Below are 115343 nucleotides of genomic sequence, written 5' to 3'. Positions count from 1 at the left end.
ATGGTATCTTTAACACGGAAACAAAGGAAATAAAATTAACTAATACCCCATTTCAATCGGAATAGAACGTAGCCCTTCAAAACCTCTTATAAAAACCTTAGTCCAGTTCATTATGGTAAATCCATATTTTTTTGTTTACTTGAATCATTTTTTAGGTTAATCGGAATCAAAATCAATCCTCATGAAAAGAAGACCCTTTATCAAAACCATGGCAATGGGAACTACGGCCATTTTTACCACTTCCAATCTGAATGCCAATGCAACAAGTACAGGTAAAAAAGAGAAAACGATCAAACCTAAAGGACTTACTAAAGGTGATACCGTAACCTTAATTGCCCCAGGAGGTCCGGTGAATGATCAGAAAATAGAATTGTCAGTAAAGAATCTTGAGGACTTAGGGCTTAAAGTCAAGCTGTCCAAAAACGTAAGGGCCAAAAGAGGCTATATGGCCGGGACCGATAAACAAAGATTGGAAGATTTACATGCGGCCTTTGCCGATACAACGACAAAGGCCATTTGGTGTGTTCGGGGAGGTGATGGTTGCAATAGATTGTTACCCCTTATCGATTATGATTTGGTTAAGGAAAACCCGAAAATATTGATCGGTTTCAGCGATATTACCGCCCTGATAAACGCCATATACCGTAAAACCGGATTGGTTGGTCTTCATGGTCCTATCGGTGCCTGGGATTTTACCGACTTCAATAAAGAACATGTCAATGCGATTGTATTCGATGGAGGAGCGGGCCATAGCATTGATGGTACCGATAAAACGATAACCCTTGCCGAAGGGAAAGCAACCGGAAAATTAATCGGCGGTAACCTTAGTTTGTTGGCTGCCTTAGCCGGAACAGGGTACGATAACGACTTTAAGGACAAATTGGTTTTTATAGAGGATGTTGGCGAAAAACCGAGGAAGGTCGATAGAATGCTGACCCAACTTCGGCAAGCAAATAACCTTAAAAAGGCGAGTGGGATCATTTTGGGTGAATTTGCCGATTGTAATCCAGGGGAAGGCGATGTTTCACTGAGTTTGATAGAGACCTTAAAAGATCGGTTGTTAGACTTGAACATTCCTATTTTATATGATTTTCCATTTGGGCATGACAAGAATTTATGCACATTTCCTATGGGTGTCGAAGTAGAACTCGATGCCTCCAAGAAACGGGTGACGTTGAAAGAAAACGCTACCCTGTAATACTTCCCATACGATTTCGGGCGTAGTTCCCCAACCTTTGATAACCTTTCGCTGTTTTGTTAAACTCCATCGATTGTAAAGGTGTAAAGGGAATAAATGGTTATATTTAAGTACTTGAGCTTTTTTGCGGCATGCAAAATAAAGTGCATTCTTCCCCCATATGGTTGATAGGTTAGCATTGTCCATAATACACCATACCTTAAATTTAAATAACACATTATGAAAAATTTGATTTTTGTGATTACGTTGGTTTTAATCAGTAATGCGTATGCCCAGAATGGATTGGAAAACACAAATGTCTTTCTACGGGTATATGATTTGGAAGGTAAAAAGATAAGTAAGGGGAAAGTACTTTCGATTTTGGATACCTCACTCCAATTGGTTAGGAATGGGCAACCCATGGAAATTCCGGTTCGTAGTATCGGCTCCGTTAAAACGAAACATTCAGGTGGGAACAATGTGCTTATAGGCGCAGTAGTCGGTGCTGGGACAATGGCGGTTGTCGGCGTGGCCACTGCCGATCCAGATGCTTGGATATTGGCATATAATGCGGGTGAGGGTGCTGCGGCAGGAGCTCTTTTAGGAGGAACGTTAGGGGCGATGGTTGGCGGAATTACTATCCTTTTTAAAAATACCAATTCTTATGAAATAAACGGTGATACCGCAAAATGGAAAGCCTTTACGGAAATGATAGTCAATAATTGATTTTTGAATTACCCGTTGTACAGCACTTCGTATGACATTCTTTACTTCTGATTTTCCTTAGGAAAAACCCTTGTTCCGGAACACTATTTTCAACTTTATGTGTTAACTTGGTCTTTGCGTAAAAACCAACCACGAATACGTTCGGATTCCTATTGAACCTAAGATCATTAGGAAAATTGAACGCAAACAAAAATCGATAAATTGAAAATTCCTTTATTAATTCTTAGTGTGATTCTTGTGTTGTTTTCCTGCAAGGAGCAAAACGGCACAAAACAGGAGAGCGGGTTGGCAAGTAATAAGGATAAGTCCTTAATGGTTATATTCGCCCATTCGGATGACGAGATCGTTATTTCCCCCATTCTTTCAAAATATGCCAACGAAGGTGTAGATATCCACTCGGTTATTGTAACTGACGGTTCTAAGGGAGTAACCCCACATGCCAATATCCCTGCCGGGGATGCATTGGCTAAAGTACGATCGGAAGAGGCATTGTGCGTAACAAAAACCTTGGGCATTGCTCCCCCGATTTTTTTGGATTATATCGATGGGGATTTAGCCTTAAAGGAAAACATCTACACGTTGGATGACAAAATCGATAGCTTGTTTGCAAAATACCAGCCCGATGTTGTAATTACCTTTGGACCCGGAGGGCAATATGGACATCCGGACCATCGTATTGTCAGTAATATCGTTACCGAAGTTTTTCAGCGGGAAGCATCCGAGTCCTTGCAACAACTCCTTTATTATGGCTTTCCCAATGAGGCTGTGGACAAGGGGCTACATTTGAAAAAGGATTTGGTTAAGTGGATGAATGATAATCTGAAAACTACCCAAAAGGGATTTCTTACCTATAGAATTCCTTTTGATGCGCAAAATTTGAAATTGGGAAAGGAAGCATCAAGTTGTCATGAATCCCAATACACCCCAGAAGACATCGATGATTTATTCGCTATCATGGGGCAAACAGACGGATTGATCTATTTTAGGCCTTGGAATGGGTCCAGTGCCATCAAAGACAATATTTTTGATTGATAAAAAGGGGGCATTTGGCGAATCGTTCTAAATTAGGGATTGGTTGGTTAAGTGGTAGCTGTCCCATAGTTCAGGATATTGATTTTTCTGATGATGGAAAATAGATGGTATGTCCAAGTCCCATGTCCTTAAATTTCAGGAATTTGTTAATTTTAATACCGAAAGGGGAGTTGTAACCTTATACCTTTGTGGGCTTTAATCGGACAACAATGAGAACCAACCCAATAAAAAATAGTTTTGGCCTTTTCGTAATGGCCTTTTCTTTGATGGCTTGTAATTCCCCGTCGGATATATCTGGGAAATTGGAGGGCGTGGCAAAAGGGGGTACAAAGCTTTACCTTATTCAACCCAATAACCTGCGGGAGGTCGCTGCTTCCTATTTTGGAAAAGTCATAGATTCCGCTGTGGTAAGTCCAGATGGTGGTTTTGGGTTTGTCAACATACCGAAATTTGAAGAGCCCGTGTTGTTGGAAATAGCAGTGCATCAACCCGGGAAGTTTCCAAATTATTTAAATACCGATGATCCAATCAGGTCAAACTATATGCCTATACTATGGCAATCGGGAGAACCTCTTAAAGTCACGGCCAACATAGATGCATTCCAAAAAAGTTTTACAATCGAAAATCCTTCAGAAATCAATAGGGCTTTGTTAGAGCTAAGGGATGTAAACCTGAAGGCTTATCAAACTTATCTGGAAGGAAAGCAATGGCATGTGGAAGATGGCAAGCAATTGATGGATAAGGAACATGCGGTCTTACAATACCAGACCGAGTTGATAAAGTTTGCGGATAGTATGCGGCATCTTGTTCCTGCTCTCGTGGCGTTACGATGGGTAAGTCCACAGGATGATTATGAACGGGTACCGGAATTTTTGGTTGGCCAATGTGAAAAATGGAAAAAAGAACAACCCGAACACCCATGGGTAGAACAGCTTTGTAAACAGAGTGAACCCTCTAATTTACCGGTTTTGGTAGGGGATGTATTTCCAGATCTACAGTTGCCCATGATCACCAAGGATACTCTTTCGCTTAAAGACCAATTGGGACATAAACTTACGATTATTGACTTGTGGGCATCCTGGTGTGCCCCTTGCCGATTGGAAAACCGGGAGGTTTTAGTCCCTATTTGGGATGAATACCATGACCAAGGGTTGCAGATTGTTGCATACGGATTGGAAAGCAACGAATCCGGATGGAAACTTGCTGTAGCGCGTGATGGGGCAGACCGATGGTTGCAGGCATCCGATTTACAAGGGGATGATACCCCAATCCTAAAAAAAATACGCGTACATACCATTCCCGCGAATTTTATTCTTGATGGCAAGGGAGTGGTTATCGCTAAAAATGTTCATGGGGAAGCTTTACAGGATTGGGTGAAGCATTATATGGATAAGTTTTAGTCCGGTTGTTCAATAGGGTCCGGAATTTTAACATAGGGGTTTGATGGCGATAGCCTTGAAAATGTTTTGGATGATTCTTGCCATATTTCAATGGTATTGCCGCTAAAATGGGAATTTTACGTTTAATTGGTGTAAATGCACCCACGATACGATTTTTCTTGATTACTTTACACAATGGACAATTTCGAAGATTATAAAATCAAAAAGCAATTAAAAAAGGCCTTGGCCGATTTAGGGTTTGAGGTGCCAACTCCCATTCAGGAGGCGTCTTATAGCACTATTTTGGGTGGCTCCGATTTTGTGGGAATCGCACAAACCGGAACCGGGAAAACAATTGCTTACCTACTGCCGATCTTACAGGATTTGAAGTTTTCAGACCAACCACACCCAAGGGTGTTGATTTTGGCACCTACCAGGGAGCTGGTGATTCAAATAGTGGAAGAAATAGAGAAATTATCGACCTATCTGAGTATTCGGGTAGTGGGGGTTTATGGTGGTAGCAATAACATAAACCGTCAAAAAAGGGCTATTGCCGAAGGACAGGATATCGTTGTCGGTACTCCCAGAAGATTGTATGACCTTGCCCTTTCCAATGTCTTGCGACTAAAATCAATTAAAAAACTTGTGATTGATGAAGTTGATATTATGTTGGATTTTGGCTATAAAACACAGTTAAAGAACATCTTTGAATACCTGCCAACAAAACGTCAGAACATCCTTTTCTCCGCTACGATGACGACCTATGTTGATGAATTGATGAATGACTTTCTGGTTAACCCTGTCAAGAAAACCCTCGCTGTCAGTGGTACGCCCTTGGAGACTATTAGTCAGGAAGCCTATGCTGTCCCTAATTTTTATACCAAGGCGAACTTGCTAAACCATTTATTGGAAGATAAGGAGGAATACAGTAAAGTACTGATTTTCGTAGCGAGTAAAGTAACTGCCGACAGGCTATTTGATGTATTGGATTTTGAATCGGAAGTTTCTGTGATCCATGCAAGCAAGGAACAAAACCACCGTACCAAATCCATAGGGAAATTCGAAAACGGAACGAGTAGGATTCTAATTGCGACCGATGTAATTGCCCGTGGGATCGATATAGAAAAAATCAGTACCGTAATCAGTTTTGATACGCCATTTTATCCTGAAAATTATATCCACAGAATTGGAAGGACCGGAAGGGCAGGGGAACAAGGGAGGTCTATCCTCTTTTATAGTGAAAAGGAGGAAGTTTTAAAGGATGCGATTGAAAGTTTGATGAATTATAAAATACCATTCCTTGAATTGCCTAAGGAAGTGGAGGTAAGTACCCGGCTCACTCCTGAGGAAGAAATAAAACCAATAGACCCACAAGAAGAGACCGATACGGATTCCGGTATAAAAAGAGGGGCTTCCTTCCATGCGAAATCGGCCAAGAACAGTAAAGAAAAAGGGGGGGTAAAAAGCTATGAGAGAAAATTAAAAAGGAAGTACAAAAAACCACAGAAACGCGGGGACAAGATCCAAAATAAAAAAAGAAAGAATAAGCGGTAAGGTTTTAAGTAGGAAATCCATTCCGGTAAGGGAAGCATTCTTAAACCTCTTTACGTACCTATGGTGTAAATTGATGGGGTAATTTCAAAAAGGGCAAGTATTTTCTTGAATACGACATTTGATTTGAACCCCTATATATCAAACCTATGGGTACCGTAACTTTTTAGATACCCAAACTAGAAAAGAACTGCACCTTATGGCTATCGCCAATAGGTATGCGGATATCGTCGATTACGATACGGTTCCGCTGTACGGTGCGGATAAAATTCACGTTGACCACAAAACTTTTATGCACGCGTAAGAACTGGTTTGGGGGGAGTTTGTCCAACAACTCCTTAAAACTCAAAAGTGTCAAAATGGTCTTGTTGGAGTCCACAATATGTATTTTCAGATAATCCTTAAGGCCTTGAATGTATTGAATGTCATCTAGGTTGATTTTTACACTCTCGTGTTCTGATTTTACGAAAATGAATTTTTGGTTCTCATTCGTTTCACCATTAGAGGGGAAAACATTGGCCGAGATAGGTTGTTCCTTAAGGGCCATTAGTTCTTTCACCCTGGATATGGCCTTTATAAAACGATGGTACGGAATAGGTTTGACAAGATAGTCGACAGCGTTCAACTCAAACCCTTCAACAGCATACTGGGAATACGCCGTGGTAAAAATGAACAGGGGGCGGTTTTCCAAAGCGCTAATAAATTCCAATCCGCTTATTTGGGGCATTTCAATATCGCAGAAAATCAGATCTACTTTTTTCTCTTTGATCACCGTAATGGCATCCAAGGGATTGGTATAACTGCCTACTTCCTCTATAAAACCTAATTTTTTACAATAGCCCGACAATACTTCTATGGCCAAGGGTTCGTCATCAATGATTATACAGTTCATGGTTTAAAGGTTTATTGTTAGATCGACTTCGTAGGTTTTCCCATCGTCATTTATTCGTAATTCATGTGAATTCGGGTAGAGGTACTTAAGTCTGTTCTTTACATTCTCTAGACCCAGGCCACTGCTTTTCGCTTTGGCCTTAAGGTTACCGATACTGTTCACCACATTAAAATGTATAGACGATTCCTGGATCAAAAAGTTTATTTTCACCATGGTTTTTCCATTGTAATCGGTACCGTATTTAAAGGCATTTTCGATAAAGGAGATAAAGAGGAGCGGCGGTATGTTCTTATTGTTGTCGTCTCCAGAAATTTTTAAGTGCACATTTTCACTATTCGCCAGTCGCAACCGTTGTAGGGCCACATAACTTTTAATGTACTCGATTTCCTTGCAAAGCGGGACATGGTTCTTATCGGCCTCGTAGAGCATATACCGCATCAATTCCGATAGGTTTATGATGGCTTCCGAGGTATCGTTGGATTTTTTTACGGATAAGGAGTATATGGTGTTCAGGCTATTGAAAAGAAAATGGGGGTTTAATTGGGCCTTTAAAAACTGAAGCTCCGATTGTACCTTTTCCTTCTCAATGGATTTTCGAAGATTTTCGTTTTTTTGCCATCCCATATAGACCCGAAGCATGGTCGAGAATAAAAAGGGAACACCAAAACTAATGAGGGGCATCATCGGAAACCGAAAGGCAAGCAAGTCTTTCCGAGGGGGGGTCATATGGCGCATTGGGTTCGTAAAATCCTTTGGTTCAAATGGAGGGAATAAGGCGTGCATGACATAAGTGATAAGTCCCAAGAGTAGTATTGAAACTGCGATATAGAGCATTTTTCTGCTGTTGAGCAAAAGTCGGGGTACCAGCAAAAAGTAATTGAAATAGAACAGCAGTATTGCCGTTGGTATTTTTATTAATGTGGAATTGGGGATGGTGCGCGATAGTGCAAGATAGGGGTATAGAATGAGAGCGAAAAGCGCACACCATATAAAGACATGCACCAATACCTGTGGTATGTTTTTCTTTTGAAGAATCATTCAATATCTTGTTTTGCTTCGGGAATATGAACCTTTAATCGTTCAAGATCCGCGATAGATAACCTAGGGTCTTCACCTTTCAATAATTTATCAATGACCAGGTCTGCTGTTTTTTCCGCATCCTCGGGGGAGGTAAAGGGGTGGCTCCCTTGAATTGCCGGAACACTTCCCTGCTGGATCAACAACTTTTTTTGATGTAAGATACGATATCCAAATCCTTTGCCCACAACAAAAATCTCTGAATGTATAGGCAGTTTTGGTTCTGATTGGTTTCCAAAGTAAAGGGTACCCCCCAGTAGTAACACGCCAAGCCCTACAAAAATCAATATGTTTTTTAATGTGGATTTCATCTTTTCTATATTTAGGAAATGGGGCGGTACTTACTCAAAATACCGCCCCATTACTCAACTAACTCAAACAATCACTCAATCAACTAAATATTTTTATACTAGTCTTCATCGTCGTATTCATCAAAGGGGAAAAACTCATAGAGGTCATCCAAATACAGGCTACTGGTTCGACCAAGGCCAACAACAGCGCGGGAGCCGTTAGAGAAGGCAATGGGGTCTTGTCGTGACGTACCCTCGAAACTGGTCCTATCGTCCCAAGTGTCATCAGTTGGGTCGTATTGCCAAACGGAGGTCAAGGTGCCACCTGAGGTGCCGCATGCAATATAGCCGTAACCGTTCATTGTGAATCCGACAGCATTACTTCGTGCAATACTATAATCATCCTCTTCGTCTAGGTCCAATTTGGCAGACCATGTTTCAGTAGTGGAATCAAAGACCCAAAAATCATCAACATAAATTCCGTTCGATACCCCTGTACCGAGATAAACATCACTGCCTATGGTGAACGTGGTGGCAGACCTTCTCTTGTCCCCTCCAAAACCGACCATTTCCGACCATGTATCGGTACTGGGGTCGTACTTCCAAAAATCCTTACGGTCATTGTCACCATCATAACCAGTACCGAAATAACCATACCCATTAATACCGAAGGCTACAGCACTTCGTCTCGGGGTTGAAGGGAACGTTGCGATTTCCGTCCATGTATTGGAACTTGGGTTATAGGCATAAAAATCGGCAAGTTCGTCAAGTCCGTCATATCCCGAACCAATATATCCCGTTCCATCGATTTGGAACCCTACGGCCGCATTTCTGGCACTACCTGGGAAATCGGCTTTTTGGGACCAATAGTCCCCCTCGATATCATAGGACCAAAAAGAGCTTAGATAATCATCGCCATCATAACCGGTACCCATATAACCGATGTTGCCAATGGTAAATCCGGAAATTCCACTTCGGGCGCTGCCGTCAAATACAGATCTGTCAATCCAGTTGCCCTCGTAATCATCGTCATCGTCATTGGAACAACTGGATAGCGTACAGATCATAACAACCATGAAGGCTATTTGTTTAAAATCGTAATGTAGTTCTTTCATCATTTCTTTTTATTTTGACTTTAGCTTCGGTTAAAATTTTATTCAAAACTAAAGCACGACTCCAAGCCTTGAAACTGAAATAGATGAAGTTGCCTATTTAACATATGAAACCTGCAATTTCATCTACCAACTTAATCTTGTTTTTAATAGTCAAAATACAGGGTTTGGTCTTCTAACTATGGCGGTTTGTCTATTGTGGTTTTTGCCTAGGGGCATAGCTTTTACATTTACGGTCAAATCAAATTTTTATGAAGAGCGTCCTAGGTTTATTATGTTGTCTTGTGCTGTGTGTATCCTGCAGTACCGATAATTTGAACGATTCCGATTTTGAGGCAGGTGTGACATTTACCGATAGTAATATCCGTGTGCTACAATTAGACACCCTGACCATCAAGTTGTCAACCATGAAGTTCGACAGCATTGTTACCTCCCAAGGGTCGCGAATGTTGATCGGGGAATACAGTGATCCCATCTTTGGGCATGTGAAAAGTTCAAGTTTTGTGGAAATGCTCCCATCGAGCTATACGATAGATACCGATGCGGAATACGATAGTATCGTCTTTATTCTTAGATATGATAATTACTACTACAACGATACCCTGGCGCAGAACACCATCCATATAAAGGAATTGAATGAAAAATTAAGTCCCGAGGATGACTCCGATTTTTATAATTCGAGTAGCATAGGTTTCGATGAAGAGGATTTAGGGACCTTAACCTATACGCCAAGACCCTTGGGAACCGATTCCCTCCAAGTAAGGTTAAGTGATGCTTTCGGTTTGGACCTGTTCGAGAACCTTCAGGATAAAAAACTAACCAATTATGATGAGTTTGTCAATCGCTTTAATGGACTAACCTTAAGGCCCGATGAGCATGATAATGGTACGGTACTCGGATTTTCGTTGGCGTCGGATATGCGTCTTTATTACAGTATAGATGGGGAAACCGAATCCGTGCAATATTATACCGATTTCACGATTAACACCAGTACTTCCCCCATCCCTTTTTTCAATCAAATAGCTGCTGATGGGGGAAGTGCTTACCTGCAAGGATTCACGGATAATGAGGTGATCCTTGAAAGTGGGGATGCCGATAACCAAAGTTTTATCCAATCGGGAATAGGAATTACGACTAGGATTGAATTTCCCTATTTAAAATCAGTGAAGGATATACAGGGAGAGGGTACGTTGCTCGATGCGACCCTGCGAATAAGACCCAAAGAAGCTTCATATAACGATAATTTGATCCTGAAGGATACCCTTGCGGTCTATTTGGTGGACCAAAATAATGATCTATCGGAACAGACCTCCATGCAGGCCATCTTAAATAGGGACAATCAGGAATTCAATGACATCTATTATGAGATACCCATAAGTAGTTATTTGGAAGGGCTATTGGAAACGGATATGGATAATACCGATGCCTTGATCTTGCTTCCCTACAACTACAATTCAACGGTTGACCGCTTTGTCCTGGATGTGGATTCTGACAACGAAGGCACCCAATTAGAACTAATATATGCCATTTATGATGAAAATGAATAAAGCCCTTTTTTTTACGATTGTTGTCACGTTTTTGGCATTGGATTCCATTACCGCCCAATCGGAAGGGTTAACGAGCTCTCCGTATTCCATGTATGGTTTGGGTGTTATCAACCAAACCAGTTTGGGCTTTACCAATGGCCTGGGCTATTCGGGGATAGGGATTAAGACCGATACCGAAATCAATAATTTGAACGCTGCAAATTTTGCGTTGATACCCCAGAATTCGTTTTTTTATGATATCGGTTTAAAGGGGGAGTTCAATCAATACAGCAACCAATCCGATAATGAGTCGAAAAGTACCTTGAACTTTTCAAATTTAGCCGTAGCATTCCGTATTACGGAAGGATTGGGAGCTGGCATTACCATGGTGCCATACAGTGATGTGGGCTATACCTTGGTAGGAATAAAAACCAACATCGAAGGTTCAACGGAAACCTTTGAAAGTAATGTCTCTGGGGTAGGTGGTCTAAGCGACCTTAAATTTAACCTGGGCTATGCCGTTACCGATAAGTTGCGCTTTGGGGCCAATGCCTCCTTCTTGTTCGGTAGTATAGAGGAGGAAGAGACCTTTCAGATAAGTACGAGTGCATTGAGTTCCACCGAAAAAACAAATTACTCCGGGCTTCGCTTGGGGCTTGGGATGCAATTCGATGTATCGGACAAAATCACATTGGGTAGTACGGTTCAGTTCCCAACAAGCCTGGAAGGTAACCTAAAGCGTTCGGTAACCAAGTATTTGAATGGTTCCGAGATAACCGTTGAGGATGATGCGAGTGATCCTGTAGACGATTTTGATATGCCGCTGGAACTGGGGATCGGGTTTAGTGCCAAATTTTTGGAATCCCTGACCTTAAGTGGTGATTATAAAAAGAATTATTGGAGTGAAACCGGACAGACCGAAAATCTGGGGTCCTATGTAGATCAGGATATTTATGCCATGGGTTTGGAATACGTAAAGAATCCCACGAGCTATAAATACGGTCAGCGCATACATTACCGTGCAGGGTATAATTACGACAATGGCTACCTCTCCATAAACGGTATGAAAGTAGACGGTTACAATATTACGGCCGGTATAGGTTTGCCTATCGGTCAGGGTCTTAGGTCCATGTTGAACATTTCGTACAGTTATGGCTCCAAAGGACAGATCCAAAATATATTGGTTAAGGAAAACTATCATTTGCTCACCCTTAATTTGAGTCTGGAAGATCTATGGTTCCAAAAACGAAAAATCAATTGATGGTTTCTTTCAAAGGGAATCCATAGCATTAAAAAACTGTTAAAAACCGGAATCTATTTAAACCAATTTCGAAAAGAGGGGTCAAAAAAACAAAACATTGAAATCATTTTAAAATCCATTAGTATGAGAAAAGTAATTATAATGATGTTTGGATTTTTGCTGACAACGGCTTTTGTAAACGAGGTAAATGCCCAGAAAAGAAGCAAAAGGGTGGTGACTACTGTAACCACCAAAAAAATCGTAAGGGTGCCAAAGACGAAAGTGGTCTATAAAAGGCCCAAGACCAAAGTGGTTGCGGTTCGGACAATACCGAATAAAAGGACGATCGTTTCGACAAGGGGGGATAAGTACTATTTTTCCAACAATAGGTATTATAGGGATTACAATGGTAGATATATACCCGTTGCCCCAAGGGTTGGCTTGCGAATAGGAACCCTTCCCCGAGGTTTTAGAACCGTGGTTTTTGCAGGGAGGAGCTATTTTTATTTCGATGGAATCTTTTATTCCCCGGTTAAGAATGAATATGAAGTGGTGTATCCCGAGGTGGGAACCATAATCTATGAACTGCCCGAAAACTATGAAAAGGTAGAGTATGATGGGGATTTACTTTATGAAGCCAATGGTGTATTGTATGAAAAAGTACAAGTAGATGGTACCCGGGCTTATGAAGTTGTAGGAATCGTGGAGGAATAGAAGTACCGAAAGTATTTGGCAAAAAATGAATGGCAGGGCAGGGGTAAGGATGGTCAATTCCTTATGGCTGCCCTGTTTTTTTATGGTTGGGTGTTGAATTGTATATGTTGGTTCATTACTATTTCATTAGCATTGTCATTGTTTATCTTTGACACGGTATAAGCCAAGATTAAAAAAATAAGGAATGTATAAAAGGTGGTTGGTCTTTGTATTCTTGTGTGTCGGTATGGCATCTTCTGCGCAGCAGAATGATGTCCAAAAGATTGATTCCAGGAATTTTAAAAATCTTTATCGTTTAAACGATTCTTTGTACAGGTCGGAACAGCCAAGTAAAAAGGGGTTTGAATATCTTGAATCCTTGGATGTTAAAACCGTACTTAATCTTAGAAGGTCTGATAAAAACGGTAGAAAGGCCGGTGGTACCTCCCTACACCTGGTGAATTTGCCTTTGAAAGCGGGTAAACTTACCGAGGATCAAATTGTTTTGGCTTTAAAGGCCATTCAGGTCGCCGAAAGCCCCGTTTTGGTCCATTGCTGGCATGGTTCGGATAGAACGGGTGCCATAATTGCCGCCTATAGGATAGTATTTGAAAATTGGACAAAGGAAAAGGCCATTGCAGAACTTAGAAATAAGTTTTTTGGGTATCACGAAAAAATGTACCCCAATGTCGTGACATTGTTGCAAAACCTCAATATAGGGCGTATCAAGAAAGATTTAGGGATGTAGTTTGTTCCCTTTTTAGATTTAAGGGCAAAAACAAATTCAATCCAGACTGTTTTTGGCAATGTAGGCCAGAAAATCCGGTTTATAATTCTCAGAGACGGTTATTCGTTGTTCCCCGATAATGATTTGACTGCGTTCAATAACATCAATCGCCTTAAGCGCTACGATAAAGGATCGGTGTATGCGCATGAATTTATCGGAGGGCAGTTCATCTTGTAGGCTTTTAAGGCTCATTAAGGTTAATATAGGCCTTGGTCGGTCCTTAAGCCAAATTTTGATGTAGTCTTTGAGTCCTTCAAAATAAAGAACATCATCCAAGTGTATCTTTAATTGTTTGTAATCGGACTTAACGAATAAAAACTTTTTTTCGCCGATAGTGGGTGTTTGCACTTTGGCCTTGAACAAGGAAAACCATTCTTTGGCTTTGGTGGCTGCCGTTAAAAATTCGGCATAATCAAAAGGTTTCAATAAATAATCCATTGCTTCAACCTTATAACCTTCCAGGGCATATTCTGAAAAGGCGGTGGTAAAGATCACACGTGTGCTTTTCGGAATCATTTTGGAAAGTCCTATTCCTGTGAGGTCCGGCATCTGTATATCAAGGAAAATCAAATCGACAGGTTCATTTTCCATAAAGGTCAAGGCCTCTATGGCACTATCGCATTTTTTCTTAAGATCCAGAAAAGGTGTCTTCAGCACATACCCTTCAATTAGTTGCAATGCCAAGGGTTCATCATCTACAACAATACAGCTAATTTGGATAGGCTTCATTTACATCAGATTTCTAAGGTTAGGATGGCCGTAAAGATACCATCTTCAACCTTATAATCGAAATGATGTTGATTGGGATATAATAGTTGTAAACGTTTTTTCAAATTTTCCAATCCAATTCCCGAACCACTCTTGTCACTATTGTTTTTTGGGGTATTGGGGTTGGTTGCCGTAAAGGTCAAATGGGTTTCCTTGAGTTCCAAATTGAAGGATAAATCTGAGGATGTACTCGCTGTAACCCCATGTTTAAAGGTGTTTTCTATTAAGGTGATAAAAAGTAGCGGCACTATTTTTATGTTGGGTACCACTTCCGGAAAGGAATAGGTAATTTTGATTTTGTCCGAAAACCGGAGTTTCATGAGTTCAATATATTGGGTCATGAAATCTATTTCTTTCTGCAAGGGTACTTTTTCGGTTTCCGTGTCATAGAGTAGGTAGCGCATCAATTTACCCAAGCTATGAATGGTTTTTTTGGCACTTTCAGGATGGTGGTCCACCATCGAGTATATGGTATTCAGGGCATTGAAAAAGAAATGGGGCTGTAATTGATATTTTAAATGTTGGATCTCGGATTGCAGCCTTACGTTCATGGTCTCTTTTTGCATAGCTTCCGTCTTCATCCACTTTTCCGTTGTCTTTAGGGCAATCGAAAATGCCAAGGGTACTATGGATCCTAAAAAATCGAGGTACCAGAAAATTGTTCTCGGTGGTCTCCTTGGAGGATTATCGCCAGGGATGATCAATTGGATAAGATAATCTTTCAGTTCGTGATTGCTCCATACTAAAACGGTGATCAATACGATATTGATAACAAAAAACAGTAGGGTTTTTTTGTTGAAAAAGAACCTATCGATGAAAATGAGGTAGTTGGAATAAAAAATGATGGCATAGGAAAAAAGAGGAACCCAAGTACTGATGAGCACTTTGGGAACCACCGGGGAATCCACGTTTTGACCTTGGGACAATAAATACGGCATACTGATCAGAATCAGCCACACCAGAACATGTAACAAGGGGAATATGATTTTTTTTCTGTTCAATACCATTTACTTATAATTTACTCATATCGCAAGGCTGTAATTGGATCCAATGCTGCTGCCTTTCTTGCAGGGTACCACCCAAAGAATATTCCTGTAATGGCACAAACGGCAAACGATATTATGATTGAATACAAGGCCACACTTGTAGGCCAATGTAAGAATTTCTCAATAAAAATTGTAGATCCAAGTCCTAAGATCACACCGAGTAGTCCACCGGTGATACTAATTAAAATGGCTTCAATTAAAAATTGCATCAATATATCGGAACCTTTTCCGCCGACGGCCATTCGCAGACCGATCTCCTTGGTACGTTCCTTTACTGACACATACATGATATTCATGATGCCAATACCCCCAATTAACAAAGATATTCCAGCTACGGCCACCAAAAGTATGGTTAACATTTCACTGGTGGAACTAAAGGTGGAAATTAATTCCTCCATGGAGCGCACATGAAAATCATCATCTTCGCCATCGGCCAGCTTATGTTGTGCACGTAAAATTTCGGTAACTTCGGTAACCGCATCCGGGGCATCTTCCTCGCTAATTGCCGATGCCAAGATTTGGTTTAAATAGTCTATGGCCAAAATACGTTTTTGAACGGTAGTAAAAGGTGCTATGACCACATCATCCTGGTCTTGGCCAAAGGTGTTTTCCCCTTTTTCTTCCAACACCCCGATAACTTTAAACGGAATACTGTTAAAACGGATCAGTTTACCAATAGGGTCTTCCCCATCCGGGAATATATTGTCAACAACCGTCTGACCTAACAGAACAACCTTTGAGGCTGACTGTACTTCGGCATCGGTAAACATACTTCCACTTTGAAGTCCGACCACTTTAATGTTCAGATATTCGGGGTTTACACCAAAAATGGTAGATGGCCAGTTATTGGAGCCGTTTATGACTTGGCCGCCCCCATTGACCAATGGCGTGCTATAACTCAATAATGTCGATTTGTTTTTTACGGCATTATAATCTTTTAGGGTAAGTGACTGCATTGCACTGGCTTCTTGTCTAACCCCCCCATGGGTGTCTTCCCCGGGCCTAACGGTGATCATGTTCGATCCCATGCTCGAAATAGTACTTCGAATACTTTCCTTGGAGCCTTCGCCAATGGCCAACATGGCAATTACGGCAGCCACACCGATAATGATGCCTAACATGGTCAATAGGGTTCTGACCTTGTTGAGAACAATGGCCTTAAAGGCGATTTTGAATAAGTTTAATAGTCTCATAATTAATGGTCTTCTACGGGTAATAGTGCTAATTCAGTAGCCGCTGATTGAATATCGCTATTCATATAGTCTTTAATGATGTTGCCATCTTTCAATACAACTGTTCTACTGCTGAATGTGGCAATGTCCGGTTCATGGGTCACAAAGGTGATGGTAATGCCTTTTTCATTCAATTCTTGGAATAAGGACATGATTTCGTAAGAGGTACGAGTGTCCAGGTTTCCTGTAGCTTCATCGGCCAGGATCATGACAGGGTTGTTCACCAAAGACCGTGCAATGGCCACCCTTTGTTGTTGGCCACCGGAAAGCTGTGAGGGTGTATGGTCCATACGATCAGCCAAACCAACCATCTCCAAGGCCTTAATAGCACGTTGCTTGCGTTCGTCGGTAGATACCTTACTGTTGTATAAAAGTGGTAATTCGACGTTTTCCAAGGCCGATGTCCGTGCCAGAAGGTTGTAGGATTGAAATATAAATCCGATTTTTTCATTGCGAATCGTTGCCAACTCATTCCTGCTTAGGTCTTTTACTTTGACACTATCGATTTCATAGGTTCCTGAAGTAGGTTGGTCCAAGCATCCCAAAATATTCAGCAAGGTACTTTTGCCTGAACCACTCGAACCCATAATGGTTACGAATTCGCCTTCGTTTATGGTAAACGAAATGCCTCTTAAGGCATGTACGATTTCGTTGCCCATCGTAAACTCGCGCTTTAAATCCTTTATTTTAATGATTTCCTTGTTCATGGCTGTTTATTTCTTTTTGTTGCCTCCTGGTCGTTGTGGCATAAACGGACTCTCTTCCGATCCTTCATTGGATTGCATCGCTATCGGACTTTCTGATTTTAAACTATATACCAGTTTGTCTCCTTCCTCAACACCACTTAAAATCTGTACATTGACACCATCACTGGCACCTAAGGTTACTTTTTTGGGTGATATCGCTCCATTGGATTCAAGGACCCAAACTTTCGTTGTACTTTCTTCATTGGGCTTTGGTCCACCTTTTCGGGGTTCGGTTGACAAATTATGTTGCTCGTTGTAGGCCATTAATACTGGGAGCGTAGGTTTAAAATTGATGGCCTTGGCCTCCGTACTCAATACATCCTTTAACTCTAAAGTATATATGGATATGGTTGCCGTAAGACCGGGTTTAAGTTTAAGGTCGGGATTGTCAGCCTTGATTACGACCGTGTAGGTGATTACATTGGATGTTTCCGTATAATCCAAACGTACTTGTGTAACCGTACCCTCAAAGGTTTCCCCCAAATAGGCATCAACGGTGAAGGTTACTCTTTGACCTTCTTTTACACCTCCTATATCGGCTTCATCAACATCGGCTTCTACCTGCATTTCCTTGAGATCTTGCGCAATAGTAAAAAGGGTGGGGGTACTATAACTTGCGGCCACGGTTTGCCCTTCGTCTATGTCCCTGGATAATACAACACCATCTATTGGGGAGTAAATATTGGCATATCCCAAATTGGTCCGCGCTTGTTGTAGATCGGATAACCGTTGGGTTACCGTGCCTTTTGCCGTTTCAAAATTATATTGGGAGTCGTCAAAATCCGACTTACTGATCACCTGATTGTCATAAAGTGTTTTTTGTCGATCATAGATGGTCTGCATATAATTCCTTTGGCTTACGGCGTTATCATAAGCTGCCTGTGCCTGGGTAAGGGCGGCCCTTAGATTGGTTTTGTCCAATTCCGCGATCAATTGACCTTCCTTGACGATACTGTTGTAATCAACATATATTTTTTCGACCACCCCTGAAACCTGGGTACCTACTTCCACTTGGGTAATGGGCTCTATGGTACCCGTAGCCGTAACCATTGTGGTTACATCCCCTTTTTTGGCGGTTACGGTTTGCGCCTCGATGACAACATTGTCATTGCCCTTTAAAAAGCTGTATGCCGCAAAGGCAAGGATAAGGATAACAATACCGCCTATTATTATGTTTCTTTTATTTTTCATTTGATTAAAGTTTAATGTCGTTTCCTTGATAAAATTGAAGTAGTTGGGTATATAAAAGGCTTAAATATTTTGCCTGATTGTAATTTTGTTCTGCATTGGTGTACGTATTTTGGCTTACCACAAGATCGGTGGTACTCAAAGCTCCCAGTTCATATTGTTTTTGTGCCAATCGATACGATTCCTGTGCTGCTTTTCTGGCAGTATCGGCAGCCAGCATTTGCGCCTGGGCAGCTGAGGCATTTAGCCAAGCCGTCTCTATTTTCCTGTAGAGGTCCTTTTCCTGTTGTACAAGTTCCAATTCAGCGATGTCAATGTTTATTTTGGCTTTTTCAACTTCTGTTTTTGTTTGGTTTCTATTGAAAATGGGCACGTTTAAAGAGAGGCCCACCCTTTGGTTGAAATTGAGGTCGAGCTGATCTGCAAAAACGAAATCCTGTGTTGAGGTATATCCAGAACCAATACTACCCAATAAGGAAAGGGTGGGTAGGTATCCGCCTTTGGCAATATCCAGTTCCTTTTCTGAAACGGATACATTGATCTTACTGGCATTGATTTCAGGAAGCTTCTCCAAGGCCTGTGCGTAGACATCATCTATATTGGGTATAAAACCCAGGTCCGATGCATTTGTATCGGCGATTTGAAACGATTCACCATTTGGCAACTCCAAAAGTTGTTTTAGGGTCAAAAGCTGTTGGGCGTAATCATTTTTTGCGGTAATCAGGTTATAGGCATTGGTAGCTGTTTGTGATTGGGCATCGGTATAATCCTTCAGGGCTATTGATCCGGCATCCAATCTTGCCTTGGCGCGTTCTTCCTCTTTTTGTGATGCCTCTAGATTATTTTCGGAAATGATGATATTCTCTTTACTATAAAGGAGTTGGATATAACTTTCGGTAAGGCTTAGGATGATATTGTTCTGGGCTTCTTCCTCATAAAAGGAATATTGATCGACCAGAAGTTTATTCTGCTTTATTTGATTGTTGATCTGGTTACCTTGAAAAAGGGTGACCTGCGTAGTAAGTCCCAAACTTGTCGAATTGATTTGTTGTGAAACAAAATCGCTGGTGATTGGGTCTATGGAATTCCCGTTGGTAAAGTTCTGGGAAGCCGTACCGGTTAAATTCGGTAACCTCGATGATTTTGCGGCCATATAGCTTTGTACGCTACTGTTTTTTTGCAGCTCGGCCTGTTTAACGGTAATGTTGTTTTCCAGGGCATAGGAAATGCAATCGTCTAGGGTCCAGATTTTAGGCGTTAACTCCGGGGTAACCTGTCCTTGTGCAAATTGCACCAGAAACGTCAAGTATACTATGATATATTTTCTCATGGTTTTGTATCCTATTGGTTGAAATACGATTCAAATATCGTTGTGAACCCTTACCCTACATATTGAAATAGATGAATAAGGGGATTGACTAGACCAATACGCCAATTGTATCGACCGGATTTTTTAGAAAATTGGAGATTGTCGCTTTAGGATAGGTTTGGAATGTCTATGGAAATGCTTGTTGGGAGTATGGACTGATGTCAAAAAAATCCAGTGTAGGAAAAATCGGTACAGCCAATTTGTTGAATATGTAGAATTGGTCGCCAGAAATTGATCAATAGCTAAAAAAATCTTAAAAAAATATTAAATTATATGATTTTTGTCATCTTTCTTACGTATTGGGAAATGTATTTTTGAAGCTGTAACATGAGAGGACCGATTTATAGGTAAAATCAAGTAGTACAGTTCAAAAATCTGGTTATCATGTCATTACATTTTCGGTATTAAGGTAATTTGAATGCTTTTAATGAGAGGGGCTTTCGTTTTTTCCCAACCTTTTAAAAGTAGTTTTCAAAATCAATCTTATAGTAAAAAATAGTATGATTGACAATCAAAAACAATTTCCCCATCGCTTAAATAGTTCGATAGTATTAATTGCACGGTTTTTCTTTAAGGCATTTGCGTTCAAGAGTTTCTTTTATATGCTATTCTTGGTCGGTGCTTTTACGGCTTGTAATACAGAAACCAAGCCTTCGAATCCAAACCAAAAACCTTCCGCTTTAAAACCACCCGCCGTTAATGATGATTTTTTTCAATCGATAGGGCAAGGGATAGGTTTGGATTTCATGCATTCCATTGGTGCTGACCACATGGAGAATATTATTGAATCCGTTGGTGGAGGGGCGGCTTTCCTGGATTATGACCAAGATGGGTTTATGGATATTTATGTCTGTAGCGGGACGTGGGTCGAAGGTTTTAGTAAAAGCGATAAACCCGAGGTTATGCCCACCAACCACCTTTACCACAATAAACAGGACGGTACTTTTGAGGATGTAACCAAGAAAGCGAACGTTGGCGGACCATGGTACAGTATGGGGGTTACCGTGGGGGATTATAATAATGATGGTTTCCCCGATATTTATGTAAGTAACAATGGCCCAAATACATTGTATAAGAACAATGGCAATGGCACTTTTTCAAATGAGACGGAAAAAGCGGCAGTAGGTGGGGGTAAAAATTGTAGCGTTGGAGCGGTTTGGTTCGATTATGACAATGACAGCTTCTTGGATCTTTATGTAGGCAACTATCTGAATTTCAATCCGGATTATAAATATTATTATGCTCCTGACGGATTTCCCGGTCCGTTGGCGTATGACAGTCAACCCGATGTACTATATCATAATAATGGGGATGGAACCTTTAGTGATGTGACCCAAGCCATGGGAATTGTGGATATTGATGGTAGGGCCATGGGTGTTGGGGCTGCGGATTATGATGATGATGGCTTTGTCGATGTTTATGTGGCAAACGACCATACCGTTAATTATCTATGGCATAACGAAGGGGGTAAGGGCTTTGTGGATAAGGGCACCATGTCTGGTACCGGTTTTAGCCAATCGGGGGAAGCCACCGTAAGCATGTCCGTGGATTTTGCCGATTTTAATGGGGATGGACTATTGGATCTTTTTGTTTCGGATGATAATTACTGTTCCCTTTATGAAAATTTGGGTAACGGCGTCTTTGGTGATCAGTCCTATCCCGCGGGCATCTCCGTGGCATCGGGACAGTTTGTGGGTTGGTCATCCTCTTTTTTTGATTATGATAATGATGGGGATGTTGATATTTTTAAATCCAACGGTGAATTAAAACATCTATATGGACAAGAGGACCAACTGTTCGAGAACATCCAAGAGGGTAAATTCAAGGATGTTTCCGTAGAACTGAGCTCATATTTTAAGGAAGAACATGTGGGTAGGGGTGCCTGCTTGGGAGATTATGATAATGATGGGGATATCGATATCTATATCGTTAACCTGGATAGTATTGGGGTATTTCTTAGAAATAATAAAGGGAATACCAATAACTGGCTTTCTTTGAATTTGGTGGGCAAGCAAAGCAATCGTGATGGTGTTGGCTCACGTATTCGATTGGTAGCGGATGGCAAGGTGCAGACCGCACAGAAAAAAAGTACTACGGGCTATCTGTCACAAAATGACCCAAGGGTTCACTTCGGACTTTCCAACGCCGACCTTGTTGATAGTCTTGAAATCAGATGGCCTTCGGGGAAACATCAGGTTTTGGAAAAAATAAAGGCCAACCAAATACTTACGATACACGAACCTCAATAAGTGGATAATGTTCAAAAAAAGCATTTATACCTCCTTTATAGTATTGATGACCATTTTCGTTTTGGTTGTCGCTGTCCAGTCTTGCAAAAAGAAGTCTTTGGAAGGCATGATTGTCATGTCCCAATGTAAGGGGGATATTGAAAATCCCGATTATTTGTCTGGCAGTAGGTGGCGCAATATACCTGAATCAAGAATCGTTGCATTGCATACCGACGCACCGGATCAACCCTTGTATAAATTGACCGAGGGTTTCTATTCTGCCTGTGCGCCTAAGATATCCTATGATGGAAACTCCATGCTTTTTGTCGCACAGCAAAGTGAAAATGATATTTGGCAGATATGGGAGATGGATTTGACCAATCGCAAAACCAGACAGATAACTTCTTCGGAAGGGAATTGTATCGATCCCGATTATTTGCCTGGGGATCGAATGGTGTTCAGTAAGCAGGAGATCATAAATGTAGCCACAAAAGAAAAAGGGTACACCCTTTATACCTGCAACTTGGATGGTTCTAATTTAGCCCGCATCACCTATGACCCCAGCACCTATTTTGCATCAACCGTATTGAATGATGGTCGCGTGGTTGCTATAGGAAGGACCCTTATACCCGAAGTTAAGGATGCCATGCTCATGATAATGAGACCCGATGGAACCAAGCAACAATTGTTCTATCAAAGTGAGGCCAACCATCATTTACAGGGTCGTGTTTGGGAAATGGATGAAAGTAGCATTGTTTTCGTCGAGGGGGATGCTGATAATGAAAAGGATATCACCTCCATATCGTATAATCGCCCGTTGCATTCCAAGGTAAACCTGACGTCACAAATTAAGGGTGATTTTTATGCTATTAGTCCCTATCAGGAAAACATGGTGTTGGCAAGTTATCGTTCCGATAAGGAAGGGCACTTTGCGCTCTATGGGTTCAATACCCAAAGTCATGAATTGGGTACGCCCATTTATAAGGATGGTGAGTATCACGTTTTGGAAGCCGTGCCCGTAGTGAAGCGAGATCGACCTAAGAAATTACCGAGTGAAGTTGATTTAAATGTAAAGACAGCCTTACTCGTCTGTCAGGATATCAATTATTCGTATATGCAAACCAATGATTCCACTACCGCGGTTAATAAGGCAAGTAGGTTGGAGATATTGGGAATGGATGAAACCATGGCCACTTTCAAAACAGAGGAAGATGGTTCCTTCTATATTAAGGTCCAAGCCGATACCCCGTTTAGGATGCAGACCCTTGATGGGAATGATAATGTCGTCAAAGGGCCGAGTAGTTGGTTGTATCTACGCCCCAATGAACGTCGTGGCTGTATCGGATGTCATGAAAACCGGGAATTGGTGCCCCAAAACGCCCAACCATTGGCCGTTAGGAAGGATCCCATTCCGGTGCCATCGCCAAAAGAAATAGATTCCCTAAAAAGAGATTTAAAGATGTAGGCCATGAAGAACGCAAAACGGAAGACACTTTTATGGATGCTAATATTATTTGGGTTCATCATATACTTTCCGGGGCGTATGTTGGCCAGACATCATGTGAACTATAAAACAGCGGTGACCGATCACCCTCTAAAATGTACGTCGTGCCACGTATATACGTCCAAAAACAAGTTCGTCACAAGTTTGATCAATGAGGACTATTATTCCCCCTTCAATATAGCGGTTTCCCACGATGGAAGTCGCTTGTATGTTGTGGCCCAAGACACCGATGAACTTCTTATTGTTGACACTGAAAGCAATTCGGTATTGCATCAAATAAAAGTGGGGGTCCATCCCCATAGTGTAATCTTGAATAAGGCAAATACGCTGGCCTATGTCAGCAATCAGTGGTCCGATAACATTTCGGTCATAGACCTTGCGGTATCCAAGGTAACGGATACCATAAAAACGGGAAATGGACCCTCCGGTCTTACGATAAGCGCCGATGGATCGTATTTACAAGTGGTCAATACCTATGGCTCGGACTTGTCCGTCATCGACCTTTCCACAAAAGAGGAACTGAAAAGACTAAGAACGGGAAGTGATCCTACAGGAACCGCTTTGTCTCCCGATGGGGAAAGGCTATATGTGACCAGCAGACGTTCTAAGATCGTTCCCTACGGGGAACCTTTGGTGAGTGATCTTACCGAGATCAATGGTACTACCTTAAGGGTTAGTGAACATCATAATATTGAAGAGGCCTATATGATGGAGAATATTGCGTTCACGCCTTCTGGAGACCTTGCCATGATGACCTTGATAAGGCCTAAGAACCTCATACCTTCAGTACAGGTGGAAGGAGGTTGGATGATGACCCATGGTATAGGGGTTATAGAACAGGGGGCAAATGGAAGAATCATCCAATTGTTGACGGATGAACCCAATTCCTATTATTCCGATCCATTTGATATTGTGGTTTCCCCCGATGGTAAAAGAGCCTATGTCTCCAATTCAGGGGCCGATCGCGTTACGGTGATCTCGGTTGATTCCATTCGGGCCATTTTAAAGGAAACCCCCAAAGAAAAACTCAAGAACATTGCGAATAATTTAGGGGTAAGCAGTCGGTTTGTGATAAAACGAGTACCTACGGGGGCCAATCCCAAGGGGCTGGCGCTTTCCGAGGATGGTAAAAAACTCTATATCGCCGAACAATTGGAAGATAAAATAGGGGTATTGGATACAGAGAGCCTTCAAATGGAAGCCCCCATCGATCTTGGTGGCCCCAGCAGAATTACGGTTGCAAGACAAGGAAGAAGATTATTCAATAATGCGGGACATACATTTCAAAAACAATATGCCTGCTATACGTGTCATCCGGATCATCATGAAGATGGCCTGGTCTATAACATGGCAGGCAAGGACATGGGACGCAATGTAACCAATACGCAATCCTTAAGGGAAATCGGGGATACCCCCCCATTTAAATGGAACGGTAAGAACCAAACCATATACAAGCAGGATGGTATGCGGTTTTCAACGGTCTTAACGAGAACGGAACAATTCAGTTATGATGATCTGGACGCCATAACGGCCTATATAAAAAGAGGGATAAAGTACCCACCCAACCTTATGTATAATCCCCATGGTAAATTAACCGAGTCCCAACTCCGGGGAAAGGAAATATACAACAGGACCAAAGATAATTTCGGGAATGTCATACCGGAGAACAATCGATGCTATACGTGTCATCCAGCCCCGCTTTATAGCAATTTAAAGGCAGCGGATGTAAGTACGTTGGCGGTCACAGATGATTCCATTTTGTTCGATACACCGCACCTTGGGAATATTTATGCCTCCCCCCCTTATTTACATGATGGGCGAGCGGCGACCCTGGAAGAAATATGGACAGTCTATGGCGAGGATAACAAACATGGATTTGTAAATGACTTGACCAAAATGCAATTGAATGATCTGATCGATTATCTGAAATCCCTTGGAGGCCCGGAGCAGGAGGAAAATAGTACCCAAATACAAGAAACCGCAAGTTTTTAAGAAGAAATAACTGATAAAATGAAAATACATCTCAAATATCCAACCCTACTTGTCCTCTTTGTGATGCTTGTCATAAGTTCATGGGGGTTTGTACAACCTAAAGAGCGAACAGAATCCATAAAGGACACATCCAAGACGTATGGGGATAAGAACCGGACAGCATCGGAAAAACCAATGCCTATTTACGGTAATTGGATAAGTTATGACTCCAAGAACGGGTTACCCGGTGATAAGGCGTATTGTGTGAAGATTGATGGGGACCGCGTTTTGGTAGGCACCCATGAAGGACTTGCCGTATTGGAAAATGGGAATTGGAAAACCTATACTACAGAAGACGGACTTGCCCATAATGGAATTTTGGCGATAGACGTTGATCCGTTAACCGGGGATGTCTGGTTAGGTACCATGGGTGGATTATCACGTTGGTCAACCGGTAAATTCGAGAACTACACCCAAATGAACAGTGGTATGCCCAATGATTTGATCTATGCGGTTACCTGCGATGGCAAGGATGTTTGGGTCGCCACCGGGGGCGGGGCAGGATGTTATAATACCTATACCAGAAAATGGGAAATATTCACGGAGGAAAACGCACCGATGCATGAGCCATGGACGTATGGTGTTTGTGCCAGTAACGATAAAATTTATATCGCTGCCTGGGGTGGTGGCATCATAGAATACACAAAAAAGACAAAAAAATTCAGGGATTATGTCGATCCCGATGGCAATATGGAAATTGACCTCTTTCCCGATGATGGGGTTGTCCATGATATCACAACAGGGGCTTCATGGTCTAACGGAATTCTTTGGGTGGCCACCTATTTTGGTTTAAGTCGCTATGACGGCGTGCATTGGAAAGGGTATTTTGATCACGATAGTGGTTTGGCGAGCAACTTCATTAATTATATAAAAGCCAAGGATGATATTGCCTTTATATGTACCGATCAGGGATTGAGTACTACGGATGGTGAAAATTGGATTACCTATACCACAAATGAAAACTCAAAAAATGGCAAGACCATCCTTTTAAATGGAGCCGATAAAAAAGAATTGGCCACATCACCATCGTTGGCCCATAATTTCACCATAGGGGTGGATGTGGAAGGTGATCGAATCTGGGTGGCGACATCCAAAGGGGTGAGCCGCGGTCAACTGATGAAATAAGGAATTTGAATGAAAACTAGTATAACTAACAACTAATATTTTACAATTATCATGGAGATAAAAGAAAAGGAAAAGATTTTGATAGACTTGTCAAAACTTACAGAAGGAGAGATTTTGGAAATGAAAAAATTGGGAATCTTGACAGATGACCATAAAATCAGTAATACGGAATATCCACCAATACATTTGGAGAGACCCCCTATTGAAAAACATGTTGTGCATGCCCCCCATACCATCAATGAGGCTTATGATTACCAAAAACCATCCTCTTTTTCACGGGCTTTAAGACTCGATTTGGGCGATTATAAAGTATTGGTGATTTCGGGTACCGCAAGTGTAAACGAAGAAGGTCTGCCCGAGCATATTGGGGATTTTAAGGCCCAGTTATGGCGAACCTATGTGAATATCACCAACCTGTTGGAAGCTGAGGATATGTCTTGGCACGATGTGGTACGTACAACCAATTACCTCAGGGATATTGAACGTGATTACGGGGAATTCAATAAAATTAGGACTTCCTTTTACAACTGGTTGGGGTTAGATCCATTACCAGCAGCTACGGGAATCCAGGCCAGATTGTGCTGGGAGACCCTACTTGTTGAGATAGAGGCATATGCCGTATGTAAAGTTCGTTAAATGAATGTGTTATGATAAGAAGAAACGACTGTGTCATCGAAACTATTTTTCTTCTCCTCGTCCTTTTTTGCACTACTTTAAATGGACAGGAAAAGAAGACCATGTATGGTAACACATCTGAAGAGATGTTCCCTTATCATAAATTTCAAAAGGCGTATAAATATCATTTTATAGAACCTGTCCAGTTTTATGGTGCAGGTCGGGAAAAGCAACCTCCCAAAGACCTGACTGAAGTCCGGATAGGATTTCTAGGTCCTTTGGAAGGTTCACCAATTGTTTCCCTGGGACAACAAATGTTGAATGGTTCCAAGTTGGCCATAGAGCAAGCCAATGATCAAGGGGGGTATAACAACCTCCCTTTTAAACTCATGGTACATAATGACGTCGGACTCTGGGGAGCGGCAGCCAACGAAGTTGTTCGTATGGATGAGGAGAAGGTATGGGCCTGGTTGGGTTCCATCGATGATATTGTTTCCCATGTCGCTTTACGGGCAACGTTGAAAATGGAGATTATGATGGTCAATACCGGTGATCCCGATCCTACATTTACAGAGACCAATATACCTTGGGTAATACGGGTTATCGGTGATGACAGACAAAGTGGTTATGCCTTGGCATCGTATATCTTTGATACCATGAAACATGACCGAGTGGCCGTTATCCGGTCGAATGAACGGTACGGCCGGGTGGGTATCATGGAGTATTCGGGTGTGGCAGTTCGTAAAGGACACCCTATGAGGATCGAGGAACGGTTTAACATGGGGGAAACGGATTTTACCATGCAGTTGGAAAATATCAAAAAAATAAACCCTGATGCCATTCTTATTTGGGGAAACGCAAAGGAATCCGCATTGATTTTAAAGCAAATACGGTCTATGGGCATGAAACAGCCCGTCTATGCTTCCGATAGGACCGTGTCCCAGGAATTTCTGGAGATTGCAGGGGATGCCGCTGAAGGTTTAGTAAGTACCTGTCCCTATAACCCGGAAGCGGACAATCCCAAATTAAAAGGGTTTCAGAAAGCGTATACCCAACGGTTCGGTATGCAACCCGATGTATTTGCGGCCCATGCGTTTGATGGGATGAACTTGATTATCAAGGCCATAAAAAAAGAAGGGTTGAACCGGGTACTGATTCGGGATGTACTGACCGATTTAAAAACCTTTCAAGGATATGAAGGGGTTACCGGAAAGATTATCCTCGATGGAAGCTGGAATGATATCGGAAAGATCTTTATGGCCAAAGTGAAAAATGGAAAGTTCGAGTACTCCCCAGTACCCAATCAAGTACCGGAAGGCCAAGGTAACAAAGGACAACACGGAGGGCAATAATATTATGGGGATCAACAAAACCATTTTAAATACCATTCTATTTTATATTTTTTTTGCCCAAATGGTATGCGCACAGCATACTGCGGCAGAAGATGTGGTGACCATAGGTTTGTTGGTGAACGACGATACCTCACAGGCCGCAAGGAATGCGGCTGAACTGGCAATACACATAGCGAACAAGGATCAAGGTTTGAACGGCAAGCAATTCAAGGTGGTCACCCGTTCTATGGAAGGGCCATGGGGTACGGGGTCCAAAGAGGCTGTAAACTTGGTCTTTAAGGAAAAGGTATGGGCACTCTTAGGGTCGCATGATGGTAGAAATGCCCATTTGGCCGAACAGGTCATCGCCAAGACCAGGGTGGTTTTCTTATCTGCCTGGGCAAGTGATCCAACCCTTTCACAAGCATACATCCCATGGTTCTATAATTGTGTTCCGAACGATATCCAACAAGCGGAAGCCATGGTCAACGAAATAGTCCATGTTCAAAAAGCAAATACAATTGCGATAGTCGTACAGGAAGATTATGATGCCAAAACGGCCTTGAAGTACTTGGAAAAGCAGCTCATGGATAAAGGAGGGCCAAAACCTTTGATCCAATCCTTCACTCAGTGTTTAGACCATACTGGAGAATTTATTGGGGTATTACGGAATAAAGCGGTGGAAGCCCTAATAATCTTAGGTGATGGGGAAGAATCTTGGGAGCTAATGGGGGTCTTGCGCAAGAATGGGGTAAAACTTCCCTTTTATGGAACCATTCCCCTGTTGGGGGTACGGGGCCTAAGTCGTCCAGAACGTGGGGGTCCATCAGATTTAACAGTCTTGTATTCAGGAAATTGGTTAAAAACGAATACCTTACAATCACAGCATGGGGCTGTAGGGCGTGACGCTATTTCCAATGCAGTGGCGGCTTATACATTTGATGCCATGAATGTGCTGATAAACGCGATCAAAGCTTCCGGGTTTGATCGGGATAAAATCTATGGAACCATGTCCAAGACAGATTTTGAAGGTGTAACAGGGAATGTCCAATTCGATAAAAACGGCAATCGCCGTAGTGATTTGAAATTGGTGAAAATCGCTAAAGAAGATACTACTTCCCAAAAACAATAAATCCCCGTATATTTACTTTTTATAAAATTATAGTTCGATGAAAAGCTCCTATTTTTTCCTCTTTCTTTCCCTTCTATCAATGACAACGTTTGTGGGTTGTAAGGAGAGTGCCGAAGAAAAAAAACAAAAAGCGATAGAGTTGATATCCACCCAAACCATGGGGCTTGCTTTTTTGGAGGCGTTTAAGTTGGAAGAGGCGGAAACGACCTTTCTAAAATACATTGAACTTGCCCCGGACAAGAAAATGGGGTATGCCAATTTAGGATTGGTGTATTTACGAATGGGTAAATACGATGAAGCCAAAGAACAACTTGCCAAGGCTATTGATATTGATGGGGAGGATGCCGACATTAATTTGATCTTGGCAACGGTGTACCAAATGAATGACGAGAAGGATAAGGCCATAGCCGTGTTGACGAACTCACTTGGGTTTGCCCCAGATCATGCAAAGACCTTGTATATGCTTTCAGAGTTATACGCCACATCACCCGATACGGAAACCCGAAAGACACGTGAGAAATATGTCCTTCAATTGGCAGGGAAAGTACCTGATAACATTGTGCCTGCCTTGGAACTTACGGAATTGTTCATACGGGGGGGCGAAAGCGATAAGGCTATTGCCCAATTAGAGAATATACAAAAGCAATTTCCAGAATTCCCAAAGGAAGCGGTCGATTATTTTAGCGATACTATAGACCTTCTTCGGGTTTCGGATACTGAGAAAGCATTAACATCATTTACGATTTTCCATAACTATCTTAAGGTAACATTTCCTTACCAATCCGGTATCAAGGACTTAAAGGGAACCCGAGGTTCGGTTATTGGTTTTCCCTTGGTCACCTATGACCTTAAGCACTCCCCGTTGTCAGAGGATACGGCATCTACATTGGACTTGATCAAATTTACCGATGTCACAGGTGATGTAGGTTTGGATGCCGTACCGATTTACGATGCCGATGGGAGTATTGAATCAAAGAACCCAACGCATGTTTCCATAGCGGATTATGATTCAGATGGGGATATTGACATGTATGTGGGGAGTTATGACCCTACCGATTCCAGTTATAAACACTTCCTTTTCAATAATGATTTAAATTGGTTTTGGGATCTCTCCAAGGATATTGGAATCAATCATTCGGGTATAGAATCATCCGCTGCATTTGCCGACTATGATAATGATGGTTTCCTGGATCTTTATGTCGTGAGACCGGAAGGTGATAAACTATATCGCAATGCGGGTAATGGAAAATATGAGGATGTTACCGCAGAGGCTGGCGTAGGGGAGCGAACAGGTGGCACCAAGGTTTTGTTTTTCGATATGGACCATGATGGGGATTTGGATTTTTTCGAATTGAGCGGCAGTGCCAATCTGGTATATAGAAACAATGGGGATAGGACCTTTAAGGAACAGGCTGGGCCTATGGGGCTTGCCGGGGCCAATATACAAAGTAATGATGCGGCCTTTGGTGATTTTGACGATGATGGGGATTTAGACCTTTTCGTTGCCAACGAAAAGGCGAATAATAACCTGTACAGTAACCAAAGACAAGGGGTGTTTAAGGATGTTTTGGAAAACAGTGCATTTAAAAACCAAAAGGGAAGTACTTCTGTAGCGGTTGGGGATTGGAATAATGATGGTTTTTTGGACTTGTTCACAGCCGGTGACCATGAAGAAAGCAATGGGTTGTACAAGAATCAACGGGATGCTGTCTTTGAACCGGTGCATGACGCTGAAAAAATGTTCAAAGCACTGAAAGGCATAGCTGTTTTAGACTCCCAGTTCTTCGATTTTGATAATGATGGGTTTTTAGACCTTGTGGTCGCTGGGAAACCCAATCAAAAGAATAATCAAGGCCTTTTCCTATATCATAATGAGGGTGATGGTAAATTTACCGATGTCACCCATCTACTGCCGGAAAGACCAAAATCGGCCAGACAAATATCACTTTTCGATTTTGAGGGTGATGGTGATCTCGATTTGGTCCTTGCGGGTTTACATGGTGGTGTCTTTCTTTTACGAAACGATGGTGGTAACCTGAACCATTACGTTAATGTGAAATTAGTGGGATTAAGGACAGGAAGTGCAAAAAACAATTATTTTGGAATAGGGGCGAAAGTCGAAATGCGTGCCGGTACGCTGTACCAAACCAAGGTGGTCAATGATCCCAATATATACTTTGGGCTCGGTAATAGGACCAAAGCCGATATTATCAGGATTACATGGACCAATGGCGTGCCCCAGAACATACTACTGCCAGAAAGTGATCAGTCCCTTATCGAGACACAAACCTTGAAAGGTTCCTGCCCCTTCCTGTATACATGGAATGGGGATGAATTTGTCTTTGTCAAGGATATTACTTGGCGAAGTGCCTTGGGTATGCCGTTGGGTATTATGGGAGGTACGGCAAGATATTCCTTTGCGGACGCTTCGGATGATTACATTAAGATTCCTGGTGATATGTTACAGGAAAAAGACGGGGCTTATATCGTACAAATGACCTCGGAATTATGGGAGACCATCTACATGGATAAAATGCAATTGGTGGCTATAGACCATCCGGCTTCAGTCGATGTTTATGTCCCAGAGCAGTTTTCACCACCTCCTTTTCCTGGGCTCGATATGATCAAGGTAGTTGAAAAATATTTCCCGATTTCGGCAAAAGATGGTGACGGCAATGACCTTTTGTCTTTGATAAAAGAGAAGGATGATAAGTATATCGCCAATTTTATGCCCGACAAATACCAAGGGGTGACAGCCATGCATGATCTGATTCTTGATCCAGGGGGCAACATCCCTACAGATAACCTATGGGTGGTACTTAATGGTTGGATCTTTCCAACGGACGCCAGTATAAATGTTGCCTTATCGCAATCCGATGAATTGGTCGTAAAATCACCGAGCATTCAGGTAATCAATCAGAAAGGGGAATGGGAGACCGTTATTCCGAATCTTGGTTTTCCAATGGGAAAAGATAAAAATGTAATCGCCGATCTTTCAGGAAAATTCTTGAGCAAGGACCGTAGGATCAGGATCCAAACAAATATGGAGATCTATTGGGACCAAATATTCTTTGCCCAGAATAACCCTCTGTCAGAATCAAATACAACGATCTTGAATCCGACCGAGGCCGATTTACACTATCGGGGTTTTTCCAAAAGTTATAGAAAAGGGGGACGGTATGGACCGCATTGGTTCGACTATGGATCCGTGGACACATCTACAAAATGGCGGGACCTAATTGGTAATTATACCCGGTATGGCGATGTGTTGCCATTGCTGACAGCATCGGACAATGCCTATATAATTTCAAATGCGGGAGATGAAACGACCATAAAATTCAATGCCAATGAACTGCCCAAATTGAAGGACGGATGGACAAGGGATTTCTTTATACACAGTGTCGGTTGGGTGAAAGATGGGGATTTGAATACTGCCCATGGCAATACAGTTCTTCCATTGCCTTATCATGGTATGGGTAGTTATCCGCCTTCAGAAAAGGATACTTACCCCAATACACCCGAATTACAAAAGTACCATGAAACCTATAATACGAGAACGGTAACCAATGAAGGCTATCGAAATAGTTTAAAAACAGATAAGTAAATAATGGGTCATATTTTTAGAACGGTAATTTATTCCATTTTAGTAGGATGTCTTCCTGTAATGCTTTGCGCGCAAGGGAACGATATGAGATTCAAGGAGGTAACGAAAAAGGCTGGCATCGACTTTAAATATACCTTTGGGGACCGACATTATGAGAATATTTTGGAAAGTAGTGGATCTGGAATCACCGTTTTCGATTATAACAATGACGGGTTTATGGATCTTTATATGATGAACGGGACCTATTTGGAGGGGATATCACAAAAAGAGGGTTCGGTTTATAAAAACACGGCCAACAAACTTTATAAGAACAACGGTGACGGTACATTCACAGAGGTAGCAAAAAGCGCTGGGGTCGACGATAGGCATTGGAGTATGGCGGCCGGGGCAATCGATATGGATAATGATGGGTATCAGGATCTCTATTTGTTGAATTACGGTCCAAATGTATTCTATCACAATAATGGGGACGGTACCTTTAGTGAACAGACCAAAAAATTGGGACTAACCGGTCCAGAAAAATTGAATGGCTTTGTAAAATGGAGTATCGGGGTTTCATTTTGGGATTATAACAATGATGGAAGGTTGGATGCCATGGTAGGTAATTTTTTGGCCTTTGATCCCAAATACATTTCAACCCAAACCCCGGGAATGATGCCCCATCCATCAGAGTATAAGGGCCAGGCATCAATGTTGTACCAACAGATGGCCGATGGCACTTTTAAGGATGTGACCGAAAAGGAAAACCTCTACTATCCTGATTCAAAATGTATGGGATTAACGGTTTATGATTATGATGATGACGGTGATCTCGATATTGTTCAGGCCAATGACCATCACGAGAATTTTTTGTTCAAGAATGAGAATGGTACCTTTAAGGAGGTTGGTATCGCCAGTGGTATCGCGGTAAACAGTCAAGCGCAGGTAACGGGTTCAATGCATGCGACCATTGGGGATGTCGATGGTGACGGATTGGTGGATATGCTTGTTGCCGATTTAAAATATGGGGCCCTTTACAGGAATATGGGCAATGGGCTATATCAGGATATCACAGAGTCCAGCGGAGTAGCTAGGTCCTTGGCGGGAAAAGGAAGCTGGGGTACGGCATTGTTTGATTATGATAATGATGGTGATCTCGATATTATTTCGGCAAACGGAACTGCGGAAGAACTGATCTTGCAATATCCCTTGTTGTTGGAAAATGATGGAAAAGGAAATTTTAAGGATGTGGGTAAAAAAGTCAGTCCGTATTTCTCAACGAAACGTTCCGGAAGGGGATTGGCCGTTTGGGATTATGACAATGACGGAAAATTGGATGTGATGATTTCCCATGTCGACTTAATGGCAACACCAACCTTGCTTCATAATGAAGCGGGCAATAATAATAATTGGTTAGGGGTCAAACTCACCGGTAAAAATGGCTTGGCTTCTGGTATCGGTGCTAAATTGACCCTAAAAACAGGGGATAGGAAATTGGTTCGCATCAATCAATGGACTACCGGGTATTTATCCAATAATGAACCCAGGACCCATTTTGGACTTGGTAAATCAAGTTCAATCAAGGAATTGGAAATAAAATGGCCTGATGGTAAAATAGAAATCATTAAGAATATAGTGCCAAACCAATACCTGACCATAGCACAGGGAAAAGGAATATTAAACTAATAAAGGTAATTTCATAAAACTCAAGAAAATGAACAGTATGTACGTTAGTAAGGTGGTTGATTTGACCAATCATGAAAAAAATATAATTTATAACATGTCCCATGAAGAAGCCGTAGAGGTTGTCAAATCCGGGGACGTAGAGGCTGTACGTAAGATTGACGGACAGTTTTCCTTAATTTCCGTAGAGGATAAGACCATAAGAATGGCACGGTCGATCGGCCGCCCCCTACGTTATTTTATTGCAAAAAAGGCAGTAGGCCCCCAATTGGTCATTGCCGAACGAATAGATACTATCTATGACTATCTTAAAAAAGAAGGAATGGATGATCAATTCCATCCGTCCTACACGCGAATGGTACCAGCCCATTACATTACTAAAATCGAGCTTTTGGGATGTCCGGATCCCAACCCTGTTTATACAAGATTCTTTACCCCCGAACGCAACAAGTATGAAGCGGGTAGTCTCGAGCAAATTGGTAAGGAATATATCACGGCCGTATACAATGAGATCAAGAAATGGCTTCAATACAGGGCGAAAACGGGTCCAATAGGGGTCACTTTCTCTGCAGGTATCGATAGTGGGTCGATATTCGTGCTAACCTATCATGCGTTAAAGGAACTTGGGGAGAGCCCTTCAAGATTAAAGGCCTTTACCTTGTCTGTTGATGGTGATGGGGCGGATTTGATGCAAGCCCGTAAATTTTTGAAAACCTTGGATCTTGAACTTTTCTTGGAACCCATAGAGTTGGATTACAATGCGCTGGATTGGAAAGAGGCCATTCGGGTTGTAGAGGACTATAAACCCTTGGACATTCAATCGGCAACAATGAGCTTGGCCTTGTTAAAAGGGATTAGGGAGCGATATCCCGATTGGAAATACATTATTGATGGGGAAGGAGGGGATGAGAACCTGAAGGATTACCCTATTGAGGAGAATCCAGAATTGACCATTCGTAGTGTATTGAATAATTTAATGTTGTATCATGAAGGTTGGGGAGTGGATTCCATAAAACACTCCTTAACGTATTCTGGTGGACTAAGTAGGGGGTATATGAGGACTTTCTCCCCTGCTGATTTACATGATTTTGAAGGTTTTAGTCCGTACACGTTACCCAATGTAATTGAAATATCAGAAGGCATACCCTATATCGATATGACCGATTGGGATCATAAAAAATTATATGATCTAAAAGGACAGATAGTTTTTGAGGGGGTTAAGGCTGTTACAGGTATGGAAATGCCCATTTTCGAAAAAAGAAGGTTCCAACATGGTGTTGTATCAAAGAATGATTTTGAAAAGCATTTCCCGGAAAAGGAAATAGCCTATAGAAAGCAGTTTTTGTCAAAATATGAATAAGGATTTCGAGGCTGTTTCATCGAATAAATGGATAGCTTCCGAAAGGGGAAACAAAAATACGGTCGATCATAATCGACCGTATGCTTGGTTGGTGGAGAAAGAGCGCAGTATTGATGGTAAAATTGAGGATACCGCCATTATATTCCTGACCAATAAGGAGTGCCCTTTCAAATGTCTTATGTGCGATCTGTGGAAAAATACCACCGACCGAACCGTACCTGTAGGGGCCATACCGGAACAAATTGAATGGGCATTGTCGCAAATGCCATCCGCAAAGCATATTAAGTTATATAATAGCGGGAGTTTTTTTGATGAAAAGGCGATACCGGTAGCCGATTATGGCACGATTGCCACTTTGTTGGAGGATTTTGAAACCGTCATCGTGGAATCCCACCCCAAATTCATTACTGAAAAATGTTTGGGTTTCAGGGATATGCTTAAGCCTCGGCTTGAGGTAGCCATAGGATTGGAGACGGTGCACCCAGAGGTCCTTTTAAAGTTGAACAAAAGTATGACCCTTGGGGATTTTTCCAAATCGGTCGATTTTTTATCGCAAAACAAAATTTCCTCCAGGGCGTTCATACTTTTAAAACCACCCTTCCTATCGGAGGAGGAAGGTATCCATTGGGCCAAAAGATCCATTGATTATGCCTTTGGTCGTGGAGTGGAATGCTGTACGGTCATACCCGTTAGGGGCGGTAATGGGGCCATGGAACATTTGCATAAAATGGGTCATTTTGAAGTTCCTGAGATTCAATCCCTCGAAACGGTTTTGGAATACGGTATTCAACTTCGATTAGGACGGGTATTTGCCGATGTGTGGGATCTGTCCCTTTTTTCAAAATGTGATAATTGTTTGGAGGCCCGAACCAAAAGATTGGCAGCGATGAACCTGACACAGTCCATAGGTAAAGAGGTTGCTTGCGAATGCAGTCCCACGGTTTAGTCCAAAGGGACATGAAATCCATTTTCCCTTAATTTTTAATTTGTTGCTTAAGTGGTCCTTAGCATTGTAAACTACCCTAAAAACCAAGTATAATATGCCATTTAATTGTATATTTAAAAGCAAAAATGACACTATTGCCATGAAGGGAAACCGTGTACTCCAATTTATAATCTGCCTGTTTTTTCTTAACTATTCCTGTACAAAGGAAAACGATGAAAATAAGATTTTCGAAAGTTTGGATGCTTCAAAAACAGGTGTCGCATTTAAAAATACCCTTACAGAAACCGATTCACTCAACTATTTTACCTTTCCCTATATGTATGAGGGTGGTGGTGTGGCAGCCGGTGATATTAATAATGATGGACTGATAGATCTTTATTTTACGGGCAATCAAGTATCGAATAAGCTATACCTAAATAAAGGGAACCTGGAATTTGAGGATATTACCGAGAAAGCGGGTGTCTCTGGAGATAATCGATGGTATACGGGGGTCACCATGGCCGATGTGAATAGCGATGGTTTCTTGGACATCTATTGTTCGGTGGGGGGTAAGTACGAGCCAAGGATAAACCAACTGTTTTTGAACAAAGGGGACGGAACGTTTATTGAAAATGGGGCTGAATTGGGAATAGACGATGGAGGGGATACCGTTCAGGTAACCTTTTTTGATTATGATAAGGATGGGGATTTGGATTTGTATGTGGCCAATTACCCTCCCACGTCCTTTACAACCCCAACCTATATTTATCTTCATTTAATGAAGAATTTCAAAAAACACCAAAGTGACCACCTTTATCGTAATGATGGGGATACCTTCACGGATGTGACCAAAGAGGCCAACCTAGGTAGTTATGGATTGTCCCTCAGTGCGACGGTAGGGGATCTGAACAATGATTCATGGCCCGACTTATATGTGTCCAATGATTTTAATTCGCCGGACTTTATGTACATCAATAATCAAGATGGTACATTTCGGGAAGTTGTAAAAGATGCAATGGGCCAAACGGCATACTATGGTATGGGTGCCGATATAGCCGATATCAATAATGATGGTTATTTGGATATTAGTCAAGCGGACATGGATGGTGAATCCGACCAACGAAGAAAGGCCAATATGGGTAATACCATGCGAAAGCTTTTCCAAGAACTCGTTGATGCCGGTTTCCACCATCAATACGTACAAAACAACCTACAATTGAATTCAGGGGCTATCAATGACGGCATTCCATATTTCTCCAATGTTTCAAGATTTACGGGTACGTCATCGACGGATTGGAGTTGGGGACCCTTGATTGCGGATTTTGATAATGATGGTAAAAAGGATTTATTCATCGCCAATGGTACGCGTAGGGAAGTGAACAATAACGATTACTTTGATAACCTTCGGACAGCAAAAGTGACACAGGGTGATTTGTTGGAAGGAAGTTTGGCCATCCCATCGGTACGATTGGATAATTATATGTTCAAGAATAATGGGGACCTCAATTTTGAACATGTCACTAAGGAATGGGGGGTAAGTTTCGCGGGATTTACCAATGGGGCTACTTATGCCGACTTGGATAACGATGGGGATTTGGAGATCATCACCAATAATATAGATGATCCGGCTTCCATTTTCGAGAATAAAAGTGCCGGCAAGAAAAACTTTATCAAAATCAAGTTTGAGGGAACCCCGAACAATTTGTTTGGATTGGGAAACCGGGTGTATGTAAAAACAGGGGAGCAGACCCAAATGCATGAATTGACATTGACCCGTGGTTTTCAATCCTCCGTGGCCCCGGAGATTATTTTCGGGCTGGATCAAACACAAAAAATAGATGAATTAAAAGTCGTCTGGACCAACGGTACTTCCGAGGTCCTAAAGGATATTGCCGTAAATCAGACCTTGGTTTTGAATTATAGTAACGCATCCCCAATAGCGGAAGTACCTGCACCCGCTGCACCTTTATTTACGGATGTTACCAAGGATTTTCCGGAATTCAGGCATCAAGAAAATTATTTCGATGATTATTCAAGACAAGTATTGCTTCCCCATAAAATGTCTGCTTACGGACCAGCCTTGGCGGTTGGCGATTTGAATAATGATGGGTTGGATGATTACTATATGGGCGGGGCTAGGGATGTACCCGGAACGGTCTTTTTTCAAACTACGGAAGGTTTTACAAAGCAAGATGTGGAGGCGTTTGAGGAAGATAAACCAAGAGAGGATCTAGGGGCTGTTATTTTTGATGCCGACCAGGACGGTGATAATGACCTGTACATTGTTAGTGGAGGGTATGAATTTGAATTCAAACCCGAATTGCTTCAAGACAGATTGTATGTGAATGATGGTAAGGGGCATTTTTCGAAAGCACCGGAATCGGCCCTTCCTAAAATGCTTATCAGTGGTTCTAGGGCCTACCATGCCGATTTTGATAAGGATGGTAAAGAAGACCTTCTGGTTTTGGGCAGACAAGTTCCAGGGAAATACCCTTTCCCGACCAAAAGTTTTCTCTTAAAAAATACCAGTACCCAAGGTACGGTCAAATTTGAGGAGTATTCAACCTTTGTCGGTGATCAGTTCGATACCCTTGGTATGGCCACCAGTGCTGTTATTACCGATTTCAACAATGACGATTGGTTGGATGTCATGATCGTTGGGGAGTGGATGCCGATCAAGGTATATGAAAACACCAAAACCGGCTTTAAGGATGTTTCCGGGGATATGGGACTAACCGATACCACCGGGTGGTGGTGGAGCATAAATGAAGGGGATTTTGACGGGGATGGTGATATGGATTATTTGGTTGGGAATAATGGGTTGAATTATGAATACAAGGCAACGAAAAATGAAACCTTCGATATTTACGCCCATGATTTTGACAATAATGACAAGATGGATATTGTTCTGGGGTATTATGAAAATGGCGTGCAATATCCGCTTCGTGGTAGATTGCCTTCGTCACAGCAAATACCGGCCATTAAATACAAATACAAAACCTCAGAGGAATTTTCCCATGCCACATTGGAGGATGTGTATACCAAAAAAAGTCTGGATGAGGCCTTGCATTATCAGGTCAAGTCTTTTGCCAGCGTTTATTTGGAAAATAAGGGAGGTACTTTTGAAATCCATGAATTACCATATCAAGCCCAACTTTCGAACATCAATCAAATTTTGATCGATGACTACGACCAAGACGGACATTTGGATGCATTGATTGCAGGAAACCTCTACGGCTCGGAGATTGAAACGGCGAGGATTGATGCTGGTTACGGCCTCTTTTTAAAGGGTAATGGCAAAGGTGGTTTTGAGCCGGTTCCGGTCTATGAAAGTGGCTTCTTTACCCCAGGCGATGTTAAGGATATGGGAACCATTGAAGTAAAGGGGGACACCTATATCATTTTGGCCAAGAATGATGATTTCTTACAATTTGTAAAACTTAACAAGAATTTGAAGACTGAATAGATAACGCTTGTACATTGTACTAAATCAGCAGTATAACTTTCTTTCAATGTTTTGTAGGCCTATCCCTTAGGCCTTGTTTTCAGCCATATTCCGTATGGTGTTATTTCAATATAAACGCTCCATGGGGTAAACCTCCTTATTCGTAGATAAGAACTTTCTCTATTTAGGTCCTTGGACCTAGTTTTATAAAAATATATATCCAATGCCAATGGTTTAATAATTATTGTTCGGTTGGGTTACAAGGACGCTGGTTTAATTATAACTAACGTCTTTTTTTATTCCATATACCGAATCAGGTCAATCGCTATTATCCCAAATTGGTAGAGGAAATACCCCTGTTCGTTGATTTTGGTTTTAAAGGAAGGCATACTTCTGTTTCTTTGAACCATAAATAAAACAGGACTTATGAAGTCAATGATGAAAATAGTGTGGAAAGGGGCAGTTATCGTATTGGTGATAACGACTTCGGCTTGTGGACAAGAAGATGGGCCATCCATTACATCAGCAAAGCAGGAAAGGCTAAAAGATTTACCTATGGAAACCGCATTACATCAAGAACAGGAAGGAGAGCTTTTAGGATTGTATGCAACACATTTTGTTGAGGAGGGGAATAAAAGCATATCGCGAAAGCCGGAAAGAAGAAGACGGAATCATTAAGGACTTGTGTAAAGAGACCCAATACGAACAAGTGTTAAGAGGTAATATAAAAAAGGAAGTATAAAATAATAAATATAAAAATTATGAAGACAATGAAGAAAATCACAAACATCACATTGGTATTGTGTGCAATGCTGATATCAGGAACAACCTTTGCCCAAAGAGGAGGACAAGGTGGAGGCCAACAAGGACCACCACCTATACCCTCCTCAAAAGAAATCAAGGCAATGGTCAGTGATCTTGCTGAAGAGATATCTCTGAACGAAGATCAGGAAACGGAAATATTAGCCCTGTATACAGCACATTTTAAGGAGGTCAAGAAAAAAACGTCATCAGGAAGGCCGGATAGGGATGAAATGGAGGCTTTAAAAAATGATTTTGAAGAAGAAGTGAATGCCGTATTGACCGATGAGCAACAGAAATTGTTCAAGGCTTATCAAAAGAAAAATAGCCAAAAAAAAGGTAAAAGGTAACACACGGGTAATACTAAAAAACGATACCTAAAAAAAATGATCATGAACCATAGCGCATTTTACAAACGAATTAGACTTTCAGGGGTTTATGTAATACTCCTGGCTTTTTTATCTGTTCCGATAGGTTGCAGTAGCGATGACGGGGATGAAGTTGTCATTGATGATGACTCATCCGTAGTCGATGATGATACCACATCATCAGGGGATATTGTAATAACGGATACAAACACATCAGGAACGGCTGAAGGGGATACCGATAACACAGGAGCCGATGAAGATGATTTAGTGGAAAACGCAACTTTTGAAAATACGGTGCAAATTGTATTTTCCGATACCTCGGCTACCATTACCAACCCTGTTCCTGATGATGTGGTTATTACACAAGACGGGGCCGATGTCACCATTTATTCGGCTATTTCTAAAGTGGCCTACGAAGTATCGGGCACAACGACAGACGGGATGTTGAAGATTTATAGTGATAAAAAATTCAAATTATCGTTAAATGATTTAAGCATTGTGAATACCGATGGACCTGCGATAAATGTCCAATCTTCGAAAACCATTTTTGTGATATTGGAAGGTACGAACAGCTTGACCGATGCATCGAGTTATAGCGATATCCCTGACGAAGAAGATGCGAAAGCTGCATTTTTTAGCGAAGGGCAATTGGTTTTTAGCGGTTCAGGAGCTCTTAATGTTGCAGGAAACTATAAGCACGGTATCGCAAGTGATGATTATGTTAGGGTAATTAGTGGTACGATCACAGTTACCGAAGCGGCATCTGATGCCATACACACCAACGATTATATCATTGTGGATGGAGGTACGCTTAATTTAACGGCAGATAGCGACGGAATGGATTGCGAAGAAGGCTATATAATTATCAACGACGGAACCTTTAACATAAATGCTGTTGATGATGGCATTGTAGCTTCGTATGACATTGATGACGAGGAAGAACCGGATGATTCCATTACGCCCAATGTAACTATAAATGGTGGCGATTTTGTGATAAACACTTCCGAAGGCGAAGGAATTGAGTCCAAAGGCATAATGACCATTAATGATGGTACCATAATCATTAATGCCTATGATGACGGTCTTAATGCCGGTGGAATTTTATACATCAACGGAGGAAACAATTATGTGTATAGTACGCTCAACGATGCCATTGACAGTAATGCAGGCATTACCGTTACCGGTGGTACGACCATTGCCATATCCGTTAGAACCGATGAGCCGGACGGTAGCTTTGACTGCGATGACGATTCATTCAAAATAACTGGAGGAACAATTTTAGGATTGGGATTGAATACCTCATTTCCGACAGAAACCGAAAGCACGCAAAACTCAGTGATTTTTGATGGGATTAGCGCAAACCAACTATTGAATATTCAATCAGAGGATGGCACGGAAGCCCTTACTTATGAAGTGCCGAATAGCGTAATCACGATTATTTATTCCAATGCAAAATTGGAAACAGGTGAAACGTATAACATCTATACAGGAGGAAGCGTGAGCAATGGTACTGAGGTTAACGGATTATACACCTCTGGAACATATAGCGGTGGAACGGATTCAGGTGATTCGTTTACTATCAACAGTACAGTTACACAAATTGGAGGGGAAATGGGTCCTACAGGTGAGGGTGGTACTGGTGGTGTCCGACCTGGAGGTTTCTAATAATTAAAAAACAAAAACATGGAATATACCGTATTTAACAAAACAGTCAGACTTTTAGGGATTTATGTAATGCTCCTGGCTTTTCTATCGGTTCCGATAGGTTGTAGTGACGATGCTGATGATGTTGTGGTTGAAGATACCGATGAGGTATTGGATGATGATAGCACTACCAATGACAATGAATTGGAAATCAATGATTTTCTACAAATAGCAACTGGGCAGATCACGTTGTATGATAATGATGGTGCGGTTGTAAGCAGTATTGGTGAGGGAGAGGATTTCTATGGTCAGGATGCAACCTATTTAAAAGGGGAAGCCATGTCCTATACAGATAATGGGGATGGCACGGTTACGGATACCAATACCGGTTTAATGTGGCAGCAGGTACCTTCTTCAGAGGACTATTCCTGGGCCGATGCCGTAACCTATTGTGATAATTTGGAGCTTTCCGGTTATGATGACTGGCGGATGCCCACTTTAAAAGAGCTTTTTTCAATCAGTGATTTTAGTTCGGGATGGCCCTATTTGGATACGGGGTATTTTAACCTGGCAAGTGGGGAGGTAACCAAGGATGAGCAATTTTGGGCCAACAACTATTACGTGGGTACAACGGTTGAAGGCGGTAATAATGCGGCCTTTGGTGTAAACCATGTTACCGGTCACATTAAGGCATATGCTGCAGCAGCGGGTGGTCCCGTGGGTGGTAAGTATGTAAGGGCCGTTCGTGGTGGGGATTATGGTACGAATGATTTTGTTGATAATGGAGACGGTACCATTTCGGATAATAATACCGGTCTAATGTGGGCACAGGATGATGACGGGGTTACCTTGGACTGGGAAGATGCTTTGGAATATGCCGAAAACTCTGAATTGGCCGGTTATACCGATTGGCGCCTTCCCAATGTAAAGGAACTCCAAGGTATCGTGGATTATTCCTATTCACCAACGGCGACCGATAGTGATAATGTTGGTCCGGCCATTGACCCCTTATTTTCATGTACACAATTGCCAAGTGATGTTCAAGAAGCAGGTTATGCAGATGATTACGGGTATTACTGGACAGGTACATCGGCTCCGTTTACAAGTGGGGAACCTTATTACTATGCCTGGTATGTTGCCTTTGGTAGGGCGGTAAATGGCGAAGGGGAGGATTTCCATGGTGCAGGTGCCGTACGTTTCGATACAAAGGATGAGGATGGGCCAGCAGGTGAGGATGCCGAGCGCTATTATAATTATGTGAGATTGGTAAGAAATATAAATTGAGTGCCTATGGATGATTAATTGTTTGGTTGAGTTAGTTTAGTAAAGGGCACGCTGGTTTGGTTAGAACTAGCGTGCCTTTTTCAGTTGATTGAAAAAGTTTGAACGACTTTATTATTGAGAATAATTTAAATACAACGAAAAGGAGCAATGTTGAAATTTTTTAGAAAGCAGTTCAGGATAAAATTTTTGGAAGAGGGGAATATAAAAAAGTATTTTCTATATGCCTTTGGGGAAATAGTGCTTATAGTGATCAGTATTTTATTGGCGTGGAAAATCAATGACCTCAATGAGATTCGAAAAAATAAGATCATTGAGCTAAAGATTTATGATAGCCTTTACGAAGAGCTAGACCTAAATATGAAATCCCTCAATAGTGCCATCGATCAATATGGTGATGATATCGTTAAATTGGAGGCTATCGTTAATTATGTGGGGCTGCCCCCAGAACAAATTACACAAGGGGCCAAGGATACGATCGTTCATAGTACGTATAGCGAATTGAATCTACTGGATGGGGCCCTGAATTCCGTAATTAATACTACAAAATTTGAAATGATAGAAAGCAATTCATTAAAAAGGCTAATTACGAACTATCCAACTGAAATAGGGGTTTTGGCCATAGAGGATGAAAAAGTAAAAAAGATTGTCATCGATGATATCCAACCGGTTTTGGAAAAACACCTGTCCCTGGCCGATATGCTTCCTGCGGAAGACACCAAATACAATGCCATTAAAAGCTTTGGGGCAAAGTCTCAATATCATCTATTGCTGCAAGATAAAAAATATCAAAATAGCATTGTTGCCAGGTTGTTGCATACGGAGAATCTTCTGGCATTGGCAAAAAAATTAAGGAGTAGAACCCAAAATATTGCGATAAAACTTAATCGCGAATTGGGGTATGATGGGGATAGTTGACAAAAACCCGGAATGATGTGTTTTTCTTGAATGTCTCTTATTGACCTTTACCGTTTCTTTCATTGATGAAATCAAGTCTTTGGTTGATATGCGGGTTTGGTTTGTCGATTCCTTTTCTGGGTTCATGGGGGCATCCTTAAATTTGTTTCGAATTAGTTTAGGAATCCAGGAAGTTGGATAATCGATATCACAAGCTTCCTAGAGTAGACTATAAATTGAGTGCCTATGATGGAATAATTGTTTGGTTGAGTTAGTTTAGTTAAGGGCACGCTGGTTTGGTTAGAACTAGCGTGCCTTTTTTATATTCTTTTATAACGTCAGTTAGATGTGATTCAATTTCGTTGATAAAATCTTCCAGTTCGTTGATTTTGATTTAACCTTGGCTTAACCTTCACTTAATTTGGTTTATAATAAATCTGCTGATGAGACATATTATAGAAGGTTTTGAGAGTATTACCCTAGAAGGGATGAATAACGTTTCCTTAATGAAAAGGACCGATACGAAATTCATCATCCATGAAAAAGATCTTATTGAGGTTTTAAAGAACATAAGGGAGGATTATAGGGTCCTTGAGATAGATGGTCATAGAATCATGACCTACTCTTCACTTTATTTTGATACCCCTACCAAGAAGTTCTATTATGACCATCATAATGGCAAGATAAATAGGACCAAGGTCAGGATGCGGAAATATGTTGAATCCGATATCTGTTTTCTCGAGGTAAAACAGAAGGATGGTAAGGGAAAGACCAATAAGACCAGGACATCGATAAACGATTTTGAAACGGAATTGTCCGACGAATCTGTTGATTTTATCCAAAACGTAACCAGTAAATCCTATGATTTGGAACCCATTATCTGGAATAAATTCAACCGTATTACACTGGTGAACAAAACCGCTATGGAGCGTTTGACCATAGACCTGAACCTTTCCTTTAAAATAAACAACTCCTTCAAGACCTATAATAATCTTGTGATTATCGAGGTGAAACAAGAACGTTTCAATAGAACATCACCCGTTGTACGGCAGTTGAAAGAGAAACAGATAAATCCGTACGGACTCAGTAAATATTGTATCGGAATGATCAGTGTTTACGATGATATAAAGTACAATCGCTTTAAAGAGAAACTATTAAAAATCAATAAAATAACAGCCTAATTGCTTATGGAATTTCTAGACATCCCCCTTTTCGACGACGATTTTTTTAAAATGATGTTCAGGTTCATCCTAAACTTCACATTCTTGACCATAATCATACGTTTTGTTTATTACCCCTCTTCAAAGCGTAAAGATTATGTCTTTACCTATTATCTCATTAGTCTTATTGTCTTTTTACTCTGCTTCACATTAAAGAAATACAATCTGGATATAGGAATGGCCCTTGGATTGTTCGCGATTTTTGGAATAATACGTTATAGGACCGATCCCATCGATATCAAGGAAATGACCTATTTGTTCGTGGTCATCGGTGTTTCGGTCATCAATTCATTGGCTAACAAGAAAATGAGCTATGCCGAGATTTTGGGTGCAAACGTACTGATCATTTTCATTTTGATCCTTATCGAGAGGTATTGGGCCTTGAAACAGGAAGAATCAAAATTCATTGTTTACGAAAATATCGAGAACATAAAACCTGAAAACCATGAAATACTTAAGAGTGATCTTGAGCATAGGACAGGTTTGACCATTAACAAGGTCAATATCGGGAAAGTGGATTTTTTAAAGGATACCGCTGAAGTGACCATATTCTATTTCAAAAACAACTAATAACCGCTTTATAGAAAAATATGAAATCAATCAACAGGTTGCGATCGGGCTATATGGTATGGATGGCCGCTTTAATGATAGGAACTTCATGTTTCGCCCAAAGCGGGGATACCGATGATCTTGAAAGTTGGACATCCATTGGCCTCAAATACAAATTGAACAAAAAATGGTCGTTTGGGTTGGAGGAACAATTGCGATTGGATGAAAATATTTCGGAAATAAGCGAGTATTTCACAGAACTTGATGCCGAATATTCCATTTCAAAAAGTTTCGATATCGGTGGTGGTCTCCGATATATCAGGGATAATGATAATAAAGGTAACATACAAGGATATGAAAATCACTTCCGATTTCATGTCGATGCAACATACAAGCATAAAATAAATGCCCTTTCACTGAAATATCGGTTACGTTATCAAAATAAGAATGAATTGGGTGTGGACAATTCCGAAGGTGATTATGCGAATCAGAATATTCGTTTTAAAACTTCGGTGGAATATGATTTTAAGAATTGGAAGTTAGATCCGGAGTTTTCCGCGGAAATATTCAACCACTTTGAGGAAGGTGACGACAATGGTTTCAGTAAATATAGACTCACCTTAGGAACCGACTATAAAATAAGGAAGTATGGGAAAATCGGTTTGTTCTATCGAATGGAAAAAGAATTGAATGTCGATTTGCCTGAAACAACACATATAATCGGATTAAAATACACATATACCATAAAAAACAAGTAAAATAAAAACAAGAAACCTATCAACCCAATCTGCAGGAAGCCTATTCCATATTGAAAACAGTTCTGGGGAAACTAATTAGACCTTCGCACCGGAAAAAAATTACAAATCGATCGTATTCTCTTCATCGGATCTTAAAACAGGAACTTGCAATATTTATTTGGGAGGCAGTTCAACCGGTACCGAATCAAACGGAGTATATGAAAATGGCACCTATTCATCAGGAACCCTATATAAAAGCTTTACGGTTGTGGGTAAATCAACAACGGTAGAATGACAGTTATTTTGTAGAAGCAGTTTTATTATTGGTAGATGAAATCCCCTGATTCGTTGAATCTTTTTCCTTCTGTAACAAAGAATGGGTTGATTTGCCGGTACAAAAAAAGTATAAATAAAAAACCATGAAAAAATTTATCTTGAAAAAATCAATATTTACAAGTCTGGCGGTATTGGTATCCTTTTTATTTATTAATTGTTCGGATGATACCGATACCATTGATGATTCTGAAGATACGACAACATCCGGGACAGATGCTACGGTGACTTTGGATGACGCCGATTTTGAACCGGTGGATTGGACCACCGAGACACATAGCAAGGATGCCGATCCTGATTTTGATGAGGTCTTTGATGATTCAGAGGTTAAGCGGCTCGATTTTGTTATTTCAGAAGGGAATTGGGAAGCTATGATGGCCGATATGACGAATCTGTATGGAACCTTTGGAGGTACCAATAGTGGTCCTGGGGGAGGTATGGCCGGTGGCGGAACTAGTTTTTCTGATGAAGACCCTGTCTTTGTACCTGGATCAGTGTTCTACAACGGTAAGGAATGGTATAAGGTAGGATTGCGGTTTAAAGGAAATTCGAGTTTGCAGAGTGCTTGGCAAGCCGGTATCTTGAAACTGGCATTCAAAATGGATTTTGATGAGTTCGAGGACGATTATCCGCAAATAAAGAACCAACGTTTTTATGGTTTTAAAAAGTTGAGCTTAAAGAACAATTATGATGACAGCTCTTTTTTAAGGGAAAAAGTCGCCGCCGAAGTATTTAAGAATTCCGGTTTGGCGGTTTCTAACACCGGTTTTTACACCCTATATGTGGATCACGGTGATGGTCCTGAGTATTTTGGATTGTACACCTTGGTAGAGGAAGTTGACGATACGTTGATCGATACCCTATTCTCCAGTGATGATGGCAATCTTTATAAGCCTGAGGATTACGGCGCTAGTTTTGCCGAAGGAACTTTCAATGAGGAAGGTTTCGAGAAAAAGACCAATGAGGATGAGGCGGATTGGAGTGATATTGAAAGCCTGTTTTCCGCACTGCATTCGGATACTAGGACTACCGAGCCAGAAACGTGGAGAACCAATCTGGAAGCTGTATTCGATGTGGACACGTTCTTGAATTACTTGGCCGTAAATACGGTTATCCAAAATTGGGATACCTACGGAAGAATGGAACATAATTATTATTTGTACAATAACCCGGACAATAATTTGCTCACTTGGATTCCATGGGATAATAATGAGGCCTTACAAGATGGGAAACAAGGAGGTTCCTTAAACCTTGATTTCTCCGATCTGTCCAGTGCTACCTGGCCATTGATCGGTTACTTATATCAAGATGAGGTTTATAAGGCCAAATACGACGCCTATGTACAGGCGGTTATAGACGGCCCTTTTGAGACAAGCTATATACAGGGGGTTTATGATACGTACGCAAGTTTAGTGGAACCCTATGCGACCTCTGAGGTGAGCGGATACTCATTTTTATATAATAGTAGTTCTTTTTATTCGGCCATTTCAACACTTAAATCACATGCTTCAAGTCGGGCATCCGCAGCAAATGGCTATTTGTCCAATTAAAGGTTCCATTACAATATAATATCAGGAAAAAAAAGTATAAAATTCCAACAGACTGCTTTAAACCATTAGGGATTAAGGCAGTCTAAAGAGGGAGTTTTAAACGAAAAATGATGAAGGGTAAAAAATCAATGAACTTTTATATGCGTATTGTCCATCGCTATTTAGGTTTTTTCTTGGCAGGTATTATGGCAGTGTATGCCTTTAGTGGAATTATTCTCATATTCCGGGAGACCAATTTTTTGAAAAGTGAACAAACGATCGAGAAAAAAGTGGGGACCGCAATGTCTTCCGAACAATTGGGGAGAGCGTTGCATTTGAAAAATTTGAGAATTTCCAAAGTAGAAGGGGATATGCAGTATTTTGATCATGGCACCTACAATAGTGCGACGGGTGATGTAAAATACACAGCAAAGGAATTACCTGCGGTATTGCGGAAACTGAATCAATTGCACAAGGCAAGTACGAATCAACCCTTGTTTTGGTTGAACATATTTTTCGGGGTGTCATTGTTCTTCTTTGTCGTGTCTTCGTTTTTTATGTTCAAACCGAAAACCAAGACCTTGAAAGAAGGGGTTTATGTTTCCATTGTAGGTGTCGTACTAACGGTTTTATTGGTGTTTATGTCTTAAATGGAACCTAGGCTAGGTCTAAGGAAATAAAAGTAGGGAGTACGCTTATATGAAGCAAGTTGATTGCAAGGATAGAATCGTGTAGGGGAATGATATGGGAAATGTAAATAGATTTGTTTTAATAATGGCTTTGGTGCTTGGTATGTCCAGTGCCAAGGCCTTTAATCCTTATACATCATCGATTATTTTTGAAAGAATCGGGAATGATTGGTTTATGGATATATCCGCTTCACAGCTTGGGACCTATGAGGTGCTGAAAAAATACTACGGTACCGAGGATATATCGATGCTGTCCATTGCGGTATATAAAGAAAAGTATTTCCAATATTTAAATACCCATATCCACTTGGTAGCGGATGATTTCCCGGTAGAACTTTTACCTGTAGACGCCCGTTTGGGAAGCCGGCAGGCTGAGGTCCGGTTTGTTCTCAAAGGCATTCCTCGCGATTTTGATGAATTATCCGTAAAACTGAACGTTTTTGAGGAAAACGGGTCCCAACAAAATATAACGGGCTTTTTTAGTGAAAAAGGAAATGTGAGCAGCATATTGAATGCTGAAAATGAATTTTCAACGCGCATTGTCCATAGGGATGGAAAATATATACTTTCCGATGGATTTCCCTGGAATATGGGGCATCTCCTGTATGTAAGTGTGTTATTGGTGTTTACACTAGTGCTGTTTTTTGTACTTCGTTATTATACCAATAAAAAATCAACCCCGTATAAAGGCCCTGTTCTGGTCTACAAGCGTCAATAATGACGATTGGGGAATACCCTTAAGTTGGATCCCCTTTTAAATCCCTATCCATATTCATTACATCGTCCAAGATTCCTTTGTTGTTGTGATTTGCCATTTGGTTGAGAAAGTCCCATGGTCTGTCGATTCCTTTTTCAATTGGAACGGAAGTGCTGTTACTTTGATATAGAAATTGTAAAAGCGCTTAATAATGGCCATTGAAAGTATAAACGGATGTATAGGGTGTGAAGAGTGCATTAAGAGTTGCCCTACCGATGTTATTCGGTTAGATCCAAAAACCAAAAAGGCGGTAATTACCTTTCCTGAGGATTGCCAAATATGTCATTTATGTCGGTTGTATTGTCCGGTCGACGCGATTACGCTTACTCCGGAAAAAACCATTCCAGTAATCGTTTCATGGGGTTAGTCATGCAAAAAGAAAGAAAAATATTCAAGTTGTTGTCACTGGGTATAGCGTTTATCGGTATACCGTTGTTGTTATGGTTTTTGGGGGATTTCCCCAAACGATCCTTACTTATGGATTCACTTTCCCTGTTGACCATTTTAGCCTTTAGTCTGCTATTGGCACAATTCTTTTTGGCGAGAACGAACAGGGGATTGGTGAAGAAGGTAAAGATGTCATACGTATTGAAAATACACAAGTTCATAGGGTATGTATTTATAAGTGTTATCATGCTGCATCCGTTTTTTATCATCGTTCCCAAATTCTTGGACGATGCGGTGTCTCCCAAGGATGCCTTTATACGATTGATAACCACTTTCAATACTATTGGACTTGTTTTTGGTTTGGTGGCCTATACGGTAATGTTGGTGATTATGGTCACTTCGTTTTTTAGGTTTAAGCTGCATTTGAAATATAAGACCTGGAGAACCTTTCACGCTTATTTGACTGTGGTTTTCATCGTTGCCGCTACCTGGCATGTCATTACCTTGGGGCGCCATAGCAATAGTGCATTCACGATGTTCTACGTGATTGCAGGGGCATGTGGCATCTTCTATTTGTTACGAACATATTTAGTTAAACCTACACGAAAAACGATCAAAAATGTCTAGTTCAAAAGAGAATAAGAGTATATCACGACGCAACTTCATTGCCTTGGCAGGTGGTGCGGCCGGAGCTGTTGCATTGGCTTCCATGGGGTTACCCCTGGGGTGGTCAGAAAATAGTCCGGAAATTGACGTTGAGGCGTTGGGCTTGGATAAATTCAGTACGGATGTATTGGTAATAGGCAGCGGTATGGCAGGTTTGTTCGCGGCCGTAAAAGCCCATGATACGGGAGCAAAGGTGATGATGGTTTCGAAAGGCAGACTAGGCTCTTCGGGTCAAACCCCTTTTGCAAAAGGAATATTCGCATATGATCCTGAAAAAGAAAAATTGGGCATTGATGAATTCGTTGCCCAAGTTTCCCGTTCGGCCTTGGGCAGTAATAATGAGGTGTATACGAGACAAATGGCCGAACACTCATTGGATCGTGTAAACGAGCTAAGGTCATGGGGATTTTTCGACTCGGCGCTTTATAACAAAAGTTTCAGTAAACCTATGGAAGAACGGAATATACCGGTTCAAGAACGTATCGTAGTAACCCATCTGATCAAAGAGGAGGAAAAGATTGTCGGGGCGGCCGGTTTTAGCATCGATGAGCAAAAAGTGATTGTCTATGAGGCAAAAAGTGTCATACTATGTACTGGGGCTGGCGGATTTAAACCTAATGGCTTCCCCATCGGGGACCTTACCCATGACGGTACCATAATGGCCTATAATATTGGGGCGAAAGTTACCGGCAAGGAATGGAACGATGGTCACCCAGGGAAAGCGGAAAATGCCGCCGCCTGTTATGATGGTTGGGGTAATATGTTTGAACAAAAGCCAAGTACGGTAAGTGTTGAGGTACATCATGATTTGGGAGTCGACCTGAACTATATGGCTTATGTAAGTGGTAATTCGGTAAAAATGGGGCATCCGGGAGCGGTTGATAATAAGGTTATTACCGGTGGACCATACACCCCTGAGGAATTTAAAAGAAACAATACAGAGCGAAAGCCTGGACCCCAATCGGAAGAGGGTAGGCCTCCTAGAGGGGAAGGTAAACCACCAGCTGGGGGTAAACCTCCAAAAGAAGGTGGCGGCCCTCCAGGGATGGGTGGTAGTGTAGTAGGAGGCTCTTCGGCAGGAATGGCAATCCATAAATCGGAAGGGTTGGTGCCTATAAACGATCAATGTGAATCGAACATTCCAGGGCTTTTTGCCGCCGGTGATGCCTTGGGTTCTTATATGTCCGGAGCAATTTATACCCAAATCGGTTCGTCTTTGGCAGGATCGGCAGTCCAAGGTGGGGTTGCAGGGGAAGCTGCTGCAAGATACAGTAAGGGTGTAAAGGATGTTAAAATATCCGATTCTAAAATCGATGGGATCCAAGAAGAAATTCTGACCCCTTTAAAAAGGGAGGCAGGGTATAGTCCGGCATGGGTAACCCAGACCTTACAAGGCATCATGATTCCCAATTTTATCCTTTACATTAAAAAAGAAAACTTAATGAAGGGGGCATTGGCGTATATAGAGGAATTGCGGGATCACCATATGGATAAGATGTGCGCATCCAACTTACATGAATTGCGGTTGGTTCATGAAACTGCCAATATGATCATAAGCGCCGAGATGAAATTGAAGGCATCATTGATGCGTAAAGAGAGTAGGTGTAGCCATTATCGATTGGATTACCCTGAAATGGATGATGAAAACTGGCAGGCTTGGATCAATATCTTTAAAGGGGAAGATGGTACCATGCAGTTTGAAAAACAACCTTTTGGTCAATGGCCGACCTAGTAGTATTCCCTGTCCATGGATTGTGGTTGGGGGTAAACACCTCAAACCGATTGAAATAGGGTGAAGAACCAAGAATAATAAAACGCGATAAGATTTACCGAATGCAATCATATGTTACCAATATGAATTCAGTATCTTCGAAAAACAGTACAGAATACATGAGTGATAATTACAAAAATAAGGGGTTCCTAAAACGAAAAGATCTTTTTGAACCCGTGATAATCCTTGCCTTTTGGGTCGTCCTGTTCGCGTCCCCTTTATTGTTTGGCCAGTTTGAGGAAGAAATCAATTGGGTTCATGTTTTTGATATTTGGAGAAACCATGTGGCGTTACTGGCGCTTTTTTTGGTCCATCGTTTTCTATTGATGCCTTTGTTGTTTTTCAAAGGGAAAAAGGCCGCTTATTTTAGTGCTATTTTTATATTGATTCTGGTGGGGACATTCGTCATTTACTCCATTAACGATAGGGTGAATTCACAAGTATTGCCTCCTCCGCCACCGCATGATAGGATTGAAAGAAAGATGGATCGGTTTACCGAAAATAGGGCAAGGGATACTTTTGAAGGTCAGGTTCCACGTCCCATTCCAAAAGGGCGTAATTCCCAAGGTCCGATTCCGGCCTATGCCAATTTTCTAATGTTGTCGATACTCTTGCTAGGTTTTGATGCTGGGTTGCAGTTGTCCATGCGTTGGGCAAGTCTGGAACAGGAAAAAATCAAGTTGCAAAAGGAAAATGTCGAAAATCAGTTGGCTTTTTTAAGGAACCAGGTGAGTCCGCATTTTTTCATGAATACATTGAATAATATCCATGCCTTGGTGGATATTGATTCAGAAGAGGCCAAGTTGTCGATCATTAAACTTTCCTATTTAATGCGGCATCTGCTGTATGACTCGGAAGAAAAGGTGACACCCATAACCAAGGAGGTCGAATTTATAAAGAGTTATATTGAACTCATGCGTTTGCGATTTACCGATAAGGTGGTCATTAAGGTCGATATTCCCCAATCCATCCCAAAGAAATCAATTCCACCCTTATTGTTTACCTCTTTGTTGGAGAACGCTTTTAAGCATGGGATAAGCTATGATAAGGAATCGTTTATACATATCGCGATGTCCTTTACGGAAGACCAGTTGCAATTTAGGATCGAGAACAGTAACCACTCCAAAAAAGCAGAAGGTTCTTCGGGCATTGGTATCGAGAATATTCGAAAGCGATTGGACCTCCTTTACAAAAAGGACTATGACCTTGCCATTACGGAAACCGATGATAAATACGTTATAAACCTTAATATTCCTTTATGATCCGATGTATCGCAATAGACGATGAACCCTTGGCATTAAAACAAATCGCAAGCTATATAGGTAAAACACCATTTCTTGTTTTGGAAAATCAGTTTGAGAGTGCTTTACAGGCGATTTCATTCTTACAGGATAATGAGGTGGATCTGATGTTCGTTGATATCAATATGCCCGATTTAAGTGGAATGGATTTTGTTAAATCCTTGACCAATCCGCCCAAGGTGATTTTCACGACGGCCTATAGTGAGTATGCGATTGAGGGTTTTCGTGTCGATGCTATTGATTATTTGTTGAAACCCATTGGCTATAACGAATTTTTAAAGGCGGCGGTAAAGGCAAAGGATCGGATACAGCCTAAAGAAGGAGGGAATACCGAAGTGCATAGTAACGATAAGTTTCTCTTTATTAAGTCGGAATATAAAATATTACGCATCAACCTAGCCGATATTAAATATATTGAAGGCATGCGGGAATATTTGCGTATCCATCTGCAAACCGAAAAGCCCATCATGGCCTTAATGAGTATGAAAAAGATGGAAAGCTTTCTATCCACAGACCATTTTATGAGGGTGCATCGATCCTATATCGTAAATCTCGATAAAATCTCTGTAGTCGAGCGTAACCGTATTGTTTTTGACAAGAATATTTATATTCCCATCAGTGAGCAATACAAACCAAAGTTCCAGAAATACCTGGACGACAATTTCCTTGTTTGATGGTTAGGTAACCTTATGGTCGATACGAATAAGGTTTCATTCTTCTTCCCTGTTTAACAAAATCATATTTCGGGTACTTTGTTGGTTTCTCTTTTATACAGCTTAAGGGACAAGCTTTCCTGCATTCATGGGAAAATCATAATCCTTTCTTAAAAAAACATACTACCTAGTATATAATTTATATTTTTGGTCCATGGATCAAAGGTTGAAGTCAGAACTTACCCGGCAATTAATTTTAAACGAATCGTTTAAGCTATTTTATGAAAATGGCTTTAAGACCACGAGCGTGGATAAGATAATGAAGGCGACCAACCTGACCAAAGGTGCTTTTTACCATCATTTTGAAAATAAGAAAGCATTGGGACTTGCCGTCATTGGTTTGAAGTTGCAGAAAAGGGTCTACGAGGCTATGGTGGCACCTTTATATGGTTCCGGGGATGCTTTGGAAATATTGAAAACCATTTTCTCCGTACGGTTAAAGTCCTTCACGGTATATGAAAAACAGCATGGTTGTCCTGCCAATAATTTTATCAATGAGATTGGGGATCAGGAATTTGCCTATCAAAACGCCTTGAAACGGATCATTGAGGAATGGAAGTCCGCCCTGGTGTATGTGCTGGATAGGGGAAAAACCGAGGGTAGTGTTAGGAAGGATATCTGCAGTAAATCGGTTGCGGTTTATTTGATAAGTGCCTTCGAAGGGGTGCGTGGACTGCGTAAATTATACGACAATGATTTGATTCTGGATGAATATATCTCAGGACTTTCATTGTACATCAAACAGATCAGCGCATCGTAAGGATATTAAACATACTTTATAGAATGTTTTATGCAATAGTATTGCTTTCCTAGGATAGGGAATCTGCTGGTCGACATGGAATAAAGGTGGTTCATAAAAGAGGCTTGAACACGTGCAATTGAAAATCAATCTAAAAAATCAAAAAAATAGAATTGGGATGGAGTTGAAAAACAAAGTAATCATAGTAACGGGTTCTTCCCGGGGGATAGGGAAGGAAATCGCCTTGCTCTTGGCGAAAAATGGAGCCAAGGTAGTCGTGAACCATTCCCATAGTGAGGTCGAGGCTAAGGCAACCGTAGCGGAAATTTTGAAAGATGGGGGTACGGCTTTTTGTGTCAAAGCCGATGTAAGCAACCGGCAAGAGGTAACCCAATTGTTTGATGAAGCCATAGCACGCTATGGAAAAGTCGATGTGCTTGTTAACAATGCGGGTATAATGATATCCAAAGCGATCAAGGACAATACCCAGGATGATTTTACCCGGCAGTTTGAGATCAATGTGCGGGGTGTTTTCAATACCTTACAGGAGGCACATGGCAAATTGGTCGACAATGGCAACATTATAAACGTATCGTCAAGCACGGTAAAGTTGATGTTTCCGACGTACGCGCTCTATTCGGCATCCAAGGCGGCCGTTGAGCAGATGACCCGTGTATTCTCCAAGGAAATCGGGAGGGGCATTTCTGTAAATGCCATAGCTCCCGGTCCAACTGAAACAGAACTGTTTTTAAATGGTAAATCGCCCGATTTCATTGAGCGGCTAGGTGCGATGAACGCTTTTAACCGATTGGCGAAACCCTTGGATATCGCCAAAGTAGTACTGTTCATGGCCAGCGATGATTCAAAATGGATTTCCGGCCAGGTCATTGGTGCAAACGGGGCCATGGTTTAATTCACTGGTGATAATAAAAACAACAACCAAACAATCAAAAACAAAGTCTATGAAAATTAAATTCTTAACGGTAATCCTTCTTGCATGTATGATCGTGTCCTGTAATGATGGTAAAAAAACAAAAACGGTTACCGCAACAGAAGCGAAAGAAAGTGTCACTTCACCGGTATTCGAAAATAAAGGGCAACAGCTCGTTTACGATATGGTGCAAAAAGTTGGGGATTACAAAAGTCTTCGCGCTAAAAAGGATGTGGTATACACCTATACCTACCAAACACCGGATGGCAAAACGGATGTCACGACGGAAAAATATCTGTTTAAGGGGGAGTTGTCCTACGGGGCCTATGAACGACATGAAAGAACGTTACCCAATCTTGAAGGATTGATTGAGCAAGGTTTTGATGGGAGTACGTATTGGTTAAAACACAATGGTGTTGCCTTAAATGATGAAAAATATTTAAAAAGGGTCGCGTTCAACAGACCTACCAATTTTTATTGGTTCACTATGATGCAAAAATTATTGGATCCAGGAATCAACTATGAATACCTTAAGGAAGAAACGATAGAAGGAATACGCTACGATGTCGTAAAGATCACTTTCAATTCAAAAGACGATAAACCAACCGATACCTATCAGCTTTATATCAATAAAAAAACAGGGTTGGTAGACCAGTTCCTTTTTACGGTAGCCGATTTTGGGGTTTTGGAAACCCCCAATTTAATGAAGCTTCAATATGAGGAAGTGGATGGGATGTTATTGCCGACAAAGCGTTTGTATAAAAAATCCACTTGGAATGCCGATGTCAGCGATGCTCCTTGGGTCAAGGTTACTTGGTCGAATATTAAGTTAAATAACGGTTTGACAAAAGAAGATTTTAAATAGTATGGGAGATAACCAAGATAGTCCAGCAAGTCTTAAATGGCTTTTGGAGGAGAAGAAGGCGAACTTTGAAATGAATGCCGATAACCACAAAAAAACGGTCTTCAAAGCAGGTATAGTTTCTGTAGGGGAAAGTGGAGTACTCGACAAAGCCAAACAAGTAGGGGAGATCGCTCCCGATTTTAAACTCAACAATGCTTTGGGTAAACCGGTGGCATTAAGCGATTACTTAAAGAAAGGGAAAGTGGTCTTGACCTGGTATCGGGGAGGATGGTGCCCCTATTGCAATTTGACCTTACAACAATTGCAACGTGAAGTGCCCGGTTTTAAGGCCAACGGCGCGAATTTGATAGCCCTGACGCCGGAGTTGCCCGATAAATCGATGGACACTGTGGAAAAGCATAACCTTCAGTTTGAGGTTTTAAGCGATGTGGGGAATGAAATCGCAAGATCTTATGGAATCGTTTTTAAACTCACCGATGATGTTGCGAAAATGTATGAAGCATCGTTTGGAATGAGCAGCTATAATGGCGATGATTCGCATGAATTGCCCTTGGCGGCAACCTATATCATCAATGAAGACGGGAAAATAGGTTATGCGTTTTTGGATGCTGATTATAGAAACAGGGCCGAACCTTCCGATTTGACGGCATTTTTAAAGGAAAACTTATAGGAACGGATAAGAATCTATGGTCAGCATGTTAAATAGTTCATCAGCCATAGATTAAATTTTTTGCCTAAGGGATTTAGTTTTTTTACCAAGTCAATGATTTTAATTTTTTGAATTTATGAATACACAGATCGCATATCTGATTTTAAGAGTGGCCGTTGGGGTAAGTATGTTGGGGCACGGACTGGTTCGTCTTCCCAAATTGCAGGGATTCAGTGCCTGGATGCTCAAAACATTTGAAAATTCCATACTTCCTGATATCCTGGTGTTGCCCTTCAGTTATGCTTTGCCTATAGTGGAGTTTGTATTGGGAATACTTCTTGTTTTGGGCTTGTTTACGCGTATAGCCTCCATCGTGGCGGCCATAATAATGATTTTGCTCATATTCGGCTCAACGTTGATTGAGAATTGGGGGGCATTGGTGCCTCAATTCATCCATGTGGCTTTCTTTGCGTATCTCATACAACATATAGACAGGAATAGCTTTGCCTTGGATACGAAGTTGAGGGGCTAAGTGTTTTTTTATTGGGGGAGCCGTTCTTTACCCCCATTTTATTGCATATAAACATTACCTTCAACGCTTAAAAAGAACAAACCCTGACGGGAAACGTCGGGGTTTTTTCATTCTGGTGATTTGTACGAAATAGGAATCGTTCCTTTTTGATAATGAAATAAGGAACGAGCATTCGCTTATTTCATATGTACAGGATTCCAGCAGTCTACGCTATACCAGTATCCCATACACGGGCACAGGCCCTGTACGGAAGATGCGGTAGTGTTTTGGGATAAACAACACAAGAAGAGGATAGTGCTTTAGTAAAAAGCAGGACAAAGACTATCATTTATATACGCCATTACGCTTTTCTGTAAAGGCATTTCATTAAATTTAATTAATTTGAGGGTGTGAAAATGGGTCCTAAATGTGGGCCAGCCATTTTCCTGACCGTACGGTTGGTAGTACCTAAGAGGGACTAAAAGTATGTAGGGGAGATTTAGATAAACGATGATTCGTTGCATCGGATTTATACCCCTTTGGGTGTATAAGGATGTGTTTTACAGGCATATAAACAAGTTGTAATACATTTAAATATGAACTTCAGAAAAAATAATTCAAACCAAGGCAATTCTACATATGCAGAAAATCCAAACATTTGTCCTCATTGTCATGTAGCAAATGAACCACATCAATTATTCGCTCATTTTGACAACCAAACCGATAAATTAATTTCTGTTTGGAGATGCAATTATAATCAGTGCAGAAAAGTCTTTGCAGTGTCCCATATTGATGGGGGAAACGGTCAATTTAAACTCGAAAGAAATCTAAATGGACTTCCTAAAGGACCAATTTGGCCGGAACCTATTGCAACTTTGAAAGACGGCCAATCAATTGGCACGGAAAAGGAAGAAAAATCAAAGTTTATTAAAACCTACCTTCAAAGTCTTGAAGCTGAATCAAATGGACACGGTGAAATTGCAGGTATGGGATTTCGGAAGTCAATAGAGTACTTAGTAAAAGATTGGGCGATTCATAATAATCCTGACAAAAAGGACAAAATACTTGGACAATGGCTTTCGGCTGTTATAAATGAATTTTTCACGGGCGACTTGAAAGATATTCTTGACAGAGCGACTTGGTTAGGTAATGACCATACTCATTACAATCGGCTGTTTGAAGAATACAATATTGAACACTTAAAAGAATTAATTGACCTTATAATGGTTGAGTTGGATAGAGAACACAAGAAAAGACACTATATCGAGAATATAGAAAAGAGAAAATAAAAACGTGTTACAACAACGCATCCTATGAAAAGCTCTAGTCCAGTTCGCTATAGTTACTTATTATTTTGTTCTTAGCCTTAAACCACCTTTTTTCCCTGCATACCTAAAGTTGCGATTCCTTTCCCGATCGGCAAGATCCAAAACGCACTTTTTTTCTTAATTTAACAGGCACTATATATGGAAATAATAGCTGAAACAGTACTGAATTTGGGGGGTATAGCCCGTTTTAATCGTTATGTGATTTGACGGGAAAGTGCTGCTAAGTCGGCTACTGTTCTTATACTTACCAATGGCTGTAATGTAAAACGATATTCTCGAAAACAAAGAAAATGACCCAATCCGAACTCATAATTTTAAATTTTAAAGAGATAAGGAGAAGAAGCATAAAACTTTGGAATGTACTTCCTGAGAGCTATTATAATTGGAAACCTGACGAAAAAGCAATGACTGCCATAGAAATGATAAGGCACGTTTTGGAGGCTGATTATGGCTGGAATATCATTATTAATCAAGGGGATATGACAAATTATAAAACGCCTTGGAAAAATCGACCATTCATTAGCGTTGCTGACGAACTTGAATTTGCTGAACCCTATAGAAATACATTTTTAGAAAGTGTTCGACGATTTTCGGATACGGAATTAAACGAAACTGAAATCGTTCACCCTGGGAATGGAGATAGGAAAACCCTTGGAAAATATTTACTACGGATCGGATATCATGAATCGGTTCACGCAGGACAGTTCCTTTCCTATTTAAGGGCAATGAAAATTGATAGACCTGAAATATGGGATTAAAGGGTGTAGTTCTTTTCTAAATGGGGTGCTAGGCCCTTAGTTTTTGTATCAGTTCGTCCTTTCTTCTTACGGCAACTTCTATTCTGGTTTTATCCGACAAGGTTATGTGCCCTCCTTTTCCTTTAGTGTAGGCTTCTATATAGTCTAAGTTGACCAAGTGGGATTTATGGACTCTAAAAAACGTATTATCATCAAGAATATCCTCAAAATACTTGATGGTTTTTGATGCGGTTATCTTTTTGTTGGACAAGGTATGGATATGGGTGTAGTTTGCATCCGATTGAAACCTTATGATTTGTTTTGTGTCCAACATTGTAAAACCCGCCACCGTAGGAATAGCGATTCTTTTAGAGGACGGGTTGCTCTCTTTAAAATTATGAAATAGGATATCTATTTTTTGTGATGTTTCTTTCAGGTTTTTTTGTTGCCGTAACTTTTGGAGGGCATTGTCGAGGTCAGTATTGTCTATAGGTTTTAATAGATAATCCAAGGCAGAAAACTTAAAGGCCTTTAGTGCATATTTGTCATAGGATGTGGTGAAAATCACTTCGAAATCTATATGGTCCAATTGTGAAAGAAGGTCAAAACCGGTCCCGTTTCCTAATTGTACATCCAAAAATAGAATATCTGGAGTACGGCTGGCAATTTCCTTTATGGCCTCATCAATTGTTTTACAATAAGCTATAATTTTTATATTGTACGTACTGGATCGTAACAACCTTTCCAGGCGATCAATGCAGTGTTGCTCATCGTCAACTATTAATGCTTTTAACATGCTTTTCTTAAAATTGAAGTTCTAAAGGAAGTGTTATTTCCACGCGAACCCCTTCGGGTTTATCCATCAAATTAACAGATCCTTTTTTGTTTTTTATATGACTCAGAATATCAATTCGACTTTTTGTGATCTTAATGCCAAAAGATCCATTCGATTTTTTCCCACGAACATTCTTTTTAGATTGTCCTACACCATTGTCATCCACAACATATTTAAGCATATCCCCCTCTTTTTCGATTTTAATGTCTATGTGGCCATCTCCATTTTTAGGGGCGATACCGTGCCAAATGCTATTTTCGATAAAGGGCTGTAAAATTAATGGGGGAACCAGGGTGTTATTTGGCTCAATATCTTGATCAATCGTAATTTGATGGTGCAGCTTATTTTGTAGGCGTATGGTCTCTATCTGCATATATAGTTCCATTAGTTCAAGATCCTCGCTTAAAGTGATCGATTTTTTTTCTGAGTTTTCTAAAATGGCTCGTGTGAGCTTGGAGAATTTGACCAAGTAGTCATCTGCTTGCCGAATATCATTTTTAGAAATGAAATCACTTATGGAGTTGAGGGAGTTAAAAATAAAATGAGGGTTCATTTGGGACCGTAAGGCCTTAAGTTCCGTCTCCGATACCTTGGCGTTGAATTCGGCGGTTTTCTTTTTTTCCAGCGCATCCCGTCTACGTTTGTAGATATAATAACCGAACATGGCCATCAACACAAAGAAAATGGCCCCTATCAAATAAATAATTTTCGCCAGTTGCTGCCGTTTAATTTCTTCGTTGGCCACCGCTTGCTGACGCTCCATCTGAAACTGCATTTCCTTACGGGTCAATTCCGATTTCTTTTCTTCATTTAGTACACTGTCCCTTAATTGTATATGTTTTTTGTATGCATTCAGTGCCTCGGGCATTTTACCATTTTGCTCATAAACCTTACTCAATACCTCCCAGGAATCAGCTTCCCACTCCACGGCCCCGATTTCTTTGGAAAGGGAGAGCGCATTGCTGGCATATGTTTCCGCTACCGCATAGTTTTTCAGCAGTAAGTTTATTTTACCTATACTGTTCAGAGCGGATGCCTCAATATATTTATTGCCTATTTTTTGGGCCATGGCCATAGCTTCTTGATAGTGGAAAAGAGCCTTTTGGTGCTCCCCCAAATTTTTATACGCCAAGGCTAAATTGTTGGTAATGGCCGCTATGAACAAATCGTTTCCCTCTTCCTTGGCCAATGTTAGAGCCTTGTTCAAGTAAGATACACCCTCTTCAAAATTTTCAGTGTCATTGTAGATAATGGCGATATTGGAAAGTGCCTTGATTTCTTCCGCTCTGTTGCCCAATGTCCGTGATGTTTCCAAATAGGCACGGTAATTTTGTAGGGCTTGGTCGTATTCCTTTAAATCGGCATGGATATTCCCTAGATTACTTAAAACACTGGCTTCTAGTTGTTTGTCCGGTATTTTTCTGCTAAGCACCAAAGCCTTTTGATAGGCGTCCATGGCATTTAAATTATCCGCTAAAACATAATGTAAATTCCCTTTTTGGCGTTGGGCCAAGGCCTCACCTTTAATCCATGTATTTTTTTTAGAAATTGCAAGGGCCTCTTCGATCAATGAAAATCCCTTATTGGGTTCAGAATAGGTCAATTCACTCGCTAACTCAATGAGCAGGCCCGCTCTTATAGTATCTTTTGAGGTGTTGGCTTTTAACTCGTTCTTTAAGGAGTCAAGTTTGTTTATCTGGGAAGTACCTAAAAAATGTACCAAAAAGATAAGTAAAAAACAATACTTTTTTTGAGTTGGTCGGGACATGCTATAAGGTTGGTTGTTTTCAAATTTAAACTTTTTGTTCTATTAATCGGCTGTTACACCAGTTTTTACGAATATCAGAACAAATGCCACGGTAAAGCGAAAAATCAATACGTAGAATAATTGGTTATGGCACGAACCGGTTGTAATTGATAGTTTAGGTATAATTAAACCACATTATTACGTAACTGAATGAAAAACAATATTAAAAATTTACTGTACTGTTCAACCTTGTTCCTCATTTTTGGTTGTGGGTCTGATGACGGCAGTGAAGAGGGAGCTGCTTCCTACCAGTCACGTGGCAATATTACATTGTCAGGAGATGAAACATCGGAATTGGGAACCTCGTTATCCGTTGGAAATATTGAGGTTGCAAATGCCTCCCTTACAGGAACCGATAAATCTGTGATACTCTTGTCGGAGAATATTTCTGTGGTCGATGACGAACTTGTTTATGACGACGACCAAAATGGATTTGTTATCGTGGCCGCGGATTTTTCTACCGGAGGTTCAGCTGATATCGACAAAAGTATTTCCATGACCATCGTAAAAGATGGTGAAGAGTACAGGCATGCCTGTACTTCGCCCTATCTAAACTTTTTTACTGCCTGTGGCGCTGGATTCGCAATTGATTTTGAGGGCAAGAGCGTCACTTTTGATGGTACTACGGTAATCAACACCGATGATGATACCATTTTAACCATGGATGGGACCATTACTTGGGATTAAAAATATAAAGGGAAAAGTTATGGTAAGGTCATGTTTGTTGATTGTTTTGTGTTTTTTGGGAGTGCTTTCCGGTAATGCACAGTCTACGGGTGGTAAAGAAACGGTCGTTTACCAAGCACCTTCCGATAAGTTTGCTTCCATCACATTACAGGCCCATAAGGGCTTGCCACGTTTTGGGGTTCCGAATATGTATCGGGAACAAACTGGTGGGCAAAGACAGGGGATGCGAACGGTTAGACCGGTTCGTGGTGCCAAAACCCCCGAACGTATGGAGAAAAACAAGCTCGTAACTACGGGCAAAAATAATCTTTCGCTATTGGTCAGCTTAAAATATTTACAGCCGTTTATGGAAGATCTTGATCGGGAGCGGTTAACCACATTGACCTCCAATATGTCCGAAAAAGAATCCAATTCCGCCTTCTTACAGCGGTTTTTACGGAGTCAGGTGGCACCTAACCTATGCTTGGCAGATGAATGTAAGAATGCCAACCAAGGCAAGAACGAATTTGAACGGCTTCGTAATTATACATCTTTTGTAGACAACTGTTTAGATCCACTTTTAGATTGGAGCAAAAATGTAATGGAAGACGATGAACTGGTCGGCTACCACGTTTCTATGCTGAATATTGGCAGTAATTATGATTTTGATAAAAAGGGATATACCGCATACCATTCTTTAATACTCAACAACATTTTTTCCTTAAAGCAGGGCATCGGAAAACAAGTGGTCTTTAAACCGGAGAAACCGTTCGAGGAGGCACTTCAAAACTCGGTAGATAGGAGTAAGACCCTGAAATTTTTACTTCACATAGATGAACAAACGGCAGAACGATTTCAAAAAGAAGGCATAAAACGCTTGTATGCGGTAAAAAAAATAAAGTTACAACGGTCTAACAAGCCCATGGAGTCAGTCTCTAAGGCCATAGAATTTAATTACTCCCACGAAAGTGCCGATTTGGAATTGTATACGGACGAGGCACTGACACAACACTTTAAAACTTTGTCTCTGGCAGACCTAACCAATTAAATTATGAAACAGTTCCTAATCATTCTAATACCGCTAGTAGTACATTTTTCGGTTTGGGGACAAGGGGAAGAAAAAGTTTTTGCCGCCCCTTCCTCAAGTTTTATAGACCTGTCGCTACAGACCCACAAGGGCAAACTTCGGTTTGGCCTCCAAGATGGATATTATATCAAATCGGATGGTAGTTACGTAAAGAACAACGAAGCGTCCTATTTTGAAATGGATAAAAGATTCAGTCATAACAATGCCAGTAGGCATGCCTTTACCGAACTTTTAAAGATACGGTTCAAAGAAGATATGTTCGCGGCGATGGATAAAGACTTTTTCACCGTACGTACACCTAACATGTACGACAAGGAGCAGAAATCCTACACCGCACAGCAGCACGTGCTCAACCTGGCGAATGCCCTTTGCACCACCGAACAGGCGATCCAATTTTTCTGCAATACAAAAGAAGAGGATTGTGGCAGGGTATTCCCTAAAGAGGGTTATTACAATGAGCCTAGAAATATAAGGTATTGGGGCGGAAGGGGAGCTTCGGAGTTTCAAAAGTTGAGGGCATACACCTCGTTTGTAAAAGAAAAGTTTCCGTTGGTGCAAGAATGGGCAAAAACCTTGAATCCCGATAATAAAATTAATGGTTATTACGTGGCCAAAACATATTTGGGCACCTACGATTTTAAAGAGGGCGGCTACTGGTTACGTACCGGTGAGTTTAGTAACAACGGCTTTTTGTTGAGGTGGTTCGGCCTTCAGCCCAGTAATTCGTCGGAAAGAAAATTGGTGCATCCCAACGGTTCATCCATCCTGTTGAAAATGTCCCCTGAAAAAGCGGAGACCTTTTCGGAAAGCTATCAGTACCTGTTTTTAGTTTTTGACGTCACGGGGCAGCTGAACGGATTGGAAAACTATAGGGCCGACCAGCTAAAGACCACCTTTACCCTCAACAGTCCGCTTATTGAAATTTATACCGATGATGCACTTACCAATAGAATTGGTGAAATTGACATAAACACCATGGTATCCAAAACCAGATAATAGACAATGATGAAAATTAAAAATATAAAAGCACGTTTTGTACTACTTTTTGCCATAATGGGCTTCATGGGACCAAGCGCCGTACATGCCCAGTTTTTTAAAAAACTAAAAAAGAATGTAGAGGATAGGGTGGTGGAGGTCGCCGGTGAAAAATCGGACCAACTTTTAGGCGGGGAAACGAAAACTACCGTAAACGATAATGTAAAAACAGGGGCCGATACCAAAACAACACCAACGGAAACACAGGTAAAAAAGGTAGACCCAAGTCTTCAAGACCAAGAGGTTTTAAGGTTCAAGGCACCTTCCAAAGATTTTAGGGATATTGTAATACAGGCATATAACGGCTTGCCAAGATATGGTGAACTCAATTTTCAAAGTGGATCAAATGCCTTGATTACCAATAAGGCCTATAAAGCCCTTTTAGAGTTGAAATTTTTAGAGGATACTTTTAAGGATATGGATCGGTCTAAATTGACCAAACATAAAAATACGGCAGGCGACCTTGCCAAAAAGAATTCAGAATTTGCCCAAAATAATTTAAGGATTCTTGCTGGGGAAACCCTATCGGAGGACAAATTGAAAGAATATTTTTGTGATTCCGAAGCACCATCACCCTGTAGTTTTTATAATCGGGCAGGGGAGAGGATGCATGTTTCGTATTGGGGCGGTACGTCTACAAATGAATTTGCCCAGAACCGTAGCTATACCACCTTTGTAAAGGAATACTTCGATACCCTTAAAAATTGGAGCCAATCGTTTTATACCAATGATAGCGAGGTCGCCTATTATGTGGCAAAGGGTTTGGTGGGCGAAAAATATGATTTTAAGGAAAAGGGGTATTGGATAGGGAATCTATTTTCCATTGGAGGGGACTTCATACTACATCAGTCCAATTTTTTGCCCTACACCGAGAACGAAAAAGCAATAAGGCACCAGGGCAAAAAAATATTCCTGCCCATGGATGCCGATAAGGCGAAGACCTACAAGTTAATTCCTCGGTCACCGGTATATGTAGTGTTCAAGGTGCTTGTAAGCCCCAAGCCCAACAATACAACCTCTGTAAAATGGGAATATGAACTAGAGAGTCCGATCCTTGAAATTTATAAGGACGTGGCACTTACCGATAAAATGGGAGAGGTAGATATTAATAGTACAAATCTTAAAAACTAATCGATGGGAAAAAGTCGTACAATTATGGTGGTAATGGGAATGTTGTTCTTTATAATGGCACCCCGGGTCAATGCCCAGTTTTTTAAAAAGCTGAAACAACAAGCTGAAGAAAAACTTACTGAGAAAGCCAATAAAGAGGTAGATGATATTTTTACCGGAAATAAGGATACAACAAAGAAAGAGGAGGGGGCAAAGGAATTGGGAACCGTCAAAACCGATGAAAACAAAGTCGTACCGCCTACTGCCATACCGCAATCGACAACCACTTTTAACGAATCGGATTATTTGGTGTATAAATCGCCAGATCCGGCGTTTCATGATATTTACGTTCAAAAATTTAAGGGGCTCCCAAGATTCGGTTCCTGTAATTTTTATACCATGCCCAACAATCCGAAAATGCCCGTGTCGACTCCCGAGGTCAATGAGAAAAGAGTGAAAATGAAAATGGGTTATAATGCTTTTTTGTTATTGGCACGAATGCATACCCTAAAGGGTCATTTTAAGGTAATGGACAGAACGGCTCTCACCCCCATTAGTAAACCCTTGGTAGAGGAAGAGGTAAAATCCAATATGGCACAGGGATACCTAATGAATTTTGCATTTTTAATGGGCACGGATGCCTTGAAAAAGGAATATTTTATGAATGATCGCAACGGCACCGGTAATGCTCCCATTGTATCTAAATGGGGAGGGCAATATGCCGATGATTTTACCGAGAACGAAAAATATGTGGCATTTGTAGAAAAGTATTTAGATAAAATACTGCAATGGAACCAAACATTTTTCGAGGACGCTACGGAAGATTTTCAATTTGTTGTTCCGCTGGAGTTCAAAGCATCCTATGATTTCGATAAAAATGGATTTTGGGTGCAACTTCCCACCAAAAGGAGGTCTAGTTATAGTATGGATTTTGGAAGTACGAGGGATAATTATTTTTTTGAGTTTCTTCCCAAGACACCTTATGGGCAGCAAATCTTGAATAAAACACAACAGGTGGAACATATAAATGCTGAGGTACTTTTTAAAATGGATCCGGCCGCGGCCGAAGCTTTGATAAACGATAAAACAAAGAACCCGCAGATGGTGGTAAAAGTAAAGGTCGTTTATGAAGGGTTCCGACCCGAGAATCCCACGATTTATGCTCCAAAATACACCTATCATTTACTGGATCCTATTATGGAACTGTATTCCGATGCTGGGCTGACTTCAAAAATTGGGGAAATAAATCTGGAAAACTTAATTTACAAAGGCTCTAATTAATGTTAATGGTGCGCGTATCGTAATCGTTTTATACTTATATTCCCATTGTTACGCGGAGGACGCCACAAGGCAATCTGAATACCATAAGTTAGCCCTTACATGGGTTGAAAGCATGGTAGAACAAAGACCGCTTGCCTACAAATACCCAACAAGGATATTCTTCTGTTAGAAAACAATGTTAAGAAAAATAAGGTGTCTGCCGTTACGCTTTTCAGTACGCTAATTTTTTAAAAATATTTATCTTGGGAAAGCATTACCTAGAGTGGTTTTTATGACGAATAAAAACCTTTAGGGTAAGATGAAAAAGGAAATTAAACAATGGGTTTTCTAACTGTTTAAAGCCAATATAAGTATATAAAGATGTGTTTTACACGTATATAAACAAGTTGTACATAATTAGAATAAACTAAATGGAACTACCAAAATATCACCAAACATTTGTGCCAGTTTTAGAGACATTAAATTCTGTTGAATCATTAAATAGTCGTGAACTAGCTTCTCGAGTCCGCGATAACTACTATTCGGATTTACCAAAAGAACTATTGGAAAAAAAGACAAGGTCTGGGGCAAACGTTTTACTTGATAGAATACTTTGGGGTAAATCTTATCTCAAAATGGCGAAGTTTTTATCTTACCCGAAAAGAGGCTTTGTGCAAATTACAGATAAAGGAAAACAAATTTTAGAAAGAGGTAATTTGACTTTAAGTGAACTTCAAAGTGATCCTGATTTTATCAATCATAGAGCATCTGTTCAAACTAAAAAAGAAAATGAAGTGATTCTAGAAACAGTTGATGTGGAAAATTCTTCTCCTCAAGATTTAATTGATTCTGGATTTACAACTATTGAAGCCGAAGTCAAAACTGAACTTTTAGAAAAGTTAAAAGAAATTGACCCTTATTATTTTGAAAAAGTAATTCTTATTCTTCTGAAAAAGATGGGTTATGGCGATTTTATCGAAACCTCAAAATCAAATGATGGCGGAATTGATGGGATAATAAATGAAGATAAACTCGGATTGGAAAAAATATATACCCAAGCAAAACGATATAATGAAAATAAAGTTCGTGAAAAAGATATACGAAACTTTATTGGAGCAATGAGTGGAGATACCAGTAAGGGAGTTTTTATAACCACATCATCATTTGATGATGCTGCTTTAAGAAAAGCCAGAGAAGCTCACCACTCAATAATTTTAATTGATGGAGCAAAATTAGTTGACTTAATGCATGATTACAATGTTGGTGTACAGGTTAAAACTACCTATGAAGTAAAAGAACTTGATAATGATTTTTTCGAAGGAGAATAACTGTATACTACAAAGAACTGAGGGAAAAGGTAAATAAATCCTTCTTGCTGCCTATACCATCAATTTAAAGGGAATCAAACCTAAGCCGTATATACTTCATTGCAAGTACGCATCAGGTTAAGTACGCAACAACCCAATTACCCATAGCCGAAAGATCAGTCACAATCTAGGCCGAAACTGTAACAAATAATGGGACTTAACGTCTTGTAAAGTAAATCATCAATCAAAATGAAATACTTAAAGACGCTGATTCTTTTTGCAGTTTTCAGCTTTAATGTAACCGCACAACACAATTCAAAATCAGAAAACAAACAACAAGGGAATGCAACCTATGTCATAAAGAATGTGAATGTCATTCCAATGACCAAAAGCAACAAAATCATTGAAAATGCAACCGTTGTAATTCTCGATCAAAAGATACTTTCAATAAATGGGACAATTCCAAATAATGCAAAAATTATAGATGGAACTGGAAAATGGTTGATTCCCGGTCTTGTCGATATGCACGTCCACACCAATGCTGATTTGAATTTCAGGGAAAATTCACCTACCCAAGGTGCTACATTTTTTATGGACACACAGGATGTTATGACAACATATATAGCGAACGGTGTTACAACCATATTTGAACTTGGGGGAAGAGTTGAGCATTTTGGACAAAGAAATGAAATTGCAAAGGGAAAAGTCATAGGTCCTCGAATGGCAATAGCACCTATGATAAATGGGGGAGATCCAAATAACGGTGGAAGAATAGTAAATAATGCTTCAGATGCCCGACAAGCGGTACGAAGTGTAAAGGCGGAAGGTTACAACTTCATTAAAGCATATTCCCAATTAAACATTGAATCTTTTCAGGCTATTGTCGATGAGGCCCAAAAACAGGGATTAAAGGTTGTGGGACATATTCCAGATGCTTTTAAGGGTCAAACGGAAAAGGCCTTTGTTCCAAATTTTGGTTTAGTCGCCCACGCAGAGGAATTTTCCAAACAAATAAGAAATCAGGCCAAGACAAAAAAAGAGGCTCAATATTTCGCTCAATTATCAAAAGATAATGATACCTGGTTGACCCCTAATTTAATTGCTATAGTTAAGATAAGGGACCAGGTACAATCTCTCGATTCGATTCGACTAATGGAGACATTAAAGTACGTACATCCTATTCTACAAGATAAATGGTTGACATCCAACAATTACCATAAGCATGCAAGTCCGGAGTTTATTGATTATTTAGACAGCCTAATTACATTCCATAAAGAAATGGTTGTAGCTTTTAAAGACGCAGGAGTACCAATATTGGCAGGGACCGATGCAGGGGTTTCAGGCATAGTAACAGGTTTTTCATTACACGATGAACTAGCGCTATTGGTTGACGCCGGTTTAACGAATGAAGAAGCTTTAATGGCTGCCACAAGATTACCGGCAACGTGGCTAGAAATTGATGATGCCATTGGAACTGTGGAAGTCGGGAAATTTGCAGACCTTGTTTTGCTCGACGCCAATCCATTAATCGAAATAAATAACACACGAAAAATTTATGGTGTTTTTGTAAATGGTCGATGGATTGACAATGGTAAAATTGAAAATATGTTATCCGATTTGGCAAAGTGGAATTCAGAAATGAAAAATAAGTTCAAATGGAAAAAAAGAAGGGAATATTAGCAGGAAACTTTGCCGAACAAAGAACAGTGGTAAGAAGCAAACAAATTCTTCTTATACCATCAATTTAAAGGGAACCAACCTAAGCAGCATATAATTGATTGCAAGTACACACCAAGTTACGTACCATGCCACGCAACCCATAGCCGTAACATTAGGTGCAATTTAGGCCGAAACTGTAACAAAAAATGGGACTTAACGTCTTGTAAAGTAAATCATCAATCAAAAAATGAGAATCAAAAACCTGATATCGTTGCTTACCATTCTTTTTTCATTTTCAACCAATGCCCAAGATATGGCAGAATATACAAGTGGTTGGGAAGGAGAAATGGAAAATTCCAAATTATTCAATCTTAAGGTGGAAATTAGAAATTTAGGGTTTGAAAATGCTAGCTTCAAAATTTTCAACAACAAAAGTATAATTGATTATCCTTTTGGTTCAAAAAGCACTTCAATATTGGAAATACCTTTTGCCGAAAATCATTCTTTTAAAGGTGCCTTATCTGAAAACGGTAAAGAAATTAACGGGTTTATCAAGTCAGGAATGCTTCTTTATCACATAAAACTCACTCAATCAGGGAACGGCACTTTTATAGGGGTTTGGAACCTTCTTATGGTCGATGGGTTAAAATCACTTAAATTCTATTTAAGTGTTGAAAATGGCTCGGGTAATAATTATGAAGCTTATCCCATTCTTGCCGATAATCGGTTTACTGGAACTTGGTGTGCGAATTTCCAAAAGAAAAATGACAGTATTTCTTTTGTCGATTTCAAAACAGGATTGAAGTTTAAAGGAAAACTATTGTCCCAAAAAATTCAATTAGGAATTTATTTAGGGGATGGTTTGGTGATGCAGACGGACTTAAAAAAATCTATAAGCGATTGGAGAATAGGTGGATTTACAACAACTATAAATAACGGAGATCTTCAACTTACAGAAATGGAATCACTCATTTTAAAAGATTCCCTACCTAATACGCATGCTGTTTTGATTTCAAAAAAAGGCAGTATTATATATGAAAACTATTTTGGTGGCTACAATCCGCAAATTCCCCACGATATGCGTTCAGCATCAAAAAGTATTTCGTCCGCTATAGTTGGTATTGCAAAAGACAAATCATTATTTCAGAATGTTGACCAATCCATTTTTGAGTTTTTACCTAAAGATTACCATATCAACAAAGACAGCTTAAAAAGTAAAATAGACATAAAAAGCCTGTTAACGATGAGTTCGGGCTTGGATGCTGTCGATTTTGGGATTAAACGAAAATCTTTGGCGTCAGAGGATAATTACCAACCAACCCAAGACTGGACAAAAACTATTTTACAGGCACCAATGATCAATGAACCCAACACACATGCCAATTACGGTTCTGCAAACCCATATCTTCTTGGAGTTGCAATGGACTCCATTGTTGCTGAACCTTTGGAGATGTTTATGGACAAAAACTTATTTCAAAAATTGGGAATTTCAAATTACATCGTTCAAACCGATATGACAGGTCGTCCTTATTTCGGAGGCGGAATGTATTTGACACCAAGGGATATGATGAAATTCGGAGAGTTATATCTTAATAAAGGAAAGTTGTTTGGAAATCAAATTTTGTCAGAAAATTGGATACAGGATTCATTTAAAAATTACCGTGTTTTAGAAAATACCAACGATAAAAATGGATACGGATATTTATGGTGGCATTATACATATCAATATAATGGAACTTCAATAAAATCAAAGGAGGCAAGAGGTGCTGGTGGACAATATATTTTTGTGCTTCCCAAATTGGAAATGGTCGTTGTCATAACATCTGGAAATTATAGAAACAGAAAAACACAACAACCTGAATCGATTTTAGAAAAATATATATTGCCCTACATTGAAAACTGAATAAAACCGGTTGCCAACAACGTACCCTATGAAAAGCCTTGGTCCTGCTCCATAAAGTTCAAATAGGAGGTGGGAAAGGACACTTACTCGGCGAACCGAAACAGAATTTAAAGCCAACAAAGGATTATGAAACTGAATATGATTTTAGCCCTGCCGATACGGTTCGCTCTGGTGCCGTCATCATTATTTGCCCAAGAGGATGTTTTCATTGAAGAATGTCGGGAACGTTTGGTAAATTAAAAAAAGTATTTGCTTCTGGTGGCAGAATACATGCCAGAGGACAACTACGGATATAGGGCAACCACAGAATCATGGCTTAACCATTATTTGTAATTATAAAAAAGCATTTATGAAACATTGGACTATTTTATTGGTGTTTATTTCCGTTTCAGCATTTGGACAATTCATCGAGACGGAAAAAATCAATTCGACGGTTTTAGACCAAGAAAGAAATCTATGGGTTTATACGCCTTGGCAATATGGGGAATACCCGGATAAAAAACTGGAAGTAATCTACGTTTTTGACGCTCAATCCAGGGAGTATTTTGATGTAGTCCATTCCACCGTCCAATTCTTGGGAGGGGAGGAGTTCGCATTCATCGTGGTCGGAATTGAATCGCCCTTCATCAGGGAAAAGAACCAAAGCAGGAACACGGATTTCCTGCCTAAAGCGATAGATAAGGAAACTATTGAAAAATATGGCGATTTTTCGGGAGGTGCAGACAGGTTTTTAAGTTTTGTCAAAACCGAGGTCGTTCCTTTTATCGATGATAAATATAGGACTTTGCCCGAAAGGGTCGCTGTTGGACATTCCAACGGAGGGACTTTTATCAGTTACAGTCTAATGAATGAACCCGGGTTATTCGATGCCTATATTGCCATATCACCGAATTACGCATACGATAAAGGGCAATTGGCAAAACGATTGACCGCACTGAACCCTGATACCCTTAAAAAGGAAAAATTCGTTTTTATAAGCAACGCGAACGAAAATACGGGAACGGACGAAAGATGGGCAGGCTGGTCAGAATATCATAGGAAAGTCATCGAAATACTTAAAAACCCGAAATTCAAATCAAAAATACATGTGGAGTCCATGGACTTTTCAGCGACCGAAAATCACGGTACTTCTTTTCCTATCGGAGCCTTTTATGGTCTTAAATCATTCATAGATCATCAATTCAGAACGGGAGAAAATGTAACCTCCTATTATGACCGGTTGGCAAGACAAAACCTTATAGCACTGAACCCGGAAAATGTAAATATGATGGCTTATGAATGTTTTTGGAACGACAAGCCCAAAGATGCCATTGTCGTTATAAATTGGGCTATCGAGAAGTTTCAAGACGAACATAACCTTTACGACAGTCGGGGGGAATTCTATGAAAAAATCGGGGAATTGGACCAGGCAAAAAAATCCTTTCAGAAGGCAATCGAGGTGCTTTCACGGTCCAAAGGGAAAATGGACAAAGAGGCGTATGCCGATAAGATGGAATATTATAAAGGGAATGTGCAACGTGTAAGTAAATAAGCAGACACAACAACGAAAAGGGGTAAAGGGAAGTTCAAATAACGCACAGTCTTTAGGACAAAACACTACTTTTATACCCAAATAATAATCTTAATAGTTAAAATTGATTTCTAACAGATACATGGAAATAAACGAAATTATCGATGCTATTTATCCATTAACCTCGGTGTCAAAAAACTTGATAAAGAAGTCGATAGTTGAAACTAAGTTTCCGAAAGGGCATATTTTATTCAAGGCAGATAAAATTGAAACAAGTATTTATTTCATCAAGAAAGGAATTGCACGGGCATATGCCTATTCAGATGAAAATGAAATCACTTTTTGGTTTGGCAAAGAGGGAGACCCTATTGTATCCATGCAAAGTTATGTCAATAATCAAAAAGGGTATGAAGATGTGGAATTACTGGAAGATTGCGAACTCTACGAATTAAAGACAGAAAAACTCCATAAACTCTTTTTGGAAGACATACACATTGCAAATTGGGGACGTAAATTTTCGGAACTGGAACTTATTAAATCTGAAGAGCGCCTTATTTCATTACAGTTTAATACCGCTACCGAAAGGTATTTAGCGCTTCTTGAAAATTGTCCTAGCATTATACAGCGTGTACAATTATCCCATATTGCATCTTATTTAGGTATTACCCAAGTTAGTTTAAGCAGAATTAGGGCGACCCTAAAATAAATTTCTTATTTATCATTTGTTAAATAGTTTTTCTCAAATGTTTAAGACTTTTGCCCCGTCGCATTATGCTTCATTGGGGGTCGAAAACTGTTTCGATCTTTTGGGAAATGGGAATAATCCAAAAACTAATTATAAAATGAATTTGAAAATGTCGAATACGATAAAATTTAAATCCCTTCTTTTTCTATGCTTGTTTACCGTGCTTCTTATGGGCTGTAACAGTAAAAAAAGCGCGGATAGTTCAACTGTGAAAACTGTAAAAACAGAAACCAAAGCATTGAAAAAGATACTGTTTGTAGTTACAAGCCATAGTGAAAAAGGGGGTACTGGGGAGAAAACGGGTTACTATCTCGGAGAGGTTTCCCATCCTTGGGATGTTTTGCATACTGCTGGTTACGAAATAGATTTCGTTAGTCCAAAAGGAGGAAAAGCACCTGTGGATGCTTTTGATATGAATGATTCCATCAACAAGAAATTTTGGGATAACGACATCTATCGCCACAAAATTGAAAACACCAAAAAACCGAATGAAGTAAACCCGGATGATTATGTGGCCATCCATTATGCAGGTGGTCATGGTGCTATGTGGGATTTTGCGGACAATACGGAAATCGCGGCAATTGCCAGGGAGATCTATGAGAACAATGGTGTGGTAAGTGCCGTATGTCACGGACCTGCGGGACTTGTAAATATTAAATTAAGCGACGGATCGTATCTTGTGGACGGTAAAAAGGTAAATGCGTTTACCAATGAGGAAGAGATTAAGGTCAACCTAGAGGATGTCGTTCCTTTTTTGCTCGAAGATCAATTAACAGCGCGGGGTGCCATTTTTGAAAAGTCCGCCCCTTTTACCAAACACGTGGTTACTGACCAACGATTGGTGACCGGCCAAAATCCACAATCGGCTTCCAGTGTAGGAAAGGCTGCCTTAAAGGAATTACAAAGACGAAGCAAAAACGCAAAATAAATGAGTGGGGAAAAAAATTTAGAGACGCTTTTAAAATCAATGAAGCCGAAGCTTAATGCTGGTGAATTTGTGTTTTGTAAAACGGAACATCCGGAGCAAATCAACTTGAGCCAAATCATAATGACTTTCAAGGAAGAAGAAGGCACTACCATCATTGCAGAAAAGGAAGTCGCGGACAAACTGGATTTAGACTATACTTTTGTCGCTTCCTGGATTACACTTACCGTGCATTCCTCTTTGGAAGCCGTTGGTTTGACAGCCGCATTTTCAAATGCGCTATCGGAGAACGGAATTAGTTGCAATGTTGTTGCAGCCTATTATCACGACCATATTTTTGTCGATAAAAAGGATACGGACAAAGCCATGGATATTTTGAATGGATTTTCGAAATAATGAATTCACTGTTGATATAAAAAAAGGAATTAATAACTAATGAACTGGATCTTATTAATAATTGCTGGACTATTTGAAGTCGGCTTTGCAGCATGCCTTGGAAAAGCTAAGGAGGCAACAGGAATTGAATCAACCTATTGGTACATCGGCTTTTTGGTTTGTTTGGCAACAAGTATGCTTCTTCTTGTAAAAGTGACGCAACAACTACCCATAGGTACAGCATATGCAGTTTGGACAGGTATCGGTGCCGTAGGGACGGTTTTGATGGGGATTTTGGTTTTTAAGGAACCAGCAACATTTTGGCGGCTATTTTTCATCACCACATTAATCATCTCAATTGTCGGACTGAAAGTTGTTTCCCATTAAACGGACTGACATAATTCAAAAAACAGGTCGCCAACTAGGAACGGAGGTAAAAGGCAAACAAATTCTTCCTTGATCAGGATGTTATCATTCTAGGCCCATAGGTCCAGAATTTGATGCTTTGGGCTTTCTTCATTGTATTTGTTTTCTGGTTATCCGGTCAAAATTGGAACGTAAATTACAGCGTATGAAACTTTCCTTTTTCAAATAGTCCAAAATTTGAAATCATTATCTTTATAAAAGTTTAAAAAAACGATTATTCCCTTAGATCCATAAGGAGGATGGCATCAAAGAATGCTATGTGATTGTTGGCAATACTATAACACGCAATAGATGAAATCGAGAAAATTATTAATGATACCGGGGCCAATAGAATTTGAAAGTGAAGTCATGCAATGTATGGCAGTACCAACTCCTAGCCATGTTTCCCCTGATTTTATTGACACCTTTGCAAATAGTTTAAAACTAATGAAAGAGGTTTGGCAATGCCCATCGGGTCAAGCATTCATAGTAGCAGGAACAGGTACACTTGCGATGGATATGGCAGCGGCAAACCTGATAGAATCCGGTGATAAGGCACTTGTAATATCCACAGGCTACTTTGGTTTGCGTTTTGCCGAAATCTTAAAAAGATATGGAGCTGAAGTGGATATACTTGAAGCCGAGGTGGGTGACATTGTATCCTTAGAGCTTATAGAACAGCAACTAAAATCGAAAAGCTATAAACTTTTGACTTTTACACATGTTGACACATCAACGGCTGTTTTAAATGATGCCAAAAGTATCGGTGCCTTAGGTAAAAAATACAAGGTACTGACAGTTCTTGACGGGGTTTGTTCTGTTGCAGGCGAAGAAATTAGGCAAGAAGATTGGGGGCTCGATGTAGTACTTACGGCCTCCCAAAAAGCAGTGGGCGTTCCTCCGGGACTCGCTCTTTTGGTTGCTTCCCAAAACGCAATGCAAGCCTTTGGACAACGAACAAGTCCTGTCGCTAATTACTATGGTGATTGGGCCAATTGGTTACCAATAATGAAAGCTTATGAAAATAGACAAGCCTCTTATTTTGGGACACCTGCGGTTAATCTTGTAATCGCTTTGGAAAAAAGTTTGCAACTTATTGTAAAGGAGGGACTAGACAATCGTTTTGACCGACACAAAAGAGCGGGAAAAGCCATGCGGGCTGCAATCAAAGCTTTAGGCTTGGAATTACTATCAAAAAACGAACAAGTTTCTGCAAACACGTTGTCAGCCCCCTTATATCCAAGTAAAATGGACACTTCCTCTTTTTTAAAGGACGTAAACCAGGAAGGGGTCATATTGGCTGGAGGTCTTTTACCTAAATTAAAAAACAATTACTTTAGAATTGGACACATGGGATCGGTAAACAAAAGTGATTTACTCGCAACGGTAGGAGCCATTGAATCAGCATTGAAAAACAATGGGTATTCCCATGAATTAGGGTCAGGAACAGTTCAAATATTGAAGCACTTCTGATAGGAATCGTGATACCATATTTTTGATGGATACTAAAAACTATTGTTAACACAACCTGAAAACAATACGGGTTTTAGGCCAAATCATAAATATTTTGATGTTGATTTGGCAAAAGGGCCATAAAAATGCAATCAATCCATACAATGAAACCAGATTACATTTATCTTTAGACAAAGAAACACCCAATAGGGTAAATATTAACGGCGTGAATTCTCCCGAAGCGTCGGTATAAACCTGTAGCCATATTTCAGGACAAAACCTATATAACATCATAGAGTACCAACTAATGTACGATAAGCTAATTGATCATATCCATCAAAATACGCCAGGCCCCGGCATTGATAAGCAAATTATAGCGGAATATTTTACGCCAAAGTGTTATGGGAAAAAAGAGCATTTCTTAAAGCAAGGCTACATTTGCAGACTTGCCGGTTTTGTCATTGAAGGCTGCTCTAGAAATTACATGCTTTCCACCGAAGGGAAGGAAGTGAATATCGGGTTTAATTTTGAAAATTGGTGGATCGGGGATGTCTGTAGTTTTGTGAACCAAACGCCTTCGCTGGTTAATACGCAATTTTTGGAAAACACTACGCTGCTGACAATTACGGCGAAGAACCATTTAGATTTATTGAACAAATCCCAATACTTTAGGGAATACACGAATAAGTTACGTTCAAAAGCAACATTGGCTTCCGTTCAAAATCTTTCCGGATTATCTGAATCTGCCAAAACCCGCTATAGGGTATTGCTTGAAAAATATCCAAAAATCCAACAAAGGGTTTCACAAAAACACATTGCTTCATTTCTCCAAATCACCCCTGAGGCACTTTGCCGTTTAAGAAAGTCCGAGATTTCGTAAAAGTCTTGATCTAGGTCAACGGTTTTATGTTTTAAATAAATGTCCTTTGATATTCATTTAAAACTATACAATCATGGAAACAGTAACAAAAGTACAAGTAGATCCTTCCAGAATAATGCAGATTGGCATGGGGTTTTTCGCTTCTAAAACAATGCTGACCGCAGTGAACATGGGATTGTTTACACATCTGGCAAAGGCGGGTTTAACAGGGCAATCCATCAAAGAGAAACTAGGATTGCACCACCGCGGTCTTTATGATTTTCTGGATACGTTGGTGGCTTTGGGCTTTTTGAAAAGAACTGGGGTAAAGGAAACGGCTGTCTATAGTAATGCCGAGGATGCGGATCTATTTCTCGATAAGAACAAACCAAGCTACATTGGTGGAATGCTTGCGATGGCAAATAACCGTTTATATCCTTTTTGGAATAACCTGGAGGAAGGCCTTAAAACAGGAAAACCCCAAAATGAAGCCAAGACAGGTGGTGTTCCCATTTTTGAAGCGATATATGCAGATCAGTCAAGATTAAGGGAATTTTTAAGTGCCATGGGTGGTATCCAAATGGGCAATTTCATACTGTTTTCCAAAGCGTTTGATTTTACCGATTACCATACCCTTTGTGATGCAGGCGGTGCAGGCGGGCATCTTGCCGCACAGGTAGCCATGAACAATCAACACATGCACTGTATTACCTTTGACCTGCCACCGGTGGCACTTGTAGCCAGGGAAAATATGAATACGATGGGATTAAGTGATCGGGTAGCTACACAATCGGGTGATTTTTTAACCGAAGACCTTCCTAAAGCCGATGTCATCACCATGGGAAATGTGCTGCACGATTGGGGAGTGAAAGAAAAGAAGATGCTCATCAAAAAAGCATATGATGCCCTACCACAAGGTGGAGCATTGGTTGTTATTGAAAATATAATTGATGATAATCGCAGTGAAAATGCTTTTGGTCTATTGATGTCATTGAATATGAATATAGAAACCACCGAAGGTTTTGACTTTTCAGCTGCAGACTTTGACGGTTGGGCCAAGGAATGCGGTTTTACACAAACATCCGTAATGCCATTGACCGGGCCGTCAAGTGCCGTAATAGCTATAAAGTAAGGACTTTTGCAGACAAAATGTGTCGTTAAAGCAGGTTTTGTGCTGAAATTCAATAATTTAGTATTTGCCAAACCCCGTGCTAAACCAAAAAATAAGCGTCTTTTTATACGCTACGTTTGGTGCACAAGGCCGTTGTGACATTGAATAATCAGGTGAATTAAATGACTATTGGAAACTTGTTCTTTAATGAGAATCGACAAATCAGGTGCCTTTGGAGAATTTTGATTTTCGTATCACTACTTGGCCTGACGATTCTACCGCTCTTATTGCTAAATAACGTTTATCTCCAATTCATTGGGGTTTTACTCATTCTGATATTTGGATTACGTATCAATTCAAAGTATCTGGATAAAAGAAACTTTTCGGAGTATGGTTTGGTATTCAATAAAGAAACTTTTAGGAACGTATTGGTTGGTTTGACCATCGGGTTTTGCGCAGTGGTTCTAATCTTGATAATTGGAAAATCAACGGGTATTTTATCGGTTTCTGGTGTATTGTCCGTTCCTAAGGGTTCTTTGTTGGTACTTTTCGCTTTTAAGATGTTGCTGGTGGGTATCCTTGAGGAAACATTCTTTAGGGGTTATTTATTTACAAATCTCTATGACGGTTTTAATTCAAAAAGACTGACTAAAAAACAAACACTTGTAATTTCACTTATGCTATCATCTGTTTTATTTGGACTAGCACATTTCAGTAATAATAATGCATCATTTTTGTCAATGACCTTACTAACGGTTAATGGAATGGTTTGGTGTATTCCATTTATAATAAGTAAGAACCTGGGATTATCAATAGGCTTACATACGGCTTGGAATTTCACGCAAACCCAATTGGGATTTACGATGAGTGGTAATAAATCCTTGAATGCATTATATAAAATTGAAAATGTGGGACCTGATTTGTTTACTGGTGGGGAATATGGTCCTGAAGCAGGGGTTTTAGGTTTGATCGGTTTCGGGTTGATGTTGGCAATGTCCTTATTGTATTTAAAATATAGGTATCCAAAACAAGCGTTGTTGAACAAGGAACAGAATTAAAAAACAAACAAATTCTTCCTTTATCCGGGACATTGTCATTCTAGGTCCATACGTTCGAAATGGGATTCCTAAAGCTAACTTCATTATATTTATTCCCTAATGTTCCAGCCAAAATTGGAACGTAAGTTTCAGGGTAGTGTAGGCTGCCCTTTTTCCCAAATCATCAAAATTTGAAATCATTATCCTTAGAAAGGTTCAAATAAACGATTATTGACCTGGATACATTAGTAGGATAGCATCAATGGAGCTATCCGATTGTTGTGTGTCATACGACCAAAACATAAAACCAATCGAAATGAACAATGTAATTGAAAGCCTGATAAGTATCGACACTGATAAAATGTTCGTGATATTACTTGCAATATTCTTTACTATCGAGCAATTATTGGAAAGCGGATCGGCTATTAAGAAAAATAGCGTGCACCTTTTCCATAGTGTTATTTTACAGGCAGGTTATATCCTTTTGAACATTCTGATCGCATCCCTTTTCGTGATTGTATTTGACTGGGTGAGTGGGAACAAAATAGGTTTACTCAACCAAATTGAATTACCATATATATTGAAAATCCTTATAGGAATAATAGCTATTGATTTTGTAGGTTATTGGGCGCATCGCCTTAATCATAAATGGCATTTGTTTTGGCGTTTGCATAGGGTACATCACAGTGATACAAAAATGGACAGTTCGACCTCCTTTAGGGCGCATCCGTTTGATGTCTTCTTGGATAATGCTTCGGTTATTGTAGCGGGAATTTTATTTGGTTTGGATATAAATATCATTATTCTTCGCTGGATTCTTTATATGCCCTTGTTCGTTGCCCACCATAGTAGTTTTAGATTTCCTACTTGGGTGGATTCATTTTTTGGGATTATTTTTGTCACACCCAATTTCCACAAAGTACACCATCATCAAGACCAACAATACACAGATTCCAATTATGGAAATATGTTTATTGTTTGGGACAAAATTTTTGGAACCTTTAAAGTAATACCCGTTGATAAAATAAAATATGGATTGATGGAATTTGAAGGTGCCAAAAAACAAAGTTTTTGGTATTTATTGATAAGTCCATTTATAAATATTAAGCGACTTGATAAATAATACTAAAGTACGAACACGTAATACAGTGTAAAATAATCGCTTTGTTCTTGACGACTTACAATCCCCAAAGCGTCGGGGATCGCGTTCCGGGACTTCGGAATTCCAATTGGTTTGTATTTGCTAATTTAGTTGCTGAAACACGCAATGAAATCAAACACAAAACCGTTGTGTGCAACCTAAAAAAAACGAATGGATAACGACCAAACTGCAATACGAACAACCTATTTCAGCATAATTGGAAACGCTTCTTTAGCCTTGATAAAAGGACTTGCTGGATTTTTTGGGAATTCTTATGCCTTAATTGCAGATGCGATTGAATCGACAACGGATATTTTTGCTTCATTTTTAGTTTTATTGGGTTTTAAATATGCAAAACGGCCAGCAGACGAAAACCATCCCTATGGACACGGAAAAATTGAACCCTTAATTACATTCGGAGTGGTTGCTTTTCTTGTTGTTTCTGCTACGATAATTGCATATGAAAGTATCCAAAACATTCAAACACCCCATAAAACTCCGAAATCATGGACTTTGATTGTTTTGGGACTAATAATAATATGGAAAGAAATATCATTTCAAATCGTAATTGGAAAAAGTAGACAAACGAATAGTTCTTCACTAAAAGCGGATGCTTGGCATCATAGAAGTGATGCAATAACTTCGATAATGGCGTTTATCGGAATTTCAATAGCATTGCTATTTGGTAAAGGATATGAAACTGCTGATGATTGGGCGGCATTATTTGCTTCTGCATTTATCTTATATAATAGTTATTTAATATTACGACCAGCATTAGGGGAAGTTATGGATGAACAACTTTATGACGACCTAATACTTGAAATTAGAGTAAAATCAAAAGAAGTAGAAGGTATATTAGATACGGAGAAATGTTTTATCCGAAAATCGGGCATGAAATTTCACGTTGATTTACATGCAATTGTCGATAGTGAAATTACAGTAAAATCCGGTCACGATATTGCACACAGATTAAAAGACTATTTACGAAAAGAAATACCAAATTTAGGACACGTACTAATTCATGTTGAACCGGGTGAATTAAAAAAGGCAGTACACAACACCTCCTATAAAAAGCCTTAGTCCAGTACTGTAATGTTCAAATTTAGAATCCAAAAAACAATCTTCCCACGTTTTTCATCGAAACTATAAGAACCTTCATAAGTTTTGTGGGTATCCTAAAAGACCACCCAATTCAAAAATTCGGGGATCTTTATTTTTAAGGAAACATTAATGAATAGAAGAGCGTCATCCGTACCCTGTACCCTAACTTTGTGGTATCTAAAATTTCAATTGTATTTCTGATTTAAATAGAAGAAAATGGATACGAATGACAATTCCAAAACAAAAAGTAAGGTGGTAATCATCGGTACCGGAATGGTAGGTATGAGTTACGCCTATTCATTGTTCAACCAAGGAACCGTAAAAGAATTGGTGTTGATTGACATCGATAAGGAACGAGCGGAAGGGGAAGCTATGGACTTAAACCATGGTTTGTCCTATGCCCCAAGAAAAATGAAGATTTATGCTGGTGGATACAGCGATTGTACAGATGCCGATATTGTGGTTATTACCGCTGGGGTTTCACAAAAAGAAGGGGAAACAAGAATAGATCTTTTGAATAGAAATGCCGCAATCATGAAAATTGTTGTCGGTCAAATCATGAAAAATGATTTTGGGGGAATTCTACTGGTGGCATCAAACCCTGTAGATATCCTGACCTATGTAGCCTGGAAGACTTCTGGACTTCCTTCATCAAGGGTAATCGGTAGTGGCACCTCCCTAGATACCGCAAGGCTTCGATTTGAGATTGCGAAAAAAGTCAATATTTCAGTGAAGAACATTCATGCCTACATCATGGGAGAGCATGGCGATTCTGAATTTGTCTGTTGGTCCCAAGCCTATGTCGGGGCAAAACCCCTTGTAGACATGATCGAATCCTTGGAAGGCATCGACTTCAAGGATTTGGAAGAAATACATGATTCGGTCAAGAATGCCGCCTATGAGATAATTAAACGTAAAAAGGCCACGTACTACGGCATAGGTATGACATTGGTAAGCATTACCTCTTCAATTTTGAATGATGAAAATAGAATTCTTCCGATATCCGTCTATAACGATGGTATTTATGATATTGAGAAGGATGTTTACATAGGATTACCGGCTGTTTTAAATGCTGAAGGCGTCAATCATGTCTTGAAATTAAAACTTAATGATAAAGAGCAAGAACAACTGAAACATTCAGCAAACCTTTTAAAGGAGGTTTTAAACCAAATGGAGTATTGAGGTCATTTGTTTTTTGATATTGATGCGCTCTTATGATTTTGTATAGGAATATAATGCCAGGTAATTAATACCTAGCACTATAAGCCCTATAACAACAATGATTCCCGAATGTATTAAATTCAATAGTATAAAATCCTTACTGGCTCCCGATAATATGGCATACCAAAGAAAGGGGCAAAACACGCCAACCAGTGAAATGTTACGCCCTGTTTTTATGCCTGCTTTAAACAATTGTGCTTTGTTTTTTGATTTCTTATGGGTACTTGGTTTGCCCTTGACAACATCAACACATTTTTTTCCAATAAAGGAATACGGACAAGCTTTGATAAGGGATTTAAAAAAATTAGAGAGGGATTGCATACAATTTGTTTTTAAAAGAAAAAGTAAAAGATAAAACCACCGACGATTGCCATAGTCATAACGGAACATACAAAGGCAATTATGGCCTTGGGTTTTAACATGGAGGAAATAATGGCTATCTCTGGTAAACTCGCTCCCGTTCCCCCAATAATCAAAGCCATGGCCGCACCCATACTCATCCCCTTGACAATGAGTGCTTTTAGTATAGGGATAGCCATTTCGATGCGTAAATACAAAGGGACACCAATGGTTGCGGCTATAGGGATGGCAAGTGGACTATCATTTCCAAGGTATTTTTCAACCCATGCATCAGGAACAAATACGGCAGAAATCGCACTGATCACCGCACCAAGGAGAACATAGGGGAATATGCGCTTAAACAAGGCCCAGCCAAAATTAAAAGCTTCTGTAAGTTTTGGATGGGATGCACGCGTTTGTGCACATAAGCCTGTAGAGGGCGATTGTGTATCTGCACACGGGTTTTGGACTGTTGCACAGGATGCTACTGTATTATTTGAAACGGTGCCACAACTGACAGCCGGTTGGGGAGCACAAGTACTCGTAGCTGTTTTGGACTTTAGATCAATTCGTTTTACACTATGTTTAAGGGATGTCGTTCCGGCAATGCTACCAAAAAAAACGGAGCCAATAAAAACAATCAGGAAATAAACCAATGCCACTTTCCATCCGAAAACACCGAAAATAAAACCAACGACAACAAAATTGGCCAATGGGGCAGAAAGCAAAAAGGAGAACACCATAGCGAAAGGCGCTCCCATTTCTATCATCCCCATGGATACGGGAACCATGGAAGCACTGCAGAAAGGGGTGGGGATTCCTAGTAACGCCCCCATTAAACCACTGTATTTCCCCGTTTTTGATAACCGTTTTTGAAGTTTTTCCTGAGGTATAAAAGCCCTTATGAGACCGGTGATTATGGAGACAAGGGCAATTATGAATACCAATACTACGCCTACGTGAATAAATTCGTCTAATGCTAAATTCAATTTTTCGTTCATGATGTTTATTTAAATAGGTATAATATATGCGCCAAAGCACATATGTTTTTATAAAAAAAAGCAGATGCTTGATTTTTTTCTTTATTTAAAGTCTTGTGAAATATGATTTTTACTTATGGCGTTCTGCCAATAATCTTTTACACTTCTGTATCTCATTATTCATCTGTGATTCGGGAATTGTTTTAATGGCTTCCTGAATCAATTGTCGGAATTCGTTTTTAATCGGTGTTAAATAGTAATATACCCACTTTCCTTCTTTTACCTCTTCTACCAACTTAGCGTGTTTTAATATTTTTAAATGGCGCGATACATTATACTGATACTCGTCCAAAACCTCTACAATTTCCGAAACACAGATCTTTTCATCGATGTTGGTTAGCAGCCAAATTATTTTTAATCTAGTTGCATCCGAAAGGGCTTTGAATATATTAATATGTTCATCCATCAATCTTTCTGTTTTAACATATGTGTTTTTATACATATGAAATATGGAGGCAAATATATAAAATATTGGAAACACAAACACCCCTTTCTTTTTTTATTTTAGATGTGGCCTTCCCTTTTTTTCAAACAGTCCATAGTTTGTTATTATCTTTATAAAAGTTCAATGGAACGATTATGGACTTAGGCACATCACGACAAAAAAATGGATATTGTAAAACAGAATAGATCTGCTTGGGACAGTGGCTTTGGAAGTCATTAAATAAAAACAAATATGGGACTATACAACAAGTACATTCTTCCGACGGTAATTGACTTGGCGTGTAAACAAAGTTCCAGTATGCTTCAACGAATGAAAGTAATTCCATTGGCTTCCGGGAACGTTTTGGAAATTGGAATTGGATCAGGATTGAACTTGCCCATATATAATAGCGAAAATGTCAAGCATCTAACAGCCATTGACCCTTCAAAGGAATTATGGGTCAAGAACATCATTGATACGAAAAACCTGCCATTTGAGTTTGCCTTTACACAGGCATTTGCTGAAAACATACCTGAAGAAGACAACAAATTTGATACAGTTGTTATTACCTATGCCCTTTGTACAATTTCTGATACGAATAAAGCCCTTTCAGAAGTGCGAAGAGTTTTGAAACCGAATGGTAAATTGATATTTTGTGAACATGGGAAAGCTCCTGACAAAGTCATTCAGAAATGGCAGAATTTGATTAATCCGCTATGGAGAAATATTGGTGGCGGGTGTAATTTGAATAGGGATATCCCATTCATTATTGAGGATAATGGGTTTAAAATCAATAATTTGGAAAAAATGTATATCTCTGAATGGAAACCTATGAGTTTCAACTATTGGGGTACTGCTGAACCTTATTAATACATCGGCCAAAAATATATAAGAATAATTGATTCTAGCCTTATTTGGATTGAAACCATCTTTGTCCCCTTGTTGGACTATTCGAAAAAAATAAACATATGAATAAGAATCTAAGCTTAACGGAATCAGTAATCCAAAGGGAGGAATTTAAACGAAGGTTCAGTTTACGGGAAATGTATCTTGCTGTTGTTTTTACCCCTAGAGCCATATCAAAGCTAATTGGGAATAAAAAAAGCAAATTGGTTGACAAAAATTTCGTGAAACGTATACAACTGGCGGTTACCGAGGTAAACGGTTGTGCAATTTGCTCATACGGACATGCTAAAATGGCGCTGCGACAAGGCATGGGTAATGATGAAATAAACAGCTTTTTGAGTGGAGGAAGTGATTTTACCAAGCCAGAAGAGGCAAAGGCTATAATGTTTGCCCAGTACTTTGCCGATTCAAGAGGCTTTCCAAAGAAATATGCCTACGATTCCATAGTAAAAGAATATGGAAAAAAGAAAGCACGTATTATTCTGTCAGCAGCCCAAATGATGATTACAGGAAACATGTACGGAATCCCCTTTAGTGCATTTCTTTCAAGACTTCACGGAAAACCATACAAAGACAGCACATTGATTTATGAATTGGGAATGCTTATCGCAGGTATTTTGTGTTTGCCCATTGCCATTATTCATGGATTCCTAAGAGGTTGTATTGGTTTGCCAAATGAAAGATTTGACAAAAGCATGACTGATCAATAGGATAAAAGTTCACAGAATAATAAAGCGCGAAACACTAACAATGTATAAAAATACGATCCGACTCAGTAATGCATTCATGGGATATAGCCCGCTTCATTTATCGTGTAAACCCATAGGAAAGAACCGTGCTGTCGGTTACAAATTTGTATACTAACCATTAGCACGTATTAAAAAAAATGAATATTGAAAAATCTTGACGGTTTAACATGGCTCGAAAGGAATAATCTCAAGAATTTTCTTTTGAGATAATGGACTGGGATTTTAGGACGATATCCTTGATTATGGTATCCAATTCCAAAGCAGAGGAATAAACATGGTCAAGCATCTCTATTTTTTCATTCTCGTCAACTAAATTCCCATAGAATAATTCGATGATTCCCATCATTCGGGCTAAAGGGGCCCTTACGATATGGGATTGCATCCAAGCAATCTCCCTCAATTTTTTATTTTGCTTTTCAATGGCAATCTGGTTTGTACGGTTTTCGGTCACGTCGTTGCAGGTAACTAGGATACATTGACTTCCGTCAATATATATATGCTGTCCCACGATATCCATTTCCACCAATTCCCCGTTTTTCTTTTTATGCACAAATACCCCGGATTTAAAGATTTCCTTTGGGATTCGGTAATTTTCCAGGCTGATCAGGAGTTTGTTGATTTCTTCCTTGGGCCGTAGATCGGTGGCATTCATGTTGAGCAACTCCTCTTTGGTGTATCCATAAAATTGTATCATGGCATTGTTGACATCCAGGATACGTAAACTATCCAATTCAAGAAAATATTTGGGATACGGGGAGGCATTGAAAAGTAAACGGTGCTTTTCCTCCGAAGCTTTTATTTCCTTGTTTTCCATCACTCTTTTGGTAATATCCCTGGCATTGATGACAACACCTTGAATCATGGGATCTTCCATTAAATTGGCACACAGTATTTCAATCCATTTCCATGTCCCATTTTTGTGTTGGTATCGAAATGGCTTGGAGATAAAGGGTTCATTGTTAAGAAATTTGGAAAAATAATTGATAACCCTCTTTCTTTCATCTTCATGGACAAGATTAAAAATACATTGGTCGATCAATTCTTCAGAGGAATAGCCCAAGGCTGATTCCAAGGTCTTATTGACGTAGGTGTAGGTTCCATCTGAGTCGACAATTGCCATCCAATTGTATCCGGCTTGGATTACGGATGTATACTTTGGGTTTATAAGTTCAATTTGTTCCCAAACTTTTTTTTGGGTCGAGACGTCCTGTATTTCCCCTTCCAATAAAATGGGTTTTCCAGCATCGTTGATTTTTGAATTATTGATTTCGATGGTAACAAAAACAATGTCCCCGGAACGGTGGACCATTCTGCATTCCAATTCATTGTTCAATAATTCATTGTTGTTCCATTTTTGCCAGGTATCCTTAAATCTATCTTGATCAAAAAAGTAAACCATATCAATCCAACTGTCAACGGATTCTAATTTAAGTTCTTCAGGGGTATAACCAAGCATTTCAAAAAATAGGGGGTTAAACCATAAATGTCCCTTGGCAGTATCAAACCGCCAATTTGCAGAGTCATTGGCCTCCATGAAATTTCCCAAGGTGATATTTTTATTATCAACCAATGTTTGGGCCATTAGGGGGCGTTTTTCCTCTTGATAAAGTGTGATTAGGGAAACCGTTTGATTGGCCAGTACCTTAAACGCCTGTTTTTGCCGATTGTCAACAGAAATGGTTTTGTTGTCGTGCATGCATAAAATCCCTAGGATTTCGCCTTTGGCATCCTGTAAGGGAGCAACGATCATATATTCCGGGACCTTTGGTTTATGGGCTTTAACTTGTTTGTCCAAATCAAAACCATTTGGAATATCATGTAACTCCAGTACTGTATTTGGCGTATTGCCAAGGTGATCCAAGATTCGTTCCTCTGTTTTGGAACCGGAAAATTCAAAATTCAAAGAGGTCCCTAAAATATTGGGCAACTTTAAAATTTCAATTTTGGCGGAAGGGGAATCAAATATATACGAGGCTAAATGATATATATCTTTATAGGCACTCCGAGGAATTTCGAAAAATTCAAAGGAGGGTAGGAATTCAACACGATTTCTAAACATTACAGTGGGGGATTAAAAGGGGACAATATGATGAAGTATTTATTGGAGTGGGCGATTGGGATAGTTGGTATTTGTCTGGCTATCAATCATACCATGGTATTTCCCACTACAATAAAACTCCTTCAATAGAAATGTCATCCTGCAATTGATATTCAATAAGAAAAAATACTTATTCTGGTAAAAGGCCAACCAACAAGGATAAACCAATACGATTCAATTCATCGATATGCCTCCAAAAATCTTAGGGTTTGAAGGTTTGATATTATAGTACCAAGTGTATCCCATAGAAAGGCCTTGTATTTCGGATTCCGGTGAAGTCGATGATAGGATCGGAACATAAAAAATATTCCGCTTATGGTTTGGAATCCTATTTTACATGAATCAAATCCGGAAGTTCATTATTATCCTGTAGCAGACTTTCAAAAAGTGAAAAAGTTTTGTTGTCCACTCACAACAGATTAACATTACTAAATTCCTTAGTTTGTTGGATTCATTGATTAACACGGCATCAAGCACAACATTTTCCGACCATTGGACATTCTTTGCATTCATCAGGCTTAAATTACTGTTTGGGTTTGATATACTATATTAACTTCTAATTTACCTATTTATTCTATTTTTTCGCAGAAAAAATCAGGGACTGAATCATTTTTTTTAAAAAAGTATTGACACTTTGGTAGTATCATTCAATCCATGCATAATGGAAGGCCTTTAAGGTGCCGTTCGGGGAGTAAATATTAATTCGAAGGGAATCAAATCCACTTGTTTTGCAACATATGACTGGATGGGTCCCAAAAGTTGTGTATGCATTGAAAACAGATAATACTTTGCAAGAAAACGATCGGCATTGATATTATCCGTGTACTCGTTAAAGATCATGCCGCCAGAAGTCGTAACGACCCAATTTAATCTAACCCCAAATAAAATGTAGGAACCTTCCTTTACCGGTTGATGAAGGTTTTTGTATAAACAGGATTATGGATCATGATCTGTTATGTTGACGATTTGTGAACTTTTAAAACCAAATCAAACCAATTCATATGACTACCTAAAAAACATAAAACCCTGCCAATCATAAAATTAGCAGGGTTTTGGTCTCGGATGATATCCGATTCAGTGACCTGGCTGGGGCTCGAACCCAGGACCCTCTCCTTAAAAGGGAGATGCTCTACCAACTGAGCTACCAGGTCAAAATGTCATTTAAATGCTTTAGAAGTTTCTTCCTTAGCGGCTGCAAATATAAGATCATTAATTTATTTAGCAAGCCTATTTTAAATAAATTTTGATTTTCTTTGAAATCAATTGCAATTGGTTCAATTTTAAATAAATTAAAATCGTGAAAATAGTTTTGGTCGGATATATGGGAAGTGGAAAGTCGACGATTGGTAGAATCCTTGCCAATCGGTTGAATATTAAGTTTTTGGATTTGGATGATCATATAGAGGCCAAGGAAGGGATGGGAATTCCCCAGCTATTTGAAAGTAAGGGGGAGATTTATTTTAGGAAAAAAGAAAATGAACACCTGAAACAGATTTTAAATGGCACGGATCACTTCATTCTCTCAACTGGGGGTGGTACGCCTTGCTATGGGAATAATATGGAAGCTATTCTCGAGGCCACTCCCAATGTTTTTTACTTGAAGGTTACCATTCCTGGACTTATTGAAAGATTGGCCCCTGAGAAGGCTCACAGGCCGTTGATCGCCAATATTCCGGATGGGGAATTACCCGAATTTATCGGGAAACACCTTTTTGAACGTAGTTTTTTCTATTCCATGGCAGAACATGCCATCCAAACGGATGGGAAAAGTGTGGAAGCTATCGTAGCCGAAATCGAAGCGCTACTAGTCTAAGTAAACCATATCGTCCTTCGCTTTGAATTGGACATGGACATGTTCTTGCAAGGAGGTTGATAGGGAGATGCCTTTGTAATCTGCCTTTACGGGATATTTTTTATGGTTGCGATTCACCAATACGGCAGTTTTCAATTGCTTTAAGGGGGTTCTCAAGAAATGGTGTACCCCATAGATCAAGGTTGTGCCCGAATTGAGTACATCATCGACCAAAACAACGGACTTGTTTTTATAATCCGCTGCCGGGATTGAGGTTTTTACCTCACTCTCCAAAGGATTTCTTTTGTTCATCGAAACTTTGCAGAGGATAATTTCAGCATCCGTAATACTGCGAAGTACATTTTGTATTTTTTTTGCAAATTTCAATCCGCCACCTTCAATACCAGCAAGTATGATTTCCTTTTCCGTAACGTTCGCCTCAAGTATTTGATAGGCAATCCTACGTACTTTGTGCTGTATCTTTTGGTGGGACAATATTTGGTTCTCCATGGTATTCGATTTACTTTTCAAAGATAAAGAACAGTTCGTTACCTTTTCTTGGTTTGATTGAATTATATGCCCGCTCCAGTACCTTGATTGAGAGATATGGGTTAAAGAGACGCCGATATTCCCCTTCATTCCCTCCAAAGGGTGGACCTCCATCTTTAAAAGTCCGGTCAAACAGCAGACCGACCAATTTTCCCTTTTCATTAAGGAGTCCATGCATTTTCATGGCATAGGCTTTTCGATACGAGGGTTCCAGGGAACAAAAAAAGGTTTGCTCCAGGATCAAGTCGAATCTGTGGTTTTCAAGCTCAAAAAAGTCCTTTTGGATCAACTGCCCATCAGGGAAGGAGGGAATTCTCGCTTTTAGGTTTTCCAAGGGTTGGGAGGCAATATCGATGACATGGATATTCGTGAATCCCTTGTAGAAAAGGTAATCTACCTCATATCCGTTTCCTGCACCTGGAATCAGTATCTTAATTTCCTTATCCGTTAATTGATCGATATAGGCTCGAAGCGGGGGCGAAATATAACCGATGTCCCAAACCGTTTTATTGAGGGCGTACTTCTTGTCCCAATACGCTTTATTCAGATTCATCATCGAGATAGTCATCAATTTCCCTACGGTCTTTTTTGGTAGGTCTGCCTGTCCCTTTTTTGCGGTAGTAGGCTTTCGAATACTTCAAAAGCTCCTCATTTCCATAGGCTTCCTTCGGCGTGGTGTCCTTTCTGTAAATATCCACCAATTTTGCCCCAACCCGGTTTGCGGGAATATCTAAAATCGTGAATTGAAGGTTTATCTGGTTCTTACGGACTATGATTTCATCAGTGGGGTAAACCTCCCTAGAAGGTTTGACTACTTGCCCATTTACTTTAACCTGTCCCTTTTTGCAGGCGGTAGAGGCAATATTCCGTGTTTTGAAATATCGGGTGTGCCATAAGTATTTGTCAATACGCATCGTCTATCAAAATTCTTTGTTAAGGAGCTCCACAAAAATACATAAAATTGTATCTTGCGAGCTTAAATTGCTAATAGTTGAAGATGAAAAATAGTATTATAGTACTTTTAGTGGTATTCCTTGCGTGGTCATGTAAGAAAGATGATGATGGTGATGAGACTGTGGATGTCGTAACCAGGACCTTAAGTGAGGTCCAAGCTGAAAACGATGCCGAAATACGGGAATACTTGGAGACCCATTTCTACAATTACGAGGAATTTATGGCAAAACCTGAAGGGTTTGATTATTCCATAGTGGTAGATACCCTAGCCGGTGACAATGCAGATAAAACCCCATTGATCGATCAGGTCGAATCCATTAAATTCAAGGTGTCTTCTGATGATGTTAGTGCATCCACTGAGGAGGAGGATATTGAACACACCTTATACTATTTAACAGCGAGGGAAGGTGTAGGTGTTTCGCCAACAGTGTCTGATTCCTTGTATCTGAATTATGAGGGCTCACTGCTCGATGGGAGTGTTTTTGACAGTAAAATAGGAGCACCTGTTTGGTTGGAATTGATAAGTACAAAATCCGGTTTCAGGAAAGGGTTATCGTTATTTAAGTCAGGAGGCGATGTTGTGGAAAATGAGGACGGTACTTTTGAGGTACTTGATTCTGGAGTGGGGATGTTGTTCATTCCTTCCGGATTAGCCTATTTTTCAGGTAGTGTAGGGGGTGAGTCCTATGCGCCAATCGTTTTTAAAATCAATGTATTGAGGGTTGAGGATACCGATTATGATCTCGATGGTATTCCATCGAGTGCTGAGGATTTGAATGGGGATAACGATGTAAGCAACGATGATACCGATGGTGATGGATTTCCTAATTATATAGACGCGGATGATGATGGGGACGGTATTGCCACATCAACCGAAATAGAAGATGATGAAGGGAATATTATATATCCATATCCTGATACGGACAAGGATGGTACGCCGGATTATTTGGATCCAGATAATTAGAACGTAGTCATAAAGACAATAAAAAAAGCCCTGACGGAACAAACCGTCAGGGCTTTTTTTTGCTTAAAAGGTTTCTTTTAAAGATTTAACGATAGGCCAAAGATGATTTGGGAAGGTCGTGAATCAACCCTTCCTGAAATATCGGTAACGTTATTTCCGATGAAGTTGGCTTCATTTTCAGAGAAGCCACGTTCGTAGCGTACATCCAATCCGATTTTTCCTAAGTTCACCCCGGCACCAAGATGGAGTCCGACGGTAAAATCATCTTTTACATCCTCAACTTTTAAATCCCCGAGGTCATTGCTCAAGGTATATTGGAAGGCAGGACCTGCGAAGATGTGCAAAGGGCCAATGATTTTATACCCTATGAGTACGGGAAGGTCTAATTTTGCGATGTCGTAGTCATTGGAATTGCCATCCAGTTCATAACTACTTTTTGTTTTGGTGTAGATCAATTCGGGTCTCAAATAGATTTTTGGGAAATCCAACTTTCCAAATACACCAACATGGTAGCCAACCTTACCATCAGAGCCTTCTATGATGTTTTCTCCGGCATCGGTGGCAGAACGTATCAAATCACCGTTCTTGTTGTAGTTAAGTCCGGCCTTTATGCCGAATCCGGAACCGCTTTGGGCAAATGCAGTGATGCTAGCCAAAGCAAAAACTGCCAATAGAATTGTTTTCTTCATAATGTGTTTGTTTTTTACCTGAGCCTTTTCAGGTTCGTTTTTTGATATCAAAAGTGATACCATTCGTTATGTTACCTATTACTCAAAGAACGATGAAGATTTTTCTTTATTGTTACAATACAGCCGATCATTTTAAAAATATTTGTCACAAAAATCAAAGGGCTGATAACCCTTGTCGTTGTTTTTATGGCGCCTTGGACTTTTCCAATCTACCCCAAATGGGAAACTTTATTTTTTCGTTAAGGACTTTATCATGGGTAGATGATTATATTTGCCACTTTAAACAAGAAAGTGCAATTTACATTAGAACATACAGACGCTCAAAGCAAGGCACGTGCCGGTAAAATGGTTACGGATCATGGGGTTATCGAAACCCCTATTTTTATGCCAGTAGGTACGGTGGCCTCGGTTAAAGGGGTACATCAGCGGGAACTAAAGGAAGAGATAAACCCTGATATTATTTTAGGGAATACCTATCATTTGTTCCTACGTCCTAAAACCCAGATTCTTCAACAAGCGGGGGGATTACATAAGTTTATGGGTTGGGACCGGAATATTTTGACCGATAGCGGTGGTTATCAGGTATATTCCCTATCGGCAAATAGAAAGATCAAGGAAGAAGGGGTAAAGTTCAAATCGCATATCGATGGTTCTATGCACATGTTCACCCCAGAGAAGGTGATGGAGATCCAGCGGGTCATCGGAGCCGATATTATTATGGCCTTTGATGAATGTACACCTTATCCTTGTGAATACAATTACGCCAAGCGATCGATGCATATGACGCATCGATGGTTGGATCGGTGTATGGCACATTTGGATAAAACCCCGTTTACCTATGACTTTTCGCAGTCGTTTTTTCCAATTGTTCAAGGGTCCACCTATAAGGACCTCCGAATACAGTCGGCAGAATATATAGCCAATGCGGGGGCCGAAGGGAATGCCATTGGAGGTCTCTCCGTGGGTGAACCGGCAGAGGAAATGTATGCCATGACCGAAGTCGTATGCGATATATTGCCAAAAGATAAACCCAGGTATTTGATGGGTGTAGGCACCCCGATTAATATTTTGGAGAATATTGCACTCGGTATCGATATGTTCGATTGTGTGATGCCTACGCGAAATGCTAGGAACGGGATGCTTTTTACGGCCCATGGTACAATAAACATCAAGAATAAAAAATGGGAGGATGATTTTTCGCCCATAGACGAAATGGGTACTACCTTTGTGGATAAGGAATATTCAAAAGCCTATTTACGACATTTGTTCGCCGCCAATGAATATTTGGGCAAGCAAATTGCAACCATACACAATCTCGGATTTTACCTTTGGTTGGTCCGTGAGGCAAGAAAGCATATTTTAGCCGGTGATTTCACATCATGGAAGAATATCATGGTCAAACAAATGGATAAAAGATTATAGTGTTGAGCATTATAGACAAATACATACTCAAGCGGTATTTGCTCACTTTTGCAGTGATGTTGTTGCTTTTTATCCCTATAGGTATTATGGCGAACCTTGCCGAGCAAATCGGTAAGATGATCGATAATGATGCCCCTACCAATGAAATCATCATCTACTATTTGAATTTCACCATTTATATCGGTAGTCTCCTCTTTCCCATATTCCTGTTTTTGTCGATTATATTTTTTACCTCCAAGCTGGCCAGTAATACGGAAATCGTGGCCATATTGAGTTCAGGGGTGTCCTATGGTCGCTTTTTAAGACCCTATTTGATAGGTGCTTCAATCATAGCGGTGACCATGTTGGTTATGGCCATGTTCATTGTTCCCAATGCCAGTAAAGGGTACAATGAGTTCAAATACAAATATTTGAAAAAAGGGAAGAAGGACCGGATTACCAGTAATATATTCAATCAGCTGAATGAAAATGATTTTCTCTACGTAAGTAGTTTCGATCCTGCAAGACAGAATGCCAACAAATTCACCTTTGAACGTTTTAATGACGATAACACATTGGATTTCAAAATTTCGGCCAATAGTATCCGATGGGTAGAAAAAGACAGTATTTATCGCTTGATCAAATACACAAAGCGCACCATGGTAGGGGATTCGGCCATTATTCAGACCAAGAATAGGTTGGATACCTTGTTCGCCTTTAAGATAGATGACTTGACCCCAGTGTCCTATATCGCGGAAACCAAGAACCTGTTTGAACTTAATAAATTTATAAAGGACCAAAGACGAAAAGGGGCTTCCAACATCAATAATTACGTGCTTGTAAAGTACAGAAGATGGGCCTTGCCTTTGACGGCATTCATACTGACCATCATTGCGGTCGCGGTTTCTTCCGTAAAACGACGTGGGGGTATGGGCGTTAACCTGGCTTTCGGTATAGGCGTTGCCTTTATCTATATCTTTTTTGACAAAGTCTTTGGTACCCTGGCCGAACAGGCTGGTTTCTCACCCTTAATGGCTGTGGTCATCCCGAATATTGTTTTTGGCATATTAGCGTTTTACCTGTTGCAAAATGCCAAGCGTTAAACTAAAAAATTACTTACTTCTTCATTTAATCGTATTTATCTGGGGATTTACAGCGGTTCTTGGCAAGTTGATAACCATTGATGCACTTCCCTTGGTTTGGTATCGAATGGTGCTGGCAACAACGCTCATCTTTTTTTATATTAAGTATAAGAAACTTTCCCTTGACGTTTCGAGGAAAGGGTTGCTATGGATGGTTGTTGGCGGTATAACCATCGCCCTCCATTGGGTTACTTTCTTTATGGCGATCAAAGTGTCCAATGTTTCGGTAACCCTGGCAACCATGTCGACCGCGGCATTTTTTACCGCGATTCTGGAACCCATTTGGTATGGTAGGAAGGTGGTCATATATGAAATCGTGTTCGGTTTGATCGTGATCATGGGGCTGTATATTATTTTTCAGGTAGAAACCGATTACCTGTATGGAATTGTCCTCGCATTGATTTCCGCTTTTCTCTCCGTTGTGTTTACATTGATCAATGGCCGATTGATCACGTATCAGAAACCATCGGTCATTTCGTTTTATGAATTGGGTAGCGGTGTCTTGTTTTTAACCGTTTTTATGATTTTTAGGGGGGATTTTACAATAGGGTTCTTTACATTGTCGCCCGCGGATTGGATATTTATAGGGATACTTGCTTCCATATGTACGGCATATGCCTATATCGCTTCGGTTAAGGTGATGCGGTACATTACACCATATACGGTGGTGTTGACGGTAAACCTAGAACCTGTTTATGGTATCATCCTGGCCTTTTTTATTTTAGGTGATGATGAGAAAATGAAGCCAGAGTTCTATTTCGGGGCATTGATCATTATTCTTACGGTCATTGCCAATGGCGTAATGAAACAAATCGACGTTAAAAAAAATGGCTGAGCCACAGGGTTCCCTTAGATTATTTTATATTTGCCATTCAAACTAACAAAACCTGATCAGCACATGGAATATTTGGATTTTGAACTTCCCATTAAAGAACTTGAGGACCAGTTGGATAAGTGTATGGTCATCGGGGAGGAGAGTGATGTAGACGTTAGTGAAACCTGCAAACAGATCGAGAAAAAGTTGATCACCATGCGTAAGGATATCTATAAAAACCTTACGGCATGGCAAAGGGTACAACTTTCCAGACATCCCAATAGACCTTATACGTTGGATTATATAAATGCCATCTGTGGTGATACCTTTTTGGAACTTCACGGGGATCGTACCGTAAGGGATGATAAGGCGATGATCGGTGGTTTGGGTAAAATCGGAGATCAGAGTTTCATGTTCATTGGGCAACAGAAAGGATATAATACCAAAACCCGACAGTATCGAAATTTTGGTATGGCGAACCCTGAAGGGTATCGAAAGGCATTACGTCTAATGAAATCTGCCGAGAAATTCGGTATTCCCGTGGTTTGTTTTATAGATACTCCAGGAGCTTATCCCGGTATTGAGGCTGAAGAGCGCGGACAGGGAGAGGCTATCGCCAGGAATATCATGGAAATGACCCGATTGAAAGTGCCGATCATCGTAACCATTATCGGTGAAGGTGCATCCGGTGGTGCTTTGGGCATAGGTGTGGGTGATCGTGTACTGATGTTGGAAAATACATGGTACTCTGTAATCTCACCGGAATCATGCTCTTCCATATTATGGAGAAGTTGGGAATACAAGGAACAAGCAGCCGAGGCATTGAAGCTGACGGCACCGGATATGAAAAAGTTGAAATTGATCGATGAGATTGTGCGCGAACCGGTTGGTGGCGCCCATAGTAATCGGGAAAAGACTTTTGAAACCGTCAAAAATAAAATAACCACCCATTACGAGGAATTGCAAAAGTTATCACCAAAAAAATTGGTCGAATTGCGTATGGATAAATATGCGAATATGGGTGTTTTCAATGGCTAATCCTTGTATTTGTTCAAGGTAGTCCGATCACATACTTTCCTATTCCATTTTTTTTTCTGTTATCAACACTTTTTGTAACTTATCAACAGGTAAATTGTTAATGAACCGTTGAAATAGTTAAACCGTAAACCTACGTTAACTTAAGGTTAATTACATATTTTCGCATTCATGGAAAAACCCAAGCCACTTATTGGCCATAAGATAGACAAGTCCACTATTATCAACCTGGAAAGGGGTAAAATACCACCTCAAGCTGTTGATTTAGAGGAGGTTGTGCTTGGTGCTATGATGATTGACAAAAAAGGGGTTGATGAGGTTATTGATATCTTACACCCCGATGTTTTCTATAAGGATGCCCATCGTTTTATCTATGAGGCCATTTTTAAATTGTTTGAAACCTCGGAACCGGTCGATTTATTAACCGTTTCTTCCCAATTGAAGAAGGATGGTAAACTGGAATCCGTTGGAGGGGATTTTTACCTTATAAAATTGACCCAAAAAGTGGCCTCTTCGGCCCATATCGAGTTTCATGCCCGTATCATACTCCAAAAATATATCCAACGTAGTCTGATTAAGATATCGAATGAGATCATTGAGGATGCCTATGATGAGGGTACGGATGTTTTTGACCTATTGGATGAGGCAGAATCCAAACTATACGATGTCACCCAAGGCAATTTGAAACGCTCTGCCGAAACGGCCCAAAATTTAGTGATCCAGGCCAAGAAAAGGATTGAGGAAATTTCCAATAAGGAAGGATTGAGTGGTATTGCTTCGGGCTTTGATAAACTCGATAAGCTTACCTCCGGTTGGCAGCCGAGTGATTTGATTATTGTGGCTGCACGTCCAGGGATGGGTAAAACCGCATTGACGCTTTCCATGGCCCGTAATATCGCGGTGAACTCTGGAGTACCCGTGGCGTTCTTTTCGCTGGAGATGTCCTCCGTACAGTTGATTACGAGGTTGATTTCATCGGAAACCGGACTGTCATCCGAGAAGTTGCGTACCGGAAAGTTGGAAAAACACGAATGGGAACAACTTAATGTTAAGGTGAAGACCCTCGAAAAAGCACCGTTGTTTATCGATGATACCCCTTCATTATCCATTTTTGACCTTCGGGCAAAGGCAAGGCGATTGTCTTCCCAGCACGGTATAAAAATGATCATTATCGATTATTTGCAATTGATGACCGCAGGAGGGAGTCAAAAAGGTGGGAACCGTGAACAGGAGATATCTACGATTTCGAGGAACCTCAAGGCCTTGGCCAAGGAACTCAGTGTGCCCGTCATTGCCTTATCCCAGCTGTCCAGGGCCGTAGAGACAAGGGGGGGCAGTAAACGTCCTATCCTATCGGATCTTCGGGAGTCTGGGGCCATTGAGCAGGATGCGGATATCGTTTCCTTTATTTATCGACCTGAATATTATAAGATTGATGAATGGGATGATGAAGAACGTACACCCACCCAGGGTCAAGCAGAATTCATTGTAGCCAAACACAGAAATGGTGGTTTGGAGAACATTAGGTTGAAGTTTATCGGTAACCTTGGTAAATTCGATAATTTGGATGATTTTGATTCGCCTTTCGAGTTTCAATCGAAAATGAATGCGGAGGATGGGAATCCCTTTATCACCAAAAATCTTCCCGATGCCAATGAGGCTTTCGGTAGTTCTATGAACGAGGATTTTAATCCGAATGATAATGATGTGCCTTTTTAAATAGCAAGGCGGATCCCTACGACGGGTACTAAGCGTGTGTTTGACGGATGGAAATTCCCGTAGTATTCTGGTTGTATTTCACAAAATATCATAAAACAAATAGGGCAACTCTATTTTCCATTATCTTTGGTAAACATCTTTCAAAGAAGATATTCAATGCATAAAAGCGTTTTATTTTTTTTCTTCCTACTTTTTACTTGGAGTATTTCGGCGTCCTCAATTCTTATTCCCATGGATGCGGATACCCAAAAGAATCATCTAAAGGCATATGGAATTACCTATTGGGTACTCACCAAACAACAAAAGGTCCAATGGCTGTTGAATTATAGGGGAGGGTCTTTCCTGCTTCCCGATGGGGAAGCCATTCGTAGGGAATGTCAAATTCGTGGAGTGTCCTTTGAAATACTATCTGATGGGCAGGCCCAAGGAATTTTGGATGGTATTGGAAGTCCTTCCCAAAATCAGGAAGCGGTTATTCTTGAAAAGGCTCCCAAGATTGCGGTATATTCCCCAAAAACGAACCAACCCTGGGATGACGCCGTGACCATGGTGCTTACCTATGCAGAGATACCCTATGTAACGATTTATGATGAAGAAGTGTTGGATGATAAACTGGTCCTGTACGATTGGTTACACTTACACCATGAGGATTTTACCGGTCAATATGGTAAATTTTATGGTGCCTATAGGGCCACGCCTTGGTATATTAATGGGAAAAAAGAGGCTGAGGCCTTAGCGGCCAAATTGGGGTATGATAAGGTCTCTGAGGAAAAAAGGGATGTGGCCTTGAAAATCAGGAACTATGTCATAGGGGGTGGCTTTATGTTCGCCATGTGTTCGGCCACGGATAGTTTTGATATCGCTTTGGCAGCAGATGGTGTCGATATTTGTGAGCCTATGTTCGACAACGACCCCTCCGATGCCAATTACCAAAGTAAATTGGATTTTGGGAAGACGTTTGCCTTCACCGATTTCACTTTGGAACGAAACCCCATGCGTTATGAGTTTTCATCCATTGATATGACCAATAAAAGGGGAGGGGTACCCAAGGAATCGGATTATTTTACCCTGATGGATTTTTCGGCGAAATGGGATCCAGTGCCTACCATGCTTTGCCAAAACCATACGGCTTTGGTAAAAGGGTTTATGGGACAGACTACCGCATTCAATCGAAAGGAAATAAAACCAACCGTATTGGTCCTAGGGGAGAATAAACTCAATGGTGAGGCTCGTTATATCCATGGAATAAAGGGTAAAGGCTTCTTTACTTTTTATGGTGGACACGATCCGGAGGATTATCAACATAGGGTAGGGGACCCGAAGACGGAATTGGAGTTGCATCCAACATCCCCAGGCTATCGCCTTATTTTAAACAATGTGCTTTTTCCTGCAGCTCGAAAAAAGAAGCAAAAGACCTAAAACCTTAAGCCTTTATAAGTTTCTCCAAAATACGTTCCACGCCAAAATGGTCGTTGCTCTCCGTTTCGTAATGGGCAACTTTCTTTACGTTGGGGTGTGCATTGGCCATGGCAAAACTGTATTCTGCCAAGGCAAGCATTTCCAGGTCATTGTTATAATCCCCGAAAACCATGGTTTCACTAGGTTTGATGTTGTAGAGTTCCTGAAGCTTTTGCAAGGCAAATCCTTTGTTTGCATCAGGACTCGATATATCGACCCAATTGGGACCGGATACCTTAACCTTTAAATCACCCTCCAAATGTTGTACGGCAGGATATATATGTTGTTCCGAACTCTCAAAATGGTAAATGGCGATCTTCAGGATTTCAGCATCGACCATGGAAAGGTCCTCTACGATTTCATAGGCCGAATAATACTGTTTCAATAGGTCTGCAAAAGAATCGGAATTCCCTGTTAAATAGGAATTTTGTTTACCACAAAGCACCGGGTGTATGTTATCGACGGTATCCAGGATATCCAAGATGATTTTCTGCTTGTCCTTAGGAAGCAGGGTAGCGAGCAACTCCTCTTCATTCCGCCTAACATAACCGCCATTTTCGGCCACAACGACAATATCGTTTTTAATGGTATCCAACTTATCGACAATACTATTGTATTGACGTCCGCTGGCGGCCACGAAAAGAATACCTTTTTTTTGCAATTGATCGAACAATTCAAAAAAACGGTCACTGACCTCATGGTTGGAATTCAATAGGGTGCCATCCATATCGGAAACCACCATTTTAATTTGGGATAGATTCATTTGTAAAAATATAAGCTGCAAAGGTATTTGTTAAGGTTAAATAACAAGAATATTATCGATAAAGTTTATCTTAACAATAGTAACTTTTAATGGGAAACTATGAAATTTTATCAAAAGGAAATACGACTGAGTCCCTTTTCAAGGGGATTTCATCTTATTACGAATGAAGTAACCCATGCGCTATTGGGGTTAGGGACAATTGAAAAAGGGATTTTACAGGTGTTCATACAACATACATCGGCGAGTTTGACCATAAATGAGAATGTAGACCCTACGGTACGGGAAGATTTTGAGAGCCATATGAATGTTATGGTGCCTGAGGATGCTCCCTATTATATACATACGTACGAAGGCCCTGACGATATGCCCGCACATATTAAGGCATCGTTAATGGGTGCATCGGTTCAGGTTCCGATTACCAACGGAAGATTGAATTTGGGTACATGGCAAGGCATCTATTTATGTGAGCATAGAAACAATGCTTCCGGAAGGAACCTAGTACTCACCGCCTATGGTATTTAAGCACAAAAAAATCCGACTCGTTAAAGTCGGATTTTCCTAAGTGAGATATATTCTTAAATCTATTTTACTTTGTCTACAATGGCCTTGAAGGCATCTGGGTGGTTCATGGCCAAATCGGCTAAAACCTTACGGTTCAACTCAATGTTGTTGGCTTTTACCTTACCCATGAATTGTGAGTAGGACATTCCATGTAATCTTGCCCCTGCATTGATACGGGTAATCCAAAGGGCTCGGAATGTTCTTTTTTTGTTTCTTCGGTCTCTGTAAGCATATAACATTGCTTTTTCAACCGCATTTTTGGCTACTGTCCAGACGTTTTTACGTCTTCCAAAGTAACCTTTGGCCTGCTTCATCACTTTTTTTCTTCGTGCTCTAGAAGCTACTGCATTTACTGATCTTGGCATAATTTTAATTGTTTTTTGTAGTAGGCGGGCGATAATCGCCACTTTTTAATTTACTCGAACGCTAGTTTTGTTCTTGTATTTTGCCCATCTCCAGGGTTAATGATTAATTACCGAAAGGACAATTACTTTAAACGTAATTGTTCTTTAATGCTGTTAACATCATGGTCATGTACTAAAGTAGAATGTGTCAACGCTAGTTTACGCTTTTTCGACTTCTTTGTAAGAATGTGGCTCTTAAAAGCGTGCTTTCTTTTGATTTTACCGGTACCTGTTAGCTTAAATCGCTTCTTGGCACTGGATTTTGTTTTTTGTTTAGGCATTTTTTCCTATTTAGGTTAATCTCACTTATTTATGCTGAACAAGCCCCGTTTAAGGGCTTGGTACAGTATCTTGTAAAGCTGGGTATTATTCCAGCGTGTCTGTCTTATTTCTTGGTCTTTGGCGCTATGAACATGGTCATACGCTTTCCTTCCAATTTGGGCATTTGTTCCACTTTGCCCAACTCTTCAAGTTCAGAGGCTAGTTTTAACAACAATATTTCCCCTTGGTCCTTGTAAACAATGGAACGTCCCTTGAAGAAAACATAGGCCTTTAATTTAGCCCCGTCTTTCAGGAACTTTTCGGCATGTTTCTTCTTGAACTCGTAATCATGGTCATCCGTATTCGGACCAAACCTGATTTCCTTTACCACAACCTTGGAAGCTTTCGCTTTCATGGCTTTCTCCCGTTTCTTTTGCTCATAGAGAAACTTCTTGTAATCTATGATTTTACAAACAGGAGGTTCTGCTTTTGGTGAAATTTCCACCAAATCCAAACCTAATTCCTCTGCTTTTGCCATTGCCTGGGGCAATGTGTAAACACCAACTTCAATATTATCACCCACCAAACGTACATTTGGTGATATGATTCTCTCATTGATTTTGTGAGGGTTTTTATTCTCTCTTCTAGGTTGGGGCCTAAATCTTTTTCGAATTGCTATGACTAACTAATTTTAATTAAACTTTTTTTTTAAAACGACTTTAAGGTACTGTTTATTTCCTTAGTGACCAAGTCAACGAAATCCTGTACCGTAATAGAACCTAAATCATCGCCTCCGTGTTTACGGATCGCTATGGTATTATTTTCTTCCTCGCTCTCACCTACGATTAGCATAAATGGTGTTTTACTCATTTCAGCTTCCCGTATTTTCTTGCCTACAGTCTCGTTTCTATTATCAATGAGGGCGCGAATTTCGTTATTTTCCAAGGATTTTAAAACTTTTTCGGCATATTTTTCGTGTTTCTCGCTAACTGGAAGGATAATTGCCTGTTCTGGAATCAGCCATAACGGGAAATTTCCTCCGGTATGCTCCAGTAACAGGGCGATGAATCGTTCCATGCTGCCAAAAGGTGCTCGGTGGATCATTACCGGTCTATGTAGCTCATTGTCACTTCCTTTATAGGTAAGGTCAAAACGTTCCGGTAAATTGTAATCCACTTGAATGGTGCCCAACTGCCAATTTCTTCCCAAGGCATCCTTAACCATAAAGTCAAGTTTCGGACCATAAAATGCGGCTTCACCGCTTTCAATAACATAATCCAAGCCTTTTTCCTTGGCGGCATTGATGATGGCATTTTCCGCTTTTTCCCAATTTTCGACCGATCCAATATATTTTTCGGGGTTATCCAAATCCCTTACCGAGACTTGCGCCTTGTAGTTGTCAAACCCTAAGGTGTTCAATACATAGAGCGAAAGATCGATTACCTTTTTGAATTCCTCATCCAATTGTTCCGGGGTACAGAAAATATGGGCATCATCCTGTGTAAAACCACGGACCCTGGTCAGCCCATGAAGTTCCCCACTTTGTTCATATCTATATACGGTACCGAATTCGGCATAACGTTTGGGTAATTCGCGGTAACTAAAAGGACGGGCATTGTATATTTCACAATGATGTGGACAGTTCATCGGTTTTAGCAAAAACTCTTCATCCTCCTTCGGGGTGCGTATGGGCTGAAAACTATCCTCACCGTATTTGGCATAATGGCCAGAGGTTACATAAAGTTCTTTTTGGCCGATATGTGGCGTGATAACCATTTCGTATCCCGCTTTTTTCTGGGCCTTTTTAAGAAAAGCCTCCAAGCGTTCACGAAGGGCGGCACCTTTGGGTAACCACAAAGGAAGCCCTTGTCCCACTTTTTGTGAAAACGTGAAGAGTTCCAATTCCTTGCCCAGTTTTCTGTGGTCCCGTTGTTTTGCTTCCTCCAAAAGGTTCAGATATGCTGTAAGATCCTTTTGTTTTGGGAAAGAAATCCCGTAAACCCTGGTAAGTTGCTTGTTGTTCTCATCGCCACGCCAATAAGCACCGGCGACACTCAATATTTTTATAGCCTTGACAATTCCGGTATTCGGTATATGTCCACCACGGCAAAGATCGGTAAAGGTATCATGGTCACAGAAGGTAATGGTGCCATCCTCGAGATTCTCGATAAGTTCAACCTTGAACTCGTTTCCTTGTGATTTGTATTTTTCCAAGGCTTCAGCTTTGGATACCGGGCGCATTTTAAAATCGTGCTTACCACGGGCAATTTCCAAGGCTCTTTTTTCAATGGCCGGAAAATCCTTTTCCGAAACCGAATGTTCCCCAAAATCAACATCGTAATAGAATCCGTTCTCAATGGCTGGTCCAATAGTCAGTTTGGCACCTGGAAACAATTCCTCCAGGGCTTGGGCCACGATATGGGACGAGGAATGCCAAAAGGCTTTTTTGCCTGCATCATCGTTCCATGTATATAAGGTTAGTGAACCATCTTCATTCAAAGGCGTCACCGTTTCTACAATGGTATCGTTGAATTTGGCTGAAATAACATTTCGCGCCAAGCCTTCACTTATGCTTTTTGCGATATCCATAGGAGTGCTGCCTTTGCTGTACTCCTTGACGGTTCCGTCGGGTAAGGTAATTTTGATCATGTTTCTTTATATGACTATAAGGGTACAAAGATAGTATCTTGGAATCATGCGTACAATATATATGGTTATGTTTTTAGGGTGTTACCCTGTATATAGGATACAGGCTTAGGCCATACACTTATATCCCTTGTCGCGTTCGGGGATGCTCCCGACCCTTCGGGATGACCCTAACGCAAATAAAAAGTAGGGGATTCTTGTTTATATTGTTGGAATGTATTAGATTTAATACCCTTTTTTAAAATTTGTTTACTTTCTAAGTTCTTAGGAAGTAAGGGGTTATGGAGCCTGCTAAAATATTTTTTTAAAAACCTTTAAAAAAAGTATTGTTGAAAGGGAAAATGGTTGTAGATTTGCAGCCCGAAACGATTAAGGTCGTTGGGAAAAAAAGGTCTTCGGGCCACGTTCATTGAGATACTTTTAAGGGCTGGAATAAGGAAGGAAAAAGTTTTTTTCATTTTTATTTGGCAGTGTCGAAAAGGGTTGTATATTTGCACCCGCTTTGAGACACAGGGACAGGATTTAGAGACTGTCCGGGAGTATAGTTCGGGAGCGTCGTCCTTGTAAAAGGGGGCGGGACAGGAGTTCATTGAAATATTGTAAAGACAGCGTATTTGGGACGGTTTTAGGACCGTACCATATATAATAAAGAATTTGAATCGAGAGACGGGGCCGGGAAGGTTCTTGGTCGTTGGCGGAATATATTAATAAGACAACGATGAAGAGTTTGATCCTGGCTCAGGATGAACGCTAGCGGCAGGCCTAACACATGCAAGTCGAGGGGTAACAGGGAGTGCTTGCACTCCGCTGACGACCGGCGCACGGGTGCGCACCGCGTATGGAACCTACCTTTTGCAGGGGAATAGCCCAGGGAAACTTGGATTAATGCCCCGTAGTACCATTTTGCAGCATTGCATAATGGTTAAAGCCTTCGGGCGGCGGAAGATGGCCATGCGTCCCATTAGTTAGATGGTAAGGTAACGGCTTACCATGACTACGATGGGTAGGGGCCCTGAGAGGGGGATCCCCCACACTGGTACTGAGACACGGACCAGACTCCTACGGGAGGCAGCAGTGAGGAATATTGGACAATGGAGGAGACTCTGATCCAGCCATGCCGCGTGCAGGAAGACGGCCCTATGGGTTGTAAACTGCTTTTATACGGGAAGAAAAACAGCTACGTGTAGTTGACTGACGGTACCGTAAGAATAAGGACCGGCTAACTCCGTGCCAGCAGCCGCGGTAATACGGAGGGTCCGAGCGTTATCCGGAATTATTGGGTTTAAAGGGTCCGTAGGCGGGCCATTAAGTCAGGGGTGAAAGTCTGCAGCTCAACTGTAGAATTGCCTTTGATACTGGTGGTCTTGAGTTATGGTGAAGTGGCTGGAATATGTAGTGTAGCGGTGAAATGCATAGATATTACATAGAACACCGATTGCGAAGGCAGGTCACTAACCATATACTGACGCTGATGGACGAAAGCGTGGGGAGCGAACAGGATTAGATACCCTGGTAGTCCACGCCGTAAACGATGGATACTAGCTGTCCGGGACCTTGAGTCCTGGGCGGCCAAGCGAAAGTGATAAGTATCCCACCTGGGGAGTACGTTCGCAAGAATGAAACTCAAAGGAATTGACGGGGGCCCGCACAAGCGGTGGAGCATGTGGTTTAATTCGATGATACGCGAGGAACCTTACCAGGGCTTAAATGCATTTTGACAGGTCTAGAGATAGATTTTCCTTCGGGCAATTTGCAAGGTGCTGCATGGTTGTCGTCAGCTCGTGCCGTGAGGTGTCAGGTTAAGTCCTATAACGAGCGCAACCCCTACCGTTAGTTGCCAGCGAGTCATGTCGGGGACTCTAACGGGACTGCCGGTGCAAACCGTGAGGAAGGTGGGGATGACGTCAAATCATCACGGCCCTTACGTCCTGGGCCACACACGTGCTACAATGGCCGGTACAGAGAGCAGCCATGTCGCAAGGCAGAGCGAATCTACAAAACCGGTCACAGTTCGGATCGGGGTCTGCAACTCGACCCCGTGAAGCTGGAATCGCTAGTAATCGGATATCAGCCATGATCCGGTGAATACGTTCCCGGGCCTTGTACACACCGCCCGTCAAGCCATGGAAGCCGGGAGTGCCTGAAGTCCGTCACCGTAAGGAGCGGCCTAGGGCAAGATCGGTAACTAGGGCTAAGTCGTAACAAGGTAGCCGTACCGGAAGGTGCGGCTGGAACACCTCCTTTCTAGAGAGTCGACGACCGAGAACTATAGACCGGTCCCGTCCTTTCGATTTAATAACAAGAAACTGTCTTTATGATAACAATATATAGTAAATGCTATTTTGGGCCCTATGGTCCACAGTGGTAGGGACAGTCCCATAGCTCAGCTGGTTAGAGCGCTACACTGATAATGTAGAGGTCGGCAGTTCGAGTCTGCCTGGGACTACATTTTGCCCCCAAGAAGGGCGATACGTTCATATAATTGAAAGATTGGAAATTTTAGGAGTTGGGTATCCCAAGTTGGCGTTAGGTCATCGATTAACTGATAACTGTTAACTGATAACCGACGACTGAAAACGGGGGATTAGCTCAGCTGGCTAGAGCGCCTGCCTTGCACGCAGGAGGTCATCGGTTCGACTCCGATATTCTCCACCAAAATGGTTATCGGCTATTTGCCTTTATCCATCAGCCGGAGGCCAAGGGCCAAAAGCGGACAAAGTTCATTGACATATTGGGACAGGGTATATATATTTAGGTATATGTACTTTGAAGAGAAAACACGAATTTTTTAAGTAAAGTAGTACGAATAGAATTTAAGAATATAAAAGGTTTAGCGACAAGCTAAATAAGGGCGTATGGGGAATGCCTAGGCTCTCAGAGGCGAAGAAGGACGTGATAAGCTGCGAAAAGCCGCGGGGATCGGCACACACGAATTGATCCGCGGGTATCCGAATGGGGCAACCCGGCATATTGAAGATATGTCATCCCGCAAGGGAAGCAAACCCGGTGAACTGAAACATCTAAGTAGCCGGAGGAGGAGAAAACAAAAGTGATTCCGATAGTAGCGGCGAGCGAAATCGGATTAGCCCAAACCAATGTTGTTTCGGCAATATTGGGGTTGTAGGACCACGTTATTGGACGTGCGATGAATTAGAATACCTTGGAAAGGGTAACCATAGAGGGTGACAGTCCCGTATAGGTAAAGAACATCGTCCATAGTGGTATCCTGAGTAGTGCGGGGCACGTGAAACCCTGTATGAATCCGGCGGGACCATCCGCCAAGGCTAAATACTCCTGAGAGACCGATAGTGAACCAGTACCGTGAGGGAAAGGTGAAAAGAACCGTGAATAACGGAGTGAAAAAGATCCTGAAACCATACGCTTACAAGCGGTCGGAGCCGCGCCTCGGCGCGGTGACGGCGTGCCTTTTGCATAATGAGCCTACGAGTTACTTTTACTGGCAAGGTTAAGTCCTTTAGGGACGGAGCCGTAGCGAAAGCGAGTCTTAATAGGGCGCCATAGTCAGTAGTAGTAGACGCGAAACCGTGCGATCTACCCATGGGCAGGTTGAAGCTGTGGTAACACATAGTGGAGGACCGAACCCGTTGACGTTGAAAAGTCTTGGGATGACCTGTGGGTAGGGGTGAAAGGCCAATCAAGCTCGGAAATAGCTCGTACTCCCCGAAATGCATTTAGGTGCAGCGTGTAGATAGTTTTATAGAGGTAGAGCTACTGATTGGATGCGGGGGCTTCACCGCCTACCAATTCCTGACAAACTCCGAATGCTATAAAATGTTTCTGCGCAGTGAGGGCATGGGTGCTAAGGTCCATGTCCGAGAGGGAAAGAACCCGGACCATCAGCTAAGGTCCCAAAGTGTGTGCTAAGTTGACAAAACGCGGTGGAACTGCATTGACAGCCAGGATGTTGGCTTGGAAGCAGCCATTCATTTAAAGAGTGCGTAACAGCTCACTGGTCGAGCGGTTCCGCATGGATAATGATCGGGCATAAGCACACCACCGAAGCTATGGCTTCTATTTATAGAGGGGTAGGGGAGCATTGTAGTGCCGCTGAAGGTGTACCTGCGAGGGATGCTGGAGGAGCTACAAACGAAAATGTAGGCATAAGTAACGATAATGTGGGCGAGAAACCCACACGCCGAAAGACTAAGGTTTCCCCAGCTATGCTAATCAGCTGGGGGTCAGTCGGGACCTAACGCAGACCCGAAGGGGGAAGTGGATGGACAACAGATTAATATTTCTGTACCTGCTCGCATTAAAAGCGACGGAGGCGAGGAGTTGGTGCGTGCAGACGGAATTGCACGTTGAAGGGACAGGTAACTGCCCGATAGTACACCGAGGCTACGGCCAAGGTGATAATCCAGCATATCGACTTCCAAGAAAAGCAAGCGAAGCAGCCCGTACCCTAAACCGACACAGGTAGTTGGGATGAGAATTCTAAGGCGCTCGAGAGATTCATGGCTAAGGAACTAGGCAAAATAGACCCGTAACTTCGGGAGAAGGGTCGCCCTGACTATAAACGTCAGGGCCGCAGTGAAGAGGTCCAGGCGACTGTTTATCAAAAACACAGGGCTCTGCTAAATCGAGAGATGAAGTATAGGGCCTGACACCTGCCCGGTGCTGGAAGGTTAAGAGGAGATGTCATCTTCGGAGAAGCATTGAATTGAAGCCCCAGTAAACGGCGGCCGTAACTATAACGGTCCTAAGGTAGCGAAATTCCTTGTCGGGTAAGTTCCGACCTGCACGAATGGTGCAACGATCTGGACACTGTCTCGGCCATGAGCTCGGTGAAATTGTAGTATCGGTGAAGATGCCGGTTACCCGCAGTGGGACGAAAAGACCCCGTGCACCTTTACTATAGCTTCGTATTGACCTTGGTCAAGCAATGTGTAGGATAGCTGGGAGACTTTGAAGCTGCATCGCCAGGTGTGGTGGAGTCATTGTTGAAATACCAGCCTTTGCTTGTCCGGGGCCTAACCCTCCAAGAGGGAACAGTGCGTGGTGGGTAGTTTGACTGGGGTGGTCGCCTCCAAAAGAGTAACGGAGGCTTCTAAAGGTGCCCTCAATACGGTTGGCAATCGTGTGTAGAGTGCAATGGCACAAGGGCGCTTGACTGTGAGACATACAGGTCGAACAGGTTGGAAACAAGAGCATAGTGATCCGGTGGTTCCGTATGGAAGGGCCATCGCTCAAAGGATAAAAGGTACGCCGGGGATAACAGGCTGATCTCCCCCAAGAGCTCATATCGACGGGGGGGTTTGGCACCTCGATGTCGGCTCGTCACATCCTGGGGCTGGAGAAGGTCCCAAGGGTTGGGCTGTTCGCCCATTAAAGTGGCACGCGAGCTGGGTTCAGAACGTCGTGAGACAGTTCGGTCTCTATCTACTGCGGGCGTTAGAAATCTGCGTGGATCTGACCCTAGTACGAGAGGACCGGGTCGGACTGACCGCTGGTGCACCAGTTGTTCCGCCAGGAGCATCGCTGGGTAGCTATGTCGGGATTGGATAAGCGCTGAAAGCATATAAGCGCGAAACCAGCCACAAGATGAGATTTCTTTAAAGGGCCGTGGGAGATGACCACGTTGATAGGCCATAGGTGCAGGGGCAGTAATGTCCGTAGCCGAGTGGTACTAATTGCCCGTTGAGCTTGCGCACATAGGTCCCTTCCCCAACCCGTTACAGGGGAAAGGAAGGGACGAATACCTTTACTTAGTTCGAAACGAACCCTTTACTTAAAAAAACCGTACTTTTTTCTTCAACTGTCCCTTTATTATGTCATTATCATACAATTGGCAATGAACAATGGGCAATTATCAATATATATTGGTAACTGTTGATCGTTAATCAAAACATTGACCGAATAATTTAGGT

101 protein-coding genes, 3 tRNA genes and 2 rRNA genes (1 of these 106 running past the window's edge) are annotated in these 115343 nt (G+C 40.8%); 80 read left to right on the top strand and 26 right to left on the bottom strand.

Going from position 1 to position 115343, the window contains the following annotated elements; translation table 11 throughout:
* The 6 genes from LX92_RS04810 to LX92_RS04785 all read left to right on the top strand — a co-directional run.
* Positions 1-65 carry the end of a hypothetical protein gene (locus LX92_RS04810; RefSeq protein WP_146197799.1) on the top strand. Its footprint begins 808 nt before the window's first position, so 65 of the gene's 873 nt are visible here — the last part of the coding sequence; the start codon falls outside the window, past its left edge; the stop codon is at positions 63-65.
* A 116-nt stretch (positions 66-181) separates the two neighbouring features.
* A complete protein-coding gene (locus LX92_RS04805; RefSeq protein ID WP_109649164.1) occupies positions 182-1198 on the top strand; it encodes a S66 peptidase family protein in 1017 nt (338 codons plus the stop codon).
* A 219-nt stretch (positions 1199-1417) separates the two neighbouring features.
* On the top strand, positions 1418-1903 hold the full coding sequence (locus LX92_RS04800) for a hypothetical protein (protein WP_109649163.1): 486 nt from the start codon (positions 1418-1420) through the stop codon (positions 1901-1903).
* 201 nt (positions 1904-2104) lie between these two features.
* On the top strand, positions 2105-2935 hold the full coding sequence (locus tag LX92_RS04795; protein WP_109649162.1) for a PIG-L deacetylase family protein: 831 nt from the start codon (positions 2105-2107) through the stop codon (positions 2933-2935).
* 209 nt (positions 2936-3144) lie between these two features.
* A complete protein-coding gene (locus LX92_RS04790) occupies positions 3145-4335 on the top strand; it encodes a TlpA family protein disulfide reductase (RefSeq protein ID WP_109649161.1) in 1191 nt (396 codons plus the stop codon).
* A gap of 174 nt (positions 4336-4509) precedes the next feature.
* Complete coding sequence (locus LX92_RS04785) at positions 4510-5868, top strand: DEAD/DEAH box helicase (protein WP_109649160.1); 1359 nt, start codon at positions 4510-4512, stop codon at positions 5866-5868.
* Between the two features lie 163 nt (positions 5869-6031).
* On the opposite strand, the gene LX92_RS04780 is transcribed toward LX92_RS04785, so the two are convergent.
* From LX92_RS04780 to LX92_RS04765, 4 genes are all read right to left on the bottom strand, one after another.
* Entirely contained in the window at positions 6032-6757 is a 726-nt protein-coding gene (locus LX92_RS04780; protein ID WP_109649159.1) for a LytR/AlgR family response regulator transcription factor, read from the bottom strand.
* A 3-nt stretch (positions 6758-6760) separates the two neighbouring features.
* Positions 6761-7795 carry a sensor histidine kinase gene (locus LX92_RS04775; protein WP_109649158.1) on the bottom strand — a complete coding sequence of 345 codons (1035 nt, stop codon included), beginning with the start codon at positions 7793-7795 and terminating at the stop codon, positions 6761-6763.
* On the bottom strand, positions 7792-8145 hold the full coding sequence (locus tag LX92_RS04770; protein ID WP_109649157.1) for a DUF4907 domain-containing protein: 354 nt from the start codon (positions 8143-8145) through the stop codon (positions 7792-7794). Before LX92_RS04770 ends, LX92_RS04775 begins: the two co-directional genes overlap by 4 nt.
* A 98-nt stretch (positions 8146-8243) precedes the next feature.
* Entirely contained in the window at positions 8244-9242 is a 999-nt protein-coding gene (locus tag LX92_RS04765; protein WP_317047052.1) for a Kelch repeat-containing protein, read from the bottom strand.
* A 245-nt stretch (positions 9243-9487) separates the two neighbouring features.
* On the opposite strand from LX92_RS04765, the gene LX92_RS04760 reads away from it, so the two are divergent.
* The 4 genes from LX92_RS04760 to LX92_RS04745 all read left to right on the top strand — a co-directional run bounded on the left by LX92_RS04760 (position 9488) and on the right by LX92_RS04745 (position 13443).
* Positions 9488-10783 carry a DUF4270 family protein gene (locus tag LX92_RS04760; protein ID WP_109649155.1) on the top strand — a complete coding sequence of 432 codons (1296 nt, stop codon included), beginning with the start codon at positions 9488-9490 and terminating at the stop codon, positions 10781-10783.
* Entirely contained in the window at positions 10767-12023 is a 1257-nt protein-coding gene (locus tag LX92_RS04755) for an OmpP1/FadL family transporter (protein WP_109649154.1), read from the top strand. The genes LX92_RS04760 and LX92_RS04755 overlap by 17 nt, the downstream gene beginning before the upstream one ends.
* Before the next feature lie 123 nt (positions 12024-12146).
* Positions 12147-12716: a DUF6515 family protein gene (locus LX92_RS04750; protein ID WP_146197798.1), complete on the top strand. Its 570-nt coding sequence runs from the start codon at positions 12147-12149 to the stop codon at positions 12714-12716.
* A 184-nt stretch (positions 12717-12900) separates the two neighbouring features.
* Complete coding sequence (locus tag LX92_RS04745) at positions 12901-13443, top strand: fused DSP-PTPase phosphatase/NAD kinase-like protein (RefSeq protein ID WP_109649152.1); 543 nt, start codon at positions 12901-12903, stop codon at positions 13441-13443.
* A 36-nt stretch (positions 13444-13479) separates the two neighbouring features.
* Here the strand turns inward: LX92_RS04745 and LX92_RS04740 are convergent, their stop codons facing one another.
* The 6 genes from LX92_RS04740 to LX92_RS04715 are packed head-to-tail and all read right to left on the bottom strand — an operon-like array spanning position 13480 to position 19792.
* Complete coding sequence (locus LX92_RS04740; protein ID WP_211315833.1) at positions 13480-14211, bottom strand: LytR/AlgR family response regulator transcription factor; 732 nt, start codon at positions 14209-14211, stop codon at positions 13480-13482.
* 5 nt (positions 14212-14216) lie between these two features.
* Positions 14217-15257 (bottom strand): sensor histidine kinase, encoded by a 1041-nt coding sequence (locus LX92_RS04735; protein ID WP_109649151.1) that lies wholly within the window; start codon positions 15255-15257, stop codon positions 14217-14219.
* Between the two features lie 11 nt (positions 15258-15268).
* Positions 15269-16489, bottom strand: coding sequence for an ABC transporter permease (locus tag LX92_RS04730; protein ID WP_109649150.1), 1221 nt, complete (start codon positions 16487-16489; stop codon positions 15269-15271).
* 2 nt (positions 16490-16491) lie between these two features.
* The gene (locus LX92_RS04725; RefSeq protein ID WP_109649149.1) at positions 16492-17235 is read right to left on the bottom strand and encodes an ABC transporter ATP-binding protein; all 744 of its coding nucleotides are present in this window, start codon (positions 17233-17235) and stop codon (positions 16492-16494) included.
* Between the two features lie 6 nt (positions 17236-17241).
* A complete protein-coding gene (locus LX92_RS04720) occupies positions 17242-18465 on the bottom strand; it encodes an efflux RND transporter periplasmic adaptor subunit (RefSeq protein ID WP_109649148.1) in 1224 nt (407 codons plus the stop codon).
* A gap of 4 nt (positions 18466-18469) precedes the next feature.
* Positions 18470-19792: a TolC family protein gene (locus tag LX92_RS04715; protein ID WP_109649147.1), complete on the bottom strand. Its 1323-nt coding sequence runs from the start codon at positions 19790-19792 to the stop codon at positions 18470-18472.
* Positions 19793-20331: 539 nt separating this feature from the next.
* Between LX92_RS04715 and LX92_RS04710 the strand changes: the two genes are divergently transcribed.
* The 35 genes from LX92_RS04710 to LX92_RS04540 all read left to right on the top strand — a co-directional run bounded on the left by LX92_RS04710 (position 20332) and on the right by LX92_RS04540 (position 62217).
* Positions 20332-22080 carry a CRTAC1 family protein gene (locus LX92_RS04710; RefSeq protein WP_109649146.1) on the top strand — a complete coding sequence of 583 codons (1749 nt, stop codon included), beginning with the start codon at positions 20332-20334 and terminating at the stop codon, positions 22078-22080.
* 7 nt (positions 22081-22087) lie between these two features.
* Positions 22088-23524, top strand: a complete 1437-nt coding sequence (locus tag LX92_RS04705) for an HzsA-related protein (protein ID WP_109649145.1) — start codon at positions 22088-22090, stop codon at positions 23522-23524.
* Positions 23525-23527: 3 nt separating this feature from the next.
* The gene (locus LX92_RS04700) at positions 23528-25555 is read left to right on the top strand and encodes a YncE family protein (protein WP_109649144.1); all 2028 of its coding nucleotides are present in this window, start codon (positions 23528-23530) and stop codon (positions 25553-25555) included.
* A gap of 18 nt (positions 25556-25573) precedes the next feature.
* Positions 25574-26719, top strand: a complete 1146-nt coding sequence (locus LX92_RS04695) for a ligand-binding sensor domain-containing protein (protein WP_109649143.1) — start codon at positions 25574-25576, stop codon at positions 26717-26719.
* 51 nt (positions 26720-26770) lie between these two features.
* Positions 26771-27355 (top strand): Rid family hydrolase, encoded by a 585-nt coding sequence (locus LX92_RS04690; RefSeq protein ID WP_211315832.1) that lies wholly within the window; start codon positions 26771-26773, stop codon positions 27353-27355.
* A gap of 11 nt (positions 27356-27366) precedes the next feature.
* Positions 27367-28686: an ABC transporter substrate-binding protein gene (locus LX92_RS04685; RefSeq protein ID WP_109649142.1), complete on the top strand. Its 1320-nt coding sequence runs from the start codon at positions 27367-27369 to the stop codon at positions 28684-28686.
* Positions 28607-29797 (top strand): ABC transporter substrate-binding protein, encoded by a 1191-nt coding sequence (locus tag LX92_RS04680; protein ID WP_109649141.1) that lies wholly within the window; start codon positions 28607-28609, stop codon positions 29795-29797. Before LX92_RS04685 ends, LX92_RS04680 begins: the two co-directional genes overlap by 80 nt.
* A gap of 37 nt (positions 29798-29834) precedes the next feature.
* Positions 29835-33401: a CRTAC1 family protein gene (locus LX92_RS04675; protein WP_109649140.1), complete on the top strand. Its 3567-nt coding sequence runs from the start codon at positions 29835-29837 to the stop codon at positions 33399-33401.
* A 3-nt stretch (positions 33402-33404) separates the two neighbouring features.
* Positions 33405-35066 (top strand): CRTAC1 family protein, encoded by a 1662-nt coding sequence (locus tag LX92_RS04670; protein WP_109649139.1) that lies wholly within the window; start codon positions 33405-33407, stop codon positions 35064-35066.
* A 28-nt stretch (positions 35067-35094) separates the two neighbouring features.
* The gene (locus LX92_RS04665; RefSeq protein WP_109649138.1) at positions 35095-36423 is read left to right on the top strand and encodes an asparagine synthase-related protein; all 1329 of its coding nucleotides are present in this window, start codon (positions 35095-35097) and stop codon (positions 36421-36423) included.
* On the top strand, positions 36416-37369 hold the full coding sequence (locus LX92_RS04660) for a radical SAM protein (protein ID WP_170117795.1): 954 nt from the start codon (positions 36416-36418) through the stop codon (positions 37367-37369). The genes LX92_RS04665 and LX92_RS04660 overlap by 8 nt, the downstream gene beginning before the upstream one ends.
* Positions 37370-37463: 94 nt before the next feature.
* Positions 37464-40814 (top strand): VCBS repeat-containing protein, encoded by a 3351-nt coding sequence (locus tag LX92_RS04655; RefSeq protein ID WP_223308257.1) that lies wholly within the window; start codon positions 37464-37466, stop codon positions 40812-40814.
* Between the two features lie 405 nt (positions 40815-41219).
* Positions 41220-41471: a hypothetical protein gene (locus LX92_RS04650; RefSeq protein ID WP_109649137.1), complete on the top strand. Its 252-nt coding sequence runs from the start codon at positions 41220-41222 to the stop codon at positions 41469-41471.
* A gap of 92 nt (positions 41472-41563) precedes the next feature.
* Complete coding sequence (locus LX92_RS04645) at positions 41564-41944, top strand: hypothetical protein (protein WP_146197797.1); 381 nt, start codon at positions 41564-41566, stop codon at positions 41942-41944.
* Positions 41945-41986: 42 nt separating this feature from the next.
* The gene (locus LX92_RS04640) at positions 41987-43627 is read left to right on the top strand and encodes a carbohydrate-binding domain-containing protein (RefSeq protein ID WP_170117794.1); all 1641 of its coding nucleotides are present in this window, start codon (positions 41987-41989) and stop codon (positions 43625-43627) included.
* An 18-nt stretch (positions 43628-43645) separates the two neighbouring features.
* On the top strand, positions 43646-44890 hold the full coding sequence (locus tag LX92_RS04635; protein WP_211315831.1) for an Lcl C-terminal domain-containing protein: 1245 nt from the start codon (positions 43646-43648) through the stop codon (positions 44888-44890).
* A 147-nt stretch (positions 44891-45037) separates the two neighbouring features.
* The gene (locus LX92_RS04630; RefSeq protein ID WP_109649134.1) at positions 45038-45805 is read left to right on the top strand and encodes a hypothetical protein; all 768 of its coding nucleotides are present in this window, start codon (positions 45038-45040) and stop codon (positions 45803-45805) included.
* A 422-nt stretch (positions 45806-46227) separates the two neighbouring features.
* Positions 46228-46965, top strand: coding sequence for a polyphosphate polymerase domain-containing protein (locus tag LX92_RS04625; RefSeq protein WP_109649133.1), 738 nt, complete (start codon positions 46228-46230; stop codon positions 46963-46965).
* A gap of 6 nt (positions 46966-46971) precedes the next feature.
* Positions 46972-47574, top strand: coding sequence for a DUF4956 domain-containing protein (locus LX92_RS04620; protein WP_109649132.1), 603 nt, complete (start codon positions 46972-46974; stop codon positions 47572-47574).
* Between the two features lie 20 nt (positions 47575-47594).
* Positions 47595-48311: a DUF2490 domain-containing protein gene (locus LX92_RS04615; protein ID WP_109649131.1), complete on the top strand. Its 717-nt coding sequence runs from the start codon at positions 47595-47597 to the stop codon at positions 48309-48311.
* Between the two features lie 398 nt (positions 48312-48709).
* Positions 48710-50173, top strand: a complete 1464-nt coding sequence (locus LX92_RS04610) for a CotH kinase family protein (protein ID WP_109649130.1) — start codon at positions 48710-48712, stop codon at positions 50171-50173.
* 107 nt (positions 50174-50280) lie between these two features.
* Positions 50281-50802, top strand: coding sequence for a hypothetical protein (locus tag LX92_RS04605; protein WP_317047051.1), 522 nt, complete (start codon positions 50281-50283; stop codon positions 50800-50802).
* Between the two features lie 124 nt (positions 50803-50926).
* Positions 50927-51559 carry a hypothetical protein gene (locus LX92_RS04600; RefSeq protein WP_146197796.1) on the top strand — a complete coding sequence of 211 codons (633 nt, stop codon included), beginning with the start codon at positions 50927-50929 and terminating at the stop codon, positions 51557-51559.
* A gap of 190 nt (positions 51560-51749) precedes the next feature.
* The gene (locus tag LX92_RS23040; RefSeq protein ID WP_109649127.1) at positions 51750-51965 is read left to right on the top strand and encodes a 4Fe-4S dicluster domain-containing protein; all 216 of its coding nucleotides are present in this window, start codon (positions 51750-51752) and stop codon (positions 51963-51965) included.
* Entirely contained in the window at positions 51887-52612 is a 726-nt protein-coding gene (locus tag LX92_RS04590) for a ferric reductase-like transmembrane domain-containing protein (protein WP_223308256.1), read from the top strand. The genes LX92_RS23040 and LX92_RS04590 overlap by 79 nt, the downstream gene beginning before the upstream one ends.
* Positions 52605-54383, top strand: coding sequence for an FAD-dependent oxidoreductase (locus LX92_RS04585; protein ID WP_109649125.1), 1779 nt, complete (start codon positions 52605-52607; stop codon positions 54381-54383). The genes LX92_RS04590 and LX92_RS04585 overlap by 8 nt, the downstream gene beginning before the upstream one ends.
* A gap of 122 nt (positions 54384-54505) precedes the next feature.
* On the top strand, positions 54506-55684 hold the full coding sequence (locus LX92_RS04580; protein WP_170117792.1) for a sensor histidine kinase: 1179 nt from the start codon (positions 54506-54508) through the stop codon (positions 55682-55684).
* Positions 55681-56397 (top strand): LytR/AlgR family response regulator transcription factor, encoded by a 717-nt coding sequence (locus tag LX92_RS04575; RefSeq protein WP_109649123.1) that lies wholly within the window; start codon positions 55681-55683, stop codon positions 56395-56397. The genes LX92_RS04580 and LX92_RS04575 overlap by 4 nt, the downstream gene beginning before the upstream one ends.
* Before the next feature lie 193 nt (positions 56398-56590).
* Entirely contained in the window at positions 56591-57196 is a 606-nt protein-coding gene (locus tag LX92_RS04570; protein ID WP_109649122.1) for a TetR/AcrR family transcriptional regulator, read from the top strand.
* A 157-nt stretch (positions 57197-57353) separates the two neighbouring features.
* Positions 57354-58088, top strand: a complete 735-nt coding sequence (locus LX92_RS04565) for an SDR family oxidoreductase (RefSeq protein WP_109649121.1) — start codon at positions 57354-57356, stop codon at positions 58086-58088.
* A gap of 49 nt (positions 58089-58137) precedes the next feature.
* Positions 58138-58971 carry a DUF6503 family protein gene (locus LX92_RS04560; protein WP_109649633.1) on the top strand — a complete coding sequence of 278 codons (834 nt, stop codon included), beginning with the start codon at positions 58138-58140 and terminating at the stop codon, positions 58969-58971.
* A 1-nt stretch (position 58972) separates the two neighbouring features.
* A complete protein-coding gene (locus LX92_RS04555; RefSeq protein WP_109649120.1) occupies positions 58973-59641 on the top strand; it encodes a peroxiredoxin-like family protein in 669 nt (222 codons plus the stop codon).
* 115 nt (positions 59642-59756) lie between these two features.
* Positions 59757-60152, top strand: coding sequence for a DoxX family membrane protein (locus tag LX92_RS04550; RefSeq protein WP_109649119.1), 396 nt, complete (start codon positions 59757-59759; stop codon positions 60150-60152).
* Between the two features lie 575 nt (positions 60153-60727).
* Complete coding sequence (locus LX92_RS04545; protein ID WP_109649118.1) at positions 60728-61420, top strand: DUF4145 domain-containing protein; 693 nt, start codon at positions 60728-60730, stop codon at positions 61418-61420.
* Positions 61421-61749: 329 nt separating this feature from the next.
* Positions 61750-62217 carry a DinB family protein gene (locus LX92_RS04540; protein WP_109649117.1) on the top strand — a complete coding sequence of 156 codons (468 nt, stop codon included), beginning with the start codon at positions 61750-61752 and terminating at the stop codon, positions 62215-62217.
* A 28-nt stretch (positions 62218-62245) separates the two neighbouring features.
* On the opposite strand, the gene LX92_RS04535 is transcribed toward LX92_RS04540, so the two are convergent.
* Together LX92_RS04535 and LX92_RS04530 are read right to left on the bottom strand one after the other, a co-directional pair.
* The gene (locus LX92_RS04535; protein ID WP_109649116.1) at positions 62246-62992 is read right to left on the bottom strand and encodes a LytR/AlgR family response regulator transcription factor; all 747 of its coding nucleotides are present in this window, start codon (positions 62990-62992) and stop codon (positions 62246-62248) included.
* A gap of 7 nt (positions 62993-62999) precedes the next feature.
* Entirely contained in the window at positions 63000-64754 is a 1755-nt protein-coding gene (locus LX92_RS04530; RefSeq protein WP_170117791.1) for a tetratricopeptide repeat protein, read from the bottom strand.
* Positions 64755-64988: 234 nt separating this feature from the next.
* Here LX92_RS04530 and LX92_RS04525 point away from each other — a divergent pair, with 234 nt between their 5' ends.
* From LX92_RS04525 to LX92_RS04430, 20 genes are all read left to right on the top strand, one after another.
* Positions 64989-65525 carry a hypothetical protein gene (locus LX92_RS04525; protein WP_109649114.1) on the top strand — a complete coding sequence of 179 codons (537 nt, stop codon included), beginning with the start codon at positions 64989-64991 and terminating at the stop codon, positions 65523-65525.
* 19 nt (positions 65526-65544) lie between these two features.
* Positions 65545-66552, top strand: coding sequence for a hypothetical protein (locus LX92_RS04520; RefSeq protein WP_146197795.1), 1008 nt, complete (start codon positions 65545-65547; stop codon positions 66550-66552).
* Between the two features lie 3 nt (positions 66553-66555).
* Positions 66556-67587: a hypothetical protein gene (locus LX92_RS04515; protein ID WP_109649112.1), complete on the top strand. Its 1032-nt coding sequence runs from the start codon at positions 66556-66558 to the stop codon at positions 67585-67587.
* Between the two features lie 6 nt (positions 67588-67593).
* Complete coding sequence (locus tag LX92_RS04510; protein ID WP_146197794.1) at positions 67594-68757, top strand: hypothetical protein; 1164 nt, start codon at positions 67594-67596, stop codon at positions 68755-68757.
* A 3-nt stretch (positions 68758-68760) separates the two neighbouring features.
* A complete protein-coding gene (locus LX92_RS04505; RefSeq protein WP_109649110.1) occupies positions 68761-70017 on the top strand; it encodes a hypothetical protein in 1257 nt (418 codons plus the stop codon).
* A gap of 410 nt (positions 70018-70427) precedes the next feature.
* Positions 70428-71324 (top strand): restriction endonuclease, encoded by an 897-nt coding sequence (locus tag LX92_RS04500; protein ID WP_109649109.1) that lies wholly within the window; start codon positions 70428-70430, stop codon positions 71322-71324.
* A gap of 228 nt (positions 71325-71552) precedes the next feature.
* The gene (locus tag LX92_RS04495) at positions 71553-72983 is read left to right on the top strand and encodes an amidohydrolase family protein (RefSeq protein WP_109649108.1); all 1431 of its coding nucleotides are present in this window, start codon (positions 71553-71555) and stop codon (positions 72981-72983) included.
* 226 nt (positions 72984-73209) lie between these two features.
* On the top strand, positions 73210-74865 hold the full coding sequence (locus LX92_RS04490; protein ID WP_109649107.1) for a serine hydrolase domain-containing protein: 1656 nt from the start codon (positions 73210-73212) through the stop codon (positions 74863-74865).
* Between the two features lie 349 nt (positions 74866-75214).
* Positions 75215-76396, top strand: a complete 1182-nt coding sequence (locus tag LX92_RS04485; RefSeq protein WP_109649106.1) for an alpha/beta hydrolase-fold protein — start codon at positions 75215-75217, stop codon at positions 76394-76396.
* A gap of 121 nt (positions 76397-76517) precedes the next feature.
* Positions 76518-77081, top strand: coding sequence for a Crp/Fnr family transcriptional regulator (locus LX92_RS04480; RefSeq protein WP_109649105.1), 564 nt, complete (start codon positions 76518-76520; stop codon positions 77079-77081).
* 277 nt (positions 77082-77358) lie between these two features.
* Complete coding sequence (locus LX92_RS04475; RefSeq protein WP_109649632.1) at positions 77359-78048, top strand: type 1 glutamine amidotransferase domain-containing protein; 690 nt, start codon at positions 77359-77361, stop codon at positions 78046-78048.
* Positions 78049-78441, top strand: coding sequence for an ACT domain-containing protein (locus tag LX92_RS04470; RefSeq protein WP_109649104.1), 393 nt, complete (start codon positions 78049-78051; stop codon positions 78439-78441).
* A 39-nt stretch (positions 78442-78480) separates the two neighbouring features.
* A complete protein-coding gene (locus tag LX92_RS04465; RefSeq protein ID WP_109649103.1) occupies positions 78481-78807 on the top strand; it encodes a DMT family transporter in 327 nt (108 codons plus the stop codon).
* Between the two features lie 330 nt (positions 78808-79137).
* Complete coding sequence (locus tag LX92_RS04460) at positions 79138-80298, top strand: pyridoxal-phosphate-dependent aminotransferase family protein (protein ID WP_109649102.1); 1161 nt, start codon at positions 79138-79140, stop codon at positions 80296-80298.
* 286 nt (positions 80299-80584) lie between these two features.
* Entirely contained in the window at positions 80585-81157 is a 573-nt protein-coding gene (locus LX92_RS04455) for a Crp/Fnr family transcriptional regulator (protein WP_109649101.1), read from the top strand.
* Between the two features lie 73 nt (positions 81158-81230).
* Positions 81231-82268 carry a methyltransferase gene (locus tag LX92_RS04450; RefSeq protein WP_109649100.1) on the top strand — a complete coding sequence of 346 codons (1038 nt, stop codon included), beginning with the start codon at positions 81231-81233 and terminating at the stop codon, positions 82266-82268.
* 266 nt (positions 82269-82534) lie between these two features.
* Positions 82535-83305 carry a CPBP family intramembrane glutamic endopeptidase gene (locus LX92_RS04445; protein ID WP_170117790.1) on the top strand — a complete coding sequence of 257 codons (771 nt, stop codon included), beginning with the start codon at positions 82535-82537 and terminating at the stop codon, positions 83303-83305.
* A 295-nt stretch (positions 83306-83600) separates the two neighbouring features.
* Complete coding sequence (locus LX92_RS04440; protein ID WP_170117789.1) at positions 83601-84407, top strand: sterol desaturase family protein; 807 nt, start codon at positions 83601-83603, stop codon at positions 84405-84407.
* Positions 84408-84596: 189 nt separating this feature from the next.
* Entirely contained in the window at positions 84597-85505 is a 909-nt protein-coding gene (locus tag LX92_RS04435; RefSeq protein WP_109649097.1) for a cation diffusion facilitator family transporter, read from the top strand.
* Positions 85506-85742: 237 nt separating this feature from the next.
* Positions 85743-86708 carry an L-lactate dehydrogenase gene (locus tag LX92_RS04430; RefSeq protein WP_109649096.1) on the top strand — a complete coding sequence of 322 codons (966 nt, stop codon included), beginning with the start codon at positions 85743-85745 and terminating at the stop codon, positions 86706-86708.
* 30 nt (positions 86709-86738) lie between these two features.
* On the opposite strand, the gene LX92_RS04425 is transcribed toward LX92_RS04430, so the two are convergent.
* The 3 genes from LX92_RS04425 to LX92_RS04415 all read right to left on the bottom strand — a co-directional run bounded on the left by LX92_RS04425 (position 86739) and on the right by LX92_RS04415 (position 88532).
* On the bottom strand, positions 86739-87068 hold the full coding sequence (locus tag LX92_RS04425) for a hypothetical protein (protein ID WP_109649095.1): 330 nt from the start codon (positions 87066-87068) through the stop codon (positions 86739-86741).
* An 11-nt stretch (positions 87069-87079) separates the two neighbouring features.
* Positions 87080-88087 (bottom strand): permease, encoded by a 1008-nt coding sequence (locus LX92_RS04420; RefSeq protein WP_190263517.1) that lies wholly within the window; start codon positions 88085-88087, stop codon positions 87080-87082.
* 109 nt (positions 88088-88196) lie between these two features.
* Complete coding sequence (locus tag LX92_RS04415) at positions 88197-88532, bottom strand: ArsR/SmtB family transcription factor (RefSeq protein ID WP_109649631.1); 336 nt, start codon at positions 88530-88532, stop codon at positions 88197-88199.
* A 270-nt stretch (positions 88533-88802) separates the two neighbouring features.
* Between LX92_RS04415 and LX92_RS04410 the strand changes: the two genes are divergently transcribed.
* Both LX92_RS04410 and LX92_RS04405 read left to right on the top strand, forming a co-directional pair.
* The gene (locus tag LX92_RS04410) at positions 88803-89420 is read left to right on the top strand and encodes a class I SAM-dependent methyltransferase (protein WP_109649093.1); all 618 of its coding nucleotides are present in this window, start codon (positions 88803-88805) and stop codon (positions 89418-89420) included.
* Between the two features lie 98 nt (positions 89421-89518).
* On the top strand, positions 89519-90166 hold the full coding sequence (locus LX92_RS04405) for a carboxymuconolactone decarboxylase family protein (protein WP_109649092.1): 648 nt from the start codon (positions 89519-89521) through the stop codon (positions 90164-90166).
* Between the two features lie 226 nt (positions 90167-90392).
* On the opposite strand, the gene LX92_RS04400 is transcribed toward LX92_RS04405, so the two are convergent.
* Together LX92_RS04400 and LX92_RS04395 are read right to left on the bottom strand one after the other, a co-directional pair.
* Positions 90393-92264 carry a PAS domain-containing protein gene (locus tag LX92_RS04400; protein WP_109649091.1) on the bottom strand — a complete coding sequence of 624 codons (1872 nt, stop codon included), beginning with the start codon at positions 92262-92264 and terminating at the stop codon, positions 90393-90395.
* A 1117-nt stretch (positions 92265-93381) separates the two neighbouring features.
* Positions 93382-93454: transfer RNA gene (locus LX92_RS04395), tRNA-Lys, on the bottom strand.
* Between the two features lie 146 nt (positions 93455-93600).
* Between LX92_RS04395 and LX92_RS04390 the strand changes: the two genes are divergently transcribed.
* Positions 93601-94116 (top strand): shikimate kinase, encoded by a 516-nt coding sequence (locus LX92_RS04390; RefSeq protein ID WP_244915920.1) that lies wholly within the window; start codon positions 93601-93603, stop codon positions 94114-94116.
* Here LX92_RS04390 and LX92_RS04385 read toward each other — a convergent pair.
* The 3 genes from LX92_RS04385 to LX92_RS04375 are packed head-to-tail and all read right to left on the bottom strand — an operon-like array spanning position 94108 to position 95558.
* Positions 94108-94605, bottom strand: a complete 498-nt coding sequence (locus LX92_RS04385; RefSeq protein WP_109649630.1) for a phosphoribosyltransferase family protein — start codon at positions 94603-94605, stop codon at positions 94108-94110. The genes LX92_RS04390 and LX92_RS04385 overlap by 9 nt on opposite strands.
* A 10-nt stretch (positions 94606-94615) precedes the next feature.
* The gene (locus tag LX92_RS04380; RefSeq protein ID WP_317047050.1) at positions 94616-95200 is read right to left on the bottom strand and encodes a methyltransferase domain-containing protein; all 585 of its coding nucleotides are present in this window, start codon (positions 95198-95200) and stop codon (positions 94616-94618) included.
* Positions 95184-95558 (bottom strand): RNA-binding S4 domain-containing protein, encoded by a 375-nt coding sequence (locus LX92_RS04375; protein ID WP_109649088.1) that lies wholly within the window; start codon positions 95556-95558, stop codon positions 95184-95186. Before LX92_RS04375 ends, LX92_RS04380 begins: the two co-directional genes overlap by 17 nt.
* Before the next feature lie 83 nt (positions 95559-95641).
* Between LX92_RS04375 and LX92_RS04370 the strand changes: the two genes are divergently transcribed.
* Entirely contained in the window at positions 95642-96562 is a 921-nt protein-coding gene (locus tag LX92_RS04370; protein WP_109649087.1) for an FKBP-type peptidyl-prolyl cis-trans isomerase, read from the top strand.
* Positions 96563-96639: 77 nt separating this feature from the next.
* Here LX92_RS04370 and LX92_RS04365 read toward each other — a convergent pair whose 3' ends face one another.
* The gene (locus tag LX92_RS04365; protein WP_109649629.1) at positions 96640-97251 is read right to left on the bottom strand and encodes a porin family protein; all 612 of its coding nucleotides are present in this window, start codon (positions 97249-97251) and stop codon (positions 96640-96642) included.
* 291 nt (positions 97252-97542) lie between these two features.
* Here LX92_RS04365 and tgt point away from each other — a divergent pair, with 291 nt between their 5' ends.
* The 6 genes from tgt to LX92_RS04335 all read left to right on the top strand — a co-directional run bounded on the left by tgt (position 97543) and on the right by LX92_RS04335 (position 104781).
* Positions 97543-98673, top strand: coding sequence for a tRNA guanosine(34) transglycosylase Tgt (gene tgt / locus LX92_RS04360; RefSeq protein WP_109649628.1), 1131 nt, complete (start codon positions 97543-97545; stop codon positions 98671-98673).
* Between the two features lie 2 nt (positions 98674-98675).
* A complete protein-coding gene (locus tag LX92_RS04355) occupies positions 98676-99755 on the top strand; it encodes an LptF/LptG family permease (protein ID WP_109649086.1) in 1080 nt (359 codons plus the stop codon).
* Complete coding sequence (locus tag LX92_RS04350; RefSeq protein ID WP_109649085.1) at positions 99742-100629, top strand: DMT family transporter; 888 nt, start codon at positions 99742-99744, stop codon at positions 100627-100629. Before LX92_RS04355 ends, LX92_RS04350 begins: the two co-directional genes overlap by 14 nt.
* A gap of 63 nt (positions 100630-100692) precedes the next feature.
* On the top strand, positions 100693-101646 hold the full coding sequence (locus tag LX92_RS04345) for an acetyl-CoA carboxylase carboxyltransferase subunit alpha (protein WP_109649084.1): 954 nt from the start codon (positions 100693-100695) through the stop codon (positions 101644-101646).
* Between the two features lie 168 nt (positions 101647-101814).
* On the top strand, positions 101815-103362 hold the full coding sequence (gene dnaB, locus LX92_RS04340) for a replicative DNA helicase (RefSeq protein WP_109649083.1): 1548 nt from the start codon (positions 101815-101817) through the stop codon (positions 103360-103362).
* Positions 103363-103518: 156 nt separating this feature from the next.
* Complete coding sequence (locus LX92_RS04335) at positions 103519-104781, top strand: asparagine synthetase B (RefSeq protein ID WP_109649082.1); 1263 nt, start codon at positions 103519-103521, stop codon at positions 104779-104781.
* Positions 104782-104785: 4 nt separating this feature from the next.
* Here LX92_RS04335 and LX92_RS04330 read toward each other — a convergent pair whose 3' ends face one another.
* Complete coding sequence (locus LX92_RS04330; protein WP_109649081.1) at positions 104786-105583, bottom strand: HAD family hydrolase; 798 nt, start codon at positions 105581-105583, stop codon at positions 104786-104788.
* 99 nt (positions 105584-105682) lie between these two features.
* Here LX92_RS04330 and LX92_RS04325 point away from each other — a divergent pair, with 99 nt between their 5' ends.
* Positions 105683-106105: a secondary thiamine-phosphate synthase enzyme YjbQ gene (locus LX92_RS04325; RefSeq protein ID WP_109649080.1), complete on the top strand. Its 423-nt coding sequence runs from the start codon at positions 105683-105685 to the stop codon at positions 106103-106105.
* Positions 106106-106164: 59 nt separating this feature from the next.
* On the opposite strand, the gene rplT is transcribed toward LX92_RS04325, so the two are convergent.
* The 4 genes from rplT to thrS form a co-directional block, all read right to left on the bottom strand.
* Entirely contained in the window at positions 106165-106509 is a 345-nt protein-coding gene (gene rplT / locus LX92_RS04320; protein WP_013304702.1) for a 50S ribosomal protein L20, read from the bottom strand.
* A gap of 122 nt (positions 106510-106631) precedes the next feature.
* A complete protein-coding gene (gene rpmI, locus LX92_RS04315) occupies positions 106632-106829 on the bottom strand; it encodes a 50S ribosomal protein L35 (protein WP_109649079.1) in 198 nt (65 codons plus the stop codon).
* 104 nt (positions 106830-106933) lie between these two features.
* Entirely contained in the window at positions 106934-107488 is a 555-nt protein-coding gene (infC, locus tag LX92_RS04310) for a translation initiation factor IF-3 (protein ID WP_109649078.1), read from the bottom strand.
* Between the two features lie 29 nt (positions 107489-107517).
* Complete coding sequence (gene thrS / locus LX92_RS04305; protein ID WP_109649077.1) at positions 107518-109458, bottom strand: threonine--tRNA ligase; 1941 nt, start codon at positions 109456-109458, stop codon at positions 107518-107520.
* A 712-nt stretch (positions 109459-110170) separates the two neighbouring features.
* Here thrS and LX92_RS04300 point away from each other — a divergent pair.
* From LX92_RS04300 to LX92_RS04285, 4 genes are all read left to right on the top strand, one after another.
* Positions 110171-111699 (top strand): 16S ribosomal RNA (locus tag LX92_RS04300).
* Positions 111700-111827: 128 nt separating this feature from the next.
* Positions 111828-111901, top strand: a tRNA-Ile gene (locus tag LX92_RS04295).
* Between the two features lie 132 nt (positions 111902-112033).
* Positions 112034-112110, top strand: a tRNA-Ala gene (locus LX92_RS04290).
* A gap of 178 nt (positions 112111-112288) precedes the next feature.
* Positions 112289-115127, top strand: a 23S ribosomal RNA gene (locus LX92_RS04285).
* The 16S and 23S rRNA genes sit together here with 2 tRNA genes alongside, the layout of an rRNA operon.
* Positions 115128-115343 lie beyond the last annotated feature (216 nt).

This window comes from Maribacter polysiphoniae, from assembly GCF_003148665.1.
Lineage (GTDB): Bacteria > Bacteroidota > Bacteroidia > Flavobacteriales > Flavobacteriaceae > Maribacter_A > Maribacter_A polysiphoniae.
The sequence above is the reverse complement of the archived record's forward strand: the minus strand, read 5'-3'. Positions and strand labels throughout refer to the sequence as shown.

Coding starts and splice junctions, on each gene's coding strand:
- LX92_RS04805 (WP_109649164.1), top strand. CDS start 182: ATGAAAAGAAGACCCTTTATCAAAACCATGGCAATGGGAACTACGGCC.
- LX92_RS04800 (WP_109649163.1), top strand. CDS start 1,418: ATGAAAAATTTGATTTTTGTGATTACGTTGGTTTTAATCAGTAATGCG.
- LX92_RS04790 (WP_109649161.1), top strand. CDS start 3,145: ATGAGAACCAACCCAATAAAAAATAGTTTTGGCCTTTTCGTAATGGCC.
- LX92_RS04785 (WP_109649160.1), top strand. CDS start 4,510: ATGGACAATTTCGAAGATTATAAAATCAAAAAGCAATTAAAAAAGGCC.
- LX92_RS04780 (WP_109649159.1), bottom strand. CDS start 6,757: ATGAACTGTATAATCATTGATGACGAACCCTTGGCCATAGAAGTATTG.
- LX92_RS04775 (WP_109649158.1), bottom strand. CDS start 7,795: ATGATTCTTCAAAAGAAAAACATACCACAGGTATTGGTGCATGTCTTT.
- LX92_RS04770 (WP_109649157.1), bottom strand. CDS start 8,145: ATGAAATCCACATTAAAAAACATATTGATTTTTGTAGGGCTTGGCGTG.
- LX92_RS04765 (WP_317047052.1), bottom strand. CDS start 9,242: ATGATGAAAGAACTACATTACGATTTTAAACAAATAGCCTTCATGGTT.
- LX92_RS04760 (WP_109649155.1), top strand. CDS start 9,488: ATGAAGAGCGTCCTAGGTTTATTATGTTGTCTTGTGCTGTGTGTATCC.
- LX92_RS04755 (WP_109649154.1), top strand. CDS start 10,767: ATGATGAAAATGAATAAAGCCCTTTTTTTTACGATTGTTGTCACGTTT.
- LX92_RS04750 (WP_146197798.1), top strand. CDS start 12,147: ATGAGAAAAGTAATTATAATGATGTTTGGATTTTTGCTGACAACGGCT.
- LX92_RS04745 (WP_109649152.1), top strand. CDS start 12,901: ATGTATAAAAGGTGGTTGGTCTTTGTATTCTTGTGTGTCGGTATGGCA.
- LX92_RS04740 (WP_211315833.1), bottom strand. CDS start 14,211: ATGAAGCCTATCCAAATTAGCTGTATTGTTGTAGATGATGAACCCTTG.
- LX92_RS04735 (WP_109649151.1), bottom strand. CDS start 15,257: ATGGTATTGAACAGAAAAAAAATCATATTCCCCTTGTTACATGTTCTG.
- LX92_RS04730 (WP_109649150.1), bottom strand. CDS start 16,489: ATGAGACTATTAAACTTATTCAAAATCGCCTTTAAGGCCATTGTTCTC.
- LX92_RS04725 (WP_109649149.1), bottom strand. CDS start 17,235: ATGAACAAGGAAATCATTAAAATAAAGGATTTAAAGCGCGAGTTTACG.
- LX92_RS04720 (WP_109649148.1), bottom strand. CDS start 18,465: ATGAAAAATAAAAGAAACATAATAATAGGCGGTATTGTTATCCTTATC.
- LX92_RS04715 (WP_109649147.1), bottom strand. CDS start 19,792: ATGAGAAAATATATCATAGTATACTTGACGTTTCTGGTGCAATTTGCA.
- LX92_RS04710 (WP_109649146.1), top strand. CDS start 20,332: ATGATTGACAATCAAAAACAATTTCCCCATCGCTTAAATAGTTCGATA.
- LX92_RS04705 (WP_109649145.1), top strand. CDS start 22,088: ATGTTCAAAAAAAGCATTTATACCTCCTTTATAGTATTGATGACCATT.
- LX92_RS04700 (WP_109649144.1), top strand. CDS start 23,528: ATGAAGAACGCAAAACGGAAGACACTTTTATGGATGCTAATATTATTT.
- LX92_RS04695 (WP_109649143.1), top strand. CDS start 25,574: ATGAAAATACATCTCAAATATCCAACCCTACTTGTCCTCTTTGTGATG.
- LX92_RS04690 (WP_211315832.1), top strand. CDS start 26,771: ATGGAGATAAAAGAAAAGGAAAAGATTTTGATAGACTTGTCAAAACTT.
- LX92_RS04685 (WP_109649142.1), top strand. CDS start 27,367: ATGATAAGAAGAAACGACTGTGTCATCGAAACTATTTTTCTTCTCCTC.
- LX92_RS04680 (WP_109649141.1), top strand. CDS start 28,607: ATGGAAAGTTCGAGTACTCCCCAGTACCCAATCAAGTACCGGAAGGCC.
- LX92_RS04675 (WP_109649140.1), top strand. CDS start 29,835: ATGAAAAGCTCCTATTTTTTCCTCTTTCTTTCCCTTCTATCAATGACA.
- LX92_RS04670 (WP_109649139.1), top strand. CDS start 33,405: ATGGGTCATATTTTTAGAACGGTAATTTATTCCATTTTAGTAGGATGT.
- LX92_RS04665 (WP_109649138.1), top strand. CDS start 35,095: ATGAACAGTATGTACGTTAGTAAGGTGGTTGATTTGACCAATCATGAA.
- LX92_RS04660 (WP_170117795.1), top strand. CDS start 36,416: ATGAATAAGGATTTCGAGGCTGTTTCATCGAATAAATGGATAGCTTCC.
- LX92_RS04655 (WP_223308257.1), top strand. CDS start 37,464: ATGCCATTTAATTGTATATTTAAAAGCAAAAATGACACTATTGCCATG.
- LX92_RS04650 (WP_109649137.1), top strand. CDS start 41,220: ATGAAGTCAATGATGAAAATAGTGTGGAAAGGGGCAGTTATCGTATTG.
- LX92_RS04645 (WP_146197797.1), top strand. CDS start 41,564: ATGAAGAAAATCACAAACATCACATTGGTATTGTGTGCAATGCTGATA.
- LX92_RS04640 (WP_170117794.1), top strand. CDS start 41,987: ATGAACCATAGCGCATTTTACAAACGAATTAGACTTTCAGGGGTTTAT.
- LX92_RS04635 (WP_211315831.1), top strand. CDS start 43,646: ATGGAATATACCGTATTTAACAAAACAGTCAGACTTTTAGGGATTTAT.
- LX92_RS04630 (WP_109649134.1), top strand. CDS start 45,038: ATGTTGAAATTTTTTAGAAAGCAGTTCAGGATAAAATTTTTGGAAGAG.
- LX92_RS04625 (WP_109649133.1), top strand. CDS start 46,228: ATGAGACATATTATAGAAGGTTTTGAGAGTATTACCCTAGAAGGGATG.
- LX92_RS04620 (WP_109649132.1), top strand. CDS start 46,972: ATGGAATTTCTAGACATCCCCCTTTTCGACGACGATTTTTTTAAAATG.
- LX92_RS04615 (WP_109649131.1), top strand. CDS start 47,595: ATGAAATCAATCAACAGGTTGCGATCGGGCTATATGGTATGGATGGCC.
- LX92_RS04610 (WP_109649130.1), top strand. CDS start 48,710: ATGAAAAAATTTATCTTGAAAAAATCAATATTTACAAGTCTGGCGGTA.
- LX92_RS04605 (WP_317047051.1), top strand. CDS start 50,281: ATGATGAAGGGTAAAAAATCAATGAACTTTTATATGCGTATTGTCCAT.
- LX92_RS04600 (WP_146197796.1), top strand. CDS start 50,927: ATGGCTTTGGTGCTTGGTATGTCCAGTGCCAAGGCCTTTAATCCTTAT.
- LX92_RS23040 (WP_109649127.1), top strand. CDS start 51,750: ATGGCCATTGAAAGTATAAACGGATGTATAGGGTGTGAAGAGTGCATT.
- LX92_RS04590 (WP_223308256.1), top strand. CDS start 51,887: ATGTCGGTTGTATTGTCCGGTCGACGCGATTACGCTTACTCCGGAAAA.
- LX92_RS04585 (WP_109649125.1), top strand. CDS start 52,605: ATGTCTAGTTCAAAAGAGAATAAGAGTATATCACGACGCAACTTCATT.
- LX92_RS04580 (WP_170117792.1), top strand. CDS start 54,506: ATGAATTCAGTATCTTCGAAAAACAGTACAGAATACATGAGTGATAAT.
- LX92_RS04575 (WP_109649123.1), top strand. CDS start 55,681: ATGATCCGATGTATCGCAATAGACGATGAACCCTTGGCATTAAAACAA.
- LX92_RS04570 (WP_109649122.1), top strand. CDS start 56,591: ATGGATCAAAGGTTGAAGTCAGAACTTACCCGGCAATTAATTTTAAAC.
- LX92_RS04565 (WP_109649121.1), top strand. CDS start 57,354: ATGGAGTTGAAAAACAAAGTAATCATAGTAACGGGTTCTTCCCGGGGG.
- LX92_RS04560 (WP_109649633.1), top strand. CDS start 58,138: ATGAAAATTAAATTCTTAACGGTAATCCTTCTTGCATGTATGATCGTG.
- LX92_RS04555 (WP_109649120.1), top strand. CDS start 58,973: ATGGGAGATAACCAAGATAGTCCAGCAAGTCTTAAATGGCTTTTGGAG.
- LX92_RS04550 (WP_109649119.1), top strand. CDS start 59,757: ATGAATACACAGATCGCATATCTGATTTTAAGAGTGGCCGTTGGGGTA.
- LX92_RS04545 (WP_109649118.1), top strand. CDS start 60,728: ATGAACTTCAGAAAAAATAATTCAAACCAAGGCAATTCTACATATGCA.
- LX92_RS04540 (WP_109649117.1), top strand. CDS start 61,750: ATGACCCAATCCGAACTCATAATTTTAAATTTTAAAGAGATAAGGAGA.
- LX92_RS04535 (WP_109649116.1), bottom strand. CDS start 62,992: ATGTTAAAAGCATTAATAGTTGACGATGAGCAACACTGCATTGATCGC.
- LX92_RS04525 (WP_109649114.1), top strand. CDS start 64,989: ATGAAAAACAATATTAAAAATTTACTGTACTGTTCAACCTTGTTCCTC.
- LX92_RS04520 (WP_146197795.1), top strand. CDS start 65,545: ATGGTAAGGTCATGTTTGTTGATTGTTTTGTGTTTTTTGGGAGTGCTT.
- LX92_RS04515 (WP_109649112.1), top strand. CDS start 66,556: ATGAAACAGTTCCTAATCATTCTAATACCGCTAGTAGTACATTTTTCG.
- LX92_RS04510 (WP_146197794.1), top strand. CDS start 67,594: ATGATGAAAATTAAAAATATAAAAGCACGTTTTGTACTACTTTTTGCC.
- LX92_RS04505 (WP_109649110.1), top strand. CDS start 68,761: ATGGGAAAAAGTCGTACAATTATGGTGGTAATGGGAATGTTGTTCTTT.
- LX92_RS04500 (WP_109649109.1), top strand. CDS start 70,428: ATGGAACTACCAAAATATCACCAAACATTTGTGCCAGTTTTAGAGACA.
- LX92_RS04495 (WP_109649108.1), top strand. CDS start 71,553: ATGAAATACTTAAAGACGCTGATTCTTTTTGCAGTTTTCAGCTTTAAT.
- LX92_RS04490 (WP_109649107.1), top strand. CDS start 73,210: ATGAGAATCAAAAACCTGATATCGTTGCTTACCATTCTTTTTTCATTT.
- LX92_RS04485 (WP_109649106.1), top strand. CDS start 75,215: ATGAAACATTGGACTATTTTATTGGTGTTTATTTCCGTTTCAGCATTT.
- LX92_RS04480 (WP_109649105.1), top strand. CDS start 76,518: ATGGAAATAAACGAAATTATCGATGCTATTTATCCATTAACCTCGGTG.
- LX92_RS04470 (WP_109649104.1), top strand. CDS start 78,049: ATGAGTGGGGAAAAAAATTTAGAGACGCTTTTAAAATCAATGAAGCCG.
- LX92_RS04465 (WP_109649103.1), top strand. CDS start 78,481: ATGAACTGGATCTTATTAATAATTGCTGGACTATTTGAAGTCGGCTTT.
- LX92_RS04460 (WP_109649102.1), top strand. CDS start 79,138: ATGAAATCGAGAAAATTATTAATGATACCGGGGCCAATAGAATTTGAA.
- LX92_RS04455 (WP_109649101.1), top strand. CDS start 80,585: ATGTACGATAAGCTAATTGATCATATCCATCAAAATACGCCAGGCCCC.
- LX92_RS04450 (WP_109649100.1), top strand. CDS start 81,231: ATGGAAACAGTAACAAAAGTACAAGTAGATCCTTCCAGAATAATGCAG.
- LX92_RS04440 (WP_170117789.1), top strand. CDS start 83,601: ATGAACAATGTAATTGAAAGCCTGATAAGTATCGACACTGATAAAATG.
- LX92_RS04435 (WP_109649097.1), top strand. CDS start 84,597: ATGGATAACGACCAAACTGCAATACGAACAACCTATTTCAGCATAATT.
- LX92_RS04430 (WP_109649096.1), top strand. CDS start 85,743: ATGGATACGAATGACAATTCCAAAACAAAAAGTAAGGTGGTAATCATC.
- LX92_RS04425 (WP_109649095.1), bottom strand. CDS start 87,068: ATGCAATCCCTCTCTAATTTTTTTAAATCCCTTATCAAAGCTTGTCCG.
- LX92_RS04420 (WP_190263517.1), bottom strand. CDS start 88,087: ATGAACGAAAAATTGAATTTAGCATTAGACGAATTTATTCACGTAGGC.
- LX92_RS04415 (WP_109649631.1), bottom strand. CDS start 88,532: ATGGATGAACATATTAATATATTCAAAGCCCTTTCGGATGCAACTAGA.
- LX92_RS04410 (WP_109649093.1), top strand. CDS start 88,803: ATGGGACTATACAACAAGTACATTCTTCCGACGGTAATTGACTTGGCG.
- LX92_RS04405 (WP_109649092.1), top strand. CDS start 89,519: ATGAATAAGAATCTAAGCTTAACGGAATCAGTAATCCAAAGGGAGGAA.
- LX92_RS04400 (WP_109649091.1), bottom strand. CDS start 92,264: ATGTTTAGAAATCGTGTTGAATTCCTACCCTCCTTTGAATTTTTCGAA.
- LX92_RS04385 (WP_109649630.1), bottom strand. CDS start 94,605: ATGGAGAACCAAATATTGTCCCACCAAAAGATACAGCACAAAGTACGT.
- LX92_RS04380 (WP_317047050.1), bottom strand. CDS start 95,200: ATGATGAATCTGAATAAAGCGTATTGGGACAAGAAGTACGCCCTCAAT.
- LX92_RS04375 (WP_109649088.1), bottom strand. CDS start 95,558: ATGCGTATTGACAAATACTTATGGCACACCCGATATTTCAAAACACGG.
- LX92_RS04370 (WP_109649087.1), top strand. CDS start 95,642: ATGAAAAATAGTATTATAGTACTTTTAGTGGTATTCCTTGCGTGGTCA.
- LX92_RS04365 (WP_109649629.1), bottom strand. CDS start 97,251: ATGAAGAAAACAATTCTATTGGCAGTTTTTGCTTTGGCTAGCATCACT.
- LX92_RS04350 (WP_109649085.1), top strand. CDS start 99,742: ATGCCAAGCGTTAAACTAAAAAATTACTTACTTCTTCATTTAATCGTA.
- LX92_RS04345 (WP_109649084.1), top strand. CDS start 100,693: ATGGAATATTTGGATTTTGAACTTCCCATTAAAGAACTTGAGGACCAG.
- dnaB (WP_109649083.1), top strand. CDS start 101,815: ATGGAAAAACCCAAGCCACTTATTGGCCATAAGATAGACAAGTCCACT.
- LX92_RS04335 (WP_109649082.1), top strand. CDS start 103,519: ATGCATAAAAGCGTTTTATTTTTTTTCTTCCTACTTTTTACTTGGAGT.
- LX92_RS04330 (WP_109649081.1), bottom strand. CDS start 105,583: ATGAATCTATCCCAAATTAAAATGGTGGTTTCCGATATGGATGGCACC.
- LX92_RS04325 (WP_109649080.1), top strand. CDS start 105,683: ATGAAATTTTATCAAAAGGAAATACGACTGAGTCCCTTTTCAAGGGGA.
- rplT (WP_013304702.1), bottom strand. CDS start 106,509: ATGCCAAGATCAGTAAATGCAGTAGCTTCTAGAGCACGAAGAAAAAAA.
- rpmI (WP_109649079.1), bottom strand. CDS start 106,829: ATGCCTAAACAAAAAACAAAATCCAGTGCCAAGAAGCGATTTAAGCTA.
- thrS (WP_109649077.1), bottom strand. CDS start 109,458: ATGATCAAAATTACCTTACCCGACGGAACCGTCAAGGAGTACAGCAAA.